The 90,036-nt window shown below is 69.0% G+C and carries 96 protein-coding genes and 4 pseudogenes; 51 read left to right on the top strand and 49 right to left on the bottom strand.

The genetic code is table 11. The features are described from left to right. Both GQS65_RS12375 and GQS65_RS12370 read left to right on the top strand, forming a co-directional pair. Positions 1-137: pseudogene (locus tag GQS65_RS12375) on the top strand (phosphoadenosine phosphosulfate reductase family protein); the annotation flags it as partial. A gap of 325 nt (positions 138-462) precedes the next feature. Then, complete coding sequence (locus tag GQS65_RS12370) at positions 463-942, top strand: DUF5797 family protein (protein WP_368280115.1); 480 nt, start codon at positions 463-465, stop codon at positions 940-942. Positions 943-999: 57 nt separating this feature from the next. Here the strand turns inward: GQS65_RS12370 and GQS65_RS12365 are convergent, their stop codons facing one another. The 3 genes from GQS65_RS12365 to GQS65_RS12355 form a co-directional block, all read right to left on the bottom strand. Next, positions 1,000-1,209 (bottom strand): hypothetical protein, encoded by a 210-nt coding sequence (locus tag GQS65_RS12365; protein ID WP_158204950.1) that lies wholly within the window; start codon positions 1,207-1,209, stop codon positions 1,000-1,002. Positions 1,210-1,323: 114 nt separating this feature from the next. After that, entirely contained in the window at positions 1,324-2,424 is a 1,101-nt protein-coding gene (locus GQS65_RS12360; protein WP_158204949.1) for a DUF5787 family protein, read from the bottom strand. Further along, entirely contained in the window at positions 2,424-2,861 is a 438-nt protein-coding gene (locus GQS65_RS12355; protein WP_158204948.1) for a bis(5'-nucleosyl)-tetraphosphatase, read from the bottom strand. Before GQS65_RS12355 ends, GQS65_RS12360 begins: the two co-directional genes overlap by 1 nt. Positions 2,862-3,016: 155 nt before the next feature. Between GQS65_RS12355 and GQS65_RS12350 the strand changes: the two genes are divergently transcribed. Together GQS65_RS12350 and GQS65_RS12345 are read left to right on the top strand one after the other, a co-directional pair. Continuing rightward, positions 3,017-3,346 (top strand): uS10/mL48 family ribosomal protein, encoded by a 330-nt coding sequence (locus GQS65_RS12350; RefSeq protein ID WP_158204947.1) that lies wholly within the window; start codon positions 3,017-3,019, stop codon positions 3,344-3,346. A gap of 139 nt (positions 3,347-3,485) precedes the next feature. After that, positions 3,486-4,754 carry an amidohydrolase gene (locus GQS65_RS12345; protein WP_158204946.1) on the top strand — a complete coding sequence of 423 codons (1,269 nt, stop codon included), beginning with the start codon at positions 3,486-3,488 and terminating at the stop codon, positions 4,752-4,754. Positions 4,755-4,919: 165 nt separating this feature from the next. Here the strand turns inward: GQS65_RS12345 and GQS65_RS12340 are convergent, their stop codons facing one another. Beyond that, positions 4,920-5,810, bottom strand: coding sequence for a coiled-coil protein (locus GQS65_RS12340; protein WP_158204945.1), 891 nt, complete (start codon positions 5,808-5,810; stop codon positions 4,920-4,922). A 316-nt stretch (positions 5,811-6,126) separates the two neighbouring features. Here GQS65_RS12340 and GQS65_RS12335 point away from each other — a divergent pair, with 316 nt between their 5' ends. Both GQS65_RS12335 and GQS65_RS12330 read left to right on the top strand, forming a co-directional pair. Beyond that, positions 6,127-6,543 carry a DUF371 domain-containing protein gene (locus tag GQS65_RS12335; protein ID WP_158204944.1) on the top strand — a complete coding sequence of 139 codons (417 nt, stop codon included), beginning with the start codon at positions 6,127-6,129 and terminating at the stop codon, positions 6,541-6,543. 101 nt (positions 6,544-6,644) lie between these two features. Beyond that, positions 6,645-7,466 carry an endonuclease III domain-containing protein gene (locus tag GQS65_RS12330; protein ID WP_158204943.1) on the top strand — a complete coding sequence of 274 codons (822 nt, stop codon included), beginning with the start codon at positions 6,645-6,647 and terminating at the stop codon, positions 7,464-7,466. Here the strand turns inward: GQS65_RS12330 and GQS65_RS12325 are convergent. The 3 genes from GQS65_RS12325 to GQS65_RS12315 all read right to left on the bottom strand — a co-directional run bounded on the left by GQS65_RS12325 (position 7,421) and on the right by GQS65_RS12315 (position 9,842). Continuing rightward, positions 7,421-7,891 carry a disulfide bond formation protein B gene (locus tag GQS65_RS12325; RefSeq protein WP_158204942.1) on the bottom strand — a complete coding sequence of 157 codons (471 nt, stop codon included), beginning with the start codon at positions 7,889-7,891 and terminating at the stop codon, positions 7,421-7,423. The genes GQS65_RS12330 and GQS65_RS12325 overlap by 46 nt on opposite strands. Further along, entirely contained in the window at positions 7,888-8,577 is a 690-nt protein-coding gene (locus GQS65_RS12320) for a DsbA family protein (protein ID WP_158204941.1), read from the bottom strand. The genes GQS65_RS12325 and GQS65_RS12320 overlap by 4 nt, the downstream gene beginning before the upstream one ends. A gap of 83 nt (positions 8,578-8,660) precedes the next feature. Beyond that, positions 8,661-9,842 (bottom strand): 3-dehydroquinate synthase II, encoded by a 1,182-nt coding sequence (locus GQS65_RS12315; RefSeq protein WP_158204940.1) that lies wholly within the window; start codon positions 9,840-9,842, stop codon positions 8,661-8,663. Positions 9,843-9,974: 132 nt separating this feature from the next. Between GQS65_RS12315 and GQS65_RS12310 the strand changes: the two genes are divergently transcribed. From GQS65_RS12310 to GQS65_RS12300, 3 genes are all read left to right on the top strand, one after another. Next, on the top strand, positions 9,975-10,661 hold the full coding sequence (locus tag GQS65_RS12310) for an HAD family hydrolase (RefSeq protein WP_158204939.1): 687 nt from the start codon (positions 9,975-9,977) through the stop codon (positions 10,659-10,661). Positions 10,662-10,731: 70 nt separating this feature from the next. Further along, positions 10,732-11,865 carry an acyl-CoA dehydrogenase family protein gene (locus GQS65_RS12305; RefSeq protein ID WP_158204938.1) on the top strand — a complete coding sequence of 378 codons (1,134 nt, stop codon included), beginning with the start codon at positions 10,732-10,734 and terminating at the stop codon, positions 11,863-11,865. Positions 11,866-11,935: 70 nt separating this feature from the next. Next, a complete protein-coding gene (locus tag GQS65_RS12300; protein ID WP_158204937.1) occupies positions 11,936-12,160 on the top strand; it encodes a hypothetical protein in 225 nt (74 codons plus the stop codon). Between the two features lie 69 nt (positions 12,161-12,229). Here the strand turns inward: GQS65_RS12300 and GQS65_RS12295 are convergent, their stop codons facing one another. After that, positions 12,230-13,015, bottom strand: coding sequence for an SDR family NAD(P)-dependent oxidoreductase (locus GQS65_RS12295; RefSeq protein ID WP_158204936.1), 786 nt, complete (start codon positions 13,013-13,015; stop codon positions 12,230-12,232). A gap of 89 nt (positions 13,016-13,104) precedes the next feature. Between GQS65_RS12295 and GQS65_RS21925 the strand changes: the two genes are divergently transcribed. Together GQS65_RS21925 and GQS65_RS12290 are read left to right on the top strand one after the other, a co-directional pair. Further along, on the top strand, positions 13,105-13,239 hold the full coding sequence (locus tag GQS65_RS21925) for a hypothetical protein (RefSeq protein ID WP_267902911.1): 135 nt from the start codon (positions 13,105-13,107) through the stop codon (positions 13,237-13,239). 87 nt (positions 13,240-13,326) lie between these two features. After that, positions 13,327-13,995: a helix-turn-helix domain-containing protein gene (locus tag GQS65_RS12290; protein ID WP_158204935.1), complete on the top strand. Its 669-nt coding sequence runs from the start codon at positions 13,327-13,329 to the stop codon at positions 13,993-13,995. Between the two features lie 56 nt (positions 13,996-14,051). Here GQS65_RS12290 and GQS65_RS12285 read toward each other — a convergent pair whose 3' ends face one another. From GQS65_RS12285 to trpC, 4 genes are read right to left on the bottom strand one after another with little or no spacing between them, the layout of a single operon-like run. Further along, positions 14,052-14,846 (bottom strand): 2-amino-3,7-dideoxy-D-threo-hept-6-ulosonate synthase, encoded by a 795-nt coding sequence (locus tag GQS65_RS12285; protein WP_158204934.1) that lies wholly within the window; start codon positions 14,844-14,846, stop codon positions 14,052-14,054. A gap of 28 nt (positions 14,847-14,874) precedes the next feature. Further along, the gene (gene trpA, locus GQS65_RS12280) at positions 14,875-15,750 is read right to left on the bottom strand and encodes a tryptophan synthase subunit alpha (protein ID WP_158204933.1); all 876 of its coding nucleotides are present in this window, start codon (positions 15,748-15,750) and stop codon (positions 14,875-14,877) included. Then, complete coding sequence (gene trpB, locus GQS65_RS12275; protein WP_158204932.1) at positions 15,747-16,994, bottom strand: tryptophan synthase subunit beta; 1,248 nt, start codon at positions 16,992-16,994, stop codon at positions 15,747-15,749. The genes trpA and trpB overlap by 4 nt, the downstream gene beginning before the upstream one ends. Continuing rightward, on the bottom strand, positions 16,991-17,758 hold the full coding sequence (gene trpC, locus GQS65_RS12270) for an indole-3-glycerol phosphate synthase (protein ID WP_158204931.1): 768 nt from the start codon (positions 17,756-17,758) through the stop codon (positions 16,991-16,993). The genes trpB and trpC overlap by 4 nt, the downstream gene beginning before the upstream one ends. A 107-nt stretch (positions 17,759-17,865) precedes the next feature. Here trpC and GQS65_RS12265 point away from each other — a divergent pair, with 107 nt between their 5' ends. The 4 genes from GQS65_RS12265 (at position 17,866) to GQS65_RS12250 (ending at position 20,847) form a co-directional block, all read left to right on the top strand. After that, positions 17,866-18,480: a lipase family alpha/beta hydrolase gene (locus GQS65_RS12265; RefSeq protein ID WP_158204930.1), complete on the top strand. Its 615-nt coding sequence runs from the start codon at positions 17,866-17,868 to the stop codon at positions 18,478-18,480. Between the two features lie 72 nt (positions 18,481-18,552). Then, positions 18,553-19,014: an MGMT family protein gene (locus tag GQS65_RS12260; RefSeq protein WP_158204929.1), complete on the top strand. Its 462-nt coding sequence runs from the start codon at positions 18,553-18,555 to the stop codon at positions 19,012-19,014. Positions 19,015-19,151: 137 nt separating this feature from the next. Continuing rightward, a complete protein-coding gene (locus GQS65_RS12255) occupies positions 19,152-20,036 on the top strand; it encodes a rhomboid family intramembrane serine protease (RefSeq protein ID WP_158204928.1) in 885 nt (294 codons plus the stop codon). 25 nt (positions 20,037-20,061) lie between these two features. After that, positions 20,062-20,847 carry an endonuclease V gene (locus GQS65_RS12250; RefSeq protein WP_368280113.1) on the top strand — a complete coding sequence of 262 codons (786 nt, stop codon included), beginning with the start codon at positions 20,062-20,064 and terminating at the stop codon, positions 20,845-20,847. Positions 20,848-20,876: 29 nt separating this feature from the next. Here the strand turns inward: GQS65_RS12250 and GQS65_RS12245 are convergent, their stop codons facing one another. Then, positions 20,877-21,197, bottom strand: a complete 321-nt coding sequence (locus GQS65_RS12245) for a hypothetical protein (RefSeq protein ID WP_158204927.1) — start codon at positions 21,195-21,197, stop codon at positions 20,877-20,879. A 176-nt stretch (positions 21,198-21,373) separates the two neighbouring features. Here GQS65_RS12245 and GQS65_RS12240 point away from each other — a divergent pair, with 176 nt between their 5' ends. Then, a complete protein-coding gene (locus GQS65_RS12240) occupies positions 21,374-22,195 on the top strand; it encodes an SDR family oxidoreductase (RefSeq protein ID WP_158204926.1) in 822 nt (273 codons plus the stop codon). An 8-nt stretch (positions 22,196-22,203) separates the two neighbouring features. Then, the gene (locus tag GQS65_RS12235; RefSeq protein WP_158204925.1) at positions 22,204-23,541 is read left to right on the top strand and encodes a glycerate kinase type-2 family protein; all 1,338 of its coding nucleotides are present in this window, start codon (positions 22,204-22,206) and stop codon (positions 23,539-23,541) included. Here GQS65_RS12235 and GQS65_RS12230 read toward each other — a convergent pair. Continuing rightward, positions 23,512-24,702 carry an ArsA family ATPase gene (locus GQS65_RS12230; RefSeq protein ID WP_158204924.1) on the bottom strand — a complete coding sequence of 397 codons (1,191 nt, stop codon included), beginning with the start codon at positions 24,700-24,702 and terminating at the stop codon, positions 23,512-23,514. The two genes, GQS65_RS12235 and GQS65_RS12230, sit on opposite strands and share 30 nt — an antisense overlap. A 362-nt stretch (positions 24,703-25,064) precedes the next feature. Between GQS65_RS12230 and GQS65_RS12225 the strand changes: the two are divergent. From GQS65_RS12225 to GQS65_RS12215, 3 genes and pseudogenes are all read left to right on the top strand, one after another. Next, a pseudogene (locus GQS65_RS12225) lies at positions 25,065-25,783 on the top strand (ABC transporter transmembrane domain-containing protein); the annotation flags it as partial. A gap of 91 nt (positions 25,784-25,874) precedes the next feature. After that, on the top strand, positions 25,875-26,402 hold the full coding sequence (locus GQS65_RS12220) for a CinA family protein (protein WP_158204923.1): 528 nt from the start codon (positions 25,875-25,877) through the stop codon (positions 26,400-26,402). A gap of 79 nt (positions 26,403-26,481) precedes the next feature. Beyond that, positions 26,482-26,976 carry a metal-dependent hydrolase gene (locus GQS65_RS12215; protein WP_368280112.1) on the top strand — a complete coding sequence of 165 codons (495 nt, stop codon included), beginning with the start codon at positions 26,482-26,484 and terminating at the stop codon, positions 26,974-26,976. 33 nt (positions 26,977-27,009) lie between these two features. Here GQS65_RS12215 and GQS65_RS12210 read toward each other — a convergent pair whose 3' ends face one another. From GQS65_RS12210 to GQS65_RS12175, 8 genes are all read right to left on the bottom strand, one after another. Beyond that, complete coding sequence (locus GQS65_RS12210) at positions 27,010-27,738, bottom strand: PHP-associated domain-containing protein (protein WP_158204955.1); 729 nt, start codon at positions 27,736-27,738, stop codon at positions 27,010-27,012. 97 nt (positions 27,739-27,835) lie between these two features. Continuing rightward, on the bottom strand, positions 27,836-29,188 hold the full coding sequence (locus GQS65_RS12205) for an erythromycin esterase family protein (RefSeq protein WP_158204922.1): 1,353 nt from the start codon (positions 29,186-29,188) through the stop codon (positions 27,836-27,838). A 357-nt stretch (positions 29,189-29,545) separates the two neighbouring features. Beyond that, positions 29,546-29,983, bottom strand: a complete 438-nt coding sequence (locus tag GQS65_RS12200; protein WP_158204921.1) for a transcription elongation factor Spt5 — start codon at positions 29,981-29,983, stop codon at positions 29,546-29,548. Then, positions 29,983-30,156, bottom strand: a complete 174-nt coding sequence (locus GQS65_RS12195) for a protein translocase SEC61 complex subunit gamma (RefSeq protein WP_158204920.1) — start codon at positions 30,154-30,156, stop codon at positions 29,983-29,985. Before GQS65_RS12195 ends, GQS65_RS12200 begins: the two co-directional genes overlap by 1 nt. 62 nt (positions 30,157-30,218) lie before the next feature. Further along, on the bottom strand, positions 30,219-30,431 hold the full coding sequence (locus GQS65_RS12190) for a hypothetical protein (RefSeq protein ID WP_158204919.1): 213 nt from the start codon (positions 30,429-30,431) through the stop codon (positions 30,219-30,221). Positions 30,432-30,480: 49 nt separating this feature from the next. Then, on the bottom strand, positions 30,481-31,686 hold the full coding sequence (gene ftsZ, locus GQS65_RS12185) for a cell division protein FtsZ (protein WP_158204918.1): 1,206 nt from the start codon (positions 31,684-31,686) through the stop codon (positions 30,481-30,483). Between the two features lie 27 nt (positions 31,687-31,713). Beyond that, entirely contained in the window at positions 31,714-33,105 is a 1,392-nt protein-coding gene (locus tag GQS65_RS12180; RefSeq protein ID WP_368280109.1) for a D-aminoacyl-tRNA deacylase, read from the bottom strand. Positions 33,106-33,157: 52 nt separating this feature from the next. Continuing rightward, the gene (locus tag GQS65_RS12175; RefSeq protein WP_158204917.1) at positions 33,158-34,594 is read right to left on the bottom strand and encodes a sodium/calcium exchanger protein; all 1,437 of its coding nucleotides are present in this window, start codon (positions 34,592-34,594) and stop codon (positions 33,158-33,160) included. Positions 34,595-34,690: 96 nt separating this feature from the next. Here GQS65_RS12175 and GQS65_RS12170 point away from each other — a divergent pair, with 96 nt between their 5' ends. The 5 genes and pseudogenes from GQS65_RS12170 to GQS65_RS12150 all read left to right on the top strand — a co-directional run bounded on the left by GQS65_RS12170 (position 34,691) and on the right by GQS65_RS12150 (position 39,556). Beyond that, positions 34,691-35,533: a shikimate dehydrogenase gene (locus GQS65_RS12170; protein WP_158204916.1), complete on the top strand. Its 843-nt coding sequence runs from the start codon at positions 34,691-34,693 to the stop codon at positions 35,531-35,533. Between the two features lie 26 nt (positions 35,534-35,559). Then, the gene (locus tag GQS65_RS12165; protein WP_158204915.1) at positions 35,560-36,372 is read left to right on the top strand and encodes a helix-hairpin-helix domain-containing protein; all 813 of its coding nucleotides are present in this window, start codon (positions 35,560-35,562) and stop codon (positions 36,370-36,372) included. Between the two features lie 64 nt (positions 36,373-36,436). Next, complete coding sequence (locus tag GQS65_RS12160) at positions 36,437-37,963, top strand: anthranilate synthase component I family protein (RefSeq protein ID WP_158204914.1); 1,527 nt, start codon at positions 36,437-36,439, stop codon at positions 37,961-37,963. Next, on the top strand, positions 37,960-38,598 hold the full coding sequence (locus GQS65_RS12155) for a glutamine amidotransferase-related protein (RefSeq protein WP_368280108.1): 639 nt from the start codon (positions 37,960-37,962) through the stop codon (positions 38,596-38,598). The genes GQS65_RS12160 and GQS65_RS12155 overlap by 4 nt, the downstream gene beginning before the upstream one ends. A gap of 75 nt (positions 38,599-38,673) precedes the next feature. Next, positions 38,674-39,556: pseudogene (locus GQS65_RS12150) on the top strand (aminotransferase class IV). Positions 39,557-39,571: 15 nt separating this feature from the next. Here GQS65_RS12150 and GQS65_RS12145 read toward each other — a convergent pair. Next, a complete protein-coding gene (locus GQS65_RS12145) occupies positions 39,572-40,642 on the bottom strand; it encodes a saccharopine dehydrogenase family protein (RefSeq protein WP_158204913.1) in 1,071 nt (356 codons plus the stop codon). Positions 40,643-40,983: 341 nt separating this feature from the next. Here GQS65_RS12145 and GQS65_RS12140 point away from each other — a divergent pair, with 341 nt between their 5' ends. Together GQS65_RS12140 and GQS65_RS12135 are read left to right on the top strand one after the other, a co-directional pair. Beyond that, positions 40,984-41,493, top strand: coding sequence for a Rieske (2Fe-2S) protein (locus GQS65_RS12140; RefSeq protein WP_158204912.1), 510 nt, complete (start codon positions 40,984-40,986; stop codon positions 41,491-41,493). Positions 41,494-41,583: 90 nt separating this feature from the next. Next, positions 41,584-42,255: an SOUL family heme-binding protein gene (locus tag GQS65_RS12135; RefSeq protein WP_158204911.1), complete on the top strand. Its 672-nt coding sequence runs from the start codon at positions 41,584-41,586 to the stop codon at positions 42,253-42,255. A gap of 51 nt (positions 42,256-42,306) precedes the next feature. Here the strand turns inward: GQS65_RS12135 and GQS65_RS12130 are convergent, their stop codons facing one another. Then, a complete protein-coding gene (locus GQS65_RS12130) occupies positions 42,307-42,597 on the bottom strand; it encodes a transcriptional regulator (protein WP_158204910.1) in 291 nt (96 codons plus the stop codon). A 115-nt stretch (positions 42,598-42,712) separates the two neighbouring features. Between GQS65_RS12130 and GQS65_RS12125 the strand changes: the two genes are divergently transcribed. Next, positions 42,713-43,669, top strand: coding sequence for a sugar phosphate nucleotidyltransferase (locus GQS65_RS12125; RefSeq protein WP_158204909.1), 957 nt, complete (start codon positions 42,713-42,715; stop codon positions 43,667-43,669). Here the strand turns inward: GQS65_RS12125 and GQS65_RS12120 are convergent. The 4 genes from GQS65_RS12120 to GQS65_RS12105 form a co-directional block, all read right to left on the bottom strand. Continuing rightward, complete coding sequence (locus GQS65_RS12120; RefSeq protein ID WP_158204908.1) at positions 43,633-43,851, bottom strand: hypothetical protein; 219 nt, start codon at positions 43,849-43,851, stop codon at positions 43,633-43,635. The two genes, GQS65_RS12125 and GQS65_RS12120, sit on opposite strands and share 37 nt — an antisense overlap. Continuing rightward, complete coding sequence (locus GQS65_RS12115) at positions 43,838-44,344, bottom strand: DUF2243 domain-containing protein (RefSeq protein WP_158204907.1); 507 nt, start codon at positions 44,342-44,344, stop codon at positions 43,838-43,840. The genes GQS65_RS12120 and GQS65_RS12115 overlap by 14 nt, the downstream gene beginning before the upstream one ends. 315 nt (positions 44,345-44,659) lie before the next feature. Beyond that, positions 44,660-44,965, bottom strand: a complete 306-nt coding sequence (locus GQS65_RS12110) for a hypothetical protein (protein ID WP_158204906.1) — start codon at positions 44,963-44,965, stop codon at positions 44,660-44,662. 310 nt (positions 44,966-45,275) lie between these two features. Next, positions 45,276-45,989 carry a diphthine--ammonia ligase gene (locus tag GQS65_RS12105; protein ID WP_158204905.1) on the bottom strand — a complete coding sequence of 238 codons (714 nt, stop codon included), beginning with the start codon at positions 45,987-45,989 and terminating at the stop codon, positions 45,276-45,278. 179 nt (positions 45,990-46,168) lie between these two features. On the opposite strand from GQS65_RS12105, the gene GQS65_RS12100 reads away from it, so the two are divergent. The 3 genes from GQS65_RS12100 (at position 46,169) to GQS65_RS12090 (ending at position 48,219) form a co-directional block, all read left to right on the top strand. Next, a complete protein-coding gene (locus GQS65_RS12100; RefSeq protein ID WP_158204904.1) occupies positions 46,169-46,561 on the top strand; it encodes an ArsR/SmtB family transcription factor in 393 nt (130 codons plus the stop codon). Beyond that, positions 46,558-47,721 (top strand): ACR3 family arsenite efflux transporter, encoded by a 1,164-nt coding sequence (gene arsB, locus GQS65_RS12095; RefSeq protein ID WP_158204903.1) that lies wholly within the window; start codon positions 46,558-46,560, stop codon positions 47,719-47,721. The genes GQS65_RS12100 and arsB overlap by 4 nt, the downstream gene beginning before the upstream one ends. 129 nt (positions 47,722-47,850) lie before the next feature. Next, the gene (locus GQS65_RS12090; protein ID WP_158204953.1) at positions 47,851-48,219 is read left to right on the top strand and encodes an arsenate reductase/protein-tyrosine-phosphatase family protein; all 369 of its coding nucleotides are present in this window, start codon (positions 47,851-47,853) and stop codon (positions 48,217-48,219) included. Positions 48,220-48,225: 6 nt separating this feature from the next. On the opposite strand, the gene GQS65_RS12085 is transcribed toward GQS65_RS12090, so the two are convergent. The 3 genes from GQS65_RS12085 to GQS65_RS12075 form a co-directional block, all read right to left on the bottom strand. Continuing rightward, the gene (locus GQS65_RS12085) at positions 48,226-49,356 is read right to left on the bottom strand and encodes a DUF373 family protein (protein WP_368280106.1); all 1,131 of its coding nucleotides are present in this window, start codon (positions 49,354-49,356) and stop codon (positions 48,226-48,228) included. Positions 49,357-49,428: 72 nt separating this feature from the next. After that, positions 49,429-50,433, bottom strand: coding sequence for a signal peptide peptidase SppA (gene sppA, locus GQS65_RS12080; RefSeq protein WP_158204902.1), 1,005 nt, complete (start codon positions 50,431-50,433; stop codon positions 49,429-49,431). Between the two features lie 88 nt (positions 50,434-50,521). Then, positions 50,522-51,820 (bottom strand): MFS transporter, encoded by a 1,299-nt coding sequence (locus GQS65_RS12075; protein WP_158204901.1) that lies wholly within the window; start codon positions 51,818-51,820, stop codon positions 50,522-50,524. An 81-nt stretch (positions 51,821-51,901) separates the two neighbouring features. Between GQS65_RS12075 and GQS65_RS12070 the strand changes: the two genes are divergently transcribed. The 3 genes from GQS65_RS12070 (at position 51,902) to GQS65_RS12060 (ending at position 53,417) form a co-directional block, all read left to right on the top strand. Beyond that, complete coding sequence (locus tag GQS65_RS12070; RefSeq protein WP_158204900.1) at positions 51,902-52,159, top strand: DUF5789 family protein; 258 nt, start codon at positions 51,902-51,904, stop codon at positions 52,157-52,159. Positions 52,160-52,203: 44 nt separating this feature from the next. Beyond that, positions 52,204-52,524: a transcription factor S gene (locus GQS65_RS12065; protein WP_158204899.1), complete on the top strand. Its 321-nt coding sequence runs from the start codon at positions 52,204-52,206 to the stop codon at positions 52,522-52,524. A gap of 299 nt (positions 52,525-52,823) precedes the next feature. Continuing rightward, entirely contained in the window at positions 52,824-53,417 is a 594-nt protein-coding gene (locus tag GQS65_RS12060) for a hypothetical protein (protein ID WP_158204898.1), read from the top strand. On the opposite strand, the gene GQS65_RS12055 is transcribed toward GQS65_RS12060, so the two are convergent. From GQS65_RS12055 to GQS65_RS12035, 5 genes are all read right to left on the bottom strand, one after another. After that, complete coding sequence (locus GQS65_RS12055) at positions 53,410-53,748, bottom strand: hypothetical protein (RefSeq protein ID WP_158204897.1); 339 nt, start codon at positions 53,746-53,748, stop codon at positions 53,410-53,412. The two genes, GQS65_RS12060 and GQS65_RS12055, sit on opposite strands and share 8 nt — an antisense overlap. Continuing rightward, the gene (locus GQS65_RS12050) at positions 53,745-53,966 is read right to left on the bottom strand and encodes a hypothetical protein (RefSeq protein ID WP_158204896.1); all 222 of its coding nucleotides are present in this window, start codon (positions 53,964-53,966) and stop codon (positions 53,745-53,747) included. Before GQS65_RS12050 ends, GQS65_RS12055 begins: the two co-directional genes overlap by 4 nt. A 92-nt stretch (positions 53,967-54,058) precedes the next feature. After that, positions 54,059-54,784 carry a methyltransferase domain-containing protein gene (locus GQS65_RS12045; RefSeq protein WP_368280105.1) on the bottom strand — a complete coding sequence of 242 codons (726 nt, stop codon included), beginning with the start codon at positions 54,782-54,784 and terminating at the stop codon, positions 54,059-54,061. Next, positions 54,781-55,194, bottom strand: a complete 414-nt coding sequence (locus tag GQS65_RS12040) for a nascent polypeptide-associated complex protein (protein ID WP_158204895.1) — start codon at positions 55,192-55,194, stop codon at positions 54,781-54,783. The genes GQS65_RS12045 and GQS65_RS12040 overlap by 4 nt, the downstream gene beginning before the upstream one ends. Before the next feature lie 88 nt (positions 55,195-55,282). Then, entirely contained in the window at positions 55,283-55,744 is a 462-nt protein-coding gene (locus GQS65_RS12035) for a PUA domain-containing protein (protein ID WP_158204894.1), read from the bottom strand. Between the two features lie 125 nt (positions 55,745-55,869). Between GQS65_RS12035 and GQS65_RS12030 the strand changes: the two genes are divergently transcribed. Then, positions 55,870-56,052, top strand: coding sequence for a hypothetical protein (locus tag GQS65_RS12030; protein WP_158204893.1), 183 nt, complete (start codon positions 55,870-55,872; stop codon positions 56,050-56,052). A 30-nt stretch (positions 56,053-56,082) separates the two neighbouring features. Here the strand turns inward: GQS65_RS12030 and GQS65_RS12025 are convergent, their stop codons facing one another. Further along, a complete protein-coding gene (locus tag GQS65_RS12025; RefSeq protein ID WP_158204892.1) occupies positions 56,083-56,580 on the bottom strand; it encodes a LabA-like NYN domain-containing protein in 498 nt (165 codons plus the stop codon). A 333-nt stretch (positions 56,581-56,913) separates the two neighbouring features. On the opposite strand from GQS65_RS12025, the gene dapA reads away from it, so the two are divergent. Genes dapA through GQS65_RS11995 form a run of 6 tightly spaced genes read left to right on the top strand, consistent with a single transcriptional unit; the run spans position 56,914 to position 62,722 of the window. Beyond that, entirely contained in the window at positions 56,914-57,825 is a 912-nt protein-coding gene (dapA, locus tag GQS65_RS12020; RefSeq protein WP_158204891.1) for a 4-hydroxy-tetrahydrodipicolinate synthase, read from the top strand. Further along, complete coding sequence (gene dapB, locus GQS65_RS12015; protein WP_158204890.1) at positions 57,822-58,586, top strand: 4-hydroxy-tetrahydrodipicolinate reductase; 765 nt, start codon at positions 57,822-57,824, stop codon at positions 58,584-58,586. The genes dapA and dapB overlap by 4 nt, the downstream gene beginning before the upstream one ends. Continuing rightward, complete coding sequence (locus tag GQS65_RS12010) at positions 58,583-59,419, top strand: 2,3,4,5-tetrahydropyridine-2,6-dicarboxylate N-succinyltransferase (RefSeq protein WP_158204889.1); 837 nt, start codon at positions 58,583-58,585, stop codon at positions 59,417-59,419. The genes dapB and GQS65_RS12010 overlap by 4 nt, the downstream gene beginning before the upstream one ends. Next, positions 59,416-60,678, top strand: coding sequence for a diaminopimelate decarboxylase (lysA, locus tag GQS65_RS12005; RefSeq protein ID WP_158204888.1), 1,263 nt, complete (start codon positions 59,416-59,418; stop codon positions 60,676-60,678). The genes GQS65_RS12010 and lysA overlap by 4 nt, the downstream gene beginning before the upstream one ends. Then, entirely contained in the window at positions 60,675-61,580 is a 906-nt protein-coding gene (dapF, locus tag GQS65_RS12000) for a diaminopimelate epimerase (protein WP_368280103.1), read from the top strand. The genes lysA and dapF overlap by 4 nt, the downstream gene beginning before the upstream one ends. Then, a complete protein-coding gene (locus GQS65_RS11995; RefSeq protein WP_158204887.1) occupies positions 61,577-62,722 on the top strand; it encodes a M20/M25/M40 family metallo-hydrolase in 1,146 nt (381 codons plus the stop codon). Before dapF ends, GQS65_RS11995 begins: the two co-directional genes overlap by 4 nt. Positions 62,723-62,752: 30 nt before the next feature. Here the strand turns inward: GQS65_RS11995 and GQS65_RS11990 are convergent, their stop codons facing one another. The 4 genes from GQS65_RS11990 to purB form a co-directional block, all read right to left on the bottom strand. Then, positions 62,753-63,511, bottom strand: coding sequence for a PPC domain-containing protein (locus GQS65_RS11990; protein WP_158204886.1), 759 nt, complete (start codon positions 63,509-63,511; stop codon positions 62,753-62,755). 120 nt (positions 63,512-63,631) lie between these two features. Then, positions 63,632-63,976, bottom strand: a complete 345-nt coding sequence (locus GQS65_RS11985; protein ID WP_158204885.1) for a hypothetical protein — start codon at positions 63,974-63,976, stop codon at positions 63,632-63,634. Beyond that, positions 63,973-64,194 carry a zinc ribbon domain-containing protein gene (locus tag GQS65_RS11980; protein WP_158204884.1) on the bottom strand — a complete coding sequence of 74 codons (222 nt, stop codon included), beginning with the start codon at positions 64,192-64,194 and terminating at the stop codon, positions 63,973-63,975. The genes GQS65_RS11985 and GQS65_RS11980 overlap by 4 nt, the downstream gene beginning before the upstream one ends. A 173-nt stretch (positions 64,195-64,367) precedes the next feature. After that, positions 64,368-65,732, bottom strand: coding sequence for an adenylosuccinate lyase (gene purB / locus GQS65_RS11975; protein WP_158204883.1), 1,365 nt, complete (start codon positions 65,730-65,732; stop codon positions 64,368-64,370). Between the two features lie 227 nt (positions 65,733-65,959). Here purB and purH point away from each other — a divergent pair, with 227 nt between their 5' ends. From purH to GQS65_RS11940, 7 genes and pseudogenes are all read left to right on the top strand, one after another. Further along, the gene (purH, locus tag GQS65_RS11970; protein WP_158204882.1) at positions 65,960-67,609 is read left to right on the top strand and encodes a bifunctional phosphoribosylaminoimidazolecarboxamide formyltransferase/IMP cyclohydrolase; all 1,650 of its coding nucleotides are present in this window, start codon (positions 65,960-65,962) and stop codon (positions 67,607-67,609) included. Between the two features lie 231 nt (positions 67,610-67,840). Continuing rightward, entirely contained in the window at positions 67,841-68,410 is a 570-nt protein-coding gene (locus tag GQS65_RS11965; RefSeq protein ID WP_158204881.1) for a hypothetical protein, read from the top strand. A gap of 26 nt (positions 68,411-68,436) precedes the next feature. Then, positions 68,437-70,944, top strand: coding sequence for a dihydropteroate synthase (gene folP, locus GQS65_RS11960; RefSeq protein WP_158204880.1), 2,508 nt, complete (start codon positions 68,437-68,439; stop codon positions 70,942-70,944). Between the two features lie 65 nt (positions 70,945-71,009). Continuing rightward, positions 71,010-71,213, top strand: coding sequence for a hypothetical protein (locus tag GQS65_RS11955; RefSeq protein ID WP_158204879.1), 204 nt, complete (start codon positions 71,010-71,012; stop codon positions 71,211-71,213). Between the two features lie 39 nt (positions 71,214-71,252). Next, on the top strand, positions 71,253-71,975 hold the full coding sequence (locus GQS65_RS11950; RefSeq protein WP_158204878.1) for an ABC transporter ATP-binding protein: 723 nt from the start codon (positions 71,253-71,255) through the stop codon (positions 71,973-71,975). Then, a pseudogene (locus GQS65_RS11945) lies at positions 71,975-73,215 on the top strand (ABC transporter permease). Before GQS65_RS11950 ends, GQS65_RS11945 begins: the two are co-directional and overlap by 1 nt. A 118-nt stretch (positions 73,216-73,333) precedes the next feature. After that, positions 73,334-73,999 carry a helix-turn-helix domain-containing protein gene (locus GQS65_RS11940; protein WP_158204877.1) on the top strand — a complete coding sequence of 222 codons (666 nt, stop codon included), beginning with the start codon at positions 73,334-73,336 and terminating at the stop codon, positions 73,997-73,999. 40 nt (positions 74,000-74,039) lie between these two features. Here GQS65_RS11940 and GQS65_RS11935 read toward each other — a convergent pair whose 3' ends face one another. Then, positions 74,040-75,176 carry a glycosyltransferase family 4 protein gene (locus GQS65_RS11935; RefSeq protein WP_158204876.1) on the bottom strand — a complete coding sequence of 379 codons (1,137 nt, stop codon included), beginning with the start codon at positions 75,174-75,176 and terminating at the stop codon, positions 74,040-74,042. 78 nt (positions 75,177-75,254) lie between these two features. On the opposite strand from GQS65_RS11935, the gene GQS65_RS11930 reads away from it, so the two are divergent. From GQS65_RS11930 to GQS65_RS11920, 3 genes are all read left to right on the top strand, one after another. Further along, positions 75,255-77,093 (top strand): S9 family peptidase, encoded by a 1,839-nt coding sequence (locus GQS65_RS11930; RefSeq protein ID WP_158204875.1) that lies wholly within the window; start codon positions 75,255-75,257, stop codon positions 77,091-77,093. A 226-nt stretch (positions 77,094-77,319) separates the two neighbouring features. Beyond that, positions 77,320-77,799 (top strand): hypothetical protein, encoded by a 480-nt coding sequence (locus GQS65_RS11925; RefSeq protein ID WP_158204874.1) that lies wholly within the window; start codon positions 77,320-77,322, stop codon positions 77,797-77,799. 289 nt (positions 77,800-78,088) lie between these two features. After that, positions 78,089-78,649, top strand: coding sequence for a GNAT family N-acetyltransferase (locus GQS65_RS11920; protein ID WP_158204873.1), 561 nt, complete (start codon positions 78,089-78,091; stop codon positions 78,647-78,649). Between the two features lie 6 nt (positions 78,650-78,655). Here GQS65_RS11920 and GQS65_RS11915 read toward each other — a convergent pair whose 3' ends face one another. From GQS65_RS11915 to proS, 7 genes are all read right to left on the bottom strand, one after another. Then, positions 78,656-79,702: an NAD(P)-dependent glycerol-1-phosphate dehydrogenase gene (locus GQS65_RS11915; RefSeq protein WP_158204872.1), complete on the bottom strand. Its 1,047-nt coding sequence runs from the start codon at positions 79,700-79,702 to the stop codon at positions 78,656-78,658. A 54-nt stretch (positions 79,703-79,756) separates the two neighbouring features. Further along, positions 79,757-80,734, bottom strand: a complete 978-nt coding sequence (locus GQS65_RS11910; RefSeq protein ID WP_158204871.1) for an NAD-dependent epimerase/dehydratase family protein — start codon at positions 80,732-80,734, stop codon at positions 79,757-79,759. A gap of 82 nt (positions 80,735-80,816) precedes the next feature. Then, positions 80,817-81,803 carry an NAD-dependent epimerase/dehydratase family protein gene (locus tag GQS65_RS11905; protein WP_158204870.1) on the bottom strand — a complete coding sequence of 329 codons (987 nt, stop codon included), beginning with the start codon at positions 81,801-81,803 and terminating at the stop codon, positions 80,817-80,819. A gap of 262 nt (positions 81,804-82,065) precedes the next feature. Then, on the bottom strand, positions 82,066-82,794 hold the full coding sequence (locus GQS65_RS11900) for a hypothetical protein (protein WP_158204869.1): 729 nt from the start codon (positions 82,792-82,794) through the stop codon (positions 82,066-82,068). 77 nt (positions 82,795-82,871) lie between these two features. Then, positions 82,872-83,621, bottom strand: coding sequence for an MBL fold metallo-hydrolase (locus tag GQS65_RS11895; RefSeq protein ID WP_158204868.1), 750 nt, complete (start codon positions 83,619-83,621; stop codon positions 82,872-82,874). A gap of 94 nt (positions 83,622-83,715) precedes the next feature. Further along, entirely contained in the window at positions 83,716-88,218 is a 4,503-nt protein-coding gene (gltB, locus tag GQS65_RS11890) for a glutamate synthase large subunit (protein WP_158204867.1), read from the bottom strand. A gap of 178 nt (positions 88,219-88,396) precedes the next feature. Further along, on the bottom strand, positions 88,397-89,863 hold the full coding sequence (gene proS / locus GQS65_RS11885) for a proline--tRNA ligase (protein WP_158204866.1): 1,467 nt from the start codon (positions 89,861-89,863) through the stop codon (positions 88,397-88,399). Positions 89,864-90,036 lie beyond the last annotated feature (173 nt).

Raw genomic sequence — 90,036 nt, 5'->3', positions numbered from 1 at the left:
GCACCGGAGAAGGGTCCGGCGAAGTCCGCCGAGAGCCCGCGTGGCTCCAGGACCTCGAAGGCACCACCGAGCGTCAGGGCCGCGCCCAGGACAAGGAGAACCTGATGGCACGCCTGCGTGACCTCGGCTACATGTAACACGACCTTTTGTCCACGAGCCAGGGTCGCGCAGCGACCCTGACAGGGTAAAAGCTCTCCCAAGTGTCCGAAGGACCTGGGAGCCTGTGAGACGCGAAGCGTCTCACAATGCGACCACGAGGATTCCTCGCTCACTCCGGCGCTCCTCACCCCGCTCGCTCACTGCGTCGCCGGTGGCTCTGCCGCCGTCTCGCTCGGTTCGCTCGCGGTACAGTAGACCCCGCTGTCACTCGCCTCGACCGTGACGCTGTTCCATTCTGTTCACCACTCAACGACGCTTCAGAAGTCGCAACGACGATGTACCACCTGGTCGTACGGCCGCGCAGTGAGCCTTTCCGAGGAAGCCCGAGAACGCCTGCGCGACATCGTGGAGCTCCAGCCCACGAAGAACAAGGAGTTGCAGGAGCGCTGGGCCATGGACAGCGGCAGTGAGGTCCACCAGTACCTCGAATCGGAACTGAAAGAGTTCTACTTCCGCGACGAGAACAGCCTCATCCGCGCGACACAGGACGGCGCGGCCCTACTCGGTATCGAGACGGACGCCGAGAGCATCCGCGTCCCCGAACTCCAGGTCCGCATCACCGAGGTCCTCGCCGGACCGGACGAGGACCCGGAGAGCGTCGTCAGCGTCCTCCACAAGGTCCAAGACACCGGGATGGGGACGGACGTCGACGCCGTCCGCTCCGGACTTCGGAGCCTGCAGGACAAGGGAATCGTCGAGGTCGTCAAGGAGACCGTCCCGACGTTCCGTCTCACCCGCTCGCGTGCGGACCTCGACGTGGCCGTCCTGGAGGCTGACGACTGAGCGACGGCGCGTTCCCGTCCGAGTCTATCGCCCTTCCGGTCCGAGTCTATCGCGGGGTCAGTGAGTCCCCTCCGCGCTCTCCATCCGCTCTCTGACTCGTTGCCGAGTCCCCTCGTCGAAGCGAAGCCGGAGCGAGAGGTCGCCCACGAAACTGTCGGACAGCGAGACGGGTGCCACGAGAACCACCCACCGCGGGACGGGCTTGCCCGTGAGACGCCCGTACAGTGCGGAGGCGGTCGGGAAGAGTCCGACGAGTATCGTACCCACCGCGTGGGAGACCGGCGGCAGGTCCCTGTCGTCGTCAACGTCTCGGCGGGTTCCATACGCGCTCGTTCACCCCGGAGAGTTGTACCTGCCGGCGACGTCTCCCCGATGCTACGGTCAGGGGTCGCGCTGGCGCTGGCGCTGGCGCTCCAGCAGTCGCTTCAGGCCCTTCCCCGGTCCGCCCTCGATGGGCCACCCGCGCGTCCGCCACTGCGGCGGTTCGGGGGTGAACTCCGGACAGGACCCCGAACACTCCCGGCCCGTGGGGCTGTGTCCCTTCGCTGCACACCACGGGAGCGTGTCGCCGTCGTCGCGCAACTCGAACTGTCGACAGTCGGTCCGCATCGTGTCGACGTACGACCGCCAGCCGCGTTCGTAGGCGCGTTCGGCGATTTCGAGACGCTTGGCTCGCTTCCACTCGGGGTCGGCGTACTCGAAGCGCGCGGCGGACTCGTCGTTCGGCCCACCGTCGGGCCGGTCGACGATGCGCGTGCCGGGGTCGTCGACGGCCAGCGAACTCGGCTCCCACGCCGTGTCGACGCGGGTCCGTTCGCCGTTCCCGCCGGGAGTGACCGTCAGGATACCCACCTCGACCGGCAGCCGCTCGAACAGCGCCGGTTCGACCCGCTCGCCGGAACACGACGAGTGCCGGCTGCCAGCCGAGCTTCGCTCGGCGCTGTCGCCCGTCGCGGCCGTCGCCACCCACACCTCGTCGGCGAGTGCGAGCGCCACGTCCCGTTCCAGTTGGTCACCGAGCGCACGGGCCGCGCTGGCGTCGAGGTCCGGTTTGTTCTCGATGGCGACGATTCGCCGCACCCAGTCGGGGTAGTGCCAGTTCCGCCGAATCTCGATGCGGTTGCCCGCACGGCGCGTCTCGACGATACCGCGGTCGTCCGCCGTGTGGATGGCCTCCCGGACGTAGCGCCACGGGTAGCCGGGGTCGGGGAGCGCCTCGCGGTAGTACGCCCACTCCTTCGGCGCGTTGCGGACGACGTGCAGGAGGTCCGAGTCGAGACGGTCGGTGCCGAAGACGGCCCTCGCGGCGAGTCCCTCGGGGTCGCACTCGACGACGAGCGTGTCCCAGCGCCGTTCTCGGATGCCGAGTTGGCGAGCGACGAGGACGGCGCTGTCGCTGCCGTCCCGGCCGGTCCCCGGCGTCCACTCGCGTTCGGTCCACTGACAGACGCGGAGTTCGAAGGTGAACTCCGGTGACGCCATCAGCCGCCGTGGTTCTCGAGGCCGCCGTTCTCCAGGAACTCGTCGGCCCGTTCGAGTATCTCGCGGGGACCGTCCTGTGTGATGGTGTTGACGGCCTGTTCGTAGTCACGCCACTGCAGGTCCCGGTGTTCGCGCGACAGTTCGGCGCTCGCCTCGAAGGACCTGGCGATGAACAGGTGGACGGTCTTGTGGATGGTGTTGCCGTTCGCCTCGAAGATGTAGTCGTAATCCTCGCGGAACCCGTCGATCAGTTGTAACTCCTCGATACCCGCTTCCTCCGCGACCTCACGTATCGCCGTCTGCTGTAACTCCTCCTTCCCTTCGACACCGCCCTTCGGGAACTCCCAGTCCCCCGTCCGGGACTTGAGTAGGAGGTACTCGCGACGGCCACGTGTATCGCGGAACAGGATTGCTCCCGCGCTCGTGGCCTCTATCATGACTCTGGTTACTGAGTGACCACATAAGAGAATATCGCCATCGGGACGCGAGGCGTCGACGTCGGCGTAGCCTTCGGAGACACCGGTCCGTGGGTTCGAGCGACACGTCGCGCTCGGATGAGTGTGCTTTTTGTCGTCGGCACTGACCGTAGGGTATGCCATTCGTCACGACGCTCACCCTCTCCAGTGGGGACCGACCGGCGCTGGAGGACGTCGTCTCCGACATCAAGACGGCGGCCGAGCGCAAAGGAGTCCAGATCAAAGGCCCCCAGACACCGCCACCGGAGCGCTTCGTCGCCCCACAGTCCAAACGGCTCGGCCCGGAGGGGAACCGCTTCACCGACTGGTCGTTCTCGGTCTACACCCGGACGATGCGTATCGTCGGCCACGACGAGTTCGCCCGCTCGGCCGCCGGCCGAGAGTTCCCCGACGGCGTCCACATCGAAGTCGACGTCGAGCAGGTCACCGGCGCTGGCCGAGCCTGACCGCATCGCCCGTCGAACGACAGCGAACGTGACGACTGCCTCCGGTCGGCGACGATTCGCCGACGCGGCCGCGGCCCCGACGACTGGAGGGGCCACGGTCGCCGCGTGAACTAAGCCCTCTGCGTGTGACCTGCTCCCCATGAGTGTCGACCGTGACCGACTCGTGTCGCTTCGCCGTGAGTTCCACCGCTTTCCGGAACCCGCCTGGCGGGAGTTCCGGACGACCGCCCGCATCGTCGAGGAACTCCACCGTATCGGCGTCGACGACCTCTACGTCGGTGCCGACCTGCTGGCGGGCGACCGGATGGGTCTGCCCGAGGAGAGCGAGATGCACCGCTGGTTCGACGCCGCCAGACGGGAGGGCGTCGACGAGGACACCCTCGACCGACTGGAGGGGGGCTTCACCGGCGCGCTCGCCGTCTTGCACATGGGTGAGGGCCCCACCGTCGGCCTCCGCGTCGACATCGACGGCCTCCCTCGCGCCGAATCCGAGGAGAGCGACCACGCCCCCGCCAGTGAGGGATTCCGGGCGGAGACCGACGCGATGCACGCCTGTGGGCACGACGCCCACATCACGTTCGGCCTGGGGACCATCGAGGCCATCAAGGAGAGCGAGTTCGAGGGCACGCTGAAGGTCGTCTTCCAGCCAGCGGAGGAGGTCGTCGGCGGCGGCAAGCCCGTCGCGGAGTCGGGCCTGCTCGACGACTGTGACTACCTGCTGGCGGCCCACGTCGGGCTCGACCACCCCACCGGCGAGGTGGTCGCGGGCATCGACGGCTTCCTCGCCGTCCACCACTTCGCGGCGACGTTCACGGGCGAACCCGCCCACGCCGGCGCGAACCCCGGCGACGGCCGCAACGCCAACCAGGCGCTCGCCGCTGCCGTCACCAACCTCTACGCCATCCCGCGCCACCAGGACGGCCGCACGACGGTCAACGCGGGCGTCGTTCGCGGTGGCTCGGCGACCAACATCATCCCCGAGGAGGCGTCCGTCGAAGGCGAGGTGCGCGGCGAGACGACCGAACTGATGGAGTACATGCGCGACCGGGCCGAGCGGGTCATCGAGTCGGCCGCGACGATGCACGCCTGCGAGGTGGACGTCGACACCGTCGGCGGCGCACCGAGCGCGGTCAGCGACGACGAGATAATCGACGTGGTCGAGTCCGTCGCCGGCGGCGTCGAGGGCGTCGACTCGGTGCTCCGGACCGACGCGCTCGGCGGGAGCGAGGACGCGACCTACCTCATGCAGCGCGTCCAGGACAACGGCGGGAAGGCCTGCTACGTCGGCATCGGCACCGACCACCCCGGCGGCCACCACACCGCGACGTTCGACGTCGACGAGGACTCCCTGCCCATCGGCGTCTCGGTGCTCTCGGAGTCCATCCTCCGACTGGCCGCCGAGCACTGAACGTCGGTTCGCCGGCCGCTCTCTCGCCGCCGTCCGTCGCTGACGATGGCGCTCGCTCGCGGTGAGTGGTGGGCGTCGTGAGAATCAGACGGCGTGTCGTACTGGTCGTCGGGTCGATACGGAAACTGCAGAACGTAGAACCGGGTGAGCGACCCTGCTAGGTGCTCAGAGCAGCCCCGACTTCTGGAGCTTCATCAGGTCCTCGGTGTCGAGGGTTTCGCCTTCCTTGAACTTCTGGTAGATCTCCTCGGCCTCCTCTTTGGCCTCCTCGCGCTTGGCGGCGCGCTCGTCCTTGCGCTCTTTCTCCTCTTCCTTGTCCATCTCGCGCAGGCGCTTCTGGACGCGGACGAAGTCCTCGTGGTGGCGGTCGGCCGCCTCCTGGGCGTCGACGAACTTCTCGTGCCACTCGTCGGCGTCGTCACGGATGTCGTCGGCCTCGCGGTAGGCCTCGATCATCTGGTTGTGGTGCTCCTGGGCCTCGTCGGCGAGCTCCGTCACCTTCTGGTGGTGTTTCGAGGCTTCGGCGCGGACCTCCTGGGCCTCCTCCTTGACCTCGTCGATGCCGTCGGTGTCGTCGAGCTTCGACTTGCGCTCCTGGTACTGGTCGCGCTTGTTCTCGATCTTCTCGATGAGTTCGCGCTCGTCCTCCGTCGAGAGGACCTCGGTCTGCTGGCGGAACTCCAGTTGCTCGATCTCCTCTTTGAGCTGTTCGAGGCTCTTGCCGTCGTCGAGGTCGAGGTCGGACTTCGCGTCGTCGACCTCCGAGAACAGTTCGTTCGCCTGCGCGTTGAGCTCGTTGCGCTGTTTCTTGTGCTCTTGAACCTGCTCGTTGAGCTCGTCGCGTTTCTCTCGGTGCTGCTGTGCTTCGTCGACCTTCTCACGGGTCTTCGCGTTGAGCTCGTCGCGCTTCGAGGCCCGTTCGGAGGCCATCTGGTTGAGCTCGTTTCGACGATCTCGAAGCATCCCGGCGCGCTTGATGAGCCCCCCTTTGGATTTGGATTCGAGGTCGTCGTCTGTGAGTTCTACGTTCTTGGATTCGTCAATAGTCTCTGCCATGGTTATTCACTATCCATTACCGCTCCAGCGAGGTGGCTCACGGGTGTACTGTCCGGCCGATAAGCAGGGTCTCCTGTCATTCTGTTCGCCGTGCAATCCACCGGGACGCCGGAGGCGTTCTGGTAGGTACACATACCGGAAGCTCGTACTTAAACCTTTTCCAATTCCAGGGGGGTGGAACGCCCGGAAACTGCCCTCAGTAGCTTCGTTAAGCGTTGACACGGTTCTCGCTCCCACGCCGAGGGGATATAAACGGCGCGGGCGTCGGTCCGTTCGGAACGACCCGCTCAAGTGTCCAGGGGGTACAACGGAGGGTATGGAAGAGGTGACCTTCCACGCACGCGGTCACGAACACGTGCGTGCTGCCCACGAGAGCACCTTCGAACTCACGTCCGACGACTGGCTCACACCCGCAGGCGACTGCATCGTCGGTGTCGAAGCCGACACGACGCCAGCGGACCTCCCGGGGGCGTTCGTCGAGGCCTGCCGGGACGAGGCGGCACGCATCACGGTCGAACTCGCGGTCGACGGGGTCGACCACGCCGTCACCGGTCGTGGCGACCCCGACCTCACGTTCGAGGGTGACCGGTCGATGGTGTTCCGAACCAGCGGCTACGTCGACGACCGGACCGTCATGGTCGACGCGGACGCCGCCGCGACCGACCTCGACCGCGACCTCGTCGAGGCGCTCGAAGACGGCGCGGACCTGACAGCGACGCTCCGCGTCGAGTAGCGTCGCCGTCGCCCGGTCTCTCCACGTCGTCGTGACACGAGACTCCGGCAATCCGGTTCGGTGAGGCGACCGCCTTTCGCCCTCGCGCCCCTCACACCGCTATGGCCGAGGACGAACCTGTGGAGAACATCAGTGGTGGGCAGGCGGGCGGCGGCCGGGTCGACGAGTTCGCCCCCGGCGACGGCACCGCCCGCGCGGAGGCCGTCGTCGACCGACTGGGCGACCTGTACTGGCAGAAGACGTACGGCGGACAGGACGCCTTCGAGTGCCTCGTCCGCACCATCCTCTCACAGAACACCTCCGACAAGGCGAGCCAACCGGCCCACGACGACCTGATGGCTCGGTACGGTGAGGGCGGGGAAGCCCACCGCGACGGCGACCTCGCCGTCTCGCTGGCCGCGGCCGACCGGGAGACGCTCGCCGAGATCATCGCCTCGGCGGGCCTGTACAACCAGAAGTCCGAGACCATCGTCCGTATCGCCGGCCGCGTCGTCGAGGAGTACGGCGGCGCGGACGCGTTCGACGCGTTCGTCCGCGAGGAGGAGTACGACGCCGTCCGCGACGCGCTGCTCGACATGAAGGGCGTCGGCCCCAAGACCGCCGACTGCGTCCTCCTGTTCGCCGGCGGTCGGGGCGGCGTCTTCCCCGTCGACACGCACGTCCACCGCATCTACCGTCGCATGGGCATCGCGCCCGCGGACGCCGACCACGAGCGGGTCCGGCAGGTGCTCGAAGCCGAGATTCCTGCCGAGAAGTGCGGGTTCGGTCACACCGCGAGCATCCAGTTCGGCCGCGAGTACTGTTCGGCCCGGAAGCCGGCGTGTCTCGACGACCCCGAAGCGTGCCCGATGGCCGACCTCTGCGAGCAGGTCGGCGTCTACCCCGAGACGGGCGAGGTCGTCGACCCCGCCGACGCCGACTGACGCAGGGCCGCCACGAGTGTTCCGAGAATCAACACGAACGCCAGCAGCGAGAGGTTCGGGATGGAGAGGCCCACCACGGGCACCTGCCACTGGATGGCCGCACAGCCGCCGCCGAACCCACAGACGCCGCTGCCGGTTCGCTGGAGGACGGAGTGGTAGGCCGCGATGGCCGTCCCGCCGAGTGCGAGCGGCAGGGCGGTCCGGTAGACGCCGGGGCGGTCCTCGGAGGCGGCGACGCCGAGGACGACCACCAGCGGGTACATCAGGATGCGCTGGTACCAGCAGAGGTCACACGGGATGTAGCCGTAGCCGAGGCTGAACGTGAGACTGCCGACGGTGGCGACGAGCGCGACGGCCGCACCCGCGGCCAGCCACAGTCGGGCCGAGAGTCGACCGGCGATACCACCGCTCGCGCCGGCGCTCATTGCGACGCGAGTTGGTCGAGCGCGCTGCGGGTGCTGTCGGGAAGTTCACCCGACTCGGTCATCGGCGAGACGTTCCGACCGTCGACGACCAGTGTCGGCGTCCCCCGGTAGCCCGCGCTCTGTGCGTCGCTGGCGGTCTGCTGGAAGACGTCGTCGTACTGGTCGCTCTCCGTCCGCGACCGGACGGTGTCGACGTCCTCGACGCCCACCCGCTCCGCGGCGGTGGTCAGCCAGTCGGCCGTCGCCCACTCCTGGGACTCCGGTGGCTGGTTCGTCATCACGTACTCGTGGAAGGTCCAGTAGCGGTCGGGAGCGACGTTCCAGACGGCGAGTCCCGCACGGGCGGCCTGCAGGTCGTCGTTCTGGAAGATGTTCCACGCACGGTAGCGAAGGTTCAGGTCGCCGGGTGCGACGTAGTCCGCGGCGATGTCGTTGAGTGCGCTGGCCGAGAACTCGGCGCAGAACGGACACTTCCAGTTCCCGAAGTAGGTCACGGTGGGGCCGTCGCCGCTCCCCATCGTCGCGTACGTGAGGCCGTCCGTCGAGGACGGAACGGGGGCGTTCGTCACCGGCGTGTCCGGTACGTCTTCGGGGAGGTCCGCGCTGCTACCGCCGAGACAGCCTGCCAGTCCGGTCGCCGCGACGGTTCCGCTCGTGAGCAGGAAGCGCCGCCGAGAGGAGGTCATTGTGTTCGTTTATCGGTTCACGAGAATGAATGTTTTGGTGTGTGTTCCTTCCACACGGCGAGTGGTGAGGGAGGACCGACGGCTCAGCGCTCGATGATGGACTCCTCGACGCTCTCGCCGAAGTGTCGCCCGCCCGTCTCGTAGTAGACGAGCACCTCGTCGCCCTCCCGGAGGTCGGTGACGGCCTTCCGGCCCTCGCGGGTCGCGACCTTGATGGTCTCGGCGTTCTGGAGCAGCGTCTCGACGACGTCCGTCCCGTCGCCGGTGTCGAGTTCGGCCTCGACGCGGAACATCGGGCGGCGCTCTATCTTCGAGCGGCCGACGATGGCCTCGCGCGTGCTCCCGTCGGTGTCGACGACCTGCACCTCGTCGCCCGACTTCAGTTCGGCGAGGTACTTCGTCGTCCCGTCGGGTGCGCGGACGTAGGCGTGGACGGCCCCCGCGTTGACGCGGAACGGGCGGGACTCGACGTACGGCGAGTCCGCGGTCTCGGCGTGGACGAAGAAGAGGCCCCGACTCATCGACCCGACGAGCATCCCCTCGTCGTGCTCGAAGAGGCTGCCCGTGTCGACACAGACCCGGTCCGCGCTCCCTATCTCCTCGACGGCCGTCACCGTCGCGTACGAGAGGTCGAGGTCCTCGCGGTCGGTCGCGTCCCGCAGGTCGACGGTCTCTCGAATCTGGTCGGGGTCGTCCGTGTCGAGGAGGACGGCGTCCGCGCCCTGTTCGAGCGTCTCGAAGGCCGTCTTGGCCTCCTCGGCGGTCGTCACCCCCGCGACGAGCGTCGTCTCGCTCCCGATGCGCGCGATGAGGTTCTCCAGGGGGATTATCTTCCAGTCCTCGCCGGCGACGATGGTGTAGTCGGCCGCCGTCGCGGCCTCCTCGGCGAACGCCTCGTACCCCTTGCCGAGGATGCGGACGTAGGCGGCGTCGGCCTGTCCACGGCGGAGCGTCGTCAGGTCGGCCGACCCCGAGAAGTCGCCGGGGAGGTCGACCGTGCCGTCGCCCTCCGCGCCCTTCCCGACGACGAGGGCGTCGGGGTCCGCGCCGCCGTCGGCCCGTTCGGCCTCGGCTTCCATCACGTGGACGTCGTCGCCCGCGAACGCCGCGACGTTCACCGTGCCCAGTTCGCGGACCTTCTCGACGTCCGCTCGGTCGACCAGCACCCAGTCGACGCCCGCCTCCAGGCCCGCGGTGATGCGGCGTCGTCGCGCGTCCCAGTCCCCGACCTCGTCGTCCGCCTTGAGCCAGACCGCACGTGTCATGGACGCACGCTGTTCGGGGGCGGTAATGAACGTGCTGGATGCGACAGTCCGCCTGTCGAATCGCTGACGACGTAGCTCCTGTGACGCCCCTCCACACAACGCTTTTGCCGACGACTTCGCTAGGGGGCGCAAGTGAACACCCGTCCCTCCCTCTCGACGGTCCTCTTCGACCTCGACGACACGCTCTGTGCGTACCGCCGCTCGCCGTCCGACCGCCGGGCGGCCGCCTTCGACCGTGTCGGCGTCGACCCCTACGGCACGCCCACGGACTTCGACGCCGTCCTCGGCGACCTGCCCACCGCCGAGACCGACGTCGCGTTCTACGCCAACTGGTTCGGTGCGGTCGCCGACCGCGTCGACGCCGACCCGACGCTCGCGCCGGACCTCGGCCGGGCCTACGCCGAGACGCTCGACCACGGCGACGTCGTCTTCCGTGATGGCGCACGCGAGACGGTGACCGACCTCCTCGCCCGCGACGACTACCACGTCGGCCTCGTCACCAACGGCGGCCGCGAGAACCAGACCCGGAAACTCGCCACGCTCGACCTGCTGGACGCGTTCGACGTCCACGTCTACGCGACGCCCGAACACGGCCTGAAGCCCGACCCGTACCCGTTCGAGCGGGCGCTGGCCGAACTCGACGCGACCGCAGACCGGACGCTCTACGTCGGGAACTCGCTGCGGGCGGACGTGGCCGGCGCGAGCAGACTGGGGATGCACACCGCCTGGTACCCCACCGAGCGTGCCCGCGTCCCGGACCCGGACCCGACGCCCGATCACACTCTCGACACGCTGGCGGACCTGCGAGCGGTGCTCTGACCCGGCGGCCCTCACGGACCGTCCGGCGGCCGCGCGACGTTTTAAGCCGCTGTCGACACTCTGCTCGGCCATGCCGTTCCGTCTCACCGACGACCAGCGGGAGTTGCGCGACGAACTGCGCACGTTCACCGACGAGGAGGTCATCCCCGTCGCGTCGACGCTCGACCACGCCGGGACGTACCCCAACGGCATCCTCTCCGGTCTCGCCGACCGGGGCGTCACGGGCCTGACCATCGGCGAGTCCTACGGCGGACGGGGGCAGGGGAACGTCGAACTCGTCGTCACAATCGAGGAGCTGTCGGCCGGGCTGATGTCCGTGGGGGCGGCCCTCGCGCTCCACCTCGGCGTGGCCGCGGCCGTCGAAGAGTTCGGTACCGAGCGCCAGCGAGACGAGTACCTCCCGGAGATGGCGCGCTTCGAGACGGTCGGCGCGCTCGGTCTCTCGGAGGAAAACGCCGGCAGCGACAAGACGGCGATGGAGACACGCGCCGAACGCGACGGGAGCGGGTGGTCGCTCACCGGCCACAAGCAGTGGGTGACGAACGTCCGCGAAGCCGACGTCGTGCTCCTCTACGCCAAGACGGGTCCCGAGGACGACGCGCCCGAGAACGTCAGTGCGTTCCTCGTCCCGACCGACGACCTGTCGGTCGCCCACGAGTGGGACGCCATCGGCGGCGACAGCGTCCCGACCGCTCGCGTCGAGTTCGAGGACCTCCACGTCCCCGACGACCGGATGGTCGGCCAGCAGGGGACGGCGCTCACCGACCGCCGCGAACTCACCGGTGGTGTCAACCTCCCAGCGCGAGCGGTCGGTATCGCCCGCGCCTCGCTCGACGTGGCCGTCGTCTACGCCGGCGAGCGCGAGCAGTTCGGCCAGCCCATCGGCGAGTTCCAGGGGGTGGAGTGGCGACTCGCGGAGATGGCCGAACGGGTCGAGACGGCGCGACTGCTCACGCTGCGTGCCGCGGAGGCGGCCGACCGTGGCGACGCCGACGCGGGCACACTCACGAGCATGGCGAAGGTCCACGCTACCGAGGCGGCCGTCGAGAACGCCTCGGACGCGATGGACGTCCACGGCGGCGTCGGCTTCACCAGCGAGTACCCCGTCGAGCGCTACTTCCGGGACGCCAAACTGCTGACCGTCGCCGGCGGCCCGAACGACGTCCACCGGAACACCGTCGCCGACGCCGTGTCCTCCGAGTGAGCACGTCGAACCGACGTGGTCGCGTCCGCCGAGTGCCGCACTCGCGCCCGCTCTGCCGGGCGGACGGCAGGTGCCAGCAGCCTCGTCTTGTCCGTCCGTACGACCCGACGAGTTCGACGAGATTCGGACGCCGGAGTGGGCGACCTCGCCCGCGACGTCGGCCGTCGCCGGGAGCGAGGTCCGGACGGGCCACCGGAGCGACGGCGACGACTGGCGAACTCAGAGCGTCCTCGTCCTCGTCGACGGCCTCACGCTCGGCGCGTGGGTCGGGTCTCGACTCCCCCGCGGCGAGTGAGCCACCGGCCGATACCGCTCGGGGTGGGCCCCCAACGTGGCGGTGCGAACCGGCGCGCCGACTCCGGTGTCAGAACGCCCCCCACCCGCCGTCGACGTACAGCAGTTCGCCCGTGACGTAGCTCGCCTCCTCGCTCGCCAGATAGCAGAACGCGGGCGCGAGGTCCTCGGGAAAGCCCGCTCGGTCGAGCGGAACCGGCTTGACGAACCCCTCGTCACCGGCGCGGTCCTGTGTACTCTCCGTCCCACCCTCCGAGAACTCCGTCGCTATCTGGCCCGGCGCGACGGCGTTGACCCGGATGTCCGGCGCGAGTTCGAGGGCGGCTCCGCGGGTGATCATCGCGATGGCCGCCTTCGTCGCGTCGTACTGGACCTGCCCGTGCTGTGCGAACCGCGAGGAGATGGAGGCGGTGTTGAGGACGACGCCGCCCTCGTCGCGCTCTCGCATGTCGCGGGCGGCCGCCTGCGTGCCGTAGAACGTCCCCTTGACGTTGACGTCGACGATGCGGTCGAGGTTCTCCGGCGAGAGGTCGACCAGCGACTCGCCGACGAAGAGGCCGGCGTTGTTCACCATCACGTCGACGCCGCCCAACTCGCGGGCGGCCTCGACGACGGCCGCCACGTCGTCCGGGTCGGCGACGTCGCACTCGACGTACTCTGCCTCGCCACCACCCTCCCGAATCACGCGGTGGGTCGGGACGCTCGCGTGAGGGTCCTTCGGCTTCTCCCGGACGTCGGCGACGACGACGTTCGCACCGGAGCGTCCGAACGCCAGCGCCGTCGCCCGACCGATACCCGAACTGCCGCCCGTCACGATGACCGTCTCTCCACTGTAGTCGAACGAGAGCGAACCCATGGACGCCCCGACGAGCGGCGACGACTAATCGCTGTGGCCGGCGTCGGCTCGAACGGCGGGCGACCGAACAGGGCGGCGAGGTGGTCGTCGTGCCGACCAGCGTCGACGACAGTGGCGAAGGCGCCTCGGCAGGCAGCCGGAACGCTCTGGGGTCTGGGGAGGGCGAGCAGTTCGTCGAGGGGTTCGACGGTCGGGCCGCGTTCCTGCGCTTTCCCGTCGAGTGAGCGCTCTCGGCGGGTCTCGTCTCGCGTGGCTGACTCTTCGAAACGTGGCGCGGCAGGCTTTTTGTCCGCTTGCGACTACCCTCCGTTATGAGCACTATCGTCGTCGGGTCGCTGGCCGCCGAGGACTTCGCACTCGCTCGGACACTCCAGGACGTCGAAGACGTCTCCATCGAGTGTGAGCGTCTCGTCGCAACCGGTGAGGAGACGGTCGCCCCACTGTTGTGGGTACGAGGCAGCGACGAGAAGGAGATCAGACGGGTGCTGGACGAGGACCCGACCACGACCGACATCGAACTGCTCAGTTCCTTCGAGGGGGAGTGGCTCTACCGAATGGAGTGGGTCGACCGGGTCGACGTCGTCCTCCAGATGATCACGAACTCGAACGCGACGGTCGTCGAGGCGTGGACGGACCACGGCCGCTGGTTCCTCCGCGTGCTCTACCCGGAGCGAGAGGGTCTCTCGAAGACCGTCGAGTTCTGCGAGGAGAACGGCATCGCGTTCGAAGTCGAGATCATCCGCGAGATGGAGGGCGAACCGTCGGGACGCTACGGCCTCACCGACGAGCAGTACGACGCGCTCACCGCGGCCTGTGAGGCGGGCTACTTCTCGGTGCCACGCGAGTCGGACCTCGACGAACTGGCCGACCAACTCGGCATCTCCCACCAGGCACTCTCCGAACGCATCCGCCGGGGGACCCAGGCGCTCGTCACCGAGACGCTCCTGGTCGGAAAGAAGACCGACGCTCGTCGGCACTGAACCGGGAGGACACGGCGACCGGTGGGGTTCGCTTCGAGTAGTCGGCGGCGCGTCGCTCAGACGCGCGCCGAGAGGCCCGCCCGTTCCAGGGCCTCCGTCGCGCCCTCGTCGTCGTGGACGACGGCGCTCACGGCCCGTGTGATGGCTTCGGGGTCGTCGTGCTGGAAGACGCTCCGACCCATCGAGACGCCCGCCGCGCCCGCGTCCATCGCCCCGCGGACGGCCTTCAGCGTCGCCTCGTCACCCGCCGGCGACCCGCCGGCGATGACGACCGGTAAGCGGGTCGACTCCACGACGTGCTCGAAGCTCTCGGCGTCCCCCGAGTACGCCGTCTTGACGACGTGTGCGCCCAACTCCTCTCCGAGTCGGACCGCGTGGCCGAGCGACTCGGCGTCGTGTTCGTCGACACCCGGCCCACGGGCGTAGGTCATCGCCAGCACGGGGATTCCGTACCGCTCGGCAGTCTCGGTGACCCGCGCGAGGTCCTCTATCTGCGTCGGTTCGGAGTCACTGCCGACGTTGAGATGCAGCGAGACGGCGTCCGCACCGACTCGAATCGCCTCCTCGACGGTGCCCGTCATCCGCTTGTCGTTGCTGTCGGGGCCGATGACCGTCGAGGCGTTGAGGTGGACGACGTAGCCCGCGTCGTTCTTGTTCGGGTGGACCCGCGGTGCGACGCCCTTCTGCGTGAGCACCGAGTCCGCACCACCGCGCGTGACGGCGTCGATGGTCGATTCGATGTCCTTCAGTCCCGTCACCGCGCCCAGCGTGATACCGTGGTCCATCGGGACGACGACGTACCTGCCGTCGCGCCCGATGCGGTCGAGTCGTGCCTGTGTGCCTGCGTTCATTGAGTGTGTGAGTGTGTGTCAGGTTGCTTCAAGTCCGTTCCGATTGCGCTCGTGTCGCGCCAGCGACTGCTCCTTCCTTCAGTTCGCGGGCCAGCGTCTCCAGTCGGTCCGCGACGACTGCCGGCGGGTCGCCGTTCTCGTGGCCCTCGGCGACGTCGCCAGACCCCGTCTGGCTGCCTGCCGAAGCTCCTTCGGCAACGATGTCCACGAGCGCACTGCCGACGATGATGCCGTCCGCGCCCGCCGAAACCACCTCCCGTGCCTGCTCGCCCGAGGAGATGCCGAAGCCGACCGCCTTCGGGATGTCCCACCGCGAGAGGCGGTCGAGACTCGCGCCCGTCTGGTCGCTCACGTCCGCACGTGCCCCGGTGACGCCGAGGCGTGCCTGCACGTAGACGTATCCCGAGGTACGCTCCATGATGCGTTCGAGGCGCTCGCCGCGCGTGGTGGGTGCGACGATGAATATCAGATCGAGGCCGAACTCGTCACACGCCTCGCGGAGCGGGCCGGCCTCTTCTGCTGGCAGGTCGGGGACGACGAACCCCTCGATGCCGACCTCGGCGGCGCGTTCGACGAACGGCCGCGGCCCTTCCTCGTCGCCAAATTGGTAGACGAGGTTGTAGTAGGTCATACAGACCAGCGGCGCGTCCACGTCGAGCGTCTCGACGGCGTCGAAGAACTTCGTGGGCGTCATGCCACCGGAGAGCGACCGCACCACGGCGGACTGAATCGTCGGTCCCTCGGCGATGGGTTCGGAGAACGGCAGACCGAGTTCGATGACGTCCGCGCCACCGCGGTCCAGCGCTCGGATGTACTCCAGACTCGATTCGAGGTCGGGGTCACCGAGTGCGAGATACGGGACGAACGCCGGCCCGTCGGCGAACGCCTCGTCGAGTCGGCTCATCGCATCCCTCCCGAGAAGACGTCCATGTCCGGCGCGTTCGGAACCTCGCGGTTCTCGGTCTCCTCGACGACCGATTCGAGGTCCTTGTCGCCGCGTCCGGAGACACAGACGACGACGCTGTCGCCCAGTTGCTCGGGCGTGGCGTCTTCGAGCCACGCGACGGCGTGGGCCGTCTCCAGCGCCGGGATGATACCCTCGGTCTGGGAGAGGCGGTGGAAGCCTTCGAGCGCCGCGTCGTCGTCGACGGTGACGGGCGTCACCCGGCCCTCGTCGACGAGGTAGGCGAGTTCGGGGCCGACACCGGCGTAGTCCAGCCCCGAAGAGACGCTGTGTGACTCGACGATCTGTCCGTCACGGTCCTGCAGGAGCTTCGTGCGTGCGCCGTGGAGCACGCCCTCCGTCCCCGTCGAGAGGGACGCCGAGTTGGGCGCGACGCCCGTCTCCTCGTCCACGCCGAGGGAACTGCCGCCCGCCTCCACGGCGTAGAGGTCCACGGAGTCGTCCGAGACGAACTCCGCGAACGCGCCCATCGTGTTCGACCCGCCGCCCGCACAGGCGACGACGCTGTCGGGCAGGCCGCCGACCTGCTCGTCGAACTGCCTCCGGGCCTCCTCGGAGATGACCGACTGGAACTCCCGGACCATCGTCGGGAACGGGTGTGGTCCCACCACGGAGCCGATGACGTAGTGGGTCGTCTCGACGGTGGTCGCCCAGTCGCGCATCGTCTCGCTGATGGCTTCCTTGAGCGTCCCGCGTCCGGTCGAAACCGGGTTGACCTCCGCGCCGTTGAGGCGCATCCGGAAGACGTTGGGGCGCTGGCGGTTGATGTCGCGCTCGCCCATGTAGATTTCACAGGGCATGTCGAGGTGGGCGGCGGCCATCGCCGTCGCGGTACCGTGCTGGCCCGCGCCCGTCTCGGCGACGATGCGCTCTTTGCCCATGTACTTCGCCAGCAGGACCTGCCCGAGGGCGTTGTTGAGTTTGTGCGCTCCGCCGTGGAGCAGGTCCTCGCGTTTGAGGAGTACGTCGGTGCCGTACCGTTCGCTGAGGCGGTCCGCGCGCTGGAGCGGGGTGGGGCGGCCGCCGAAGTCCCGCAGTCGCTCGCGGAACTCGTCGACGAAGCCGTCCTCGTTCTCGACGACGTAGCGCTGGTAGGCGTCGTCCAGCTCCTCGATGGCCGGCATCAGTGCCTCCGGCACGTACTGTCCGCCGTACTCGCCGAACTTGCTCGGTGCGTCGCTCATTGTGTCATCGATGTCGTCAGTCGTCGTGTGTTCTCCGTCACGTCGCTCGGCCCGCGCACGATGCCCGTCCCGACGAGCAGGGCGTCGGCCCCTGCTCGGCGCATCCGGGCGGCTTCGGCGGGCAGGGCGATACCGCTCTCGGCGACGAGCGTCACGTCGTCCGGGACGTGGGGGGCGACGGACTCGAACGTTTCGAGGTTGACCACGAGGTTCGCCAGGTCGCGGTTGTTGACGCCCACGACGTCCGCGCCGGCGTCGAGAGCTCGCTCCAGTTCCGCCTCGTCGTGGACTTCCACGAGTACCTGGAACCCCCGGTCACGGGCGGCCGCGAGCATCCCCGGCAGGTCGTCGACGAACCGGACGATGAGCAACACGACGTCCGCCTCGACGGCGTCAAGGTGTGACTCCTCCAGCAGGAAGTCCTTGCGCAACACGGGGACGTCGACGGCCTCGCGGACCCGCCGGAGCGTCTCGACGCTCCCGCCGAAGTGCTCGGGTTCGGTCAGCACCGACAGCGCCGCCGCGCCGCCGTCGACCATCTCGCGGGCCAACTCGACCGGGTCACGCTCGTCGGTCCCTTCGGTGGTCGGACTCGTCGGCTTCACCTCGGCGATGACCGGTACTCGCCCGTCGCTCTCCGCCCGCGCGAACGCCGCGCGGAGGTCACGGGGGGTCACGGCGACGCGTTCGTCCGGTGTCGGCCGTGCGCGCGCCGCGTCGAGAATCGACGCGACGGCGGGGGCCAACCCTTCGATACTGTCCATCGTTGTACGATAATGGACTAGTTTGTACGTAAGGCTTGCGGGTCGTGGCCGAACGTGTCACGGCCGGGGGGAGGTTGCTTTTGAGGCCTGGCGACGTATCGGAGTCGATGGAATCGGGACGCGGTGACGAGCCGGTACTGCTCGTCCACGGCTACGGAGATACGGGGGCGACGCCGTGGTGGCGGACGCTCGAGCGACGCTTTCTGGCTCGTGGCTACCCGGACGACGCCGTCGAGACGCTCTCGTTCGGTGCGCCCGGTCTGACGCTCGGGTCACCACGTCGCTACGCACGACACATCGGTGAGCGAGTCGAGGCGCTCCGCGACGAGTACGACTCTCGCGTGGACATCGTCGCCCACTCGATGGGAGGCCTGGGTGCGCGCTGGTACGTCGAACGTGCCGGCGGCGCGGCGTTCGTCGACGACCTGGTGACGCTCGGGACGCCCCACCAGGGCGCGACGCTGGCGTTCACCCAGCCGACTCCCGGCGGACGTGACATGACGCCCGACAGTTCGTTCCTCCGGACGCTGAACGGTCGTCGGCCCCCGCGTGGGGTCACCTACACCGCCGTCGGGAGCGAGGCGGACTCGCTGGTCGCCCCCGACCGGGCGGCGCTGCCGTTCGAGGCGCGGAACGTCACCAACGTCCGCGTCAGCGGCCCCGGCCACATGGGCCTGGTCTCGGACGCCGCCGTCTTCGACCGGTACGCCGGCGCGCTCTGAACCCGCCGGACACACCCGGCGCTCCCCGCGCAGTATGCTAACTTTGATACCGCGGTTCGTCGTGTGGTTGTTATGGACGACGTGGCGGGCATCTACGCCCGAGAAGCCCCGTATCTCGACCGCTACGTGCAGGTCGGTGTCGCCAGCGACAAGGTCATCTCGCTCTCGTTCCCCACCGACCCCGAAGCGGACGCCGACCCGGACCTCGCACTGCTCGACGACATCGAGGCGTACCTCGAGGGCGAACGGGAGACGTTCGAGGACGTCGAACTCGGGTTGACCGTCCCCACCGACCAGCGCGAGGTGTTGTTGGCGGTCCGGGAGATATCGTACGGGTCGCAGGTCTCGGTACAGCACCTCGCGCGCGCGATTCCGACGCTGGACCCCGACGACGAAGACGACCACGAGACCATCCGGGCCGCGCTGGCGGACAACCCCATCCCCCTGCTCGTCCCCGACCACCGGGTCCGCGACGGTCCGAGCGGTGCGCCACCGGAGGTCGAACAACGACTCCGGACGCTCGAAGAGCTGTAGTTGGTGGGGACGTTCTCCCGAAGCGCTCGTTCCCGTGTCGGTGAGTGAAATCGTCGGGTTTCGCGCTCGTGAGTGTTTCTGCGCGCGTCGAACCACCGACCCAAACCCCTTTGGCTACGGATACCCACCTTCGGGCAATGGCACTGTGTGATGAGTGTGGGCGGCAGGAGAGCATGCCGTACGACTGTCGACACTGCGGGAACTCCTTCTGCTCCGAGCACCGCCTCCCCGAGGCCCACGACTGTCCGGGTCTCAAGAACTGGAACGACCCGAAAGGCGTCTTCGACAGCGGGTTCGACGACAGCACGGACCAGCGGGGGAGCTCCTCCGGCGGCGTCCTCTCCGGTCTCTCCGCGACGAACGGCCCGCTGAGCTACTTCCGAGGCAACGTCTCGTATCTCTTCCTCGGTCTGATGCTCCTGACGTTCGTCGCCGAGCAGGTCGTCGTTCGAGGGTTCGGCGAACGGTTGTTCCTCGAACTGTTCGTCCTCAAATCGAGTGCGCCGCTCGACGTCTGGACGTGGCTCACCTCGGTGTTCTCCCACGACCCATCCGGGTTCACCCACATCCTGTTCAACGGCATCGCCCTGTTCTTTTTCGGACCGGTCGTCGAGCGTCAGATCGGTTCGAGGGCGTTCGCTGCGCTGTTCATCGTCACCGGCGTCGTCGCCGGACTGAGTCAGGTCGTCGTCGGTTTCGCGCTCAGTGACCCGACCGCGGTTCTCGGCGCGAGCGGCGCGATTATGGCCATCATGGGCGTCCTCACGGTCCTGAACCCGGACATGAAGGTGCTGCTCTACTTCTTCATCCCGGTGCCCATCTGGCTGCTCACCTTCGGCTACGCCGCGCTCTCTGCTGTGGGAATCTTCTCGGCGTTCGGCGGAGGTATCGCCCACGCCGCTCACCTCTCGGGACTCGTCCTCGGGCTGCTCTACGGCAAGTACGTCGAGCGCAAGGGTGTCAAGGCCCCCGGTCAGGTCCAGTTCGGTGGCTCGATGGGCGGTGGCCGCCGTCGGTTCTAACTCCGCTCCCCTCCTCGTCCGAGTCGTGAACGTCGCCCGTCCCGAGTTCCGTCCGGACCCCGAGTCGACCCGCGAGGAGATGGAGGCCCTCCAGCGAGACATCGCCACGACCGCCCGTTTCGAGGACGCGTTCGACGTCGACCTCGCGGCGCTCGACCGGGCGGACTTCGCCCCCGACGACCAGACGACGCTGGACGGACCGGGCGGGGACCCGCCGCTCGTCGCGGGCGTCGACCAGGCCTTTCTGGACGAACGGGTCGTCAGCGCCATCGTCGTCCTCCGGGGGGCCGAAGTGGTCGAGCGAACCCACGCCGTTTCGCCGCTGACCTTCCCCTACGTCCCCGGTCTCCTCTCGTTCCGCGAGGGCGGTCCCATCCTCGACGCGTTCGAGACGCTCGACGCGGACCCGGACGTCGCACTGTTCGACGGGTCGGGGCGCATCCACTTCCGGCAGGCGGGACTGGCGACGCACATGGGTCTCGCGCTCGACGTCCCCGCACTGGGCGTCGCCAAGCGTCTGTTGTGCGGGACGCCGGTGGCCGACACCGACCGGTTGGACGCCGGCGACTCCGTCGCTATCGAGTCGGACGACCGGATGGACGCACCGCCGGGGACCGTCGTCGGCCACGCGGTCCAGACCCGACAGTTCGACAGCTATCGCATCAACCCGGTGTACGTCTCACCGGGGCACCGAGTGAGTGCGGCGACCGCTCGTGACGTGGTGCTGGCCTGTCGCGGCGGGTACAAACTCCCCGAACCGACGCGCGTCGCCGACGCCTACGCGGACGAGGTCAAAGCCGACTACTCCTGAACGTGGTCGTGACGTGTCGCGTCGGTGAATCAGCGCGTCCGGCGGACGACGTAGACGGGGACGGTCCGGTCGTGAAGCCAGCGAATCGCGTCCGCGGCCGCGCGGCGGTCGGCGGCGATGTCGTGGCTCATCGCCGGCGTCACGTGGTCGAACGCGTCGGCGAGTGCGTCGAGGAGGTCGTCGCTCGCGCGGTACTCCTGGACGTCGGGGACGAGACCGTGTTCGGACTCGTCGAGTGCCGCCTCGACGACGCTCTTGTCGATGACGACGCTGTCTCCGCCGCGCCGTGGGCGGACGATGGGACAGTCGGGGAGCGGTCGGTCGGCGTTCGGGGGATCCTGAGGGGACATCGTGAGTCGCGGAGTGCGCCGTCGCCACGGGTCGGCGACGTGCGGGCCGCATCTGTCTTCACGGAGGTCAACCACGGTTCAAGAGGTTCGGCTTGCGAGTTCCCACAGTCGACCCCGGTGTGGCCGACCGCGTGTCGACCGTCCCCTGTTAAGTACGACCGGCGAGACTCCCGGCTATGGCAAAGACGGTGCTGATAACGGGTGCGTCGTCGGGCATCGGCCGGGCGACCGCTCGCACCTTCCTCCACGACGACTGGACCGTGTACGCGACCGCTCGTGACCCGGCCGACATCGCCGACCTTGCAGACCGCGGTGCGGAGACCGCGGCCCTCGACGTCACCGACGGGACGCAGATTCGAGCGGTCGTCGACCGGATGGACGAGGAACAGGGCCGCATCGACTGTCTGGTCAACAACGCGGGCTACGGCCAGTTCGGCCCGGTCGAGGACGTCCCGACCGACCTGCTCCACCGTCAGATGGACGTCAACCTCTACGGCCCGCATCGCCTGATTCGGGCGGTCCTCCCGCACATGCGCGAACGCGGCGAGGGGCGTATCGTCAACGTCTCCAGTGTCGCCGGCCGGTTCGCCACGCCGGGGATGGGCGTCTACAGCGCCTCGAAGTTCGCCCTGGAGGGGCTGACCGACGCGCTCAGAAACGAGGTCGAATCCCACGGTATCGAGGCGGTCCTGGTCGAACCCGGTCCCGTCGAGACCGACTTCGCGGACCGCGCCGACGACGAACTCGCCGTGCTCGAACGCTCGGGTGCCTACGAGAAACTCTACAAACTCTACGACGACGGGGCGACGTTCGGCGGGAGTTCGCCGGTCGCCGTCCACCCGATGGACGTCGCGGACGTCGTCCTCGAAGCCGCCGTCGTCCCCGACCCCGAGGCTCGCTACCCGGTCGGCGCGTTCGCCGACCTGTCGCTGAAGGCTCGGTACCTGCCCGACCGCGTCCGGGACACGGTGTTCGCCCTGTTCGAGCGCCTGCTCTGAGGTCGGGGATGCCAGACGACACCGCCTCGGCCCGTGCCGTCCGACGGACCCTCGCCCGCGAGTGCGTCGAAGCGGGCGTCGCCGCCGCGGACCCCGAACGCGCGGTCCGCGAACGGGCGACGCTCGACGGCGACGTCCTCTCCGTCGGCGAGACGACGCTCGACCTGAGCGACTACGACCGCGTCCTCGTCGTCGGAGGCGGGAAGGCAGGGGCGGCGGTCGCACGTGGTCTCGAGTCGGTCCTCGGTGACCGACTCGACGGCGGTCTGGTCGTCACCGACGGCGACGACACGACCGACCGTATCGAGGTGACCGTCGCCGCCCACCCAGTTCCGAGTGCGGACAACGTCACGGCGACCGACCGAGTCGTCTCGCTCCTCGACGCGGCCGACGACCGGACCCTGGTTCTCGCGCCGGTCACCGGCGGCGGGAGCGCCCTGCTCTGTGCCCCGACCGTCCCGCTCGACGCGTTGCGCGACCTCACCGACGCGCTCGTCGAGAGCGGCGCGACCATCGACGAGATAAACGCCGTCCGCAAACGACTCTCGCGGGTCAAAGGCGGCGGCCTCGCGGAACGGGCCGGTCCCGCGACGGTCGTCGCCCTGCTCGTCAGCGACGTCGTCGGCGACGACCCGGCGACCGTCGCCAGCGGGCCGTTCACGCCCGACGAGACGAGCGTCGAGACGGCACTCGCCGTCCTCGACCGCTACGGAATCCGAACGAACGACGACGTGCGCGAGGCGATTCGTGACACGACGCCCACGAGCGGACCGTTCGAGCACGTCCACACGCACCTGTTGGCGACCGCTCGGACGGCTATCGACGCGGCGGCCGACCGAGCGCGGGACGCGGGCTACGACCCGCTGGTGCTCTCCTCGCGGATGCGCGGCGAAGCCCGAGAGAACGCGCTGGCTCACGTCGCCGTCACCGAGGAGGTGCGGGCGACGGGTGACCCCGCAGCGCCCCCGCTGGCGCTCTGCTCGGGTGGCGAACTGACGGTGACGGTCCGCGGGGACGGCGAGGGCGGGCCGAACCTGGAGTTCGCGCTGGCGGCCGCACTGGAGTGCCCACCGGGCGTCACCGTCGCCAGCGTCGACACGGACGGGCGCGACGGCGGGACGGACGTGGCGGGTGCGGTGGTCGGGTCGACCACGCTCGACGACCCCGACGTCGCCCGAGACGCACTCGACCGCAACGACGCGCTCTCGGTGCTGACCGACACGAACGCGGTGTTCGAACTCGACAGCACGACGAACGTCAACGACCTCCGGGTCGTCCTCGTCGACTCCTCCGCGGACGCCCCGAGAGCCGAGGAGTCAGGCGAGGCAGGCCGCGACGACCCGTAGCATCGACTCGCCCGAGACCTCTTCGGCGAACAGCGGGACGCGCTTGACGTCCTTGCCCCGGAACACCTCGTTCGCACGCTGGAGGGCCTTCTGCTGGCTCTCCCAGCGTCGAGAGCAGAACGCACAGTGCTCCGGGTCGGGGGTGACGAACGCGTCGGCGTCGACGTCCGCGACGTTCTCGATGCTCTCGGTGACGCGGTTGACGACGACGGTCGAGCAGTTGACGCCGTAGTCGCCCAGTTCTCGCAGGAGGCGTTCGGACTCGATGACGCTCAGCGTCTCGGGGACCATCACGACCCGGAAGTCGGTCTTCTCGGGGTCCCGAAGCGCGTCACGGAGACGTTCGACCCGGTCGGCGAACTCGCGCAGGCCACCGACGTCCGTCGCGTCGGGGTTCCCGAACGGGCCGGGCATGTCCCCGAGCATCCCGCTCATCCGCTCGCGCAGTTGGAGCATCTGGCCGAGCATCGTGTCGAGCGCCTCGGGAAGCCGGAGCAGTCGGAGCGTGTGGCCGGTCGGTGCGGTGTCGACGACGACCCGGTCGAACCGCTCGTCGTCCATGTACTGGAGGAGCAGTTGCATCGCGGCCGTCTCGTCGTCGCCGGGCATCGCGCCGCCACCGCCGCCCATCGGGTTCGTGCCGCCGAACATCGAGTTCGCCGCGTCGAACCCGTCGTTCACGCCGAAGCCGTCGTCGCCGGTGGAGTTCCCGCCGGCACCGAACCCATCCATCCCGCCGAGACCACCCATCCCGCCGAACGGTCCCGACCCGCCCTGTTCGTCCGTGTCCGTGCCGGGACCTGCGTCGCCCATACCGCCCACGCCGCCCATACCACCGGGACCGCCCGCGCCGCCGAGGGGGTCGTCGGCCCGTTCCGGGTCGATTTCGACCGCGTACAGCGGCATGTCGTCGCGGATGCGCGTCGGTTCGTCGGGGATGGACGTCCCGAGCACGTCCGACAGCGAGTGGGCCGGGTCCGTCGAGACGGCGAGCGTCGGCGTCCCGTCGTTCGCGCTGGCGAGCGCCGTCGCCGCCGCCATCGTCGTCTTGCCGACGCCGCCTTTCCCACCGTAGAGGACGTAGTCCGGAGCGTCGACGCCCTCCGGGGTGACGTCCTCGGCGTCGATCTCCTCGACGGCCTCGACCTCGATGCTGCTCATACACCGTCTATCCGACGACGATACGAGTATCCGTTGGTACGGTGAGGAAACTCTACCTCCGGCGGCGACACGACCGGGCGTCACCACGCCCGTCCGGGACCGTCTGTGAGTCGTCACCACACCACGAAAACCGTTATACGACCGGCGTGGCTCGGGATTTCGAGGGCAGATGACAGACGCGAAACCGTTCTGACGTGGGATGCGATCGGTCGTTCACGACTGGACAGTGCCAGCACCACGCGCCGCGTCCCGACCGCCCCGTCGCATCACGCGACACTCCCTATCATGACGATGACCTCCCCGATTCGAGTTCGTACTGCCGCCCGACCGACTGCCGACGTCGACCCCACGGACCTTCTCCCGGACTGGTCGCCGCCTCGTTCCTCCTCTCTGCGGTCTTCCAGTGGGGGGAAAGGCTGGGGCCTCAGCGTGTTCGCCCAGCGCGTCCAGCACGACGTCCGGGCGGACACCTACGACGCGATGCAGGGCCTCGACCTGGGCTTTTTCGCCGACAAGCAGACCGGCGAACTGATGAGCATCCTCAACAACGTTCGCGAGAGCTTCGCTCTCGCGAGCCAACCGAAACGCTTCGCGTTTCGGTGACGACGCGAATCGACTGGAGCAGTTCCTCAACGGGGGGCTGAACGTGCTCACGCAGCTGCTCATCACCGTCCTCGGCGTCGCCGGGTTGCTGTTCTACGTCAACCCGCAACTGGCGCTGTTGACGCTCGTGACGGTGCCCATCATCGCGGTGTTCACCCACAAGTTCGTCCAGGTCAGCCAGCCGATGTACGCCGACGTCCGCTCGACGGTCGACCAGATGAACTCCCGACTGGAGAACAACCTCGGGGGCATCGAGGTCATCACGGCCTCGAACACCGAGGCCTACGAGACCGACCGTGTCATAGACACCTTCCGAGAGTACTACGACACCAACGTCGACGTCATCACGACCCGCGTGAAGTTCTTCCCCGGTCTGCAACTCACGGCCGGTATCGGCTTCGTCATCACGTTCGTCGTCGGGGGCGTCTGGGTGTTCCAGGGCCCGCCCGGCCCGTTCTCCGGCACGCTCCAGGTCGGCGAGAAGAACGCGCTCCCGAGTCGCTGAGCGACCCGAAACGAGCGAACGGCCCGGCACACACCTTCTTTGACGCTGCCCGCCAGCGGTCGGTATGAACCCACTCGACACGAGCGACGAGGAATCACCCATCGAGGAACGCGTCGGTGACGCCCTGCGCAGAGACGGCCAGACGCTCGCCGTCGCGGAGTCGTGTACCGGTGGCCTCGTCGGGTCGCTGCTGACGGACGTGCCGGGGTCGAGCGACTACTTCGACCGCTCCGTGGTGACCTACTCCTACGCCGCGAAACGCGACCTGCTCGCCATCTCGCGGGAGGCGCTCGACGCCGAGGGCGCGGTGAGCGAACCGGTGGCCGGGGAGATGGCCCGTGCCGTCTGTGACACCGCCGACACCGACTGGGGCGTGGCGACGACGGGTATCGCCGGCCCGGACGGCGGGACGAAGGAGAAACCGGTCGGCACCGTCTACGTGGGCGTCGCCAACGCCGCGCCGTGGGGCAGCGGCGAGTCCAGAACGACGGTCGAACGCCACGAGTTCGACGGGTCGCGCGACGAGGTGAAACGCGCGTTCGCCGGACGGGCGCTCGCCGACCTGCTCGCCCGCATCGAGAGCGACCGGTGAGCGCAGGGGGAGTCGTCGCCCCGTCTCACGGCGAGGGTCGACCGATGGGGCTTTCCCATCCGCCTCGTCACCACTGGTCGTGAACAAGGAAGGACACGTCATCAACGGCCTCCTGCTCGGGGTCGGCCTGGGGTTCGTCCTCGAACCCGCCGGCGACGTGACGACGCTCCGGACCGTCGTCGCCGTCACGGTGCCCGTCGTCCTCGGAGCACTGTTCCCGGACGTCGACACCGCGTTCGGCCGGCACCGCAAGACGCTCCACAACCTGCTGGTGCTGGGTCTGTTCGTCGCCTTCCCCGTCGTCTTCGACAACCTCCACTGGGTCTGGGTCGGTGTGCTCACCCACTACGTCCTCGACGTCGTCGGGAGCAAGCGCGGCATCGCGCTGTTCTACCCGTACCCCAAGGAGTACGACCTCCCCACCGGTGTGGCGACGAGCAGCAAGTACGCCAACCTCGTCACGCTGGTCGTCACGGGCGTGGAACTGCTCGTCGCCGCCGCCGTCGTCCGGTACGCGCCCGGACTGGTCGCGGACCTGAGTCGGGTCCCGCCGCTGTCGGGGCTTTCGTTCTGATACCACGGCACGCTCTCGGCCCGTCTTCCGGTCTCAGTACACGCGAACGTCGTCGAACCGGCCGTCGTAGGCGACGTGGCCGGGGTGGGTGGGTTCGGTCGCCGAGAGGAACACCCGGTCTATCTTCCCCCACGTGTTCTCGACACCGAGGTGGGCGAACTCCGCCGCACAACGCAACTCGTGACGAAGCCCCTCCCGGTGGAAGACGCGACGCGGCGCACGGTCTTTCAGCAACCGCGCGAGGCCGGTCACGTCCTCCACGCGTTCTTCGAACTCCGTCCACGCCTCGCCGATGCTCCCCAGCAGGTGGGCGTACGAGGAGGTGACCCCCGGCGTGCCGGTCTCGCGGGCGATCCGGACCGCCCGTTCGTTGTCCCGCGGGAGGTGTTTGGGGTTGTACACCTCTACGGCGTCGAAATCGAACTGCTCGACGTCGTACTGGTCGATACTCACCGTCAGGAACTCCGGGTGGGGGACGACCACCGCCGCGCCCTGTCTGGCGAGTTCCTCCATCGCTCCCGCCAGCGTGATGAAGTCCGGGACGGGGTCGGTCATCCCGAGTGCGAGGATGTGCTTGCGACTGTGCCAGTTGCCGGTGAATATCTCGCGGGCCGGGAACACCTGGAGGTCGTCGTCGGAGAACGCCTCGGCCTTCGCGGCGATGTTCGGCAGGCGGGTGAAGTGTGGCGCGTAGACCAGCGCGTCCAGTCCACGGGCCTTCGCGCGCTCGACCACGCGCTCGTCGAGAATCTTCACGTGCATATCGACGCGGAAACCCTCTGCCGTCACGTCCGGCGGTACACGGGGTCGCCGTTTAACCGGTTCGAAACCCGAGGCGTCGGCTGGAGTGAACGGTCGCTCAGTCGTCCGAGTCGGAAAGCCCCCGCGACGGTGTCGTCTCCCGGACGAACAGGATACCGTCGAACGCGTCGGGGAGCACCCGAACTGCGTTGTGAGCGTCTTGTCCGTCGTCCTCGCTCTCGGAGGGACCGTCAGAACCGTAGTAGACGGCTCCGAGTTCACGCTTGGCCCGTGGCTCAGCGAACCACTCGGCGAGTCGCTCGTCTCCGCCCATCGCGTCGAAGTCGAGGAACGCGAAACGGCTACCAGTCGCGGCGAACAGCCGCGTCACCGAGTCTGCTGGTGGCTCGTCCAGCGACCACGTACTCAACTCGCTCTCGGGCGTCAACTCGATGCCGATAGCACGGAACGGCCCGCCGAGGAAGTCGAACCCGAGCGCGTAGTAGTCGTCGCCGTAGCGCTCCGCGAGGTGGCTCCCCAGAGATGGTGCAGGGTCCACTCGCGCCCCGATGTTCTCCGTCCGGCAGACGTGGGCGTCGTGTGCCCACAGCGCCGCCCGGTCGCGGCCGGTGTGGTCGAGCGCCCACGCGAGGTTCTCCGCCATCGCCTCATCACGGACGAGCATCGCGGCCTCCATCCCGTCCGTCTCGCGGGCGACACGCCGCTCGCGGGTCTGCTCGACGACCCGGAGACAGCGTCGAGCCATCGCCGTCTCCCGGGCGCTCGTCGCACTCACGAACGTCTCACTGCGCTCTTCGAACGCAGTTTCGAGGCGGTCGAGCAGTCGCTCGGTCGCCTCGGGCGCGTGGTCGCTCGTGTACTGGTCAGTGATGTTCCCGCTGTCGTCCGTCGCGGCGAGGTCGTCACCGACTTCCTCACGCAGGTCCGGGTCGGCGACGGCGAGGAACTCGTCGAGGTACTCGACCGCTCCCGTGGTGTACTGCGCGTCGATGCCGTGGAACCGGACTCGGCTGTCGAGCGGTCGTCCCTCGTTGAACTCCCGGAGCCACTCCACGAGGGCGAGGACCGCCTCGGTCGTCCACGTCCAGAAGTGCGTCCCGTCGAGCGCCGCTGCTGGGTCGCCCTCGCCGTAGACGACGTAGTCGTTGAGCGCCGTCGTCTCGGGGAGGTTCGCCTCCATCGCGAACAGGCGCAGACCCTGCTCTTCGACGAGGGAGCGAACGATGCGATGCTTGAGTTGGAAGAACTCCCGCGTCCCGTGGGTAGCCTCACCGAGGCCGACGATTCGGGCGTCTGCGAGCGCGTCGCCTACCGGGTGGAGGTCCGCGTGGTCGGCGGTCGGGTCAGTCGTCACGAGTTCGGTGATGGAGCATCGGAGTCGGTCAGCGAGGTTCTCCGTCTCGGTGCGGTCGGTCGAATTCGATGCGTCGTCGGTTGTATCGTGCGTCATCGGTAGTGTGTCTGAGATAGTCGAAAGCGAGACGTGCCACACCCGTCACAACCGGAGCGGTCGCTGGTCGGTGCGGAAGACGGGGTCGCCCGAGAGCGGCGTCGCTACGAATCAGCGACGGCCGTGGAGTGGAGCGAACCCCACTCAGACGAGACGCAGAGACATGTCGTACTCGCTAGTGACGGGACTACTCAGTTAGCCGTTGGGGAGAATCGAACGACTACGTACGTGGTTAACATTCTTCGAAGTCTCGCGGTTCCACCGCTCGACTTCCCGAGGAACGCTTCGCTGCGCTCAGCGTTCCTCGCTGTTCCCGCGAGCGAACGGAGTGAGTGAGTGGGAACCCAGGAGAGCGCGTCAGCGCTCTTCCGAGTCCAGCACGCGAATCTGGTCACCGCGCACGGTGACGGGAATCGGGACCGTCGCCTCGTACAGTTCGACCGTGACCTGGTCTTTCCCCTCGTCGATCCGCTGGACCTGTGCCTTCTCGCCTTTGAACGGCCCGGCGATGAGTTCGACGATGTCCCCCTCGGCGATACCCTCGACGTCGGGTTTCGGCGAGAGGAAGTGTTCGACCTCCATGATGCTCGACTTGCCGGGGACGACGCCGCGGGCGTGGGGAATCTCGTCGAGGATGCGCTCGAAGACGGCGGCCTCCTCGGCTTCGACCATCACGTAGCTCGTCAGCGAGTCGGGCGCGAGCGCGGCGTGGATGGACTCCTCCTCACGGTTGATGATCATGTCGGCGACGGTCCGCTCCTGGCTGGCCGTGGTCTTGACGGCGAAGATGGCCATCAGACACCACCGGGGAGGAACGTCATGATTGCGAAGATGAGAAACCCGACGAATCCGACGAAGGCGATGCCTGCACCCGCGATGAGCGCCACCTGGGAGAACTCCTCCCAGGAGGGCGTACTGGCGAGCTTCAGCACGCGAACGTACGAGGTCAGGTCTTTCGGTACTTCCATGGAGCGGGATAACTGGCGCGGCTTTTTCTATCTTTCTACAACAGTATGAGCCACCGCACCCCTCAGTTCCCGAGCGACGCCTGCTCGCGCTCTCCGGACCAGACCAGATACGCGCCGTACGCCTGCAAGAGGAGCACCCCCGCGGCGACGGCGAACACCAGCCCCGCGAACACGCCGAAGACGGGGTGGAACGGGTGGACCATCGCGTTGTTGGCGGTGAACAGCAGGACGAGGGTAGCGACGACCTGTCCCTGTGTCGGCGAGACGTAGTCCATACGCTGTCGGTGTGACGGCGCGAGAAAAAACGTGTTCGTCGACGGACGGTTACTGGATGAAGTCGATGTCGCCGTCGTCGTCGGGGTTGGGTTCGCGGTTCTCGACCTTCTGGGTGGAGACGCCGTCGGCCTCGTCGCCCTTGCCGTAGATCTGTGGCGAGTCGACGCCCGTGACGACGACCATCGTCTCCATCGTGTCCTCGAACTCCGGGTTGACCGACGCGCCCCAGATGATACGGGCGTCGGGGTCGATGCGCTCGTAGATCTCCTCGACGACGCCCTCGGCCTCCTCGATGGACATGTCGGGACCACCGACGACGTTGATGAGCGCCGAGTTCGCCCCGGAGAACTCCACGTCGAGCAGCGGCGAGCGGAGCGCCGAGCGGATGGAGTCCTGCGCGCGGTTCTCAGAATCGGACTCGCCGAGACCGATCATGGCGACGCCGCCGTTCTCCATGATGGTCTTCACGTCGGCGAAGTCGACGTTGACGAGGCCGGGTTTCGTGATGAGTTCGGTCATCCCCTTCACCGAGCGCATCAGCACGCGGTCACAGATCTTGAACGCGTCCTGGAGGGGGAGGTTCGGCGCGTAGTCCAGCAGTCGGTCGTTCGGGATGACGATGACGGTGTCCGCGACCTGTCGCAGTCGCTCCAACCCGGCGTCGGCGTTCGCCCGTCGTCGCTCGCCCTCCGCGGTGAACGGGACGGTGACGACGGCGATGGTGAGCGCGCCGGCCTCCTGTGCGGCCTGTGCGACGACCGGGGCGGACCCGGTGCCGGTGCCACCGCCGAGACCGGCGGTGATGAACACCATGTCCGAGTCGCCGATGGCCATCTGGATGTCGTCGATGTTCTCCTGGGCTGCCTCCTCGCCGATCTGTGGGACCGAGCCTGCGCCGCGACCGCCCGTGCGCTTGCGTCCGATGAGGATCTTCGAATCCGCCTGCACCTGCTCTGCGAGGTGCTGGGCGTCGGTGTTGGCGGCGACCGTCTGCGCGCCGTGGATGCCCTCCTGGGCCATCCGCGTGACGGTGTTGCCGCCACCGCCGCCACACCCGAACACCGTGATCTTCGTCTCCAGGTCCTTGACGATGTCCGCGAGCTGTTCGTCGGTCATCGTCCCCGAAGAGTTGCCGGGTGCGGCGTCGGTGTCCGTGGAGCCCTCTTCCTGTGGCTCCGCCCCGTTCCCACGCGGGGAGTTCTCCTCCCGAGTTCGTTCGGCCTCGTCGATGGCGTCCTCGATAAGCGAGTCCATGCCTGCGCGGAATGTTACGGAGTTAGATTAACTATCTTTCGCCGTTGTCTGACGCCCGTCAGACGACGAACCGACCGCGAACCGTCGTTCTCGCTCTCGGTGGACGTCGGCCGGCGTCACGACCGCTCCGTCGACGGTCACGTCCTCGCCGGCCGACAGTCGGCCGAACGCCGGTCCCTCGCTCACGCCGTGTTCGCGGGCCAGTGCGGGGTCGAACGCTCGTTCGCGGGCGACCACCCCGTCGGCACGACGCTCGACCGCCTCGTACTTCGAGCGCAGGACGGCGACCAGCGCGTCGACGACTCGGTCACGCGGGGTGGGCGCGGCGTCGTCCTCTCGTGGCACGACGACCGGTCCGGCGAGTCGCGTCCCGCCCTCGTCGGTGACGACGGCGAGGCTCCGTTCGAGGACCGCGTCGAGCGTTCGCTCGTGGTCGATACCGTTGGCCTCGGCGAGCAGGTCGTCGGGGAGCGAGACGACGTCGTGGGACTCGTCGCCGCCCTCACGCGCCAGCGTGCCGAACCGGAGGCCCTCCTCGACGCTCTCGACCCCGGTTTCGAGTCGCTCGACGAGTGCCAACGGTATCCCGGTGGTCTCTCTCGCCCACGTCTCGCTCACCACCTCGACACCGAGGTCGGTCAGTGCCTCGCGGAGGAACTCGCGGTCGCCGTCGACGAGCGCACGGGTCGCCCCCGACCGTTCGGCCGCTCGTCGGAGGACCGACCGGTACGTCTCGGGGTCCTCCGGCAGGTCGTCGAGGCCCCAGTCGGCGGCGACGTGGCCGACCGCCCAGTCCGTCTCCCTTACCACGCGCTCGAACCGGGGGACGTAGTGGCCGCCGCCGAAGCCGACGAGCGTCCGCTCCGGTGTGGGGTCGACGTCGCGCAGGTCGAGCGTCGCGCGGCCGACGGCGCGGGCGGCCTCGTCGTCGGCCCACTGCGCCTCGTCGCTGCCCACCTCGACGAACAGCGCCGGCGTGTCGAGGTCGGTCGGGCCGTGGTGGGTACACTCCATCCCGACGTCGTAGCCGCCGGGGGCGTACTCGCCGAGTGACTCGCGGACGGTCTTCAGCGCGCCGGGTGCGGCCCGCGCGAACCGGTGGTCCTCGCCGCCGTAGGCCGCTGGCCCGACGTTCCCGGTCGGGTGGGCGGTCAACAGCGGGCCGGTCTCGCCGGCGTGGCGGGAGACGAACACGAGGCAGTCGAGGTGGGCGTCGAAGGCGTGCTCGACGCCCTCCAGGTAGATGTGTAGCTCGTCGAAGACGCGCATCTCGACGTCCGGGAGGCGGTAGACCGTCCCGCCGCCGTCGGCGTCCGGCCGCGAATCGTCCCGGTGTTCCTGCCAGTCCGCGAGGTCGAGTAGCTGGGTGCCGACGCGTTCGGAGGCGCTGTCGGCACGGCTGACGACGATTCCGAGCACGGCCGGAGGGAGGAGGTGCCAGCGAAAAACGGTGTCGAGACGACGTCCCGACTCAGTCGGCGTGGTCCGGCTGGGCGGTCTCGCCGCCGAACGCTTCGCGGGCGTTCGTCACGGTGCGCCCGAACAGCATGCGTACCTCGTCCCACCGTGTGGCGAACAGGTACCCACCGATGACGAGGTAGAGGACGGTGTACGCGTACAGCACGTAGATACTCAGCGCCTCGGCGGAGTTGGGGAGCGTCAGGCCGAGGGCGGTGAACGTCCCGCTTCCCGTCTCGGGGAACGAGAGGATGATGGCGAACTCGATGAGCACCTGCGAGATGAACAGGACGAACAGCCCCACCGCCTCGCGCAGCGAGATCTCGAAGTTCGTCAGGATAGCGATGGCGAAGAAGCTCTGTGCGGCCGTGATCCATATCTCGGCGACCTGCTTCTCGTCGAACGGGAGCGTCGCGATCTCGCCGGCCGCGATGGAGTAGACCACCGCGATGGTCCCGATGAGGAGCGTCCACTGGTTGAGCTTCGAGGAGATGAGCGCGTTGAACCCGGCCGTCGAGCGCGCCTTGTTGACGAGGTAGGCGACGACGATGAGTTCGGGTGCCTCGGAGGCCAGCGGCGCGACCCACTGAATCATGAAGAACTCGGGGATGTTGTTCTCCGTGCCGAGCACCTCCAGCCCGTGTGCGAAGTGTTCGACGGAGATGAATATCATCGTGCCGGAGTAGACGAACAGGAACAGCACGGAGGCGATACGCGGGGCTTTCGACCACGACTGGAGGTAGCCCGGCACGCCGACCTGCTCTTCGTGTTCGACGTCGCCGCGGATGATGATGGCGATGTAGACGAGGTAGAGGCCGACGAGGACGACGGTGTCGACGATGCCGATACCGCCGACCGCGCCGCTGCCGTCGAACGACCCGAGGCTGAACGGGACGAGGAACGCGAACGCCGTCGCCGCGAGCAGGAACGCGATTTCGGTAGCGATGCCGCGGTCGAGCGTGACGACGTCGCGGAGGAAGCCACGGCGCTTCTCGACGGCGGGGTCGTTCGTCGTGCGAGCCTTGTAGATGGTGAACAGCGCGATGGCCGACCAGCCGATACCGATGAGGATGCGGTTCGCACCGGTCATGTTCGCGACGGCGAGGTTTGCGTTCCGCGCGCCCTCGGCCGTACCGGCGTTCGCCCCCGCGTTCCAGGCGTAGAGCGCGTCGACGGCGTACTCCGGCGCGACGGCGAGGATGGCCAGCACGGCGATGGCGAACGCACGGGGGACGTCCTTCTCGGCCGTCTCGGCCCCCCACGCGAGGAGGAACGACGCGCCGAGGACGGCGAGGCCGCTGACGGCGACGACGGCTCCCGTCGACAGCAGGGCTTCGGGCGAGTCGAGCGAGGGCGTGAAGAACACGTACAGCCGTGTTCCGACCCACGGTGCCGTCAGGAGAAACGCGAGCACGACGGCACTCAGTGGGTGGCGTAACCGTTCGAGCATTGTCGGAACTGGCGCGAGGGTCGAACCTATCTCTTTTGCTCCGCCCTCGGTGTGGGAGTCGCCGTCATTATCCTCCGGCCCACCGAGAGACGCGATATGCAGGTGTTCGGACTCCTCGGCAACCCCGTCGGCCACTCGCTGTCGCCACCGCTGCACGAGGCCGCCTACGACGCACTCGACCTGGACGCCCGGTACGTCACCTTCGAACCAGCGCCCGACGACCTCGGCCGGGCCATCGACGGCGCGGCGGCGCTCGGCGTCGCGGGACTGAACGTCACCATCCCGTTCAAGCGAGACGTGCTCGACCACGTCGAGGCGGCCCCGCTGGCGGCACGTATCGGCGCGGTCAACACCGTCGACTTCTCGACGACCCCGCCGACGGGCTACAACACGGACGCCAGCGGCGCGGTCCGTGCGCTCCGTCACCACGACGTCTCGCTCGACGGGACGGCCGTCGTCGTCGGCGCGGGCGGGGCCGGACGGGCCGTGGCGTTCGGCCTCGCCGACGAGGGGATGACGGTACGGGTCGTCAACCGCACCGTCGAACGCGCCGAGTCGCTCGCCGCCGACCTTCGTGCGGACGGCGCGGCCGCCAGTGCCCACGGTCTCGACGCGCTCGACGCGCTCGACGGTTCGCTCGCCGACGCGTCGGTGCTCGTCAACGGTACGAGCGTCGGGATGGTCCACGAGGGCGAGGGCGACGACCACCGGGAGGAGACGCCCGTCCCTGCCACGGCGCTCCACGACGGCCTCACGGTGCTGGACGCCGTCTACGCGCCGCTGGAGACGCGACTGCTCCGTGACGCGGCCGACGCGGGAGCGACGACGGTCGACGGCGGGTGGATGTTGCTGTACCAGGGCGTCGAGGCGTTCGAGCGGTGGACCGGCGTGGACGCGCCGGTGTCCGAAATGGCGCAGGCGCTTCGGGTACGGCTTTAAGTGGTCCGGGGGAACTACTAACCAGCATGAGCATCCTCGACAGAATCAAGTCGTTACTCGGGATGGGATCGACGTCGGACGAGGAGTCGTCGGGGGCCGGCCGCGGCGTGCACGTCGAACGTGACCGCGGAACGACCGCCGACCCGACCGACGAATCGACCGACGAGTCCGTCGCCGCGGAGACGGACGCGACCGCCTCGACCGGGTCGATGACCGAGGAACCGCCCGAGGAGAACGTCGAAGCGGCCGCCGAACCGGCCGAGGCCGCCGGGCCCGAGTCGCAGGGCGAACAGCCGAGCGACGTCGACACCGACGCGGTCACCGACACCGACACCGACACCGACGAGGAGACGACCGGCGACCCGCAGACCGACGGCCTCGTCGAGGAGGCCGAGGACGACGTCGAGTCGGACGCCGAGGCGACCGAGGCGGCGGCCGAGGCGGACGACGCTATCGAAGGCGTCGACGAGGAGACGACCGAACCGGCCGAGGAAGCCGCCGAGGAACCGGACGCCGAGGCCAGCGGCGAACTCGTCGACCAGGAGGCCGGTATCGAACCCGGCGAAGCGGCCGGTGCGGCCGACCCGGACGCCACCGAGAGCGCCGTCGAACCGGCCGAGGCCGCCGGGCCGACCCCCGACGCCACCGAGGACATCGAGGCCGCCGACGGCGTCGACGACATCAAGGGTATCGGTCCGGCGTACGCCGAGACGCTCGCCGAGGCCGGTGTCGAGAGCATCTCGGACCTCGCGGCGGCCGACGCCGAGTCGCTCTCGGAGGCGACGGGTATCTCCGAGAAACGCCTCGGGCGCTGGATCGGCCGCGCGAAGAACCGCTGACCGGGTCCGACGGCCCGTCGCCGGACCGAAACGCCGATAGCCGGACCGCCTCCTTCTCCACGTGATGCCGACGGTCGTCACCGACTGTGCGTCGTTTCTCGCCACCGCTAGCGATGCGCTCGCCACCCACGGCGGTCCACAGGGGGGTGACCGACCGGCGGTCCGCGTCCCCGTCGAGGTCCGCGTCACCGCCGCCCCCTTCGACGCCTACCGTCGGGCGCGTGACGACACGCCGGGCGTGTTCTACGAGACGTCCGGCGGGGCCGAGGGCTGGGGGTACTTCGCCACCGACCCCGTGGCGCTGACGACCGTCCCGCCCGACGAACGAGCGCTCCCCGTCCTCGAACGACTCCTCGGCGGGACGGCGCTCTCTCGCGGTGACTGCGACGTCCCCTACCCGTGTGGCGTGTTCGGGTGGCTGTCGTACGACGTGGCCCGCGAGTTGGAGGACCTGCCGACCCAGGCGGCCCGCGATACGGCGTACCCGCATCTCGAAGTCGGCACGTTCGACCGGGTCGCCGCGTGGCGCGACCCCCACGACGGCGAGACGGAACTCCGAATCACTGCCTGTCCGGTCGTCGACGGGGCCGACAGCAGCGACGACGCCCTCACCGCCGCCTACGAGACGGGTCGAGAGCGGGCGCTCGCCCTCGCCGCGGCCGCCACCGACGGCGACCCCTCGGTCGGCCCACCGCCCGTCGACACGACCAGCGCCGAGTTCGAGAGCGACTGTTCCCGCGCCGAGTTCGCAGAGCGCGTTCGACACGTCAAACGCGCCATCCGCGACGGCGACACGTTCCAGACGAACGTCTCACAGCGTCTCCGTGCACCCGCCGCGGTCCACCCGGTCGACGCCTACGCCGCGCTCCGCGAGGTGAACCCGGCACCGTACTCCGGTCTCGTGGAGTTCCCCTCCTGTGACCTCGTGAGCGCGAGTCCGGAACTCCTGCTCCACGCCGACCCCGACGTCGACGGGACGGCGACGCGACTCCTCACCGAACCCATCGCCGGCACCAGGCCGCGCGGTTCGACGCTCGAGGAGGACGACGCGCTCGAAGCCGAACTCCTGGCGAACGAGAAGGAACGGGCCGAACACGCGATGCTCGTCGACCTCGAACGCAACGACCTCGGGAAGGTGAGCGCGTTCGGGAGCGTCGAGGTCAGCGAGTACCGCCGCGTCGACCGCTACAGCGAGGTGATGCACCTCGTCTCGCTCGTCGAGGGTCGCCTGCGCGAAGACCGGACGCTCGCCGACGCCGTCGCCGCCGTCTTCCCCGGGGGGACCATCACCGGCGCACCGAAACCCCGGACGATGGAACTCATCGACGAGGTAGAACCGACCCGTCGTGGCCCCTACACCGGGAGTATGGCCGTCTTCGGGTTCGACGACCGGGCGACGCTCAACATCGTCATCCGGACGCTCGCACGGGTCGGCGAGGAGTACCGCCTCCGCGTCGGTGCGGGCATCGTCCACGACTCCGACCCCGAAGCCGAGTACGACGAGACGCTCGACAAGGGTCGAGCGCTCGTCAAGGCGCTCGACGCCGCCGTCGAGAACCGGGACCTGCGCGTGGAGGGTGGGTCGTCGTGATACTGGTCGTCGACAACTACGACTCGTTCGCGTACAACCTCGTCCAGTTCGTCGGCGAGGCGCTGCTCGCGCTGGACCGCGACCCCTACGAGGGGGTCGTCGTCCGGCGGAACGACGCGCTCTCGCCGACCGCCGTCCGGGAGTTGAACCCGGACGGCGTCGTCGTCTCGCCCGGCCCCGGCACGCCCGAGGCGGCGGGCGTCTCCGTCGACGTCTTCGACCTGTCGTTCCCCGCGCTCGGGGTCTGTCTCGGCCACCAGGCGCTCTGTGTCGCCAACGGCGTCGCGGTCGGCCACGCTCCGGAGGTGGTCCACGGCAAACCCTCGACGGTCACACACGACCGTCGGGGCGTGTTCGCGGGCCTGCCCGACACGGTCGAGGTCGGGCGCTATCACTCGCTGTGTGCGACCGGTGGCCTCTCGGCGTCGCTGGAGGCGACGGCCCACACCGAGGACGGGACGTTGATGGCCGTCCGACACCGTGAACGGCCCCACGTCGGCGTCCAGTTCCACCCCGAGAGCATCCTCACCGACGGCGGCCGGCGGATGGTGTGGAACTTCTGTGCGCGGGCGGTTCGGGGGGAGTGGCCCGATGCCGACGCCCCCGACGCGCCGCCCGTCGGAGACGTGCTGTGACGAGACCGGCCGGTCCACGCCGCCGGCCGACCCGAACGCGGTACGGCCAAGTCACGTCCGCGAGAACCGTCGCGCATGCAGTACCACGTCGACGGTGAACTCGTCGACCGCGAGCAGGCGACCGTCTCGGTGGAGGACCGCGGGTGGCGCTACGGCGACGCCGCCTTCGAGACCTGTCGAGCGTACGGCGGCGAGGTGTTCGTCTGGGACGCTCACCGCGAGCGCCTCGAAGCGACCTGTGAGACGCTCGGGATGCCCGACGCGGTGCCCGACGACCTGGCGCTCAGGGTCGCGGAGACGCTCGACGCCAACGATCTCGCCGACGCCTACGTCCGGGTCTCGGTCTCGCGGGGCGTCCAACCGGGGAAGCTCACCCCCCGAGAGGAGGTGGACCCGACGGTGGTCGTGGTCGTGACGGAACTGCCCCGAGGCGGCCGCCCCGCGAACGGCGGCCAGCGCGTCTGGGACGGGCCGGCGGTCGTCCAGTCGGTGAAGACGCGCAAACCCCCCCGCGAACGCCCTGCCCCCCGAGGCGAAGACCCACAACTACCTGAACAGTGTCCTCGCCCGCCTCGAACTCCGCCGGGCGTCCTCCGAGCAGTACCGGCCGGACGAGGCGCTCGTGCGCGACGACGAGGGGTACGTCGCCGAAGGGTCGTCCTCGAACCTGTTCTTCGTGGCCGACGGGGCGCTGAAGACGCCCGCCGAGGGGTCGTTGCTGCCGGGGACGACCCGCCGAACGGTGCTGGACCTCGCGGCGGACGAGTCGTTCCCCGTGGAGACGGGGCAGTACACCCTCGACGACGTGCGCGGCGCGGACGAGGCGTTCCTCACCAACGCGACGTGGGAGCTTCGACCGGTCGAGACCGTCGACGGGATGGGCTTCGAGAAGGGGCCGGTGACGCGTCTGCTCCAGCGTCTCTACGACGACCTGGTCGAACGACGCTGTTACGCCTGAGAGCGGTCCACGACCCTACTCCTCGACCGGCGTGGCGTCCTCCCGCTCGACGCCCTCGAACTCGGTGACGAACTCCGCACCGAACGCCGAGGAGGGGGTCTGGTAGCCCGTCGGCGTCTCGCCATCGAGGGTCCGTCGGGCCGCTTCGACGGCCGTCATCGCCGTCAGCGTGTACGTCTCTGGCGTCTCCAGGCGGGCCTCGAACGTCTCCTCCCCGTCGGTGATCTCACCCCAGACGAGCGCTCGCCCCTCCTCGCGGTCGTCCTCGTCCGGGCCGACGACGGTGCGGTCGACGACCGCCGAGAGCGTCCGCTGGACCCACTCGCGGTCGAGCAGCGGTGCGAGACTGTCGGTCGCCTCCAGTGCCCGTATCGCCCGCTCGGGGACGGCGGTGTAGACCTGCACGTTCGGGACGCCCGTCGAGCGGTAGGCCGTCGAGACGTCGCCCCACGGAACGGTGACGGCCAGCGTCTCGCCCGCTCCGAAGTCGATGTCCCGCGTGTCGTGGACCGACGAGACGGCCGTGACGCGGCCGTCGCGGCGAACCGCGCCGCCCTCGCCGATGGACTCGACGGCGGTCCGCATCGTCCCCCGAGAGAACGACCCGAACGCCTGGAACCCCAGCGAGAGGTCGGTCGCGTCGGGCAGCGCCTCGGCGAGGTGGGCGGCGAGACAGTCGGTGGGCACCACGTCGAAGCCGACGCCCGGGAGGACGGCGACGTCGGCCTCCTCGGCCTCGGGGTCGCGGGCGGCCAGCGCCTCGAACACTTCGATTTCACCAGTGATGTCGAGGTAGTCGGTTCCCGTGTTCACGCAGGTGTCGACCAGCGCGTCGGCCGTCCGCGAGAACGGCCCCGCGCAGTTGAGCACGGCGTCGACGTCGTCGAGGTGGCGTTCGACGACACGCTGGTGGTCGAGCGTGAACGCTCGTGACGGCAGGTCGTGGTCGTCGGCTTGCGCTTCGAGTTTCGACGGCGACCGGCCGGCGAGCACGAGGTCGGTGTCGTCGTCGAGTTCCTCGACGGCACGGTCGACGACCAGTTCACCGGTGTAGCCGTACGACCCGTAGACGAGCAGTGTGGACATGCCCGGTCCGTACTCGCGGCCGGCGGAAAGGTGGACCGCTCGCGGCAGGCGTCGGAACCTACTTGCTCGCGTTGACGAACGTCCGTATGGATGCGCTCCAGCGAATCGCCCGCGACTGCTGTGCGCTGCTCGTCTCGATTCGACTGTCGCTGCTGGCCGTCCTCGTCGCCGGCGAGTCGTGGTCCGTCGCGCTCCTCGCCGCGGGGCTTTCGCGCTCGTCCCGACGTTCGTCATCCTTCGTGCGTCGGTGGTCCGTGGTGGCGAGGTCCGGGCCACGCTCTACTGAGCGATCCGCGTTCCGGAATCAGAACCCTTGAACGCAGTCGCCGGCAACCGAACGCATGGACGAGGACCGACGCATCGCCAGCGTCTCCGAGGTTCCCACGGACAGCACGCTCCTCTTCACGATTCGTGACGGCGTCGACCGCGAGGAGGTCATCCTCGTACGACTCGGCGGCGAGGGCGACGGCCCGGCCAGCGACGACGACGCGGACGCGGGCGACGCCATCCACGCGTGGAAGAACTACTGCCAGCACTGGACGGACGTGCGCCTCGACAAGGGGTCGGGTGCGGCCGTCCGCGACGTCCCCGAGGCGAACGGCGTCTCGGGAGCCAACCAGGACGCGGAGCGTTCTGGTGCCGGCGAGATACTCTGTCAGCGCCACGCCGCGACGTTCGAGAAGGACTCGGGGCTGTGCACGTACGGACCCTGTGAAGGGGCGTACCTCGAAGCCGTCGCCGTGACGGTCCACGAGGACGCGGTCTACCTCGACGAACCGGAGTACGAGTTCGACGGCCTCGGGCCGTCGGGCGACCACGACCTGTCCTCGGGCGGTCGTATCGACTTCTGAGCACTCGGCGGACTCACCATCGAACGGGACGATTCAACGGCCTGACGGCTCCTGCGGCCCGTTTATCTCCTCGCTGTGCGTACGAGTACCATGGCTCGGAAGACCGAACTGGCAGTGGCGGCTACGCTCGGCCTCGTGGCCGTCTGGGTGGGGTGGGGGGCCTACTCGAAGCGCTCGCTCGACGCCATACCGTTCACGACGCTGGCGTCGGTCGACGGCGTGGAGATTCGGGAGTACCCCGAAGGGGTGATCGTCGAGACCACTGCATCGACGGAGACGGAGGCGACCGACCGACTGCACCGGTATCTGGCGGGGGCGAACGAACCACGAGCGGCCGTCACCGTGCCGACGGCCGTCGGGACGGGGGCGGAGGTGACGCTCGTCCGTGAGTCGCTCGCGGCCCCGGTCAGGACGGGGGGTGACCCGGTCGAGGCGACCCCTCCGGTCCGGACGGCGACGACCAACGACCGGGTCACCGTCGGCCGCTTCCTCCGGAGTGACTACAGCGTCGAGACAGCTCCTGCCCCGACCAACCCGCTGGTGACGGTTCGACGGACCCCACGGCGTACCCTCGCGGTCCGGCCGTTCTCGTGGGTGGCGACCGACGGCCGGACGCGTGACCAGCGGGCCGCCCTGCTCACGACGCTCGACGACTCCGCGCTCGTCGTGACCAGCGACCCGGTCCTGTTCCGGTACGACTCGCCGCTGACGCCACCGTTCCTGCGCCACAACGAGGTGGCCGTCGAACTGGCCGCGGCCTGAGCCGTCGCACTCGCCGTCGGGTCTCGCACTCGGTCTCCCACCGGTCGTCGGCTACTCGATGGTGAAGGTCGGTTCCTCGACGTTCTCGCTCTTACACGACGGACAGCGCGACGGTCGGTTGACCAGGTCGTCGAAGTCGGTGAACCCACAGTCACGACACTCCGGGGGCGCGGCCAGCAACTGCTCGTCGCTCGGGTCGAGGGACTTCGAGATGTGTTCGACGTGTGAGAACACGGCCGCCGTCCGGACACCGAACTCGCGGGCGAGGCTGCCGGCCTGTGCGGGGTCGTCGCGGAGGCGGTCGGCGATACGCTGACGAGTCGTCTCCTCCTCGGCACGCATACGGGTCGTGATACCACGCCCGATGACATACGTGTTCGGGAGCCTCCACGGCAAACCGTCTCCCGAGCGGGTAGGAAGGCGCAACGACTATCACGGCGGCAACAGAGGCGAAACCATGCACGCGGTCGTTCTCGCTGGTGGCTACGCCACCCGCCTCTGGCCAATCACTCGCCATCGTCCCAAGATGCTCCTCCCGGTCGGCGACTCCACCGTCATCGACCGTATCCTCTCGGACCTCGAGACCGACGACCGAATCGAGCACGTCTACCTCTCGACCAACGAACGGTTCGCTCCCGCGTTCGAGGAGCACCTCGCCGACAAGGGCTACGAGAAGGCCTCGCTCTCCATCGAGGACACGCTCGGCGAGAACGAGAAGTTCGGCGTCGTCGGTGCGCTCGCACAGCTCGTCGACCGCGAGGGTGTCGACGACGACCTGCTGGTCGTCGCCGGCGACAACCTGATGGGCTTCTCGATGAGCGACTTCCTCGACTTCTCCGAGGAGAAGAGCGCACCCAGCATCGCCGCGTACGACGTCGGCTCTCGTGAGAAGGCGAAGTCCTACGGTCTCGTCGCACTCGAGGGTGACCGCGTCGTCGACTTCCAGGAGAAACCCGAGGAACCGAAGAGCACGCTCGTCTCCATCGCCTGCTACGCCTTCCCCGCCGACTCCGTCCGGTTCGAGGAGTACCTCTCGGGGGACAACAACCCCGACGAACCGGGCTGGTACGTCCAGTGGCTCCAGAGCGAAGAGGACGTCTTCGCGTACTCCTTCGAGGAGCCGTGGTACGACATCGGCACGCCCGACGCCTACCTCGAAGCCGTCCAGTGGGCGCTGGACGGCGAGAGCATCGTCGCCGCCGACGCAACCGTCGAGGACTGCGAGGTCGGGGAGAACGTCCACGTCATGCCCGGCGCGGACCTCTCGGGCGTCTCGCTGACCAACAGCGTCGTCTTCCACGACGCCGTCGTCGAGGACTCCAACCTCGTCGACTCCATCGTCGACGAACACGCCGAAGTGACGGGCAAGACGCTGACTCACTCGCTGGTCGGGTCGTACTCGCGGCTCTGCTGACCGGCGACGGGCGCGAGCAACCGGTCGAGACCGACCACGAGGCCGGCGACCACCGCCAGGAGTCCGACGACTGCGACGGTCAGGACGAGCACGTGTGGTTCGCCGTCCACCGTCCCGCCGTGGAGGAGGACGTTCACGACGCCGAGCGCGTCCACCGCGGACGTCACCTCAGGCCGGACCATCGGTGCCACCGCGTGTCGAGTTCCTCCCGCTCCGGTACACCAGCACGCCGAGCGCGACGATACCGAGGCTGACGAGCGCCCAGTACGGGTCGTACGTGCCGCCCTGCGAGAGCGCGTGGTGCAGTCCGAGCAGCGTGTGGTCCACGACGACGTCGAAGAGGTCGAAGAGACCGACTCCGACGAGGACGACGCCCGCGAGCGGCCGGACGGCCAGCGGGGCGGCCGTCCGGCGTTCCGCCCGCCACATTAGCCCGACCCCGACGCCGGCGACGGCGAGCATCACGAGCGAGAAGAGGCCGTCGGCGAGCAGGTTCGTCCGCAGTCCGTCGACGGTGTTCGGCGAGACCCGTGCGGAGACGAGGTGGTGCCACTGGAGGACGTGGTGGAGGAGCAACACGTCGACGAGGGCGCTGACCCCGAACCCGAAGACGCCCGCGCCGACGAGCGCCCTCGTCGAGCGGCCACGACTCACGCCGGTCGGTGTCGATGTCATACGGTCCGTCGCGCGCCGAAGTGGTTAGGAGGGCGGCCGGCGCGTGCCTGCGGTCGGGTTCGGTCGACGACCGACGGTATCATCGCCCAGGGCGAGCCGACCGCTCCGGGACATCATTCCCCCGCTCACTCCGGTACTCTGTGTCTCCTCTCGGTCGGTCGTGGTTGCTAGTAGCCGGGAAGTACCGGACGCCGTCGGACGGCGTGTGGGGGTCTGTCGCGTCCCGGAGTCGGAACGTGGAAGTGGAAACCGTCGTCGGCATCGCAACCGGGACCCCGAGCACTGCTCGGGGTCGGTGGCGTCGTGGTCGAACCGCTACGTCGGTCCTTCGATGTACCGTCGGTCGCTCTCCTGCTCGTGAATCACGACGACCGGCTGTCCCTCGAACTGCTGGTACCGTCTGACCCCGAAACTGTCTCTGTACTCGCGCATCTCCTCGACCGATAGCTTCTGGCAGACCGACCACTTCGGGGTCTCGACGACGATTTCCACGCTGTCACCGACCTTCTCGACGGAGTCGATTCGGTGTTCGGTTCCCGTCTTCGTCCCTCCCGTGCCGACGGTTCGCCGGTCGCGGTTCATCCGTCTGTTGAGTTCGTCCACGCCATCCCCATCTGTCATGTTCCGGTCGTGAGTCGCCATGGGAAAGAATGACGTGCTTGTACAGCGGTACCCTCGGCACACGACTCGGCGACGGCAGTAGCGGTCCAGTCTTCGCCGTAGAAAAGAGGGCTGGGTGGCCTCGGAGAAAGGATTCGGCAGGAACCAGATGCGCGAACTCCGGAACGTCGGCGGCTTGCATCCCAGCGACTACACACGCCGGCAGTGTTCGTCTTCCTCTACGGAATCGGCCTCGCCCCGACCGTCCTCGCCCTCACACTGGCCTACTGGTGGGGAGGCGAACGCTCGTGAACGAACCACGAACGGCGACTCACGCCGCCAACCACGCGTCCTCGATACGGAGGTGTCCACGCGTCCCCTCCCACACGGGTTCGGACTCCAGTTCGATACGCCGGTCCATGTGCGGGCCGTCCACGACCAGCGTCTCGAACTCGCCGCCCTCGCCGAGGACGTGGACGCCGTACTCCTCGTTCAGTCGCGTCAACTCCTCGACGGCCTCGCGGTCCAGCGTGCGCCCGAGCCACGACTCGTCGAGGCCGTGGGCGGCGACCTGGACGAGACGAATCTCGAAGCCCGCCTCCAGCATCGCGTCGGCGAGTTCGTGGGGGTCTCGTTGCCAGAGCGGGGCGAACAGGTCGGCGCCGAGACGGTCGCACATCCCCTGGATGCGGGAGGTCTGGTAGTCGCTCTCGACCGCACCCGCGGTGACGCCGCCGATGCCGCCCCACCCCGCGGCGAGCGACTCGAGCGCGCGTTCGAGCGGTTCGAGTTCGGCGTCGCCCTGCGCGCCCGAGTCGGCGACGTCGTCGGCCCCGAAGTCCCCGGGGTGGACGTCGAGCAACTCGATACCGATCGACTCGGCGGCCAGCGCGGCGAGGCTCGTCGCCGGCGTGTGGTACATGTACGAGTCGCCCTGCGGGTGGACGGTGACGAGGCGGTCGACGGGGTGACCCTCCTCCAGCGCTCGGTAGAGCGCCCACGAGGAGTCCTTCCCGCCCGAGAAGAGGCTGACCCACGGTTGCATACCCTCGCTATCGAGTGCGAGCGGTTATCGCCTGCGGTCCACGCTCCACGATAGCGCTCCGGAGCTCGATTCTATCGCTGTTCAACTCTCGCTCACGTCGAGAGTCTACAGTTCCTCGGGAGTACACGCTGAGTGCTGTGGCGAAGAGACTATACCAAGCGACGAGAATCAGTTGAACGATGTCTCAATCGAATACGAGGCTTCGTCGGTATCTCGAAGACGACCTCGGGGAGTGCTGCGACGAAGACGTCGAGCAGCGCCTCGCAGAACTGGCCGCGTTCGACCTGGGAGACGACGACCGGGTCGGGGCGAACGTCGCGGCGCTGTCGGCACTGGCGAACGACACGCGATATCGGCTCGTCAGTGCGTTCCACGCCGCGGACGGCGAACTGTGCGTCTGTGAACTCCTGCCGCTGGTCGACGTGAGCGAGAGCGCGGTCAGTCACGCGCTCTCGACGCTCACGGAGGCAGGCATCGTCACCAAGCGCAAGGACGGGAAGTGGCGCATGTATCGCATCACACCGCGCGGGACGGCGTTGCTGGTCGCGCTCGACGGGACACGGGCACGATGAGTACCGCCACCGAACACGACCACGGCCCGAACTGTGACTGTGAGTCGTGTGGCGACCCGCGGTCGATGGGGTTCCTCGACAAGTACCTCACCGTCTGGATCTTCGGCGCGATGGCGCTCGGCGTCGGGCTCGGCTACGCCGCACCGTCCGTGACCGGGCCCATCCGGGACCTCCACCTCGTCGAAATCGGCCTCGTGGTGATGATGTACCCGCCGCTGGCGAAAGCCGACTACTCACAGCTCCGGACGGTGTTCGGCAACTGGCGCGTGTTGAGCCTGAGTCTCGTCCAGAACTGGCTCATCGGCCCGACGCTGATGTTCGGGCTGGCGGTCGCCTTCTTCGGCGGCGTCGTCCCCGGCCTGCCGGCCCGGCCGGAGTTCTTCCTCGGTCTCGTGTTCATCGGGATGGCGCGGTGTATCGCGATGGTGCTCGTCTGGAACGAACTCGCCGAGGGGTCGACGGAGTACGTCACCGGCCTCGTCGCGTTCAACAGCCTCTTTCAGATCCTCACCTACGGGGTGTACGTCTGGTTCTTCGCGCTCGTCGTGCCCCCGCTGCTGGGGATGGAGTCGCTCGTCGCCGGCATCACGACGTTCGACGTCACGCCGACGCAGGTGGCCGAGGCCATCGTCGTCTTCCTCGGCGTCCCGTTCGTCGCCGGCTTTCTCTCCCGCTACGTCGGCACGCGAGCGAAGAGCGAGCAGTGGTACGACGAGTCGTTCGTCCCTCGAATCGACCCGCTCACGCTGGTCGCGTTGCTGTTCACCGTCGTCGTGATGTTCGCCACGCAGGGCGAGAGCATCGTCGCCGCACCCGGCGACGTGTTGCTCGTCGCCGTCCCGCTCACCGTCTACTTCGTCGTGATGTTCCTCGTGAGCTTCGGGATGGGGCGTGGCGTCGGCGCGGACTACTCGACGACCACCGCCATCGGCTTCACCGCCGCCTCGAACAACTTCGAGTTGGCTATCGCGGTCGCCGTCGCCGTCTTCGGCGTCGGCTCCGGCGTCGCGTTCACCACCGTCGTCGGCCCGCTCATCGAGGTCCCCGTCCTCCTCGCACTCGTCAACGTCGCGCTGTCCTTCCAGCGACGCTTCGACTGGAGCGGGCGGTCGACCGAGCCGTCACGTCCCTCCAGCACCGACCCGACGACCGACGACTGACTCCAACGACCCCGACGACTGACCCCGACGACAGACCACCAACGAACCGTGACCACCGACACCGAACCCACCGACCCAGCACCGACCCGACTCGCCTTCGTCTGCGTCCAGAACGCCGGCCGCTCCCAGATGGCCACCGCCTTCGCCGAACGCGAACGCGAGGAGCGCGGCCTCACCGACCGCGTCGAGATTCTGACCGGCGGGACCCACCCAGCCGACAGCGTCCACGACGTCGTCGTCGAGGTGATGGCCGAGAAGGACGTCGACCTCTCGAACCGGACGCCGCGCGAGGTCTCGACCGAAGAACTCGAAGCCTGCACCGTCGTCGCCACGATGGGCTGTTCGACCCTCTCGCTGGACACCTCCGGAGGTGTCGACGTCCGCGACTGGGACCTCGAGGACCCACACGGGCAGGACATCGACCGAGTCCGCGAGATTCGGGACGACGTCGAAGGTCGGGTCGTCGCGCTGTTCGACGAACTCGACGACGAGCACTGACCGCCGTCAGCCGCGTGTCTCGACCTCCTCGATGGAGAGGCCGGTCATGAACGAGGAGACGACGACGCCGACGAGGCTGATACAGACGCCACCGACGACGAAGACGACGAGGCGTGCCTCCGCGCTCACCTCGATGCGCTGGACCGTGAGCGCGCCGAAGCCCACCGCCGGGACGACCAGCGAATCGATGACCTCGCCGTTCTCCAGGAAGAACGCGGTGAACCCCCGGACGACGAAGCCGATGGCGACGATGCCGAACGGGAGGTTCATCAGGGCGCTCCGAATCTGCCCCTCGCGGAGCAGTTCGTCGAGCAGTCGCCCGGTCGTGGCCGTGAGCGCCGCCAGCGCCAGCCACGGGACGCTCTCGTAGGCGAAGCGCATCGCCGCCAGCAACGGCTCCCCGCTCAGTTCGGTGGCCGCGAGGCCGCCGACGAACGCCCCGACGAGCGCCAACCCGGCCGCGACGACGTAGGTGACCAACGACACCTGCCCGGAGTAGAAGGCGTCGCTGGCCGCTCGTGGGAGACTCGTCAGCAGGTCGTCGACGTTCAGCCCCTTGTAGAGGAAGAACGTCCCGATGACGCCCGCGACCACCGAGAGCGCGACGCCGACGCTGTCGGCCACCGTGAGGAGGACCGGGAACGCGACGAGCGCCGCACCGAGCGGGATGAGGACGGCCGCTCGCAACTCCTCGTCGCCGAGGAACTGCTTGAGGAGATAGTACGTCGACTCGATGTCCCGCGCCTGCCGGACGACGACGCGGTCGACGGCGTCGACGCGGACACGGCTCTCGACGATGGGGACGACCTGTTCGTCCTCGGCGCTGTTGACGACGAGTACCGCCGACTCGGGGTCGTACTCCGCGACGAGTCGTTCGACCTGCCGGGCGATGGCCCGGTCACCGTCGACGGCGTCACCCGCACTGGAGACGAGCGCGACGACGGCCTCGTCGCCCTCTGCACGGAGTTCGCGGGCGACGCGCAGCGCTTCGAGGAAGCCGTTGACGCGTGCGTCCTCGGGGTCGTCGATGCCCACCGCGGTCACGAGTGCCGAGACCTGCTCGTCGCCGACGAGCGGCGGGTCGCGGTCGGCCCCGACGCGGCCGTCGCGGTCCAGACAGAGGACGAGCGTCGTCACGGTCGGACAACGCTATCGTGCGATAAATAACCTGCAGGCGACACCCCGTGCGTCGTTCGGGGACGCATCCGTCTACAGTCGAATCGTGAGGTCGTCGTCGCCGTCGAACCGACTGGCGACGCCTGCGCCGAAGGCGTAGGCCGTCCTGCTCGCCCCCGAAGAGAGTCGCTGCACCGGCGAACGGGACGGCTCGAACGTCGCCGGACTGACGCTCTCGCCGAGCAGGTCCTCGACGTGGTCGAGGACGTCGTCGCGCGTCCCGAGCGAGTCGACCAGCCCCAGGTCGTACGCTCGCTCGCCGATGAACACGCGAGCCTCGGTCTCCCGGATGTCGCCGGGGGGCATATCCCGGCCCTGTGCGACCCGCTCGACGAAGTGCTGGTAGTAGTCGTCGACGATGCCCTGGAGGTACTCGCGTTCCTCCGGTTCGAGTTCGCGCAGGGCGGTCCCCGCGTCCTTGTACTTCCCGGCGGCGAAGCGCTCGTAGGAGAGGCCCAACTGGTCGGCGAGGTCCGTCGCGTTGACCCGTGAGCCGACGACGCCGATGGAGCCGACGATGCTCGTATCGCGGGCCCACAGCTCGTCACAGCCGCTGGCGATCCAGTAGCCGCCGCTGGCGCAGGTGTCGGTCGCGTACGCGACGGTCGGTCCCTCGAACGCCATCGCGGCGTTGCGGATGTCGTCGCTCGGAACCACCTCACCACCGGGCGTGTTCAGCTTCACGAGCAACGCGTCGACGTTGTCGTCGTCGTTCGCGGCCTCCATCTGGTCGACGATGTCGTCGGCCGGCGTCCCCCGGACTCCGCCCGGAACCGGACCACCGCCACCGTCGCGGGTAATCGGCCCCTCGACGGCTACCTCGGCGACGTTGTAGCGTGGCTGGACACGCGACGCGACGTTCCCGCCGATACGAAGCCCGAAGAACCCCACGACGAGCATGAACAGCACGCCCAGGACGGTGTTGTCCCCCGGAAGCCAGAGGAACAGCACCCACCCGACGGCGAGGCCGAAAGCGCCGCCGAGTATCACGACGGCGAGGTGTCCGAGCGTCCGTTCCCTGCTGTTGACTCCTGGCATACGAGTGGTCGAACCGCGGAGAGGTTAAAAACCGTGGGACGTGTCCACGACTCTCACCCGGACGCGGTCGGTCGAACGACAGTTCCGCTCAGTCCTGTGGTGTCGGGTCGCCCGTCGCGCCGGGCAGCGAGTCCTCGACCTGCGAGTAGACGAGGACGAACGCGACGGCGGCGATGGCCGCACCGAAGGTGAACGGCGCGGCGAAGCCGAACCTGATGAAGTAGCCCGCAGCGAGCGGCCCGATGGCGACGCCGAGACCGAACGCCGTCGTCAACACCGAGAGCGTCGTCCCGGAGCGTCCCTCCCCCGCGAGGTCACCGGCCAGCGCCAGCGACGGGGCGAAGACGAGTGCGACGGCGATGCCCTGGAGCAACCGGAAGACGAGCATCAGCATCGGGCCGAGGAGCGTCTCGCCACCCGCGAGCGCCTCGGCGATGCCGGGGACGTACCCCTGGAGGAAGACGGAGGGCACGAGCAGGGCGAACCCGGCGACGATGAACGGGCGTCGTCCGTACTCGTCGCTCGCCCGCCCGATGGGCACCTGGAAGAGGACGTTGGCGATGACGACGGCGGCGAACTGGACGCTGAACAGGAACGGCGTCTCGTCCAGCGCCGCCGTGATGTCCTGCTGGAGCGTGGCGAACAGTGCGATGGTCGTCGCCATGAACAGCGTTCCGACACCGAGGGTGAAGACGGGGTCGAGCAACGTCGCTCCCGACTCGTCGAACACCCTGAACGACATGTCGTCGCTCGCGTCCGTCTCGGCGCGGGGCGGGTCCTCGATGAGCAGCGTCACCAGCGCGAAGCTGACGATAGCGCCGAGCACCGCGATGCCGAACGCCGCGTTGAACCCCGAGAGTTCCCCGAACGGGGTCCCGTACGGTCCGGAGGTGACGACGATACCGGCGACGATGGGGCCGAACCCGAAGCCGACGAGTCGGAACGTGTTGAACACGCCGAAGTTCCCCCCACGCTCGGTGTCGCTGGCGGCGAACTCGTTGACCAGTGCGATGGTCGCGGGGATGGTGAACGCCGCGCCGAGACCCTGGAGCGCACGGATGAGCAAGACGAGTTCGTACTGTTCGACGAACGGGTAGGCGGCGCTGGCGACGCCGAACAGCCCCAGCCCGAACAGGACGAAGACGCGCCGTCTCCCCGTCCGGTCCGAGAGGCGACCGGTCACCGGTTGGCCGAAGCTGTTGAGGAAGCCGAACAGCGACAGCACGAGACCGATGAGCAGTTCGGTCGTGAACGGGATGCCGGTGAGGTCTATCTGGCCACTCTCGATGTACAGCGGCAGGACGATGATGAGAAAGGAGTTGCCGAGCGCGTCCGCCATGCGGGCGATACCGAGCGTCAGCACACGGTTGTCCGTGCCCAGAACCATTCGGCAGAGGTACGAGCGGGCCCGTCATACCAGTTCGCCTCCCGGCGGTATCCTCAAGCCCTCGGCGCGCCAACAGGTGGCATGTCCCGTGACGTGAAACTGAGCCGAATCCAGGCCGTCCTCGCCGAAGTCGACTACCCGACGACCCGCGAGACGGCCGCCAGCGCCTTCGACGACGTGACGCTCCTGCTGGCCGACGGCGAGACGAACCTCGGGTCCGTGGTCCGGGACGTCCAGACCGACGAGTTCGAGAGCGTCGACGACCTCGAAGCCGAGGTGTACGGTACGCTCCCGCGCAACGCCGTCGGCGAACCGTACCAGTCGGAAGGCGACGGCTGAGAGCCAACCACGTCGCTTATCACTCCGAACCGGTTTGGCCCGGTATGGAATTCTGCGACGAGTGCGGCTCGATGATGAAAGTCGAAGACGGGGTCTGGACCTGTGGCTCCTGTGGTCACACGAAGGCCCGCGACAGCGACAACGAGGCCAGCATGGTCACCACGCAGGGCCAGGAGAACAGCGAGATCGTCGACGTCAGCGAGGCCGAGGACAACGGCCTCCCGTCGACGAAGGTCAAGTGCCCGAACTGCGAGAACGACCGCGCGTACTACTACATGCAGCAGATTCGCTCGGCCGACGAGTCCGAGACGCGCTTTTTCATCTGCACCGAGTGCGAGCACAAGTGGCGCGAGGACGACCACTAAAACACCCACCTTTTGCTGCGCTCGCTCTCTACGGTCGCTCGCGGCACGGCACACGAGTCTACAGCACCGCTCCACACAGCGCCGCTCCACACAGCGCCGCTCCACACAGCGCCGCTCCGCCCCACACGGCCCCGCTTCTCCGAGGGTTCAAATCGTATCCTGAATCCAAGGCGGTCCAATGCAGTAGCGAACGACCGCGAGGCGTGTCGCTGGAGCGCGACACGGCGTCTCGCGGGCGGGAGTGTCGCCTGTTCGCCACGACACACGCACTGATTAGGCTGGCCAACGTCCGACCGACAATGGCCCCCGACCGTCTGCGGCCGCCCGAAGTCCCCGAGCGACTGCTCTCGGAGGGTGGGTGGTCCCTGCTCGACGCGCGCGAGGAGACGCTGGCGACGCTCCCGGCGGCCCGCGTCGAGGGCGTGACCCACGTCTACGAGGACGACGAGTTGCGCGAACGGGTCGCCGGAGCGACCGGTGTCGACCGGACGTGGCGGTTCGTCTTCGCCACCCGCGTCGTCTTCTCGCCGCCGCTCGCACCGGGCATCGGCACCGCGATGGTCCGACCGATGGTCGCCAGCGAGGCGCGGACGGCGTTCGCCGACGACCTGGACCGACGCGGGTTCGTCGACGTCCGACAGGGGCGGAGCGAACGGGTCCGCTCGGAGACCGGCGAGCGCGTCCGACTCCGGTCGTACCGTGGCCGGTTGCCGGTCGACGACGAGACGCTCGGTATCGAAGGGTGGCTGGGCGTCTGGTCGGTCGACGGCGAGTTCCGCATCGCCGGCGGCGCGTACCCGGTCGCTCTCGACGGGTTCGTCGACGCTGCCGACGTGCCGGACCGACGGGCGTGCCGCGACGAACTCCTCCGGTTCGTCCGGTCGGTCAACTGAAGAAGCGAAGCGGTGCGGCGACGGCCGCTCGAAGCGTGCCGACGGCGTCGACTTCGACCGGGAGTCGCTCGGACTGCGGTCGCGCACGCGCACCCAGCGTTCCGACCGCGATACCGTCGACCAGGACGGCGACCGTCAGGTCCGTCTCGGCGAGCACGCGGTCGAGCGACTGGAGCCGACCGCGTTCCGTGCGGACGACGCGGGCGAGCGCACGGACCGACGGGAAGTCGACCAGCACCGTGTCGGTGTACGACTCGATAGCGATGGGTTCGCTGTCGATGGTGAGCGTCAGGTCGGCGTTGACGTCGATCGGGGCGCTGGCGTCGCTCAATCCTCTTTCTCCCGGGTCGAGATGGTGATGGTCCCGTCGAGTCGCCAGTGAGCGTGGTCCGCGTTCTCGCCGGCGTGGCTCGGGACGTGGACGTTCATGTCCTCGAACTCGTACTCGATGACGGCGTTTCGCCCCGTCAGTCGGTCGTAGAGTGCGATACCGAGGTCGGGCCAGGTCGTCGTCTCGTCCATCCGCTCGTCGGGGTCTGCGTCGCTCATACGAAAACAGGTACGGCCGTTATCAGCTTAAGGCTACGCGCGGCCCTCGCGCTTGCCGGTTCGTGGCGGTCCCCTCCGCGTCGGTCGCCCGTTCAGGCCCGAGCGAAGACGAGATAGCCGGTGTGGCCGACACCGGCGGTCGACGGCCGCGACCCGCGCTCGTCGAAGTCCATCCGGCGCTGGACGGTCTCGAACGTCTCGGCGTCCCCGAGCGACTCGCGGACCGCCTCGACGACGGCCCGCGTGCCCTCGACGAACGGGACGTACGCGACGAGGTAGCCGCCGTCGACGAGCAGTTCGTCGGCCCGTGCAGCGACGTCGGGAGCGTCCTCGGTGTCGAGCGTCAGCACGTCGAACCGCTCCTCCTCGGCGACGAGCGTATCGACCTCCTCCGAGAGGTCACCGACGCGCACGTCGACGTGTTCGGTGACTCCTGCGGTCTCCATGTTCGAGCGTGCGACGTCTGCGAACTCGGGGTCGCGCTCGTACGTCGCCACGTTCGCGCCGACACGACCGAGGTACGCACTCAGAATCCCCGTCCCGGTCCCCGCGTCGAGCACGCGGTCACCCGCGGCGATGCCGGTGTGACCGATGATGAGGCCGATGTCGCGGGGCATCATCGGCGCGCCCGTCCGGTCGAGGTGGTTGAACAGGTCTGGCCCCCTGAGTTCACGGACCGCGAACGGTTCGCCGAGATGTGTCTCGTAGGTCTCGCCCGGTTCGGCGTCCTCGGGAATCTCCAGAACGCCGAGGTCGGTCTCCAGCGTGTCTCCCCGTGCCCGCAGGTACTCCCGGTCCTCGTGGACGAGGAGTATCACTCCAGTCGGGCGACGGCGGCGGCGAGATCACCGCTTTCGGCTTCGAGCGCCTCCCGTGCAGCCTCCTCGCTCGCCCCCGTCCGCTGGGCGACGATCTGGACGTCCGAGTCGGGAATCTCGTCGGCCGCGCCGACGTCGACTTCGTCCGCACCGCTGCCCGTGTCGACCTCGCCTTCGGCCTTCGAGCCGCCGCTCGACCCGAGCGCGCGGGTCTCCGGTTCGCCGACGATCTGGTAGGTCGCCTGGCCCTGTGCGTCCATGCGCTGGACCTCGACGTCCGTGAACACGAGTTCCTCGTCGTCCGTCCGGACGACGATCTCGTTGGCGTCGATTTCGGTGACCTCGATACCCATCTGCTTCATCATCTGTTTCATCTTGCGCGGGTCGAGTCCGCCGCCTCCTCCAAACATACGCGCACCGTCGCTCGCAGGCATCAAAAACCCCGCGCACTCTCGCTCGCACGGTTCGTGTCGACCGGCCGAGGGACCCGCCGACGAGTTAGCCCTCGATGCCCGCTCGGACCTTCACGGCGACCCCCGAGTCGAAGTCTCGCATCCCGTCTGCGGGCAGTTCCGCGCGGCCGACGGCGAGCACGTCGCCGTCGACGGTGACCGCCACCTCGTCGCCCGGTCGGACCTCGTTGTCCACGCTCCGGACGAACTTCGCGAACGCGTTCTTCCCGTCGCGGACGAACTCGACGGACTCCTCGCCGACTTCGACGTGGGGCCCACCGAGTCGCTCGAACAGTCGCTCGCCGCCGCGCGCGCCGAGCGTGAACCGCCCCTCGACGGTGTAGGAGACGAGTCGCTCGTCGTCGCCGGAGAGCACCTGCTGTGGGCGACCGGTCGACGTCCGGAGTACGGTCTGCGCCTCGCCGTCGGGGAACAGCGCTGTCCCCGCGCCCGCGCCGAACTGGTAGTCGGCGACGGTCCGCAGTCGTTCCCGCTCGTCGTCGTTCATGCCCGCTCTCGTCGGTCCGCGTAGAAAAGGCCCCCGAGTCGACGACCCGACCACGACACGCCGAATCATACCACACGGCTATCGTTTCGATAGGATTTACGTGGCCCATTTCGTAGCGGCCGTCGATGACGACAGACACCCGAAAGCTCGGTATCGGTGTGGGGCTCCTCGCCATCAGCACCGCGCTCGTGCTCTACTCGGCACTCACGGACATCCACGCAGTCGACGCGCTCGGTGCCATCGCCGCCCTGGCGATGGCCGCCGGGTCGCTGCTCGTCGGTCTCTCGGAGAGAGGCGCAGGCGTCTGAGTCGCGGCACACCGTCGACGCAGTGCTCGTCTACAGCAGGAACCGCTCTTTCTGTTCGCTCAGGTCGACGAACGAGTCGGCGGCGTCGACGAGCGTCTCGGCCGTCGAGGGGCCGAAACTCATCACCTCGACGCGGGTCCCCTCGTGGCGGATGTGCGAACAGAGACGCGTGAAGTCGCCGTCGCCCGAACAGATGACGATGGTGTCGACCTTCTCGGCGAGCGTGACGGCGTCGAGGCTGATGCCGACGTCCCAGTCGGCTTTCTTCGTCCCGTCGGAGAACGTCTTGAGGTCCTTGATGCGTGTCTCGAAGCCGATGTCGTCGAGCGCGTCGAAAAACGACTCCTCCTCGGGGGCGTGGGCGCGGACGACGTAGGCGATGGCCCGGACGAGGCGGCGGTCCTGGACGGCCGTGTCGAGCAGTTCGGTGTAGTCGACGTTTCGTGAGTAGAGACTGTGAGTAGTGTGATAGAGGTTGCGCGCGTCGGCCAGCACGGCGACACGCTGGTCGGGATGCAGCGGTGGCATACGCCGACTCGCGCGTCCGCTCTCAAAGAGTTTGGTATCCAGCGCCCGACGGCCGGGCCGTCGGACCGCCCCGCCGGTCGTGCTACCGCCGCGAGTTCCGGCAGGTGTCGCGCGCGGCGCAACCGCTAAGTTCGCCGGGGACGGCCCCTCGTGTATGCGACTCACATCCCCCGGCGGGTGTGTTCGAGTTCTCCGCGCTAAACGCGCGTAGCTGTCGGTTCACGGCGGGGTAGCGACCCGTCGCGGGCTGTTCTCCGAGTCAGACCGCACAGCGACGCGACCACACGCGACTCGCAGCGACACGCTGCGTCCACCACGACCCAGACCACACCAATGACCCACGACCCGTACACCGGCGTCTACCCGGCACTCCCGACGCCGTTCCACGACGACGAGTCCATCGACCACGCGACCCTCGCTGACCACGCCCGACGCCTCGAAGCCGCCGGCGTCGCCGGCGTCGTCCCCGTCGGCACGACCGGCGAGAGCGCGACACTGACCCACGACGAACACGTCGCCGTCGTCGAGACGGTGGCCGACGCCGTCTCCACCCCCGTCGTCGCCGGCGCGGGGTCGAACGCGACCCACGAGGCGCTCGACCTCGCCCAGCGCTCGGTCGACGCCGGCGCGGACGGCCTCCTGCTCATCTCGCCGTACTACAACCGCCCCGAACCGGCGGGGATGGAACACCACTTCCGGACCATCGCGGACGCTCTCGACGTCCCACAGGTCGTCTACAACGTCCCGTCGCGGACGGGGCGGAACGTCGCCGTCGAGACGGCCGTCTCGCTGGCCGCACACCCGAACGTCGTCGGCTACAAGGCTGCCAGCGGCGACGTCGGCCGCGCCAGCGAGGTCATCGAACGCACCCGCGACGAGGCGTTCACCGTCCTCTCCGGCGAGGATGGACTGAACCTCCCGCTGTGTTCGGTGGGGGCGATGGGCTGTATCAGCGTCACCGCCAACGTCGAACCCGAGCGCGTCGTGGCGATGGTCGAGGCTGCGCTCGACGACGACTACGCGACGGCTCGGGCGATTCACCAGGACCTCGCGCCGCTCTCGCGGGCGCTGTTCACCGAGACCAACCCCATCCCGCTGAAGGCCGCGCTGGCGATGCGCGAGGACTCCCCCGAGACGATGCGCTCGCCGCTCTCGCGGCTCTCCGAGCAGTCCCGTGACCAGCTTCGGGAAGCACTCGCCGCGCTCGACAGCGATACCACACCGGCGGCCGAAGTCGACCTATGACACTGCGACTCGCCGTCACGGGGGCGACCGGCCGGATGGCCCAGGAGGTCCTCGCGGCCGCAGACGAGCGCGGGCACGGGACCGTCCCGGTCTCGCGTGCCGCCGACCGCATCGACGGGTTCGACACCCGGTCCGCGAGCGACCTCGCGGCCGTGCTGAGCGAGGAACGCCCGGACGCCCTCGTCGACTTCACCGACCCGGCGTCGAGCGTCGAGTACGTCGCCGCCTGCGCCGAAGCGGGGGTCCCGGCCGTCGTCGGGACGACGGGGTTCTCCGCCGACCAACTCGCCGCGCTCCAGCGTGCGAGCGACGAGGTGCCAGTGCTTCACGCGCCGAACTTCTCACGAGGGGTCGCCGTCCTCACCGACCTCGTCGAACGCGCGACCGAACTGCTGCCCGAGTACGACGTGGAACTGACCGAGACCCACCACCGGGACAAGCGCGACGCGCCCAGTGGTACGGCCAACGCGCTCCTCGACGCCATCGAGGGCGCACGGACCGACGCCCACGCGACGGGCGAACGCGTCCACGGCCGGGAGGGACTCGCGCCGCGCGACGACGGCGACGTCGGCGTCCACGCCCGCCGTGCGGGTGACGTTCGGGGCGAACACGAGGTGCTGTTCGCCGGCGGCGACGAGTCGCTGTCCCTCACACACCGCGCTGGCTCCCGACGCGTGTTCGCCGCCGGGGCACTCGACGCCGCAGAGTGGGTGGCGGGTCGTGACGCCGGCCGGTACGACTTCGCGGAGGTGCTCGAATGAGCCCGCTCGAATCGGCCATCGAAGAGCTCTGGGACCGCCGAGAGGAGGGGCTGACCACCAGCGACACGACTCACGAGGACCTCGCCACGCTCGACGCCTTCCTCGACGCGCTGGAGGCGGGGGAAGTGAGAGCCGCCGAGAACTCCGGAGACGAGTGGACGGCCAACGCGTGGGTCAAGCGCGGCATCCTGCTCAACTTCGCGCTCCGTCGGTCGCGCCGTCGAAGCTACGGCGGCGTCGGCTACAACGACGTCCTGCCGCTGCGCGACACCGCCGACCTCGCACGACGCGGGACGAGAAATACGCCCGACGGAACCGCGATTCGGCGTGGAGCGTACCTCGGCGAGGACGCCATCGTGATGAGTCCGAGTTTCGTCAACGTCGGGGCCCACGTCGGCGACCGGACGCTCGTCGACTCCTGTGACACCGTCGGGTCGTGTGCCCAGGTCGGTGACGACGTGAAACTGGGTGCGAACACCCTGATCGGTGGTGTCCTCGAACCGGTCGAGAGCGCCCCCGTCGTAATCGAGGACGACGTCTCCCTGGGCGCTGGCTGTCGGGTCACCTCGGGGTTCGTCGTCGGCGAGAGCAGCGTCGTCGGCGAGAACACGCTGCTCACGCCACGAATCCCGGTGTACGACCTCGTCGAGGAGGCGGTCGTCTACGGCCACCTCCCGCCCGAACGCCGGGCGTTCACGCGCTACGTCGAGTCGAGCGTCGCCGACCACGACCTCTTCGGCGACGGCGGCGCGTACAAGCCGGCGGTGGTCGCCACGCACGTCGAAGACGAGACGCTGGAGGCGACCCAGCGGGAGGGTGCGCTCCGCGAATGAGCGGGTCGGACACCGACGCCGCGTCCGACGCGACCCCGCCCGTCCGCCGCCCCGCGGACTGGGACACCGACCGTCTGCAGGCGCTCGCCGAGGCGTTCGGGACCCCGCTGTACGTCCTCGACCCCGAGCGCGTCCGGCAGAACGCGGTCCGCCTGAAGCGGGCGTTCCCCGACGCGACGGTCGACTACGCGGTGAAGGCCAACACCACACGGCGCGTCCTCGAAACGGTCGCGGACGCGGGACTCGGCGCGGAGTGTGCCTCGGCGGGCGAGGTCCGCCGTGCGCTCGACGCCGGGTTCCCGGCCGAGCGGGTTCGCTACACGGCGGTCAACCCACCCGCGACCGACCTCGACAGCGTCGTCGACTGGTGGCGCGAGGGCCACGACCTCACCGTCACCGTCGGCGCGAGAGACACCCTCGACGCGCTGGCCGAACGGGGGTACGACGGCCGACTCTGCGTCCGTGTGAACCCGGGTGTCGGTGCGGGCCACCACGCGAAGGTGACGACGGGCGACGCCCCGCAGTTCGGCGTCCCGTTCGACCGTGCGACCGAGGTGTGTGGCGCGGCCGCCGACGTCGGCGCGTTCGTCGGCCTGCACGCCCACGTCGGGAGTGGCGTCTCGGGCGAGGAACTCTCGGCCCACGAGGCGCTGGTCGCCCGGATGGCGACGCTCGCCGACGAGGTTCGCCCGGCCCCCGAGTTCGTCTCCGTCGGCGGCGGCTTCGGCGTCCCGTACCACCGCGAGGACCCGCCGCTCGACCTCGAGGCCGTGGCCGAGGCGACCCGCGAGGCGTTCGACTGCGACGCGCGCCTCGTCGTCGAACCGGGGCGATACGTCGTCGCCGACGCCGGCGTCCTGCTGACCGAGGTGACGAGCGTCAAACCGACCGACGGGACCACCGTCGTCGGCGTCGACGCCGGGATGACGACGCTGCTCCGTCCGGCGATGTACGACGCCTACCACGAGATTCGGAGTCTCTCGGCCGACGTCGACGACCGGTCGCCCGAACCGTGTCTCGTCGCCGGACCGGTCTGTGAGACGTCGGACGTGCTCGGCGAGAAACGGGTGCTGCCCGCCCCCGAGCGCGGCGACCTGCTCTCGGTCGGAACCGCCGGCGCGTACGGCTACGAGATGGCCTCGACGTACAACTCCCGGCCGCGACCCGCCGTGGTCACGCTCGACGGCGACACCGTAGTGCGCCGCGAGACGCTGGCGGACCTGACCCGACTGGAGAGCGATGGAGGTGCAGCGGAGTGAACGACAGCGTACGCGTCGAGAAGTACCACGGTGCGGGTAACGACTTCCTCGTCGTGCCGGCCGACGCATCCGTCGAAGACCGGTTCGCCTTCACCGCCGAGCACTGCGACCGCGAGACGGGGCTGTCGCATCCCGACTCCGAGCGAACCGGTGCGGACGGGGTGCTGTTCCTGTCGGTGGACGGCGAGGCCGCTGCCTCGGCTGCCGACCCACCCCGCGTCGGGATGACCCACCACCAGCCCGACGGCTCTATCGCCGAGATGTGCGGCAACGGCGTTCGCTGTGCGGCGCTGTGGGCCGCCCGCGAGTTGGGTATCGGGCGCGACACGCCCGCCGAACTGGTCGTCGTCACCCCTGCCGGCGAGCGACGGTCGACCGTCGACGACCGCGAGGCTGCGGCCTCGGACGAGGAAGCGACGGTCACCGTCTCGATGGGTCGCCCGTCGTTCGACCCGGCGGACGTGCCGCTCGCGGCCGACCGGACCGACCCGCTGGTTGAGGAGTCCGTCGAGGGACTCACCGTGACCGCCGTGAACACCGGCGTCCCCCACGCCGTCGCGTTCGTCGAGTCGGTCGACGCCGTCGACCTCGATGCGGTCGCTCCGCCCGTCCGCCACGCCGACGTCTTCCCCGAGGGGACGAACGTCGTCCTCGCCGCACCGGCCGACGACGGGTTCGACCAGCGCACGTTCGAGCGTGGCGTCGAGGGGGAGACCGACGCCTGCGGCACCGGTGCGGTCGCCGTCGGTGCGGTCGCACGCCGCCGTGGCCTCGTCGGCGACGGGTGGGTGACGGTCCGACCGCCCGGCGGACCGCTCTCGATTCGCGTCACCGACGACGAGGCGTTCCTGCGTGGCCCGGCCGAACGCGAGTTCGAGACGACCCTCGCGGTCCGCCGATGAGCGGGTCGTCCGAGTCCAGCGCGTTCGACCTGCTCGACTTCCACGAACGGGCGGTCCGAACGGCCTCCCACGAGTCACCGGACGCGATGCGAGACCTGGTCGTCGAGACGCTGACCGACGCGGGCCACCCGCCCGACGTGGACGACGCGGGCAACGTCGTCGTCTCGCGGGGCACGGGCGAGCACCACATCGTACTCAACACCCACCTCGACACCGTCCCGCCACACGTCCCGTTCGAGCGGGTCGGCGAACCGCCGAACGCCGAGGGAGACGCACCGAGCGACCCCGAGGGCGACGTCGTCCTCGGCCGCGGTGCGTGTGACGCGAAGGGGCCGCTGGCGGCGCTCCTCGACGCGTTCCTCCACGTCGACCCGCCGGGTCGGCTCACGCTCGCGCTGACGCCCGACGAGGAGACGACGAGCGCCGGAGCGCACGCGCTCGACCTGGACGGGGACTGCTACGTCGTCGGCGAACCGACCGACCTCGCGGTCTGTACCGCGGCGAAAGGGCGGTTCGAGGGGACGGTCACCGTCGAGGGTGCGGCCGCTCACGCCGCCCATCCCGAAGACGGCGTCAACGCCACGGCCGCGATGGAGGCCGTGCTCGCGGCGCTTCGGACGTTCGACGCCGAACACGGCCCCGGCACGCACGAGCAACTCGGTGCGCCGACGCTCACACCGACCGTGCTCGCGGGCGGCGAGGCGGCCAACCAGCTTCCCGAACGGGCGACCGTCACCGTCGACCGGCGGAGCGTCCCGCCCGAGACGGCGACCGGGTACGAGCGAGCGCTGAACGAGCACCTCGAAGCGCACGTCGCCGCCGGTCCCGTCCCGGACGCGGCCGTCGCGTTCGGGCTCACCGAGCGCCCGACGCCGTTCCTCGACGCGTTCGCCACGCCCACCGACCACTCGCTGGTCCGGACGTTCGAGGAGGCCGGTGCCGGCGACTCACGACCGTTCACGGCGGCGACGGAGGCGTCGTACTTCGCACCGGCACCGGTCGTCGTCTTCGGGCCGGGGGTGCTCGTCGACGACGTCGGACCGGTCGCCCACGCTCGGCGGGAGTACGTCCGCCGGAGCGACGTCGAACGGGCCGCGGCTATCCTGCGGACGGTGCTGTCCGGTGACCCGACGAGCGTCTGACCGGGTCTCCGACCGGTAGCTCGAAGCGAATCACCGTCTCGACTGTTCGGTACCGCCTTCGACGCGGACCGTGTAGTCACCGTACCCCCCGTCGAACCGCTGGTAGTCGATATCCCCGAAGTCGAACGAGCCGGTCACCACGACGTGGTGGTAGCCGGTTGTCTGCGGGATGAACTCGACGGTGAGAGGGCCACCACCGCCGACGGGAGCGACGTCGTTCTGGAGGCTCCGACTCGGGTGAGACCCCCCGTTCGGGTCGTAGACGACGGCGAACAGCGTTCCGTACCCCCCGTCACGCGACACCTCGACGGTGACCGCCTCACCGGCCACCGCCCAGAACCGGAACTGGTCGGTGTCGGCCGTCTCGTACCCGCCGGGTGGTCGGGCGATGGTTCCCGCTCCGGTCGCGCCGGGTGGGAGCAGGGTCGCTCGCTGTGCGGCATCGTTCGGCTCGATCTCCTGGACGAGGCTCGTCGACCCCGTGGTCGGAGCGGAAGCGCCGGGGGCGGCGGTCGGTCGAGTGTCACTCGGCGTCGTCGGCACCGCGAGGCCGTTCGTGTCTCCTGTGCCCTCGGCCGGTGTGGTCTCGTTCGTCACCACCCCCGAGACGAGGAGGAGGCCCGTGAGAATCAGCGCCGGTCCGACGACCCACGCCGCCCGTCGCCCTCGTTCGTCGATTCGCTCCAGTCCCGGGAGGGTGCCCAGAACACCCGCCAGAAGGACGAGTACTCCCGCACCGATGAGGACGTTGGCGAGCGGTGCCTCGAAGAGCGTTTCGACGAACTGCATACCGTCCTATCGGCCGCTGTAGCGATAAGCTGTCGTCGAGAAGACATCACGAACCGGGACGCTCCGGCGTTCGAGTGAGTAGCGTCGGGGCGGCGGATTCGGGGGTCGGCCCCCGACCGGTCACTCGAAGTACGCCGCCTTCGACAGCAGGTAGCCGACGACGACGACGGCGAACAGGGTGCCGAGCAGGTTGCCGCCGAGCAGGTCGAGCAGGCCGCCGAGCCCGTGAATCCAGAGCGCCCACCGGTAGGCGCTCTGACTGCGCGTCAGCAGGCCGACGCCGACGAACAGTTTCACCATCCCGATGGCGAGCAGGAGGAGACCGAGCGGTATCCCGACGATGCTCCCGACGTGACCGAGGCCGCCGGCGACACTCGAGAGACCGCTCAGGACGGCCAGTCCCGCGACGAGGTAGATGCCGAGCGGCGTCGACCGCCGACCCGAGGCGTACGCGGACATGCTCACCCGAAGAACACGTCGGCGAGGTCACTGCCCGAGGACCCCACGTCGCGGTAGAGTTCCGAGTAGCCGCAGTTCGTACAGGAGACGACCTTGAACCTGTTCGTCTGGATGTCGAACATCTTGCTCAGGCCGCTGCCGGTCGTCGAAATCTCGCCGATGTCGACGTTCGTGTGCCCACACTTCGGGCACCCCGAGTCGTCGCCGCGTGCGTTGGAGGACATTGCGTTCGGACCTTCACGTCCGAGTACAAAAGTTTTCACTCGGGGAACGTGTCGAGCGACGAGTGCGCCTCGCCGTCGCTGACCCGTTCGAACGTCCGGTCGCGCCGCCCGCCACCCACCACTCGAACGTCGGTCGTCGAGCGAGAGAAACGCCGCGTCGGTCCCGCTGGTGGTCAGTCCAGGTCGTCGACGAGTGCCGACGCGAACCCGGTGTAGCCGGCGGGCGTGAGCGCCAGCAGTTCCTCGCGGACCGACTCATCGACGTCGAGGCCACGGATCATGTCGTGGAAGTCCTCGATAGAGACGTCACGGCCGCGCGTGGCCTCCTTGACGCGTTCGTAGGCGTCGGCGTGACCCTCGCGCCGGAGGACCGTCTGGACGGCTTCGCCGATGACCGCCGGGTTCGCATCGAGGTCCTCGCGCATCACCTGCTCGTTGGGGACGACCTTCGCCAGACCGTTCTCGGTCTTCCGGTAGGCGAGCAGGCAGTGCCCGAGCGCCGACCCGATGGTCCGCTTGACCGTCGAGTCCGAGAGGTCACGCTGGAGGCGCGAGGTGGTGACGTACTCCGCGAGGAACTCGAGGTCCGCGTTGGCCTTCGAGAGGTTCCCCTCGCTGTTCTCGAAGTCGATGGGGTTGACCTTGTGGGGCATCGTCGAACTGCCGGTCTCGCCGTCGGCGGCCTCCTGTCCGAGGTAGCGCTGGCTGACGTAGAGCCAGACGTCGAGGTCCAGGTCCAGCAGGACCTGGTTCGCCCGCCGGACCGCGTCGAACAGCGCTGCGAGGTCGTCACACGGGTTGACCTGCGTCGTCAGCGGGACGTGCTCGAAGCCCAGCGAGGTGACGAACGACTCCGAGAACGCCCGCCAGTCGACGTCCGGGTAGGCGGCGCGGTGGGCGGCGTACGTTCCGGAGGCCCCGGCGAGTTTCCCCGCGAGGTCGGTGGTCTCGATGGCGCCCAGTGCCGTCCCGAGTCGGGCGGCGTAGACGGCCATCTCCTTGCCGAACGTCGTCGGCGTCGCGGGTTGGCCGTGGGTCCGAGCGAGCATCGGGACGTCGCGGTGTTCGCGGGCGAGGTCGGCGAGGTCGTCGCGCACACTGCGCAACTGGGGGACGAGCACCTCGCTCACGGCGTCACGGACGAGCAGTCGGTGGGCGAGGTTGTTGACGTCCTCGCTCGTCAGGCCGAAGTGAATCCACGGGGCGTACTCCGGGAACGAATCGCGGACGTAGTACTCGACGGCCTTCACGTCGTGGTTGGTCGCCGAGAACTCGCCGTGACCCTCCGTCTCGATCTTCTTGACGAGCGTGGCGTCGTCGTACTCGAACTCCTCGTAGAGCGCACGGAGTTCGGCTCGCTCGTCGTCGGGAATCGACAGCGGCGTCGCGTCGAGGTCCGCGAGCGCGAGGAGGTACTCCACCTCGACGTTGACGCGAGCACGCATCAGACCCGCCTCGCTGGCGTAGGGAACCAGCGGAGCCGTGTACGACGAGTATCTGCCGTCGAGCGGCGAGATGGCGTCGAGTGCAGTTCGCATATCCGAGACTCGTCCGGTACCTGAAAAAGCGTATCGAAGGTCGACGAAACCAGTCGATTCGGCGTCATTCGGTACTGAATCGCCCACGAGGGACCGTTCCGACCCGTGAGGACGACCGGCTACCGATACACGTTCTTGCATCGAAGCGGCGAGACGACCCCGGCTGAAAACCACGACCGTGTGTGAAAACCGACACCGCTTTTGCCCTCGCGTCGGGGTGTTCGCACATGCACATCGCCGGGATGGCGGGCAATCGCGGGCGTAACCTCCTGAACATCGCCGACCGAGCGCCGGGCGGTGCGGAACTGGCCGTCCTCGTCGTCACGAGCGAGGACGCGCCGGTGCTCGACGCCGCGGCCGAGCGCGGGATTCCGACCGAAGTCGTCGTTCCCCGCGACGACGAAGACCGCCGCGACCACGAACGACGTGTGCTGGACGCGCTCGACGGCTACGACTTCGAACTGGTCTGCCTCGACGGCTACATGCGCGTGCTGAGCGAGACGTTCCTCGACGCGACGCCGACGACGCTGAACGTCCATCCCTCCCTGCTCCCGTCGTTCCCCGGCATGGACGCGTGGGGTGACGCGCTGGAGGCCGGTGCACGGGTGACGGGGTGTACCGTCCACGTCGTCACGAACGCCGTCGACGAGGCGGGCGACGTCGTCGAGAGCGACGTCGACGCCGGTCCCATCGTCACGCAGGAACCCGTCCCCGTCTACGAGGGCGACGACACGGACGCGCTGAAAGAGCGCGTCCTCTACGAGGGCGAGTTCCGGGCGTACCCGCGTGCGGTCCGCTGGTTCGCGGAGGACTGCGTCACGGTGGAGGGTGACGAGGTCACCGTCGAGGGCGACGAGACCGGGACGTTCCCCGCTCGACAGTTGGCCTCCGCGGACCGCGTCGAGACGCTGCGCTACGGCGAGAACCCGCATCAGGACGCCGCGCTGTACGCTCGCCCGACGGACGAGGCGAGCGTCGTCCACGCCGCCCAGTTGAACGAGGGCGCGAAGGGGATGGGCTACAACAACTACAACGACGCCGACGCGGCGCTCGACGTCGTCGAGGAGTTCGACGCCCCCGCCGCCGCCGTCATCAAGCACACCAACCCCGCGGGCTGTGCGACCGCCGACACGCTCGCCGACGCCTACGCCGACGCGCTCTCGACGGACCCGATGAGCGCCTTCGGCGGCATCGTCGCCCTGAACCGCGAGTGCGACGAGGCGACCGCCGAGCAGGTCGTCGACTCGTTCAAGGAAGTGGTCGTCGCGCCGGGCTACACGGGCGACGCCCTCGCGGTGCTCCGCGAGACGGAGAACCTGCGCGTGCTCGACGTCGGGCACGCGACCTGCCGGACGGAGGAGTCCGGCGGGTCGAGCCTCGACACCGCCGAACCGGAGCGCGAGCGCTACACGGTCAACCCCGTCACGGGCGGGCGACTCGTCCAGGAGCGCGACGATCAGCGTCTCACCCGCGAGGACTTAGAGTTCGTCACCGAGCGTGACCCGACCGACGAACAGGTCGAGACGATGCTGTTCGCGTGGCAGGTCGCCAAACACGTCAAGTCCAACGCCATCGTCTTCGCCGACGGCACCGAGACGGTCGGCATCGGGATGGGTCAGGTCTCACGCGTCGACGCGGTCCGCCTCGCGGCGATGAAGGCCGACGAGCACGCCGAAGGCAAGTCCGCCGACGGCGCGGTGATGGCCTCGGACGCGTTCTTCCCGTTCCCGGACGGCGTCGAGGCGGCGGCCGACGCCGGCATCGAGGCCGTCGTCCAACCCGGCGGGAGCGTCAACGACGACGACGTAATCGAGACGTGCGACGAACTCGGCGTCGCCATGGCGTTCACCGGGAGTCGGTGCTTCCGACACGAGTAGTGTCGGTCGTCGGCGAACGAACGGCAGCGAGTTCACGCGACTTCGAGCACGACCGAGCGGCCACCGGACGTCGGTCGTCCGAGCGTTGAAATACCGGCACGGAGCCAGCGACCGGTGTGACCTGACGACTCATCCGGGGCGCGCCGCGGTTGTGCGACAGACGTGTTCCGGTTCCTGCCGTGTCGCCTGCTCGCTCACCGTTTTACGCTCGGCCGTCCTCCGTCGGAACCGATGTGGCTCCCGCTCGTCGTCGGTGCGCTCGTCGTCCCCTACGCGACGCTGTGGGCGAGTCGGAGCGGCCGCGTCCGGAGTGGAGCGGTCGCTATCGCCCGACGTGGAGTCCACCGCGTCGTCGCGTCCGTGGGCGTCGGTGTCGGCCTCCTCACGCTCGCGGGGGCCGTCCCGAGTCCCGTCGTGCCGGCGGCGTGGGCCGCCACGCTCTCCTGTGTCGTCGTCGTCGCGCACGTCGACCTGCTCGTCGCGGCCGAGCGGATGCGCTCGTCCCCCGACGACCGGGCGCTACACTACGACCTCCGGAGGCCCCGAACGTGGCTCACGACGAGCGCCCGCATCGTCTCGGCGTGGGGTGCCGTGATGCGGCGTCACCCGTGGTGCTGGCCCGCGCTGTTCGTATCGAGCCTGCTGTTCGCGCTCGGGCCACGGTTCGTCGGGAGCGTCTGGTGGCTGGCGCTCTCGGCAGACACGCTCGTGCTGGCGCTGTGCTGTCTGCCGTTTCCCCGGCTGGTGTCGCTCCCGAAGTCGTTCGCCGGGGCCGTGGAATCGCACACTTCGACAGGCTAAAACCGAGACGGTGCGCACCCGCTGGCATGGAGTACCACGAGGCCGCGAACTTCCTCTTCGACCTGCGCCGGTACCCGTCGCGTGAGGGCCTCGACGCGACACGGGCGCTCTGCGAGCAGCTCGGGAACCCACAGGACGACCTCGTCTGCGTGCAGGTCGCCGGTTCGAACGGCAAGGGCTCGACCGCTCGGATGGTCGAACGCACGCTTCGGGAGGCCGGCTTCGACGTCGGGCTGTTCACCTCGCCCCACCTCTCGGACCTGCGCGAACGGGTCCGTATCGACGGTCGGAAGGTGACGAAGGCGGCGACCGTCGAGTACGTCGAGGCCGTCCGCGAGCACGCGCTGGCCGCCGCCGCCGAGGGCGACTGCCCGACGTTCTTCGAGGCGACCACCGTCCTCGCGTTGTGGGCGTTCGCCCGCGCCGAGGTGGACGTCGCTGTCTTGGAGGTCGGTATCGGCGGGCGCTACGACGCCACGAGCGTCGTCGACCCGCTGGCGAGCGCCGTCACGAGCGTGACGCTCGAACACACCGCCCTGCTCGGCGACACGGTCGCCGAAATCGCCCGCGACAAGGCGCAGGTCGCCGGGAGGTCGCCGCTCGTGACCGCGGCGACGGATGACGCGCTCGCCGCGGTCCGCGACGAGGTGGCCGAGGTGGTGACCGTCGGGGCGGACGGGAGCGAGGGAGACCCTCCCGACGTCCGCGCCACCTACGAGGGCCGCGAGGGACTCACTGGGCGGGTACGGCTCGACGGCCCCGACTGGTCGGTCGACACGCGCCTCTCACAGCTCGGCGCACACCAGGCCGAGAACGCGGGGGTCGCGGCCGTCCTCGTCCGACAGGTGGCCGACGCGCTGGACACGCCGTTGCCCGACCACGTTCTCGAACGGGGGCTCGCGGGGGCACACTGGCCGGGCCGGTTCGAGGTGATGGAGCGCTCGCCGCTGACGGTCCTCGACGGTGCGCACAACCCCGGTAGCTGTGAGACGGTCGCGGCCACGCTCGCGGAGTTCGACTACGACGACCTGCACCTCGTCGTCGGCGCGATGAGCGACAAGGACCACGCGGGGATGGCGGACGCGCTCCCTCGCGCCGACCACGTCTACACCTGCCGAGCGGACGTCGACCGTGCGGAGTCACCCGAGGCTCTGGCACGGGTCTTCCGCGCCGGGGACCGTGCCGGCGCGGTCCACGTCGGCGGGAACGTCTCCGACGCGCTGGCCCGAGCGCGCGAGGCCGCAGGTCCCGACGACGCCGTCCTCCTGACCGGGTCGCTCTACGCCGTCGCGGAGGCCCGCGAGGTGTGGGTTCGCCCCGAGATTCCCAAGCGCGTCACGGACCTCGACGAGGCGCGTGCGGTCCTCGAATCTGCGGACGTCACCGAGGCCGGCGTCTGGCGGATGCGCGGGAAGAGTGTCCACCGCGTCGTCAAGACCCGCGTCAGCCCGCGACAGGCCCAGTACCTCAAAGAGGAGATGCTGTCGCTCGGCGGGGAGTGTGCCACGTCGGGGCTCTCGACGCAGGACCACGAACCGGTCGACGTCGTGCTGATGGGGACGCTCGCACAGTTCAAGCGCCTGTTCGGCAAACTCGACGACCAGCCGTTCGGTCTCCGGCAGGTCGCCGAGCGCCTCCGGGAGACGCTCGGCATCGGGGTCGACCCGCCCCAGTACCCGTGGGAGTCTCGGACTGCCGTGATGGGTATCATCAACGTCACCCCCGACTCGTTTCACGACGGCGGCGAGTACGACGCGCTGGACGAGGCGCGCGCGCGCGCCGAGGCGATGGTCGACGCCGGCGTCGACATCCTCGACGTGGGCGGCGAGTCGACTCGCCCCGGTGCGGACCCGGTTCCCGTCGACGAGGAGATATCGCGCGTCGTCCCCCTGGTGGAGGCCGTCGCGGACCTCGACACGCTGGTGTCGGTCGACACGCGGAAGGCGGCGGTCGCACGGGCCGCGCTCGACGCAGGGGCCGACGTCATCAACGACGTGACGGGCCTCGACGACCCCGGCATGCGCGAGGTGCTCGCGGAGTACCAGCCACCGACCGTCGTGATGCACTCCATCGACGCGCCGGTCGACCCGAGCGTCGACGTGGAGTACGACGACGTCGTCGAGGACGTCGTCGAACAACTCCGCGAGCGCGTCCTGCTCGCGGAGAAGGCGGGTCTCGACCGCTCGCGGATACTCGTCGACCCCGGTCTCGGCTTCGGGAAGTCGAAACGCGAGAACTTCGAACTCCTCTCGCGACTCGACGAGTTCCACGCGCTGGGCTGTCCGGTGCTGGTCGGCCACTCCCACAAGTCGATGTTCTCGCTGGTGGGCGAGGAGAGCGGCGACGCACCGTCGGCCACCGTCGCTGCCTCCGCGCTCGCCGCCGACCGCGGCGCGGACGTGGTCCGCGTCCACGACGTCCCCGAGAACGTCGTCGCCGTCCGGACGGCCCACGCGCTCGACCCGCCGTGGCCCCCGGCCGACTCGGCGTCCGAGACGGGTCCCGAGCGGTCGGACGACTCGTCCGACGAGTGACCGGTCGCCGGTCCGACGGACGGCGACCCGCATGGCTTAAGTTTAGGCCCTCCTAAACCACGGCTGTGACCCGCTCCCAGCCAGACCGCGACGACCGCGCCGACGCTTTCGCCGCCGAGTGGGAGTCCGCCCCCGAGCCGGTCCTCGAGCGAACGACCCGTGCGACCGCGTGTTCGACCGCACCCGGCCGGACGCTCCTCGTCGAAGAGGACAACCGGGACGGGTGGCTCTCCTCCGATCTGACCGTCGACATCTCCGAGTTCCGGTAGCGAGCGAACCGTTATTCGTCCCCCGCTCCTCCCTCTCGCATGACTGCCGTTCCCGAGGCGTCCGTCGAGTCGGCCGTCTCCCTCCAGGCCGTTCGGAAGCGATACGACCGGGGAGAACCGGTGTTCGCACTCGACGGCGTCACCCTCGACCTCCCCCGTGGCTCTTACACCGCCGTCATGGGTCCCAGCGGGTCGGGGAAGAGCACGCTGATGAACCTCGTCGGACTCCTCGACACGCCCACCGACGGCCGAGTCGTCGTCGACGGCCGCGACGTGGCGACGCTCTCCGGGGCCGACCGGACCGCACTCCGTGGGGAGGCGGTCGGCTTCGTCTTCCAGACGTTCAACCTCATGCCGCGACTGACCGCCCTCGACAACGTCGCCCTCCCGATGGTGTTCGCCGGGGTGGCCCGCGCGAACCGCGAGGCTCGCGCCACGGCCCTGCTCGGAGGGGTCGGTCTGGGTGACCGTCTCGACCACCTGCCGAACGAACTCTCGGGGGGCCAGCGTCAGCGAGTCGCCATCGCGCGGGCGCTGGCCAACGACCCCACCATCCTGCTCGCGGACGAACCGACCGGGAACCTCGACTCGAAGACGAGCGCCGACGTCCTCGCACTGTTCGACGAGTTGAACGCCGAGGGCAACACCGTCCTGCTGGTCACCCACGAACGCGACGTCGCCGAACACGCCGAGCGTATCGTCCACATCCTCGACGGACGACTCGAACGGGTCGAGGAACTCGATACTGTGAGCCACATCTGATGGACCCACGTGAGTCGTTCTCGATGAGCCTCCGCGCCATCCGTGGGCACAAACTCCGCTCGGGGCTGACCGTGCTCGGCGTCGTCATCGGCGTCGCGGCGGTCATCACGTTCGTGACCCTCGGCGCAGTCTCCAGGCGGGGTTGGTCGGTGACCTCGGCGGTGAGGGGGCGTCGAACGTCAACGTCTGGTCGGCTCCGACCGGTACCGCCGGCCCACCGGGGGCGGGCGCACAACCCGTCTTCACGACGAGCGACGTCGACGAACTCGACCGCCTGGCGGGCGTCAGGGAGGTGGTCCCGCGCGGGTCGGCCCCGCTCTCTGCGGTCCGGTCGGGCGACGACACCGTCGCGCTCCAGCAGGCGACGACCTACGGCCGGCCGTACTTCGCGAGCGAGGACCTCCGCGACGGGCGAGCGTTCAGACAGGGGGCGAACGAGACGGTACTGAACCCGACGGCCGCGGCGCTGTTCGAGGAGAACGTCTCCGTCGGCGACACGCTGACGCTCACCCTCGAAGACGGCCGCCAGGCCGAGGTGCGGGTCGTCGGCATCCTCGACACCTCCGGCGCACAGGACCCCTTCGAGGGCTTCGGGGAAGGGCCGCGGGTCTACCTCCCGGCGGACCCGTACTACGAGCGTGTCGTCACGGCACCGGGCAGCGGCGAACGCGAACGGGCGTACCCGGCGGCGTTCGTCATCGCCGACGGTCCCGAAGCGGTCGACGGGGTACGCGAGCGGACGCTCGACTACCTCCGCGACGAGTCGGACGCCGCCTCGCTGCTCGCGCCGAACGCCGAGTTCGTCGCCCAGACGAACGAGGAACTGCTCGATCAGGTCCGGGACATCCTCGACACGCTCACCGCGTTCGTCACCGGCGTCGCGGTCATCTCGCTGGTCGTCGGCGCTATCGGCATCGCCAACATCATGCTCGTCAGCGTCACCGAACGGACTCGCGAGATCGGTATCATGAAGGCCGTCGGCGCGAGCGACCGGGACGTGCTCGGCCTCTTCCTCGTGGAAGCGGTCGTCCTCGGCGTCGTCGGTGCGCTGTTTGGCACCCTCGTCGGCTTCGGCGCGGGCTACCTCGGGACGCGGTTCGTCGGCCTCCCCTACGTCGTCCCGTGGGAGTGGGCGGTCGTCGCCGTCGTCGTGGGCGTCCTCGTCGGCGTCGTCGCCGGACTCTACCCCGCCTGGAACGCCGCGCGAACCGACCCCATCGACGCGCTTCGCTACGAGTAGGGCGTGCGCTCCGGCCGGTCGTTCGGCGGCCGGTCGTCACGTCCGTCACTCCGTCACTCGGCCGATTGGCCATCAGTTAAAAGCCGGGGGAGGTGAATGAGTTTAGTAGTCAGGGCCGATGATACTCGTCGAATTCACACTCTACCATCCGACTCTCCGTGAGGCGCTTCGAGCCACCCCCGGAGCGCGTCTGGTCTGGGAACAGTCGCATCGAGACGGGACCGACCACCGTATCATCGCCTGGGTCGAGGGCGAGGACCTCGACGCGTTCGAGGAGGGGTTGGCGGGCGACCCGTCCGTCGTCACGTTCAGTCGGAAGGCGGCGACCGACGACCGACGACTGTACCAGGTGACCATCGCCGACCGGAACGCCGACCTGAGCGTCTATCCGGCGCTGATGGACACGGCGAGTGTCATCAAGCGGTTGACGGCGACCGCCGAGGGGTGGCACTTCCAGGTCGCGTTCCCCGACCGCGACTCGCTCGACACGTTCCGGGCGTTCTGTGAGACGAACGAACTCAGATACGAGGTCGCACGCATCTACGAGGAGGAGGGGTCGACCGACGACGACCGGGAGTTCGGCCTGACCGAGAAACAGCGCGACCTGCTGGAGATGGCGACTCGGCGTGGCTACTTCGACGTGCCCCGCGAAGTCGGTCTGGAGGAACTCGCCGCCGAGGCGGGCATCTCCCACCAGGCCGCCTCCGAGCGTCTCCGCCGAGCACAGGCGACGCTGAACAGTCGCGCCCTCGGTTTCGACGCCGAGGAACCGACACCGGAGTGAGTCGTACCGACGACCCCGAGTCGGCGGCCACCGACCCGTCTCAGGCGTCGGCCGCGACCTCCCGGTAGAACTCGACGTACGATTCGACGACGCTCGACCAGTCGTGTCGCTCGAACGACTCGTCGACGTCTCGTCGCTCCATCTCCCCGGCGTCCCTGATGGCCGCCCGAATCTCCTCGGGCGTCGTCACCCGGAACCCCCGTTCGTGGTCGACGAGCAGTTCGTGCGCGCTGGAGTCGGCCTGATACTCCACGATACCCACACAGCCACACGCGAGCGCCCACAGCAACTCCTGGGCGAACGCCTCCCGAGCGCGTGTCTGGACGAAGACGTGCGCCCCACGGTAGTGAGCCAGTCGTTCCTCGCGGTCCATGTCCTCGACGACGGTCACCCGGTCGTCGATTCGCAGGTCCGCGAGCTGCTCGTCGACGGCCGCCCGCGGTGTCGGGTCGCGCTCGGCGTCCGACTCGTCGTCCCCCTCGCTCGGTTCCTCCTCTCTCGACGGTACCCGCTGGGCCTCCTCCCCGCCGCTCCCGACGACGAGCGCCGACCAGTCGCGCCGCCGGAGTTCGGCGAGCGCGAGGAAGAGCCCTTCCAAGTTCGCGTGCTCGTCGAGCGGCGTCGCGGCCACCACGTCGTAGCCGCCGGTCGGTTCGGCCGCTCGAACCTGCTCGACGTCGACGGGATGGGGGATGGTCCGCACGCGACGCTCCGGCGTCCCCGCCTTCCGCGCTCTGGTTCCGACGAGGCCGGACGGGACGACCACGCCGTCCGGCGCACGGGCCGCGCGTCCGAGCAGTCGACCGCTCGGGTCCTCGTGGCCCTCCCAGCCGACGACCAGCGGCACACCGGCGAGTCGTGCGCCCTGTTTCGCCGCGAGCACCGCGCTCGGTGGTTCCGGTGCGGCGTGGACGACGTCGGGTTGCGCGGCGGCGACCAGCGCCGGGAGTCGCGCCGTGAACGACGCCGTCGCGGGGGCGACGGTGACCGAGCGGTACGTGACGTCGTCACGCCGGAGCGTCGACTCGTAGCCGTCCCAGAACTGCGTGCAGAACACCGTCACGTCGTGGCCGGCCGCGGTCTGTCGCTCGGCGAGGCGACGGGTCACCTCCGTCTCGCGTGCGGGGGCCAGCGAACGCCAGTCGCGTGTCTCCGTCACGACGATGGCGATATGCATACGGTCGCTGAGTCGTCGGGTGACATGAAACCCCCGTTAGGTGATCGCCCCTCGACGGCGGCCCCTTCCAGAACTGCTATGGGTTGCTCCCCCGTGCCACGATTCGTGCACGACATCGAGCGCTATCTCAACATCCGGAGCGCCTACGGCGCGTCGCTCTCCGAGGACGGCAGCCTCGCCTTCCTGCTCAACACGACCGGAACCGCACAGGTCTGGACACTCGACGCGGCCCGAGGCTGGCCCGAACAGCGCACGTTCTACGAGGAGGCCGTCGGCTTCTGTACGTTCTCGCCCGAACGCGAGGAACTCGTCTTCGGGATGGACGAGGGCGGCAACGAGCGCACCCAGTTCTACCGCCTCGACCTCGCCGGCGACACCGAAGGCGAGATTACGCCCCTGACCGAGATGCCCGACGCCAAACATCTCTGGGGTGGCTGGAGTCACGACGGCGAGCGCTTCGCGTTCGCCTCCAACCGCCGCGACGAGGGCGTCTTCGACGTCTACGTGCAGGGCCGCGCAGGCGAGGACGCCCAACTGGTCTACGAGTCCGACGGCTGGTACTCGCCGGGCGGGTTCTCGCCGGACGACGCCCGACTCGTCGTCACGCAGGCCACCTCGCTGCTCGACCAGGACGTCTACGTACTGGACCTCGACTCCGGTGAACTGGACCACCTGACGCCCCACGACGGGTTCGTCCGCTACCAGAGCGCGACGTGGGGCCCCGAGGGCGAGTACCTCTACGTGACGACGGACCGCGACTCCGATACGCTCGACGCCTACCGGGTCGGTCTGGACGGAACGGCCGAACGCATCGACCTGCCCGACGACGAGGAGAACGGCGACTGGAGCGTCGACGGCGTCGCCATCGACCACGACACGGGCCGCGTCGTCTACTCGCGGAACGTCGACGGCTACACCGAACTCCGGGCGGGCGACCTCTCGGCCGACGGTCTCGCGATCGAGAACGCCACCGAAATCGACCTGCCGGCGGGTGTCGCGGGCGGCGTCTCGTTCGACGCCGACGCCGAGCGGTTCGCGTTCACGACGACGGCGAGCACGCAGAACACGAACGTCCACCTCGCGGACGTCGAGACGGGGGACACCGACCGCTGGACGCTCGCGTCGACGGCGGGAATCCCCGAGGCGACGTTCGTCGACCCCGAACTCGTCCGATTCGAGTCGTTCGACTCCCGTGAAATCCCGGCGTACTTCTCGCTCCCGCAGGAGGTGCCCGAGGGCGGCGTGCCGGTCGTCGTGGACATCCACGGTGGCCCAGAGAGCCAGCGCCGACCGTCGTTCAACCCGCTCAAACAGTTCTTCCTGCGCTCTGGCTACGCCGTCTTCGAACCGAACGTCCGTGGGTCGACGGGCTACGGGAAGGCGTACTCCCACCTCGACGACGTGGAGAAGCGCATGGACTCGGTGAAGGACATCGACGCCGCGGCGTCGTGGCTCGCCGACCACGAGGCCGTCGACGCCGACCGACTCGTCGCCTACGGTGGCTCCTACGGCGGGTTCATGGTCCTCGCCTCGATGACGGAGTATCCCGAACTGTGGGCGGCGGGCGTCGACATCGTCGGCATCGCCAACTTCGTCACGTTCCTGGAGAACACCGGCGAGTGGCGACGCGAACTGCGCGAGGCGGAGTACGGCAGTCTCGCCGACGACCGCGAGTTCCTCGAAGCCATCTCGCCCATCAACAACATCGACGCCATCCGGGCCCCGCTGTTCGTCATCCACGGCGCGAACGACCCGCGCGTCCCACTCGGGGAGGCCGAACAGGTCGCGGACCAGGCCGCCGAACACGTCCCCGTCGAGACGCTCGTCTTCGAGGACGAGGGCCACGGCCTCTCGAAACTGGAAAACCGTATCGAGGCGTACACCGCCGTCGTCGAGTTCCTCGACGAGCACGTCTGAACGCCGACCGGCCGCCGCGCCCATCGCCGTCACCCCACGTTCGACGCGGCGATAGTCTCGCCTTGCAGTCCGTATTCCCAGCCTAATGCGGCCGATGAACGGTCTCCCGTCCGTTCCAGGTCACGTCGGCGTGACTAACAGTCGTACTGGTATTCACGACGTAACGACACTCCGCTACAGGGGACGGTCGGCGGGGTTTATACTGAACGTCTCCGACGATTTCGGTATGCATCGGGGTGAGAGTTACGAGCGCGTTCGCGCCGAACTCGCGTCGCTGCGAAGCACCTACGGACCCTGCCCGGTCCGGCAGACGACGGTCCCCGTCTCGTCGACGACCTACGAACAGGTCCGGGCGCTGACCGACCGGAGCGTCGTCGACGCGGGCGTCCGCATCCGTAACGGCCGCGGGGAGTCCCTCGCCGTCTCGACCGGTGACGGGTGGGGCGACCCGTGGGGGCACGTCGACGACGTGGAAGCCATCGAGGACGGTGCCTATCGCGTCCTCCAGGAGACGACCGACGTCGGCTGTGAGATTCAGGGTCTGCTCGGTATCACCATCCTCTGTCTCACCGACGCGACCGACGACGCACGCGACCCGGTGTACCGACTGGGTGCGCTGTTCGACGGCGGCCGACGCCGTGACCTCGACTGCCAGGACTGCCAGTGGCGACCCGTCACCAGCGGGCCGTTCGTGGAAGCCTACTAAACGACCGTTCACCCACCACCGTTTATCCACGGCCGGGGTTCGTTCGCTGCGCTCACTCACCCCGGAGGATAAAAGCTCTCCCAGCGTCCGAAGGACCTGGGAGCCTGCGAGACGCTCCGCATCTCGCAATGGGATCAAAAGGTTCACTCGCCACCTCGCTCCGCTCGGTGGCTCACTCACCCCGCTCGTTCGACGCTCCGCGTCTCGCTCGCGGTCCAGTCGAATGGGTGAACCGCTACCGCACGGCCACACCCGAACGCACTTGTCACCGACCACGCTCGGTTCTGCCATGCCAGGCGCACGAGTCGCACGCGGGGAGCGGGTGACGCTCCGGACGACCGAGGAGGAGGATATGCGGGTGCTCCAGCGGATGCGGACGAACCCGGAACTGAAGGTGCCGCTCGGGAGTCCGGTGACGAGTCGCGGCGAGATGGAGTCGGAGTGGCCGCGTGACGACGACGCCGACCGGTTCACGGTCTGTCTCGACGAGGAGGGCGCGGGGCCGGGGCCGCCCGCCGAGAGCGAGACGCGAGCCATCGGCTTCGTCACCGTCGAGGACGCCTCGTGGCGACGCCCCGAACTCGGCTACGGTATCGTTCAGGAGGTCCACGGCGAGGGCTACGGGAGGGAGGCCGTCGCGCTGGCCGTGGACTACTGCTTCCGAACCTACGCCCACCCCGCCATCGGTGCGGGCGCGTTCGCGTTCAACGACGCCTCGCGTGGCCTGCTGGAGTCACTCGGCTTCTCCGAGGAGGGCCGTACTCGACGGGACATGTTCGTCGGTGGTGAGTACCGCGACATGGTCCAGTACTGCCTGCTCCGCGAGGAGTGGGAGAGCGACGAGGACTGACCGTTCTCAGATGACGCCGGTCACGGTGGCCGCTTCGATGGCGGCGTCCTCGCTGACGCCGTCGCCGAGGATGGTGTAGCGGTCACGAATCTCGTGGGCCGTCGTCATCGCCTCGACGAAGTCCTCCGGGGAGTGGCCCAGTTCCTCTGCGGTCGTCGGTGCGCCGAGCGCGCCCAGCGCCTCCTGGACGTTCTCCCAGCGCCCCATACTCCCGGAGTGGAGGTACTCGGTGACGATGCTGGCGACGCCGACCTGGTGGCCGTGGAGCGCGGTGCCGGGGGCGATGCGGTCGAGCTGGTGACTGATGAGGTGTTCGGCACCGCTGGCGGGGCGGGAGGAGCCGGCGATGGACATGGCGACACCCGAGGAGACGAGCGCCTTGACGACCAGCCAGGCGGACTCTTCGAGGCCGGGGCGGATGGAGTCGGCGTTGTCGACGAGCATCTCGGCGGTCATCCGCGACAGGGCGGACGCGTACTCGGAGTACTCGACGTTCTTCAGGCGGTGGGCGAGTTCCCAGTCCTTGACGGCGGTGTAGTTCGAGATGATGTCCGCACAGCCGGCGGTGGTGAGTCGCCACGGTGCGTCGGCGATGATGCCCGTGTCGGCGACGACGACCAGCGGCGGTTCGGCGGCCACCGAGTGGCGGTTGTTCCCCTCCGGGACCGACCCGCGACCGGAGACGATACCGTCGTGGCTGGCGGCGGTGGGGACGCTCACGAACCCGATACCCAACTCGTCGCTCGCCATCTTGGCGATGTCGATGACCTTCCCGCCGCCGACGCCGACGAGGAAGCCTGCCTCGCAGTTCTCGGCCTCCTCGATGACGCGCTGGACCTCGGCGAAACTCGCCTCCTCGACGGTGACCATCGAACAGCCACCGAACTGTTCGGCGACGGACTCGGCGGCGAGTTTTCGCGGCGTCGGACTCGTCACGACCAGCGGCGTGCCGGCGAGGTGGAGCTCCTCGACGGCGGCGGCCGTCTGCGAGAGGACGCCGTGGCCCACCACGACGTTCCGTGGGAGCCGAATCCACCCGCGCTTGTTGAACATGTCTCTCACTGGTCCATCGGGCAGTATAACGGTTCGTCTTCTCGCTCCCGGTGTTCAGAACGTCTCCAGCACGCCGAGCATCCGCGCTTCGACCTCACGGTCGGGGCCGTTCTCGCGGCCCTCGCCCTCGGGGTGGGCGGCGACCGTCTCGGCGACGGACTCGGCGATGGGGGTGGCCTCCCAGCCCAGCGCTTCGAGTCTCTCCGTCGAGAGGACGTGTGGGTAGTCGCGGAAGAGCGCGAACTCGTCGGCCGAGAGGCCGACGGCGTCCAGTTCACGGTCACCGACACGGACCAGTTCGACGTCCCGGCCCACCTCGTCGGCGATGGCCTCGACCCACTCGGTGAGCAGGGGGAGCGTGTGCGTCCCGACGTTGTACGCCTCGCCGGCCTCGCCCTCCTCGGCGATGACGCGCATCGCGCTGGCGACGTCCTTCACGTAGACGAGGTGACGCAGTTCGGAGTAGGGGACGAGCAGGCGGTCTTCGGTCTTCACGCGGTCGATCCAGTAGTCGAACCGCCGGGTGTAGTCGTGGGGACCGAAGACGATGGGTGGACGAATCGACATGGCGCGGACGCCCCGGTCGGCGGCGGCGAAGACGGCCCGGTCGCCCTCCGCCTTCCGCGGGCCGTACGTCTCCATCGAGTCGTCGGTGGCCTGCTCGGTGGTGCAGTCGAACAGGTCGGTGTCGTCCTCGCGTTTGGGGGCCTCCTCGACGCCGTAGGCCGCCCCCGAGGAGATGTAGACGTAGGCGTCGCAGTCGTCGAATATCTGGGTCGCCGCGCGGACGTCCTTCGGCTGGTAGGCCACGCAGTCGACGACGACGTCCGGGTCCGTCTCCAGTTTCGCCCGTTCGAGCGCCGAGTCCGTCGTCCGGTCGCCCTCGACGTGGCTCACCCGGTCGTCGTCGGCGAACGGGTTCTCGTGGTTCCCCCGGTTGAAGGTGGTCACGTCGTAGCCGTGGTCGAGGAACTCCGCGACGGTGTGACGGCCGATGAACCGGGTCCCGCCGATGACGAGTACGCTGTCCATATCTGGCGGTGTGTCGCCCGCACAAAACGTGTAGCGATAGCGGTGAGCGACTCTCGGTGTCGACCCTGTTCTGCCCCCGGCCTCACTCGGTCAGCGCGTCGATGACCTCGACCTCCCGCTCGCGGCCGGGGTCGTACTCCCCGCCGGTCAGGCCTCGTTCGCGGTGGGACAGCGCCGTCTCGCTGACGGCGACGTCGAGCGGCGTCGAGTCCCACCCGAGGGCGTGGAGCTTCTCGGTCGACACGAGCGCGGGCGAGGGGGTGTACAGCACGAACTCCTCCGGTGTGAGGTCCGCTCGCGCCAGGTCGTGTTCGCTGGCGTGGACCACCTCGACGTCGGTGTCGAGTGCGTCCGCCGCCAACGTCAGCGAGCGTTCGAGCGTCGTCGCGTCCCGGTCGGCGACGTTGTACGCCTCGCCGGCCTCGCCCTCCTCGGCGACGATACGGAGGGCGCGGGCGACGTCCCCGACGTAGACGCGATGCAGGAGGCTCCCGCCGTCGCCCGGCACCAGTACGCGGTCGTACGCCGCGACCCGGTCGACCCAGTAGGCGTAGCGCTCGGTGTAGTCGTGGGGGCCGTAGACGAGCATCGGTCGGACCGACATCGCGTTCACGCCGTCGGCGGCGGCCTCGAAGACGGCCCGGTCGCCCTCCGCCTTTCGCGGGCCGTAGCTCTCCATCGAGTCGTCGGTGGCCTGTTCGTCGGTGCAGTCGTGCAGCGGTGTCTCGCCCTCGCGCATCGGGACGTCCTCGCGGGCGTAGGCGCTCCCGCTGGAGACGTAGACGTACGCTCCGGCGTCGGCGAAGACGTCGGTCGCTTCCCGGACCTGTCCGGGGTGGTACGCACAGCAGTCGACGACGACGTCCGGGTCCGCCTCGTCTCGCGCTCGCTCCAGCGTCGTGCGGTCGTCGCGGTCCCCCTGTACGTTCGAGACACGCTCCTCGTCGGCGAACGGGTCGTCGCTCTGACCCCGCGTGACCGTGGTGACGTCGTAGTCGTGAGCGAGCAGTTGGGCGACGGTGTGACGGCCGATGAACCGGGTCCCGCCGACGGTGAGTGCCGAAGGCATGGACGGAGCGTCGTGGCAGGAGGAGAAAAGTGTGGGAGTCCCGGTCGCCGAATCACGACGGTCCGAAACGGCCGAAACAACAGTGAACAACGGTCTCAACGGTGGATGGGGTCTTTGGGTCCGGAACACCTACCGATCGGTGGACGCACCGACCCACCGTCGCCTCGTCAGGTCGAACTACGTCGGCGACACGCGGGTCGCTGCGTCCGACCCTCGCTGACGTCGAGCGAGTTCTGCGGGACGACCGGCCGGCGAGCGCCGGCTACCGTCCGGCGAACTCGTCGTACTCCATCGCGGCGTAGTCTTCCGCGGTCGCCTCCTCGGTCGCGCTCGACAGCGAGTCCGTCGTCACACCGACCGGTCCACCGGCGAGTTCGGCGGCCTCGCCGTCGGTCGCCCCGAGGTCGGTCGGGACGTCGAGGTCGAAGTGCTCCGCGAGCGCCACCGGGACGCGGTCCGTCAGGTCGAGCAGCGTCTCCACCTTGACGACGTCCGCACCGTCGAGGACGCCCGCGCCGAGGCCGGCGAGCAGACCGACGTACGGGAGCGCGTTCCCGAACGGGACGTACCGGCCGTAACTGCCCCCGTACTCGAAGCCGGCCTTCCCGTAGCGGTAGGTCGTCCCGAGGTCGACGGTCTCGACGAGCGCGAGCGTTCGCAGGCCGTACTCGCGGACGACGGGTTCGACCGCCTCCGTCGGCAGTCGTTCGGTGTGCCCCGACGCCGACCGGACGAGCGCCACCAGTCGGTCCGGGGTCGGGGACACCCTGTCGAACGCAGCCGGCCCGTCCGGGGCCACACGACGCCGCGCGGCGGCCGCCGCTTCCCGTGCGGTCGTCGCGTTCGAGGTGGCGGCGTCCCGCGCCGCCGTCGCGCCGGTCGACGCCGCCTCCCGTGCGACGTCGATGCCCTCCGAGACCGACGTCGTCGCCGCGTCGGCCCCCTCGCTCGCCCGCGACGCCACTGCCTCGAACGAGTCTCGTAGCTCCATCGTCGGAAGATGTCGGCCCCCACGAATACGAGCCGTGCTTGCGAAGCGACACCTCCCGTCCCGTCGGCCCCCGCTCGCTACAGGTCGACCGTCTCGCCGTCGTCGGGTATCGTCACCTGCCCGGCGGTGTCGGTCTCGGCGAGCGCCTGTGTGAGACCGTCACGAGTGAGCAGACAGTGGTTGATGGCCTCCATGTGGACCGCGACGACGGGTGCGTCGGTGTGGTCACAGAGTTCGGCCACGTCCTCGGCGGCCATCGTGATGGGGCGACTCCCCTCGAACTGCGCCGCTCCCGCGTTGCAGACCACGGCAGTCGGGTCGTGCGCGTCGAGCGTCGCCGCGACTTCGTCGTACCAGACGGTGTCGCCCGCGAGGTAGAGTCGTTCGTCGCTCGCTTCGAGGACGAACCCACAGACGGGGGCCATCCGCTCGGCCCACTCGCCGTGACCGTGGCGGGCGGGCGTTCGAGTGAGCGTCAGCCCCTCGAACTCCGTCGTCCCGTCGTCGTCCACGATCCGAACGTCGTCGAACGTCCCCGACAGCGATGCCTCGTCTTCTGGTTGGCAGAACACCGGCAGTCCCGCGTCGCCGAACCGGTCGCGGGCCGGGTCGTCGAGGTGGTCGTGGTGCAGGTGGGTGACGATCAGTGCGTCGGCGTCCCACTCCGTCCCTCCGGGCAGGTCACAGAGCGGGTTCCGGCGGTCGTTGGGCGACCCGTCGATGGGTGGGTTCACCCCGGCGTCGCTCAGCATCGGGTCGACGAGCAGGCGTGTATCCCCGAGTTCGACGAGGAGCGTGGCGTGGCGGACGAGCGTGATCGAGACCATGCCGGTGAGTCACACGCCGGGAGCAAACCGGTTGTGACGCCGGCAGTCCGGACCGTCGCACGCGACTCGGCCGCGCTCGGTCCGACCGCCGGCCTCAGTCGGACGCGCCGTAGAGCGGCGACTGGTCCTCTTCGCCGCTCGCGGCGGCCGTCGTGGGCAGGTCGCGGCGCACGTCGTACTCCTCGTTCTCGGCGACGACCTCCGCGTAAGGGTCGGGAACGACCGTCACGAACTCCGCCAGCGCCGCCTGCCAGTCGTCGAGCAACTGGGCGGCGCGTTCGGAGTTGGTGTACGTGTGGTGGTTCTCGACCAGACGGCGCAGGAGGCGTTCGTCTCGCTCGTCGAGCGACCGACTCGTCGAGACCATCCCGTGGTTGACGTCCTCATCGAACGTCCCGTCGGGGTCGTAGACGTACGCCAACCCGCCGGACATCCCGGCGGCGAAGTTCCGGCCCGTCTCGCCGAGGACGGCGACGCACCCCCCGGTCATGTACTCACAGCCGTGGTCGCCGACGCCCTCTACGACCGCCGTCGCGCCGGAGTTCCGGACGGCGAAGCGCTCGCCGGCGACGCCGTTGACGTAGCACGCGCCGTCGGTCGCGCCGTAGAGCGCGACGTTGCCGATGGCGACGCTCTCGGTGGGGTCGTAGCCCGCGTCACCGGGCGTCTCGACGACGACCCGGCCACCGGAGAGCCCCTTTCCGACGTAGTCGTTGGCGGTCCCCGTGAGATGCAGCGAGACGCCACTGGCGAGGAACGCACCGAAGCTCTGTCCGGCGACGCCCGAGAGGTCGAGGTCGATGGTCCCCTCGGGGAGGCCCTCGGTCCCGTAGCGCCTGGCGACGTGGTACGAGAGCGTCGCGCCGACGGCACGGTCGGTGTTCCGCACGTCCGTCGAGACCTGAATCGGTTCTCCCCGCTCCAGCGCGGGGCCGACCCGAGAGAGCAGGCGGTCGCCGAACCGCTCGTCCTCGAACTGCTCGCGGGTCTTGCGACGCGGCCCGTCGGACTCGGCGAGCAGCGCACCGCAGTCCAGTGCGGCGCGGTTCTCGACGTCCTGGTCCTCACGCTGTTCGAGCAGGTCGACGCGGCCGACGAGGTCGTCGACGCTCCGAAGCCCCAGCTCGGCCAACTGCTCGCGGACCTCCCGTGCGATGAACAGCATATAGTTGACGACGTGCTCGGGGCGGCCGGGGAACCGCTCGCGCAGCTCCTCGCGCTGGGTGGCGACGCCGACCGGACAGGTGTTGGCGTGGCACTTCCGGGCCATCACGCAGCCTGCGGTGACGAGCGAGGAGGTACCGAAGACGTACTCCTCCGCGCCGAGTGCGGCCGCGACGGTCACGTCTCGACCGGTCTTGAGGCCCCCGTCGGTCGTCAGGCGAACCCGGTCACGCAGACCGGTGTGGCGGAGCATCTGGTTCGCCTCCGCGAGGCCGAGTTCCCACGGCAACCCGGCGTGTTTGATGCTCGTCTTCGGGGACGCACCGGTCCCGCCGGAGTGTCCGGAGACGTGGATGGCGTCCGCACCGGCCTTGGCGACGCCGGCCGCGATGGTGCCGATACCGGAGCCAGCCACGAGTTTGACGTTGACGTCCGCCTCCGGGTTGATGGCCTTCAGGTCGAAGATGAGCTGTTTCAGGTCCTCGATGGAGTAGATGTCGTGGAGCGGCGGCGGCGAGATGAGGCCGACGCCCGGCGTCGAACAGCGGACGTGGGCGATGTACTCGTTGACCTTCTTGCCCGGCAGGTGCCCGCCTTCGCCGGGTTTCGACCCCTGTGCCATCTTGATCTGTATCTCCTCGGCGTTCGCGAGGTACGCCGCGGTGACGCCGAACCGGCCCGACGCCACCTGCTTGACGTTGCAGTTGCGTGGCGTGTCGAACCGTTCCGGTGGCTCGCCCCCCTCGCCGGTGTTGGACTTCGCGCCCAGCCAGTTCATGGCGATGGCGTTGGTCTCGTGCATCTCCGGAGAGAGACTGCCGAGGCTCATCGCGGCCGTCGAGAACCGTTCGGCGATGTCTCCCACTGGTTCGACCTCTTCGACGGGAATCGACTCCCGCTCACCGTCGAACGTCAGGCGACCACGGAGCGTCCCGCGTTCGGCGTCCGCGTCCGCGATGGCCGAGAACTCGCGGTACTGCTCCTCGTCGTCGTTACGGACCGCCTGCTGGAGCGTCCCGACGGTCTCCGGGTTCCAGTCGTGGCGCATCCCGGTCTTGCGGTGGGCGAACTCCCCGAGGCGTTCGAGTTCGGCGTCGTCCGTGGCGACGCTGTGGCGTGTCCGTACCTGTTCCTCGACCGCCGCGAGGTCGAACCCGCCGGTCCGGGCGGGCGTGCCCTCGAAGTACTCGGCGACGAAGCCGGCGTCGAGGCCGACGGCCTCGAACGCCTGGGCCCCGCGGTAGCTCTCGACCGTCGAGATGCCGAGGCGGGCCATCGTCTTCAGTAGGCCCCGTTCGAGCGCGTGGAAGTACGCGGCGACGGCCTCCTCCTCGTCGGCCCCGTCCGGGCCGGCGACGACGTCCTCGACGCTCTGGACGGCGAGGTACGGACAGACCGCGCCCGCGCCGTAGCCGACGAGCGTGGCGAACTGGTGGACTGTCCGGACGTCGCCCGACTCGACGACGAGACCGACCAGTTCCCGGTCGCCCGTCCGGACGAGGTGGTGGTGGACCGCACTCGTCGCCAGCAGACTCGGGACGGCGAGGCGGTCGGCACCCACTCTCCGGTCCGAGAGGACGACGACGTCGGCCTCCGTCGTGGCGCGCTGTGCACGCTCACGCAGGTCCTCGATGGCGTCGTGGAGGCTCGTCTCCGGGTCGAACGTCGTGTCGAGCGTGACGGCGTCCACGTCGCCGTCGAGCGCTTTCAGGTCCGCCAGTTCGCTCTCCGACACCACGGGCGAGTCCAGCACGAGTTGCTGGGCGTGCTCGGGCGTCTCGGCGAGCAGGTTGCGCTGGTGGCCCAGTCGGCACTCCAGCGAGGTGACGAGGTCCTCGCGCAGGTAGTCCAGCGGCGGGTTGGTGACCTGCGCGAACCCCTGTCGGAAGTGACTGGCCAGCGGTCGGTCCTCGGTTTCGAGGCCGACGAGCGGCGTGTCGTCGCCCATCGACCCGACGGGGTCCTTCCCGTCGCGGGCCATCGGTTCGACGAGTTCGTCGAGTTCGTCCTGGCTGTAGCCGTGGAGCGTCTGGTGGCCCCGGAGGTTCTCGACGACGTCCAGACTCGTCACCGTCTCGGGGTCGTCGAGGTGGACCTGTCCGTCACGAACCCACTGGCCGTACCTATCGTCGACGAGCGACTCGAACGCCTCCTCGTCGGGCACGACGCGCCCCTCTTCGGGGTCGGCGAGGAACAACTGGCCCGGCGAGAGACGGCCGCGTTCTTTCACCTCGCTGTCGTCGTACTGGAGCGCCCCCACCTCGCTGGCGAGGACGAGTCGGTCGTCCTCCAGGACGTCGTAGCGACACGGCCGCAGACCGTTCCGGTCGAGGACCGCGCCGACTCGCTCGCCGTCGGTGGCCGCGACGAACGCGGGGCCGTCCCACGGTTCGACCAGCGAGGCGTGGTAGTCGTAGAACTCCCGTCGCGCGCCGTCGACGTTCGTCGCGTCGTCGCGCCACGCCTCGGGGACGAGCATCCGCAGGGCGTGGGGCAGGGTACGACCGCCCTGCATGAGCAGTTCGAGCGAGGCGTCGATACAGGCCGTGTCCGAGGCCGTCGGGTCGACGACGGGTCGCAGGGAGTCGACGTCGTCGGCCGAGAAGTCGGGATGAGAGAGGTTCGCCTCCCGCGCTCGCATCCAGTTGACGTTCCCCTGAAGGGTGTTGAACTCGCCGTTGTGGATGATGCGGCGGTGTGGGTGCGCGAGGTGCCACTTCCCGAGCGTGTTCGTCGAGAACCGGGCGTGGACCATGGCGAAGTTCGAGACGACCTGCTCGTCGCGCAGGTCGGGGTAGTACTTCCGGAGGCCCTGTGCGGTGAGCATCCCCTTGTAGACGACGACGTGGCGGTCGAGCGAGCAGACGTAGTTGCGCTCCTCGTCCATGTCGGCGTCCCGGATGGCTCCCTCGAAGGCGTTGCGAGCGACGTAGAGTCGGCGGTCGAAGGCGGTGTCGTCCTCGGCGGCGGGCGTCCCGCCCCGCGGCGCGACGGCGACCTGCCACACCGACGGTTCGGCGTCGAGTGCGGTCTGGCCGATGCCCTCGTTGTCGGTGGGCACCTCACGCCACTCGACGGTCCGGAGGTCGTTCGCACCGACCGCCTCCTCGAACAGCGTCTTCGCTCGCTCCCGGTGCTCGACCGACTGCGGCAAGAAGAGCGTGCCGACGGCCGAGCGCTCCGGCAGGTGCTCGAAGACGTCCGCGAAGAAGTCACGGGGCGTCTGGAGCATGATGCCAGCCCCGTCGCCCGTCTCGTCGGCGGTCGCACCCCGGTGTTCGAGGTTGTAGAGGAGTTCGAGCGCGTCGGCGACGACGTCGTGGTCCCGGCCCCCGTCGAGGTCCATCACGACCCCGACGCCACAGTTCGACCGGTCGTCGTCCGGCGGCGCGAGACCGCCGCCGCTAGCGACGTCCGGCGTGTTCCCAGTCATGTGCCAACCTCCGGCACTCGCCGGGCAAAAGGCTCCCCCTGAAGGTATCGGGTCGTGGGCAAGAGATAATAGGTTCTTAAGATGAGGAATGGTGATAAACTATCACGGGCGTGCGCATCGGCGGTCGGACCCACGCAGGTCGACCTACGCGGACGTGAGCGTCGTCCCCGCGGGCGATTCAGTAGGACTTGGCGAAGTACGCCGTCGTCTCGCTGCCCTCGCCACAGACGCCACAGGTGTCGTGGACGGGGGTCTCGTGGTCCTCGTCGTCCTCCATGGGGATGGCGACGATTTCGGCGGCGATCTGGTCTTTGATCTCGGCTTCACAGTCCTCGTCGCCACACCAGCCGGTCTTGACGTAGCCGCCGTGCTGACCGATGGTGCCGAGGATGTCGGCGCGGCCGTGGGCCTCGCGGATACCGGCTTCGAGGCGGTCCTCGCTCGCGGCGAGCAGTTTGGCGTGGACGGTGTCGAGCGCGCTTTCGACGGCGACTTCGAGGTCTGCCCGGTCGGCGACTTCGTTCTCGCCGTCGGGGCGGTGGACGAGCGTGACCTCCTCGTCGGCCACCTCGTTGGGACCGACCTCGATGCGGAGGGGGACGCCCTTCAGTTCCCACTCGTTGAACTTGAAGCCGGGGTTGCGCTCGTCGCGGTCGTCGAGGTTGACGCTGACGCCGGCGGCTTCGAGGTCCGACCGGAGGCCCTCACAGTACTCCAGGACCTCCTCGCGGGTCTCCTCCTGCCAGATGGGGACGACGACGACCTGCTTGGGAGCGATAGCGGGGGGCAAGACGAGACCCTGGTCGTCGGAGTGACTCATGATGAGCGCCCCCAGTGCACGCCACGACAGGCCCCACGAGGTCGTGTGGGCGGTCTGTTCGTCCTCGTCCTCGTCGGCGAAGGTGACGTCGTAGGCCTCGGCGAAGCCGGTGCCGAGGTAGTGGGAGGTCCCACCCTGGACCGACTTGCCGTCGGGCATCAGCGCCTCGACGGTGGTCGTCGTGTTCGCGCCGGGGAACTTGTCGTGGTCGGGCTTGCGCCCGCGCAGGACGGAGATGGCCAGCACCTCCTCGTAGAGGCGTTCGTACTGGTCGAGACGGGTCATCGTCTCAGTCCACGCCCCCTCCTCGTCGCGGTGGGCGGTGTGGCCCTCCTGCCAGAGGAACTCCTTGGTGCGGAAGAACGGCTTCGTGTCCGTGGCCTCCCAGCGAATCACGGAGCACCACTGGTTCAGGCGCATGGGCAGGTCGCGGTGGCTGCGGATCCACTGGCTCATGAACGGCGTGATGATGGACTCGCTGGTGGGTCGCACGGCGAGGCGTTCCTCCAGTTCCTCGTGGCCGCCGTGGGTGACCCACGCGACTTCGGGGTCGAACCCCTCGACGATGTCCTTCTCCTGTTCGAGGTAGCTCTCGGGGATGAGGACGGGGAAGTAGGCGTTCTGGACGCCGGTCTCCTTGAACCAGCCGTCGAGGTGGTCCTGGAGACCCTCCCAGAGGGCGTACCCACGGGGGCGAGTCACGATGAACCCACCCATCGGGGCGTAGTCGGCGAGGCCTGCCTTCCGGACGACTTCGGCGTACCACTCGCCGGGGCTGTGCTGCTTCGACTCGGTGATTCCGAGTTCCTGTGTCTCGTCGCTCATACGTGGTGGTCTGTTGCGGGTCGCTTAAACGCGGTGCGTTTCGGTCGGGTGAGAAGGTGGGGAACGGTGGCTCAGGAGCCACCCGGCGGGAGCGGCTGGGCGACCGAACAGGGCGGCGAGGTGGTCGTCGTGCCGACCCGAGCGTGTCGGTCGGTCATACTCGGTGGGAGTAC

Source organism: Halomarina oriensis, assembly GCF_009791395.1.
GTDB lineage: Archaea > Halobacteriota > Halobacteria > Halobacteriales > Haloarculaceae > Halomarina > Halomarina oriensis.
The sequence above is the reverse complement of the archived record's forward strand: the minus strand, read 5'-3'. Positions and strand labels throughout refer to the sequence as shown.

Coding starts and splice junctions, on each gene's coding strand:
- GQS65_RS12360 (WP_158204949.1), bottom strand. CDS start 2,424: ATGGCGTCACCGGAGTTCACCTTCGAACTCCGCGTCTGTCAGTGGACC.
- GQS65_RS12355 (WP_158204948.1), bottom strand. CDS start 2,861: ATGATAGAGGCCACGAGCGCGGGAGCAATCCTGTTCCGCGATACACGT.
- GQS65_RS12350 (WP_158204947.1), top strand. CDS start 3,017: ATGCCATTCGTCACGACGCTCACCCTCTCCAGTGGGGACCGACCGGCG.
- GQS65_RS12345 (WP_158204946.1), top strand. CDS start 3,486: ATGAGTGTCGACCGTGACCGACTCGTGTCGCTTCGCCGTGAGTTCCAC.
- GQS65_RS12340 (WP_158204945.1), bottom strand. CDS start 5,810: ATGGCAGAGACTATTGACGAATCCAAGAACGTAGAACTCACAGACGAC.
- GQS65_RS12335 (WP_158204944.1), top strand. CDS start 6,127: ATGGAAGAGGTGACCTTCCACGCACGCGGTCACGAACACGTGCGTGCT.
- GQS65_RS12330 (WP_158204943.1), top strand. CDS start 6,645: ATGGCCGAGGACGAACCTGTGGAGAACATCAGTGGTGGGCAGGCGGGC.
- GQS65_RS12325 (WP_158204942.1), bottom strand. CDS start 7,891: ATGAGCGCCGGCGCGAGCGGTGGTATCGCCGGTCGACTCTCGGCCCGA.
- GQS65_RS12320 (WP_158204941.1), bottom strand. CDS start 8,577: ATGACCTCCTCTCGGCGGCGCTTCCTGCTCACGAGCGGAACCGTCGCG.
- GQS65_RS12315 (WP_158204940.1), bottom strand. CDS start 9,842: ATGACACGTGCGGTCTGGCTCAAGGCGGACGACGAGGTCGGGGACTGG.
- GQS65_RS12305 (WP_158204938.1), top strand. CDS start 10,732: ATGCCGTTCCGTCTCACCGACGACCAGCGGGAGTTGCGCGACGAACTG.
- GQS65_RS12295 (WP_158204936.1), bottom strand. CDS start 13,015: ATGGGTTCGCTCTCGTTCGACTACAGTGGAGAGACGGTCATCGTGACG.
- GQS65_RS12290 (WP_158204935.1), top strand. CDS start 13,327: ATGAGCACTATCGTCGTCGGGTCGCTGGCCGCCGAGGACTTCGCACTC.
- GQS65_RS12285 (WP_158204934.1), bottom strand. CDS start 14,846: ATGAACGCAGGCACACAGGCACGACTCGACCGCATCGGGCGCGACGGC.
- trpA (WP_158204933.1), bottom strand. CDS start 15,750: ATGAGCCGACTCGACGAGGCGTTCGCCGACGGGCCGGCGTTCGTCCCG.
- trpB (WP_158204932.1), bottom strand. CDS start 16,994: ATGAGCGACGCACCGAGCAAGTTCGGCGAGTACGGCGGACAGTACGTG.
- trpC (WP_158204931.1), bottom strand. CDS start 17,758: ATGGACAGTATCGAAGGGTTGGCCCCCGCCGTCGCGTCGATTCTCGAC.
- GQS65_RS12265 (WP_158204930.1), top strand. CDS start 17,866: ATGGAATCGGGACGCGGTGACGAGCCGGTACTGCTCGTCCACGGCTAC.
- GQS65_RS12260 (WP_158204929.1), top strand. CDS start 18,553: ATGGACGACGTGGCGGGCATCTACGCCCGAGAAGCCCCGTATCTCGAC.
- GQS65_RS12255 (WP_158204928.1), top strand. CDS start 19,152: ATGGCACTGTGTGATGAGTGTGGGCGGCAGGAGAGCATGCCGTACGAC.
- GQS65_RS12245 (WP_158204927.1), bottom strand. CDS start 21,197: ATGTCCCCTCAGGATCCCCCGAACGCCGACCGACCGCTCCCCGACTGT.
- GQS65_RS12240 (WP_158204926.1), top strand. CDS start 21,374: ATGGCAAAGACGGTGCTGATAACGGGTGCGTCGTCGGGCATCGGCCGG.
- GQS65_RS12235 (WP_158204925.1), top strand. CDS start 22,204: ATGCCAGACGACACCGCCTCGGCCCGTGCCGTCCGACGGACCCTCGCC.
- GQS65_RS12230 (WP_158204924.1), bottom strand. CDS start 24,702: ATGAGCAGCATCGAGGTCGAGGCCGTCGAGGAGATCGACGCCGAGGAC.
- GQS65_RS12220 (WP_158204923.1), top strand. CDS start 25,875: ATGAACCCACTCGACACGAGCGACGAGGAATCACCCATCGAGGAACGC.
- GQS65_RS12210 (WP_158204955.1), bottom strand. CDS start 27,738: ATGCACGTGAAGATTCTCGACGAGCGCGTGGTCGAGCGCGCGAAGGCC.
- GQS65_RS12205 (WP_158204922.1), bottom strand. CDS start 29,188: ATGACGCACGATACAACCGACGACGCATCGAATTCGACCGACCGCACC.
- GQS65_RS12200 (WP_158204921.1), bottom strand. CDS start 29,983: ATGGCCATCTTCGCCGTCAAGACCACGGCCAGCCAGGAGCGGACCGTC.
- GQS65_RS12195 (WP_158204920.1), bottom strand. CDS start 30,156: ATGGAAGTACCGAAAGACCTGACCTCGTACGTTCGCGTGCTGAAGCTC.
- GQS65_RS12190 (WP_158204919.1), bottom strand. CDS start 30,431: ATGGACTACGTCTCGCCGACACAGGGACAGGTCGTCGCTACCCTCGTC.
- ftsZ (WP_158204918.1), bottom strand. CDS start 31,686: ATGGACTCGCTTATCGAGGACGCCATCGACGAGGCCGAACGAACTCGG.
- GQS65_RS12175 (WP_158204917.1), bottom strand. CDS start 34,594: ATGCTCGAACGGTTACGCCACCCACTGAGTGCCGTCGTGCTCGCGTTT.
- GQS65_RS12170 (WP_158204916.1), top strand. CDS start 34,691: ATGCAGGTGTTCGGACTCCTCGGCAACCCCGTCGGCCACTCGCTGTCG.
- GQS65_RS12165 (WP_158204915.1), top strand. CDS start 35,560: ATGAGCATCCTCGACAGAATCAAGTCGTTACTCGGGATGGGATCGACG.
- GQS65_RS12160 (WP_158204914.1), top strand. CDS start 36,437: ATGCCGACGGTCGTCACCGACTGTGCGTCGTTTCTCGCCACCGCTAGC.
- GQS65_RS12145 (WP_158204913.1), bottom strand. CDS start 40,642: ATGTCCACACTGCTCGTCTACGGGTCGTACGGCTACACCGGTGAACTG.
- GQS65_RS12140 (WP_158204912.1), top strand. CDS start 40,984: ATGGACGAGGACCGACGCATCGCCAGCGTCTCCGAGGTTCCCACGGAC.
- GQS65_RS12135 (WP_158204911.1), top strand. CDS start 41,584: ATGGCTCGGAAGACCGAACTGGCAGTGGCGGCTACGCTCGGCCTCGTG.
- GQS65_RS12130 (WP_158204910.1), bottom strand. CDS start 42,597: ATGCGTGCCGAGGAGGAGACGACTCGTCAGCGTATCGCCGACCGCCTC.
- GQS65_RS12125 (WP_158204909.1), top strand. CDS start 42,713: ATGCACGCGGTCGTTCTCGCTGGTGGCTACGCCACCCGCCTCTGGCCA.
- GQS65_RS12120 (WP_158204908.1), bottom strand. CDS start 43,851: ATGGTCCGGCCTGAGGTGACGTCCGCGGTGGACGCGCTCGGCGTCGTG.
- GQS65_RS12115 (WP_158204907.1), bottom strand. CDS start 44,344: ATGACATCGACACCGACCGGCGTGAGTCGTGGCCGCTCGACGAGGGCG.
- GQS65_RS12110 (WP_158204906.1), bottom strand. CDS start 44,965: ATGACAGATGGGGATGGCGTGGACGAACTCAACAGACGGATGAACCGC.
- GQS65_RS12105 (WP_158204905.1), bottom strand. CDS start 45,989: ATGCAACCGTGGGTCAGCCTCTTCTCGGGCGGGAAGGACTCCTCGTGG.
- GQS65_RS12100 (WP_158204904.1), top strand. CDS start 46,169: ATGTCTCAATCGAATACGAGGCTTCGTCGGTATCTCGAAGACGACCTC.
- arsB (WP_158204903.1), top strand. CDS start 46,558: ATGAGTACCGCCACCGAACACGACCACGGCCCGAACTGTGACTGTGAG.
- GQS65_RS12090 (WP_158204953.1), top strand. CDS start 47,851: ATGGCCACCGCCTTCGCCGAACGCGAACGCGAGGAGCGCGGCCTCACC.
- sppA (WP_158204902.1), bottom strand. CDS start 50,433: ATGCCAGGAGTCAACAGCAGGGAACGGACGCTCGGACACCTCGCCGTC.
- GQS65_RS12075 (WP_158204901.1), bottom strand. CDS start 51,820: ATGGTTCTGGGCACGGACAACCGTGTGCTGACGCTCGGTATCGCCCGC.
- GQS65_RS12070 (WP_158204900.1), top strand. CDS start 51,902: ATGTCCCGTGACGTGAAACTGAGCCGAATCCAGGCCGTCCTCGCCGAA.
- GQS65_RS12065 (WP_158204899.1), top strand. CDS start 52,204: ATGGAATTCTGCGACGAGTGCGGCTCGATGATGAAAGTCGAAGACGGG.
- GQS65_RS12060 (WP_158204898.1), top strand. CDS start 52,824: ATGGCCCCCGACCGTCTGCGGCCGCCCGAAGTCCCCGAGCGACTGCTC.
- GQS65_RS12050 (WP_158204896.1), bottom strand. CDS start 53,966: ATGAGCGACGCAGACCCCGACGAGCGGATGGACGAGACGACGACCTGG.
- GQS65_RS12040 (WP_158204895.1), bottom strand. CDS start 55,194: ATGTTTGGAGGAGGCGGCGGACTCGACCCGCGCAAGATGAAACAGATG.
- GQS65_RS12035 (WP_158204894.1), bottom strand. CDS start 55,744: ATGAACGACGACGAGCGGGAACGACTGCGGACCGTCGCCGACTACCAG.
- GQS65_RS12030 (WP_158204893.1), top strand. CDS start 55,870: ATGACGACAGACACCCGAAAGCTCGGTATCGGTGTGGGGCTCCTCGCC.
- GQS65_RS12025 (WP_158204892.1), bottom strand. CDS start 56,580: ATGCCACCGCTGCATCCCGACCAGCGTGTCGCCGTGCTGGCCGACGCG.
- dapA (WP_158204891.1), top strand. CDS start 56,914: ATGACCCACGACCCGTACACCGGCGTCTACCCGGCACTCCCGACGCCG.
- dapB (WP_158204890.1), top strand. CDS start 57,822: ATGACACTGCGACTCGCCGTCACGGGGGCGACCGGCCGGATGGCCCAG.
- GQS65_RS12010 (WP_158204889.1), top strand. CDS start 58,583: ATGAGCCCGCTCGAATCGGCCATCGAAGAGCTCTGGGACCGCCGAGAG.
- lysA (WP_158204888.1), top strand. CDS start 59,416: ATGAGCGGGTCGGACACCGACGCCGCGTCCGACGCGACCCCGCCCGTC.
- GQS65_RS11995 (WP_158204887.1), top strand. CDS start 61,577: ATGAGCGGGTCGTCCGAGTCCAGCGCGTTCGACCTGCTCGACTTCCAC.
- GQS65_RS11990 (WP_158204886.1), bottom strand. CDS start 63,511: ATGCAGTTCGTCGAAACGCTCTTCGAGGCACCGCTCGCCAACGTCCTC.
- GQS65_RS11980 (WP_158204884.1), bottom strand. CDS start 64,194: ATGTCCTCCAACGCACGCGGCGACGACTCGGGGTGCCCGAAGTGTGGG.
- purB (WP_158204883.1), bottom strand. CDS start 65,732: ATGCGAACTGCACTCGACGCCATCTCGCCGCTCGACGGCAGATACTCG.
- purH (WP_158204882.1), top strand. CDS start 65,960: ATGCACATCGCCGGGATGGCGGGCAATCGCGGGCGTAACCTCCTGAAC.
- GQS65_RS11965 (WP_158204881.1), top strand. CDS start 67,841: ATGTGGCTCCCGCTCGTCGTCGGTGCGCTCGTCGTCCCCTACGCGACG.
- folP (WP_158204880.1), top strand. CDS start 68,437: ATGGAGTACCACGAGGCCGCGAACTTCCTCTTCGACCTGCGCCGGTAC.
- GQS65_RS11950 (WP_158204878.1), top strand. CDS start 71,253: ATGACTGCCGTTCCCGAGGCGTCCGTCGAGTCGGCCGTCTCCCTCCAG.
- GQS65_RS11940 (WP_158204877.1), top strand. CDS start 73,334: ATGATACTCGTCGAATTCACACTCTACCATCCGACTCTCCGTGAGGCG.
- GQS65_RS11935 (WP_158204876.1), bottom strand. CDS start 75,176: ATGCATATCGCCATCGTCGTGACGGAGACACGCGACTGGCGTTCGCTG.
- GQS65_RS11930 (WP_158204875.1), top strand. CDS start 75,255: ATGGGTTGCTCCCCCGTGCCACGATTCGTGCACGACATCGAGCGCTAT.
- GQS65_RS11925 (WP_158204874.1), top strand. CDS start 77,320: ATGCATCGGGGTGAGAGTTACGAGCGCGTTCGCGCCGAACTCGCGTCG.
- GQS65_RS11920 (WP_158204873.1), top strand. CDS start 78,089: ATGCCAGGCGCACGAGTCGCACGCGGGGAGCGGGTGACGCTCCGGACG.
- GQS65_RS11915 (WP_158204872.1), bottom strand. CDS start 79,702: ATGTTCAACAAGCGCGGGTGGATTCGGCTCCCACGGAACGTCGTGGTG.
- GQS65_RS11910 (WP_158204871.1), bottom strand. CDS start 80,734: ATGGACAGCGTACTCGTCATCGGCGGGACCCGGTTCATCGGCCGTCAC.
- GQS65_RS11905 (WP_158204870.1), bottom strand. CDS start 81,803: ATGCCTTCGGCACTCACCGTCGGCGGGACCCGGTTCATCGGCCGTCAC.
- GQS65_RS11900 (WP_158204869.1), bottom strand. CDS start 82,794: ATGGAGCTACGAGACTCGTTCGAGGCAGTGGCGTCGCGGGCGAGCGAG.
- GQS65_RS11895 (WP_158204868.1), bottom strand. CDS start 83,621: ATGGTCTCGATCACGCTCGTCCGCCACGCCACGCTCCTCGTCGAACTC.
- gltB (WP_158204867.1), bottom strand. CDS start 88,218: ATGACTGGGAACACGCCGGACGTCGCTAGCGGCGGCGGTCTCGCGCCG.
- proS (WP_158204866.1), bottom strand. CDS start 89,863: ATGAGCGACGAGACACAGGAACTCGGAATCACCGAGTCGAAGCAGCAC.